Source organism: Paenibacillus sp. JT22N7 (assembly GCF_059383875.1).
Genome location: NZ_JBXENY010000006.1, coordinates 1 through 115,343, shown reverse-complemented (window position 1 = coordinate 115,343; position 115,343 = coordinate 1). Strand labels below are relative to the sequence as shown.

The following is a 115,343-nucleotide window of genomic DNA, read 5'->3' as shown; positions in this document are numbered from 1 at the left end:
GACTGCGGTATCGAAGCATTTGCGAATTTTGGCTGAGGCAGGATTGGTCAAAGAGCGCAAGGTTGGCCGGGAAACCCGCTACCGGCTAGATACGGAGCCTTTGCAGCAGCTAAAGCGATGGATCGCCTTCTACGAGCGTTATTGGGAAAATAAGCTAGGTGCGCTTAAGCGTTACGTAGAGGAAGATGGCCAGAGGGAGGGAGCGGATGCTTTTCCGGCTCCAGCAGTTGTGAAAGCGCCAGCTGCGAAGCGGGATTGAAGCAAAAGTTCCGCTCGTCTGGCTGCCCTGGCTGCTGGATCCGGCTTCAACGGATCCAGTCTAGCCAAGTGTGACAGAACCTTCTTTTGCTTGCTCCGATAGCCCGAAGCTTCCGTCTTATGGTTTCTGGGCATATGTGTATACGATAGATGAGTTGACAATTTCCTGATTTTTCGTCATACATATAAAGAGCAAGGAAGAGAATGGGCAGCAAGGAACCGGAGGTTATGGATAATGGGCAGGAAAATTATGTTTACAGGCGGAGGGACGGCAGGCCATGTGACCGTTAACTTGGCGCTGATTCCCCGTTTCGCGGAAGCCGGCTGGCAGATCCATTATATTGGGTCGGAAAATGGCATTGAGAAGCAACTTACTGCTCCACTAGAGCAGCTTACATATCATGGTATAGCGACAGGCAAGCTTCGGCGCTATTTGGACTGGCAAAATGTGAAGGACCCCTTCAAGGTTGTTAAAGGGGTTTTTCAAGCTTATCGGCTCATACAGCGGGAGAAGCCAAACGTGATTTTTTCCAAGGGCGGCTTCGTTTCCGTTCCGGTTGTGCTGGGCGCGTGGCTCAATCGGGTGCCGGTGCTTATTCATGAATCGGATCTGACCCCGGGACTGGCGAATCGCATTGCAATCCCTTTCGCGACGGGCGTGTGCACGACCTTTCCCGAGACGGCGCAGCATTTGCCGTCAGGCAAGGCGCATTATGTTGGCGCAGTCATCCGCGATGAGCTGGGGCGAGGGGTTGCCTCGCGAGGCAGAGCCTATTGCGGTCTGCTGCCTGCATCCGAAGCAGCTGATGCAGCAGCCTCGGGAGCAGCAGGCAGCTCACAGACGCTAAGCAAGACGCCGCAAGGGCAGGCGTCAAAGGAAAGCGCCGCCCATTCGGCTAACCCTGCCAAGCTGGTGGTGAACATTTCGGGAAAAAGCGTGAGAGCCGAAGAGTCTGCCGCGGAAACAGCGAAAGTATCAGCAGCGTCAGCAATAGTAGACGAAAAGGGGGCATCGCGGGCAGAAACAGGAGGAGCGAAGCCCGTCCTGCTCATTATGGGCGGCAGCCTTGGGTCGCGGGCGATTAATAAGGCGGTGCGCAGCGCGCTTAGCGAACTGACCCGCAAATTCAGCATCGTGCATTTATGCGGCAAAGGACAGGTTGAGCCTGTCCTTGAGACGGCGGATTACAAGCAGTTCGAATACATTAATGAGCAGCTTCCCGATGTGCTGGCGATGAGCGATATTGTGCTTTCGCGCGCGGGTTCTAACGCTATATTTGAGTTTTTGCATTTGCGCAAGCCAATGCTGCTCATTCCGCTTACGAAGGCACAGAGCCGAGGCGATCAGCTGCTCAATGCAGATTCGTTCAAGTCTTCTGGCTTTTGCGAGGTGCTCCATGAGGAGAAGGTAGCGCCGGATACGCTGCTGGCGGCGATTGAGGATGTCTACCAGAACCGCGCCGCATTCATTAAGCGGATGGAGCAGGAGGAGCGCCGCGACACCTTGTCGCAGCTGTATGAGCTGATTGTATCGTCCGCGCGGAAATAACAGGCAAACCTCGCAGCGCGGCGCGGGCATTTCGGCGATGAAATACAGGCCATATTTCAATAATCCATTCGATTTTAACCGGAAACGATGATATGATGTTACAAAAGAATGTCGGAGGGATTACCCGGTGGAGTATATTAGCACAAGAGGAAATGTTGGCAAAATCGGATTTATCGACGCTTTTCTAATGGGACTTGCAGATGACGGAGGCTTGCTCGTTCCGAGTGAAATTCCTGTTTTTTCAGCTGAGAAACTGAAAGCGTGGCAGAACCTGTCTTATCAGGAGCTGGTGCTGGAAATTTTCGGCTATTTCACGAATGATGAAATTCCAGCGGAAGATTTGCGGGCGATGGTGGATGCCAGCTATGGAACATTCCGCGACTCAGGCGTAACGCCTGTTCGCCGCTTGAAGGACAACCTGTATTTGCTGGAGCTGTTCCACGGCCCAACCTTTGCATTTAAGGACATTGCGCTGCAATTTATGGGCGAATTATATACGTATGTATCCCGCAAGCAGAACAAGACGATCCATATTCTTGGCGCGACCTCCGGCGATACGGGCGCATCGGCGATTCAAGGCGTTCGCGGCAAAGACGGCATTAAAATTTGCATTTTGCATCCCCATGGCAAAGTCAGCAAGGTGCAGGAACTGCAAATGACGACAGTGCCGGACGACAACGTCTTGAACTTGTCGGTCGATGGCAATTTTGACGACTGCCAGCGCATTATCAAGGATTTGTTCGCTGATTTGGAGTTTAAGTCTGCGAACCATCTGTGTGCGATTAACTCCATTAACTTTGTGCGCATTTTGGCGCAGACGGTTTATTATTTCTATGCTTACTTCCAGGTTGCGAAGCAGCAGGATGTGAAGGAAGTCAATTTCAGCGTGCCGACTGGCAACTTTGGCGATATTTTTGCAGGATACCTTGCGAAGCGCATGGGCCTTCCGGTGAACAAGCTGATTTTGGCAACGAACGAAAACAACATTTTGGAGCGTTTCATCAAGGAAGGCGTGTATATGCCGGGAGATTTCCGCAGCACGTACAGCCCTTCGATGGACATTCAGGTGGCAAGCAACTTCGAGCGTTATTTGTATTATGTGCTGGGTGAAAACCCGCAGCTGATTACAGAGCTGATGAACCAGTTCCGGAAGGAAGGCAAGCTCGTTATTTCTGGAGACGATTTGCAGCGGGTGCAAGCTGAATTCGGCGCTCATGGCGTTGGCGGACAGGAATGTCTTGATACGATCAGCAAATACAACGCGGAAACTGATTATTTGCTTGACCCTCACTCCGCTTGCGGCGTGGCGGCAGCCGATCAATGTGCTGAAAGCGGCGATGTAACGATTTCGCTGGCTACTGCGCATCCGGCCAAGTTCGACGAGGCGATTCGCCTTTGCGGCATTGAGCAGGCATTCCCTGAGCAAATTTCGTCCTTGTTTGAGAAAACGCAGCGTCAGACTCGCGTAGAAGGAACGCAAGAAGCGATCGTCAGCGAGCTGTTGAAATTTTATAACGCTTAAGTCGCGCATAAAAAGCTTGAGCAGCCGGTCAGAGCCTATCTGATCGGCTGTTTGTGCATAGGAAGGGAAACGAGGAGGCAGCTGATCAATGGACTATAGTGGAAAAATAGTGCTGGTAACCGGCGCCGCGCGCGGCATCGGCTTGGTTGTTGCGACAAGCTATGCGAGGCAAGGAGCTCTTGTCATTGCGGCAGACAGGGACAGCGAGGGCGCTGAGGCCGCAGCCGACCACATGCGAGGAGAGGGTGGCAAAGCTGCTGCTTATACAATCGATTTGGCTCAGCCAGCGGAAATCGAAGCGATGTTCGCTTTTATCAGCGAGACCTACGGCGGCATAGATGTGCTGATTAACAACGCGGGTTATGCGGTGTGGAAGTCGCCTTACGACCTTGCGGTTGAAGAATGGGATGCGCTGCTCCATACGAATTTGCGCGGCACTTTTTTATGCGCAAGGGAAGCGGCAAAGCTGATGCGCGGCAACGGAGGCGGAGCCATCGTCAATATGGCCTCGACCCGCGCCTTAATGTCTGAGCCCAATACGGAGGCGTATGCGGCTTCCAAGGGCGGCATCGTTGCACTGACGCATGCGCTGGCTCTTTCTTTTGGCCCGGATCGCATTCGCGTCAATGCCATCAGCCCCGGCTGGATCGAAACCGGCGATTATGAAGCACTGCGGCCGGAGGATCACAGCCAGCATCCATCCATGCGAGTCGGCAAGCCGGATGATATCGCCAAAGCCTGCTTTTATTTGACCGATCCGGGCAATGATTTCGTTAATGGCATTAATCTCGTCGTCGACGGCGGCATGACGCGCAAAATGATTTACGAGGAGTAGCGTCATTTCGTATCCGCATCGCAAGCCCTAAGCCTAAGCTACTATTGCAACTTGCCTAGCGCTGGCGTAGAATAAGACAAAATCAAGAAGGAATAAAGGAAGGAGATGGGAATATGGAGCGAAAGCCAAGGCAATGGAACAGCCGGTTTTGCCTGTCCAGCCCGAAGCGCGTTTCTATTTCCATTCCTTTGAAGCACCAAGGCATATCATGCTTTGGTGTTTTTTTTATGCCTTTTTTTCAAAATATAAGACTTTATAAGTTTCATCCTTATATCCGCTTAGAATTCTCCGACAAAGCTCTTCGCACGTCCCGGAAGGACGACGAAGTCATTTTTGCTTGAGTCGCTATTTAAATGGTTCAGTCCCCAATGTTCTGCTTCTTGCGAACGTTAATTTAACTGGAGGTGCATGATTGATGATGAATAACAAGTATAAAAGAGTGCTGATTAAGCTGAGCGGCGGAGCGGTTGCGGGTGGAAGCGAGTTTGGCTTTGAACCCGAAAAGCTGGAGCATATCGCAAGAGAAGTGCTGTCCGTTGTAAAAATGGGCGTTGAGGTGTCGCTCGTTATTGGCGGCGGCAATATTTTTCGCGGCAATATGGGCGAAAGCTGGGGCATTGAACGGGCAGAGGCGGACAATATAGGTACGCTTGCGACCGTGATTAACAGCCTTATGCTCAGAGGCGTGCTGAAGGCCAGAACGAAGAAGGAAGTGCGCGTCATGACGGCGCTGCCTGTCAGCAGCGTTGCCGAGCCTTACATCCGTTTGCGGGCGGTGCATCATTTGGAGAAGGGGTATATCGTCATTTTTGCAGGCGGCAACGGACAGCCGTATGTGACGACGGATTACCCATCGGTGCAGCGGGCCATTGAGGTGGGCTGCGATGCTCTGCTGGTCGCGAAGCAGGGCGTAGACGGCGTGCTTGACGCCGATCCCAAGCTGCACAAGGGCGCGCGGAAATTCAAATCGCTGCACTATAATGATGTGCTGGACCAGCAGCTTAAGGTGATGGACCAGTCGGCGTTTATTTTGGCACGGGACTATAACCTGCCGATTCATGTGTTTAATTTCGACCAGCCGGGCTCGATGAAGGCGATTTGCCATGGCAGCCATGTCGGAACGCTGATCAGCAACAGCTCTGTGCTGGAGTTGGACGCCTGAGCTTTTCATCGCCCTCATCTTCATCCCCAAGGAATGAATGTCTAAATAGCCAAATAGCCATCAAGCTGCAACCTTCCAATTGGGAATGCCGTCCATATAGACAGCTTGTAAATGGTCATTGGGGGTAGTGATGAAGATGTTCAACATAACGACGACAAGGAAATCTAATAAGAGCGGGAAGGCTTGGCGCAGCTTGCTGGCGTTTACGCTCCTAGCAGCGCTTGTATGGACGGGTGGCCCGCAAAGTGCGGCGATTGCCAGCGGAGAGCAAGCAGCAAGCCTGTTGCAAGAGCAAGGGCAGGAGCAAGCTGCTGAGGCCGCCCAAGCCGTCCCCAAAAGCTTCACGCAAATAGAAGCCGCCCATAACTATACGATTGCGCTGCGCAGCGACGGCACGGTTTGGGCTTGGGGACGCAATTTGTGGGGAGAGCTTGGGCTGGAGGGAAATCCAGGCTTTCGCAATACAGTAGCTCCTGTACGTTATTCCGGACTTTCCGATATTGTCTATATTCATATCAATAAGAGCGATCAGAACTATATGGCGGTAAAGGCAGACGGAACGGTCTGGACCTGGGGCCATAATGGCAGCAGCGGGAAAAATGCGAATGGGCTTCGGCAGGTGGCAGGCGCTGCTGGCGTAGCGAAGGTGGCAGGCGGCTACGGCTACGATATAGCTTTATTGAATAATGGCACGGTCTCAACATGGACGAAGCAGCAAGACGACACCGGAAAGCTCAGCTTTGGCAAGCCAGCTGCCGTGAAGGGCTTAAATCAAGTCGTGCAGGTAGCATACGGTTACCCTAAGGCTTACGCCGTGAAGAAGGATGGAACGGTATGGAGCTGGCAGCCTGTGGCGACGCCCCGCGATGGCGCGGAGACGATTAAGCCTACAGCTCCGGCTAAAATATCCAGCTTGTCCGGCATAACCTCCATCGTCGCGTATAGCGGCGGTCTAATGGCATTAGATACGAAAGGAAAAGCGTGGAGCATTGCTGAAAAAGGCAAAAAACAAGCGCTGTATCCGATACTGACGCTGAAGGAGATAAGCGGAAGTGCGGGCAGCCTGCTTATGCTGACGACCGATGGCGAGGTTTTTGCATATGGATATACCGCTACTGGCAAGCAGGGCAAAGTGCGAGGGCTCACCCGGATCAAGCATATCGCAGCGGGGGAAGACCACGGCGTTGCCATTGATGAGGATGGCAAAGCATGGGGCTGGGGCCATAACAAGTTTTATGAAGCGGGCGGACCATCCGAACGCAGCGATGGCATGGTTTATACGCCCATGCAAGCAAGGCCGGCTGTTGATACGTTTATAAATGGGCAATGGCTAAGCAGCATATACCCTGCCCTGCCGCAAGGCGAGACGGTATATGTGCCGATAAAAGACGTAGCTAAAGAATTAGGCATGACGTTGAGCTCCGTTCTTAATAAAGAAGGCTTCAGAATTTATACGCTTAAATACAAGGAACGCTCAGTAACCTTCCGTATAGGGGATACCCAGGCGAAAGCAGGCAATACGACGTTTAAGCTGCCAGAGGCGCCGATTGTTTATTCCGGTGCGACGGCCGTTCCTTATCAGCTGCTTGAGCAGGGGTTTGGCCTATCGGTTCAATGGAACGAGAAGCTTAGCCAGTTGACGATATCGGATCAGTCTGACGAATAATGGAACAAAGCTTCTAACAACCTCAAAAACCCCTCGGCCCACATTGCTTCGTGGACCGAGGGGTATTTTTTGAATTTCTCGGAATGAAACGCGCTGCGCCGCCAGAGGACGGTGACAGCCGTTTCACCTTGCATAACCCGCTATATAATTTGCTGATTCGGCAAGCAGGGTAAAGCGAGCGTCCTGTCGAAAGTAATGGGATACCAAGACATCCACTTATGACACATCACTTTAATAGTGCAAGACGCTATTGCTGAATCGCTCTTCTCCTGTACCAACAAGCTCTGTCGCTGATTTCTCAAACTGCTCTAATTGTTCAAGCGCCTTCAATTTGCTGCTGCCATTCATAAAATGAGCCACAATTGCTTCGCCGGGGGCGACGACGGCTATGTCTCCGTGATTTCTCTCCCCGATGATTGCACCGTCATGAATAACGGCGTTTTCGCCAATAATGGCTCTATGAATAATAACATTGCGCCCAATTTTTGCACCGGGCATAATGATGCTTTCGGCGATGCCGCTGCCTTTTCCAATGCTGACTCCTGCACCGAGCACCGAGCGTGAAATCCGGCCTTCGATTGTGCAGCCTGGATGAGCAATGCTGTTGCTCAGCACGGCTTGCGGGCTGACATAGGGCTTGCGCACCTGCTGAACCTCTTTGGATCGCAGAGGCCAAGTTTCTGTAGATAGGCTCATCTCGCCGTCAAGCAGCTCCATATGCGCTTCCCACAGGCTTTCCACAGTGCCGACATCACGCCAGTAGCCCTCGTATGGATAAGCGTTCAAGTTTTCCTCGGCAGCCAAAATGGCGGGAATAATGTCTTTGCCAAAGTCATGGCTTGAATGAGGGTTAGCGGCGTCCTCCAGCAGGAAACGTCTTAAATCTTGCCAGCGGAACAAATAAATGCCCATAGAAGCCAAGTTGCTTTCCGGGTTTGCCGGCTTCTCCTCAAACTTCATGATGCGGGACTGCTCGTCCGTATGCATGATGCCGAAGCGATGGGCTTCACGCCATGGCACCTGTTTGACGGCAATCGTTGCCATCGCCTTGTTAGCCTTGTGAAATTCCAGCATCGGGCGATAATCCATCTGGTAAATGTGGTCGCCTGACAAAACAAGCACATGCTCGGGATGATGCTCGTCCACATAAGCAATATTGCGAAGAAGGGCATCAGCCGTTCCCGTGTAGCAGCCTGAGCTTGATACCCGAGAAGCAGGCAGCATCGTAATTTCGCCAGAATGCTTCGTCGTTGCTGAGCGAAGCCAAGCTTCTCCATCGGTAATGTGGTCGTGAACCGAGTCGGAGCAATATTGGGTAAGCACGCCGATGGTGCGGATGCCCGAGTTAATGCAATTGCTTAATGGAAAATCAATCATGCGGAAGCGATCGCCGAAAGATACGACGGGCTTGGCCATTTGGCCTGTAAATGGGGCTAAACGACTTCCTTGTCCTCCAGCTAGCAGCATAGCGATGCAATCGGTATTATTAGGCATAAGGCTTTTTCCCTCCAGGCCGTCCGTGACGGGTTGTTGTAAGGTATTTTTAAACGACTGAAGGGCGCTTGAAACGGTTGAGTCAAAATCAATTTTTAAGGTTAATATTAGCTTTCGTGTGCTTTACTATACGTTCATTGCGAACATAAAGCGGGTGAAATGGATGGAAATCTCCACATTGTCCGAAGAGGAAATATTTCTGTTTCATGAAGGAACATGGGCGCATAGCTATCGAAAAATGGGCGCTCACCAATCAACTGAGCATGGAATCGAAGGCACTCGCTTTAACGTTTGGGCGCCGGAGGCACGAGAGGTTCGTCTGGCGACGGATTTTAACGGGTGGCATGGCGGCAATGAGCCGCTAACCCGGCTTAACAAGTCCGGCATATGGACAGGCTTCTTCCCGAATATGCCGAAAGGCGCTTTGTATAAATATGAAATCATAGCCCAAAATGGTGAGAGGCTGCTCAAAGCTGATCCTTATGCCGTTTATGCCGAAGTAAGGCCGCAAACCGCATCGCGCGTCTGGTCGCTGGACGGTTATTCGTGGCAGGATGAGGCGTGGATGCGCGGAAAAAAAGCGCCGTACGCCCGTCCGATGAACATTTACGAGGTGCATCTTGGCAGCTGGCGGAGGCATAAAGACGATACTCTGCTATCCTACAGCGAGCTGGCTGATCAATTGGTCGCGTATGTAGCGGACATGGGGTATACCCATCTGGAGCTGCTGCCGCTGACCGAGCATCCGTACGATAAATCATGGGGCTATCAGCCGACAGGCTATTATGCCGCAACTTCCCGCTACGGTGAACCGCAGCAATTAATGGAGCTGGTGGATCGCTGTCATCAAAACGGTATCGGTGTCATTCTAGACTGGGTGCCGGGGCATTTTGCCAAGGATTCACATGGCTTACGCCGCTTTGACGGCTCGGCTCTGTTTGAAAATGATGACCCGCTCATTGCCGAGAAGCTCGGCTGGGGAACACTCGCCTTCGATTACGGAAAGCCGGAGGTTCGCAATTTCTTAATTTCGAATGCCTTGTTTTGGTTCGATCTGTTTCATATTGATGGCTTGCGCGTTGATGCGGTCACCAGCATTTTGTATCATGATTTTGATAAAAAACCAGGCCAGTGGCGTCCGAATGAATTCGGCGGCAAGGAGCATCTGGAAGGCATCGCTTTTTTGCGCCAGCTGAATAAGACGGTTTTTCAATATTACCCGCATGCCCTTATGATGGCCGAGGAGTCGCATGCTTATCCCGGCGTTACGAAAGCGGTCGACGAAGGCGGGCTTGGCTTTAATTATAAGTGGAATATGGGCTGGATGAATGACACGCTCAGCTATGCCAAGGAGCATTTTTTCAACCGTAAAACCAAACATAATCTGCTGACCTTCCCGATCTGGTATGCCTGGCAGGACAATCATGCGCTGCCGCTTTCCCATGATGAGGTCGTGCATGGGAAAAAATCGCTGCTGAACAAAATGCCCGGAAGCTATGAGCAGAAATTTGCCGGACTGCGGCTGTTCTACGGCTATATGATGACCCATCCAGGCAAAAAGCTGCTGTTCATGGGCGGCGAATTTGCCCAGTTCATCGAGTGGAAGGACGACGCGGAGCTGGACTGGCTGCTGCTGGATTATGAGCCGCATTGGCGGATGCAGGCTTATACCCGCAGGCTGAATCAGCTGTATGCCCAGGAGAAAACGCTGTGGAAGCTCGACCATGATTACAGGGGCTTTGAATGGATAGAGCACGAGGATGATTTGCAAAGCGTCCTCTCATATCGCAGATTAGCCAGCCCGAAGGGGGAAGCGCTCATTATGCTGTGCAATTTTACCGATTACGCGCATCCGGTTTACCGCATTGGCGTACCGAGCGCAGGCGATTATGAAATCGTGCTGAACAGCGATGAGCCTGCTTATGGCGGATCGGGTTTTCAAGCGGAGCTGCTGCGGGAAGGTGGCGCCATTGCATCGCAGCGTATCAGCTGGCATGATAAGAAAAACAGCGTAGAGCTGCCGCTGCCGCCGTTATCTATCCTTATTTTGCGGCGAGTAAAGGTTCAGCGTTCCCGTTAAGCGTTAAATCGTCATTGCAGCATTATGAAACCAAAGAGCAGGGGATGAAATGCATGAACGTATTGTTTGCGGCAGCAGAATGCGTGCCATTTATGAAGACGGGCGGCCTTGCTGATGTAGCAGGCTCACTGCCGGAAGCATTGAATGAGAAGGGCGCCAATGTGCGCGTTATTATGCCGCTTTACGCTTCGGTGAAGGACGTATATCGAGCGCAGATGAAGGAGCTTGGCTTCATTTATGTATCGGTAGGCTGGCGGCAAGTATATTGCGGCATCAAGGAGCTGGAACATGACGGAGTCGTCTATTATTTTATCGACAATGAGCATTATTTCCGTCGCGGCTCGGCTTATGGCTACGGGGATGACGGCGAGCGTTATGCGTTTTTCTGCCGGGCTGTGCTTGATGCGCTGCCGGTAATGGGCTTTATCCCCGATGTGCTGCATTGCCATGATTGGCATACGGGCATGATTCCCGCCCTGCTCAAGCATCATTATTGGCATCGCCCGGAATATTCCCGCGTGAAGACGGTGTTTACCATTCATAATTTGCAATATCAAGGCAATTATCCGCATCATGCGCTGGGCGATTGGCTGGGATTGCAAAATGAGATGTTCACCCCGGATGGAGTTGAATATCATGGTTCGGTGAGCTTTATGAAGGCGGGCATTCAGCTTGCAGACCGGGTGACGACCGTCAGTCCGACCTATGCCAACGAAATCCGAACTGCTGAATACGGGTATGGCATGGACGGCACGCTGCGCGCCAAAGGCGACCGGCTTCTCGGCATTGTCAACGGCATCGACGCCCGCAGCTACAATCCGGAGACCGATCCGTTCATTCCATTCCCATACAAGGACAGCCTCAACGTGAAAAAGCAAAATAAAGCCGCACTCCAGCAGGAGCTTGGACTGCCGGTCAACGATGCCATTCCCCTAATCGGAATGGTCGGCAGGCTAGTGGATCAAAAAGGGCTGCCCCTCGTGCTGGAAGTGCTGGACGAGCTGCTGCAAACGGAAAATATCCAGCTTGTGCTGCTCGGTACGGGTGAGCCCGAGATGGAGCATGCATTCCGTGCAGCCCAGCATCGTTATCCGGACAAAATGGTATCGTGGATCGGCTTTGATGATGGCGTAGCCCGCCGTATTTATGCTGCCTCCGATATGTTCCTCATGCCGTCGCTATTCGAGCCGTGCGGCATCAGCCAGCTTCTGGCGCTGCGGTATGGCAGCTTGCCTATCGTGCGAGAAGTAGGCGGGCTGAAGGACACCGTTCAAAGCTACAACGAGTGGACGGGAGAAGGCAACGGCTTCTCCTTCACCAATTACAATAGCCAAGAAATGCTGAATACGATTCGCTATGCCATTCATATATGGTGGAATGAGTCGCATCGGGGCAAGCTCACCGCCGCCGCCTTTGCTGGAGATTACAGCTGGGGAGCATCTGCGGAGCGTTACATAGCGCTTTATACGGAGCTGGCTCTATAATGATTGAGAATGAAATTGGTCTTGAAAAAGGAGTGCGACCGGTGATGATTGAGCGCTTATTGGAGCTGCAGCAGCGTATTTACCACTATCAAATGGATATTAAGCAAAGCTATGGCCCGGAGCACGCTATTTGGTCACCCGGCAATGATGCTAAAGTCAGCTTTGCCCAGGTTGGCGACCAGTACGAGCTGATGTTTTACGGTGTTGGCTATGATGAAGATCCTTCGATTTCCGCAGATGATTTCGACTACGAGACGAACTATCCTTTTGTAAAGTTCTTGGAATTTATTTGTTTGCCTGAGGTGGCTCCCCATCTTGCATCGCTAACCTTCACGGGGCCTGATGAAGGCGCGAACGGTCTGAATGAATGGAATTTCTCGCGCATCGTGCATTCGGAGGCGGAGTTTTCGGCACTGCGTTCCTTCCTCGTACAGCTCACAGATTCAGGCGATCATAACGTCCGCTTCATCGGGTGCGATTATGAAGAGGAGCATGGCATGGTGACGAAGCTGCTTGCCAAAATGCCAGCTGTTCTCACCTTCCAGACGCCTACAGTGCCGGATGAAGCTTTTTTCGAAATGGAAGGCCATCCGCTCCGTGTGCTGAGGCTGCAGGTAGGTTTTACAGAGGAATCTTTTATTGCCCGTCTCGCTGAATGTCCCTATTATAACGATTTACAGCAGCTGGACTTTTCTGAGCGGATTGAAACGATTGATGACGTGCCGGAGGATGCGATTCCTTATACAAGCTATGAAGCATTGTTCGCCTCTGAGCGTTTTAACTGCCAGCCGCATTTTCATTTCAAGCTGCGCCATTCTACGCTGACATTAGATGAGGTAATCGCCCTTGGCAAGCTCCAGCCCAAGGTGCAATTTCTGTTCATTGAGGGGCGCGGAGGGCGCTATGCTTCGCATTTATCCGATTAAGCAGTACAAAGAAGGGACAGGCCATCGACAAAACCGATCCCTGTCCCTTTTCTGCTGCCTGTTCAAGTCCTATGCAAGTTCTATTCAAGCTGCTTTAACTTTAAATGTTCCGGTACAAAATCCGGTAACCCATCGGTTCCAGCTCAATGCGAAGCTGCTCCTCGAACGTTGCCACTTCTTCCTCGGTAAGCGCATCACGCCAGCCGCCAGCCAGCATCGGGTGGGCGAGGAATACATTTTCCTCTGTATTGTTCATCCAAATGGTGAAATGCTGCTTATTGTTCATCCGCTCATAGACGAAGGTGCCTTTCTCGCTGCTCGCTTGCAGGAAGCGGAAGCGGCCGCAGCGCAGCGCCTCATGCTTTTTGCGGAGCGAAATGATGATGCGATAAAAATCATGCAAATCCCGATCCTGCTTCGCCTCGTCCCATTCCATGCATTTGCGGCAATCGGGGTCGCCGCCGCCTTGCAAACCAACCTCATCGCCGTAGAAGACGCAAGGAACGCCCATCGACGTCATCATAAACACCGCTGCCAGCTTGGCCCGCCGTTTATCGCCGCCCATTCTGGTCAAGGAGCGCGGGATGTCATGGCTCGATAGCAGGTTAAGCAGCGCCTCGTTCGTCTGCTGCGGATAACGCACGAGCAGGCGGTTCACCTCTTCGGCAAAATCCGATGCATGCCTGCCGTTGTTTGCGAAAAAATCAAGCACGCTGTTCGTAAAGGGATAGTTCATCGACGAATCGAACTGGTCGCCCTGCAGCCAGCGCAGCGCGTCCCCCCACACCTCGCCGATAATGTAGGTCTCATGCTTCACAGCCTTGACAGCGCCGCGGAATTCCCGCCAGAAATGATGGTCGATTTCGTCGGCGACATCGAGCCGCCAGCCGTCAATATCCGTTTCACGAATCCAATGGACGGCGACGTCGAGCAAATATTTTTTCACTTCAGGATTGGCGGTGTTGAGCTTGGGCATGTTGCCATAAAAGCCGAACGTATCATAGTTTGCTTTGCCATCTTGTACAGCGACCGGAAAGTGGTTCAAATGAAACCAGTCTTTGTATTTGGACTTTTCTCCATTTTTCAGCACATCCTGAAAATGGGGGAATTGCTCGCTCACATGGTTGAACACCGCATCCAGCACGACGCGAATGCCGCGCTTGTGGCACTCATCGACCAGCTTCTTGAGCAGCTCAAGATCGCCGAACTGCGGATCAATCGTATGATAATCTACCGTATCGTATTTATGATTGGAGGGCGAAGTGAACAGCGGTGTCAAATAAATCGCATTTACGCCCAAATCGCTAATGTATTCCAGCTTATCTAAAATCCCCTGCAAGTCGCCGCCAAAGTGCGAATGAATATCGGGCGTTTCTCCCCAAGGCCTTACGTAATCATGGTCGTTTTCCTTGTCACCGTTATTGAAGCGGTCTACCATGATTTGATAAAAAACCGCGTTTTTCGCCCAATCTGGCGCATCGAACAAGTCGACCTCATGAATGTAGGGCACCTCGAAATAGCCGCCTGGAGGCGTCGGCTGCTGCGCATAAAATCCGGTCTCGATCTTCCACATCGTCTCTGTGCCGGCATGCAGACGGAAGCCATAGGAGAAGCGTTTGTATTTCGGGATGATAACGCCCTCCCAGTAATCAAACAGCTGATCGGACGCTATTTTTTCCATTACAATCTCTTGGAGGTTGCCATTCCAGTCGTATTTGTCTCCGGCGACCATGACGACATCCTCCACATCATTTTTTTTCGTGCGCAGCCGGATGTGATAGGTGCTCAAATCATAGGCGTAGGCCCATTTGTGGCTTGGGGTGTGGTGAATGGCTTCTCTTAGCATAAATAGTTGTTTCTCCTCTCCTGCCCTGCAGTTGGTTTAGCTAGCCGTGAAGCAAGGATTCCGCTCCGTCAATGTATACCGTTGTGCCCGTAATGTGATATGAATCATCCGAGCCGAGGAACAGCGCAAGCTGGGCGACTTGCTCAGGGGAGCCGGGCCCCTTCTCCAGCGGCTGGTCGCCTTCCGGAAAGTTGACCGGAATTTGCACCTCCTCCAAATAAGGCGAGCGTTTCGTGCTTTTATCAATATTCGTCTTAATGGAGCCAGGGCAGATGGCATTGACGCGAATGCGGTAATTCGCCAGCTCCAGCGCCGCCATCTGAGTGAAAGCGACCTGCGCCGCCTTTGTGCTGCTGTATGCGCTGAACCCGATATTCGAGAAGACGCGGTTGCCGTTAATGGAGCTCGTAATCAAAATGCTGCCGCCCTTTTCCTTAAGCGCTGGAATGGCATGCTTCACGGTCAGAAACGTGCCGTTCAGGTTAATGTTGATCGTCTTGCTCCAATCCTCCAGCTTCATCAGCTCAATGGGCGCCATGGAGCCGTTAATGCCGGCATTGGCATAGACGATGTCAAGCTGGCCCAGCTTGTCTAACGCCAATTTATACGCCGCTTCGATCGCTTCCTCGCTTGAAATATCGGTCACGGCTGTTGCGCAAGTGACGCCGAAAGCTTCGGCCTCCTGCTTGACCTTGGCCAGCCCGTCCTCATTCACATCGAGCAGTGCCAGATTAGCGCCTTCCTTGGCGAACAGCAGTGCCGCTGCGCGGCCGATGCCAGAGCCGGCTCCCGTTATTAGAGCAGCTTTGCCCGCCAGTCTGCCGTTGCCTGTCCTCGTTTGTTCATTCGCCATCGTCGAAAACCTCCTGCAATGTATAATGATGTTTAGGGAACATGTCCTGCAAATGCGTATTCTGTTAAGATGATCTAATTTCTCTTACCCTAAACCAATCGGGTGTTCCCAACTATTTCAATTTTTATTTTGCGGCTTCTGCTGGACAATCGGCGACCACAGCGCACCTATCCATTCTTTGTTCATACATGTTTACAAGTTGGAAACAAGTTCGATATATTGGCGATGCAAAATTGCATTATGCTGCGATCTAATGGGTAATCTGGGTTAGATAGGCACAGGTGGGAGCGGTGAAGGATGACAGGTCAGATGATAGATAAAAAAATATTGGTCGTAGATGATGAAGCGAGTATCGTCAGCGCCGTTGCCTATGCATTCAGACGCGAGGGCTATTTGGTCGAGACCGCTGGCGATGGGGAAGAGGCGTTGGAGAAGGTAGCCGTCTTCCAGCCGCATGTCATTATTTTAGACGTAATGATGCCGCGCATGAACGGCTATGAAGTGTGCCGGAAGCTGGAGAATCTCCATGGCGTCGGCATTATTTTGCTCACGGTCAAAAATGACATCGTCGACAAGGTGCTGGGGCTTGAGCTGGGCGCCGACGATTATATGACGAAGCCATTTGATTTGCGCGAGCTTGTTGCCAGAGCGAAGGCGCTGATGCGGCGCACCCAGAAGCTGGCGGGGCGCGAGGAGGAGCCGGATGTGTATGAGCTTGGCAGCATTCGCCTGAACCTGCAGCAGCGGCTCATTACGGCTGGCGGTGCTGCTATTGAGCTGACGCCAAAGGAATTTGATCTGGCAGCGCTGCTGCTGTCGCATCCCGAGCGGGTTTATACCCGGGAGGAGCTGCTTGATTTGGTCTGGGATATGGAATACGCGGGCGGAACGCGCACGGTAGACATTCATATTCAGCGGCTGCGCAAAAAGCTGGGCGATTCGAGCCAGACGCTGCTCCAGACCGTATACGGCATCGGCTACAAAGCTTCAAAGGCAGGAGCGTCAACAGCTGGGGCATCAAAGATAAGCGCTGGATCTGGGAATACGCAGGACACTTCGGCGGAGTCAGTCTCGTCATCGATAAAAGCGAATGAGCCGGGGCAATCCGGTGAGCCGTCATGAGAATCAGCTTAAAGCTGCGGATGAGCATTGTGCTGATCGTGCTGCTGGCGCTTACCGTTAGCGTACTGAGCATGATGGTGCTGAGCGGGATCAAGCGCGATCAGCAGGAACGAACAGAGAAGCTGCTGGCCAAGCAAAGCGAGGTAGCGGCACAATACGTTCGGCAAAGCTTCGCTACTAGCGAACCGCCGCTTGCCCTTGATGCCTTCATGCCGTTGAGAGGGCAGCGGCTGGCGCTCTACATTTCAATGATCAGCGGCATGCAGACGACGCTGTATGACACGCAGGGCAAAGAAGCCGGCAGCTCCATTCCCGTTGGCGGAGAGAAAGGAACAAATTTGTCCGACACGCTGCAATATGCCCTGGTTGGCAAAATCGCCTATCAGACAGCGGGGGATTCCCTGATTTATTTTGCTCCTTTGCAGGGCGAGGATGGATTGCTTGGCGTAGTCAGCTTCCATTACTCGTTGAAAAATGACCATCTGTTCGCCCAGACCATCCGCGAGCTGTTTCAAACGGCGGGCATTATTGCCGTGGTGGCAGGGGCCGCCATGGGCTATGCGTATTTTTATAGGCTGGCCGCGGTCATTTCCCGGCTGAGAAGCGCAGCGGGCAACATTCGAGAAGGGCGGTATTTGCAGCAAAATCCCGTACGCAGGCGCGATGAGCTGGGCGACTTAAGCCAGGATATTTTTTTCATGAGCAGCGCCATTGAACGGCATATTGAGGAAATGAAGGAGGAGCAGCGCAAGCTTACGCTCGCCATCCTCAAGCTGCAGCAATTGGAGCAGCAACAGAAGCAGTTCATCGGCAACATTAGCCATGAGTTCAAGACGCCGCTCACGTCGATTCGGGCGTATGTAGATTTGCTGGATATGTACCGCGATGATCCGAAGCTCATTGATGAGGCGATTCAAAGCATGGGCAAAGAGTCCGGGCGGCTGTACGATATGGTCGAGAAGGTGCTGCATTTGGCGGCGCTGGAAAAGTATGCGTTCGAGCAGCAGGCCGAGGTGCTGCAGCTGGATGAGCTGCTGCTCGATTTGTGCACGCGCATGCAGGGCAAGGCGGCAAAATTTGATTTGTTGCTGCAAACGCAGCTGGAGCCTGCTGTCATCTGGGCCGATCGGGAGAGCCTGATGCAAATATTCATCAACTTAATTGATAATGCCATTAAATATAATCGTCCTGGCGGACGTATTGAGGTTGCGCTGCATGTGGACGGAGCTCGGGTCAATGTTGTCGTGCGGGATACGGGTATTGGCATTCCAGCGGAAGCGCATGACAAAATTTTTGAGCCTTTCTATACGGTCAACCGCGACCGCTCCCGCATATCGGGAGGAACGGGACTTGGCCTGTCGCTCGTTAAGCAGCTTGCCGAGGCGCAAAAGGGTGAGCTTGTACTGGTAAGGTCGGGCGAGGATGGAACGACGTTCAAGGTCTATTTTCCGCTATATAGCGGTTAAAGGTGTAAAGGTTTACAGGTTCGAAACAAGCTGGAGATGAGGCGGAAACATCCGCGGATTACAATAAGCGCATAGCAATAAGGGAGAGGGGAAATGCGAGATGAAACAAACCCATTTTAAATGGATAAATACAGGCGCAGCTGCCTGTTGTGTGGCTTTGCTGCTTGCGGGCTGCGCAGACGGAACGGCACCTGCACGCGAAACAATTCAAAAGCCGGATAAAACAATTACCGTCGTAGAGCCGGGCCAATCGACCGATACGAAGGTTGCTGTTAGCCAAATAACGCAAATAGACAGAACGCGGGGGATTAGCTTTATAACCGAGGAGCAGCTGGTCATCGTCAAGCGCAATGAAAATGAGCAGAAAATAGCGGTGGAAGGGGAAATGATGTTTCCCAACAATTTGTATGTGCACGATCTGGCAACGAAGCAGGAGAAGGCCTTGCATGAGCAGCCTGCGCATCAGGGATTTGCCAAGCCGTCTCCGGATGGGAAATATTTATTTTATAAGCTGAACAATGAAGAAAGTGCCCACGGCTACATGATGAATTTAGAAACGCGAGAGTCGGTCGAGCTGGGCAGCGATGTGATCGATACGACGACAGGCATGTGGATGGACGATACGCATGTGCTGTTTTTGACGGTCGAGGGAAAAGTAATCAAGGCGAGCGTTGATGGCACATTGGAGACGATTTTGAGCAGCGATCATCGGATATTTACGGCAGTGCCTGGCGAGGGCGGCATTTATTATGTGGTGAATGAAGTGCTGTATTTTCTTCCCTATGGCAGCAAGCAGGCAGAGAAGCTGGCGACGGACGTCGTCTGGGTGATTCCCTCGCCAGAGCGCAAGCAGCTCGCTTTGGTGAAGCGGACATCGAATACGACACGTACGCTGATGATTACGGATGCCAAGGGCAATGAGCCGATTGAGCTGGGCAGCGCGACGCAAGTATTTGGCACAAGCTGGTCGCCGGATGGCAAGAAGCTGGCCTACAGCCTGACATCGGAAGGAACGGACGGCGACAACGGCGTATTTGTAGCGGATGCCATTAGTGGCGATACAGTGCCGATCAAGCTGGATGTCCAATATTTATCCGATGATCTCGGCTGGAGCCCTTCTGGCAAAAAAATCGTCGCCGCAACTTATTCCCAGGAGCAGAACGATTTTATTACGTTTGTGATTACATTGAAATAAAAGCTGCATCATTATATTTATGAAAAAATAAGGATGTCCGTAATAGCTAGCAGCTACTCAGCTACTTAAGGACATCCTCTTTATGGTTAATTTAAATTACTTTAATTCACAGGCTTTGCAAAAAACAAGGAAGCTTAGAATGAACTAGCGCTGGTCTAGTCTCCTGTATACTTACATCTATTAAAGATTTTGTTATAAACTTCATGAAAAAACCTCCAGCTTAATATGAAGTTATTTTAGTGCCTTTATATGAACGAAAATGAGCCAGAATTAGATCAAAATTAGCGTCACACGTATTTCCGATAAACTTGGCGGACACAGCAGCAGCTATTTTAACAGGATCACGGGTTATGGCACAGGCTGCGGACTCAGGAGCCGCTAATGCGCTGTAAATGGCCATTTTATTAGGATAATGGGAGTGATAACGGCTCTCCTGTCCGCTTACGTCCTGAACTCGGCTCAAAAGTCAGAATAGCGGAATCTCAGTCCTCAGTCCCGATCTGGTTTACATATGTGCCTAGCAGGTTCGTTATGAAACGCTATTATAGCACTTTCAACTTTAAATTTTGCTTTTTTTAACCATAATAAAAATTCTGTATGATAAAATTTAGTCGCTGGCGTAAATATTGAATTTGGCAGACAAGTGTTTAAATGAATTCAGGCAATGATGAATCTATGCTTATCCATGCAATCGAGCGATTAAACGTTCGTCGTTATTGTAACCCTGAACGAGGTGGTAGGGTCATGCTTAATTTAATTGCTCTAATCGCTTATTTGCTGATTACATTATGGGTCATTGTTAGTATCATAAGAGCAGGATGGGAGCCTCAAAGAAGAGTGCAAAACATCTATTTGTTATTTATAGGTGGAATGCTAATGTTTGCAATGGCTCCGAATGAGCTTTGGAAAACGATCCTTCCGCTGTTCAATCTTGCTCTCATCATAGCCTATCTGATATTCATCTTTGCTTTGAGAAAAAAAGTGTAAGAGCATAAATCATGCATGCCTCGTTATAAAAATGGATTCACCGAAGCGGGAATTCCTTACTTTCGTATGAAGATTTTCAAAGCAAAACGATGGACCTAATGGCGGAAATATTGACTTAAGGCGCTATAAAGGGTATTATTACACAATCTTGAATACGAACAGTAAGGGTGAAAATCTTGAATTCGAAACTGCAGATTAAGAACGTTATTTTAGCCGACAAAGATCTTGCCTCAGGGTTATATCAGTTCATCATGACACTTAGTGAAGGTTCTAAGGCGCGTTTGTTCTACAGCCAGAAGCCAGTATGGAGATTAACAGGCGTTACGCGTATGCTGAACGTGCCGTGTCCATTGTGCCGGAAAGACTACTACTGTAATTGCTTTGAGAAGAACATTGCTCATTTCAATCAGCAGATCATCGAGAAGGATCTTATTCCGGAACCGACGAATAGCTAATACTTGTTTGAACAAGCTTACAAAAACAGGCATCCCCGCCTCTGGCTGGTGGATGCCTGTTTTTTGCGCTTTGCGTCTAAATTTCCTTCGGCGTCTTCAAGCCGAGCAGCTCTAAGCCTTCCTTAAGCACATCGGCAGCCACCTGCACCAGCTTAAGCTTAACGATCCGCTCCCCAGCGTCCCCAGCGAGCACCTTGTCATGATGATAAAAACGATTGAACGCCTGGGCGAGCTGAATCAAATATCTGGCGAGAATCGATGGCTCATGCCGTTTGGCGGCGTCTCCAAGGGCTGCTGTGTAGCGCAAAAGCATCTTCATTAGCAGCCAAGCATAATCGCCCGTCACATACTCATAATCTGCAGGCTGAGGTGCTGCTGCGACGTCGCTGCCGGCCGCTTTTGCCAATATCCGCTGTGTTCTGGCGTAAGCATATTGCACGTACGGGCCCGTCTCCCCTTCAAAATTCAGTACATCCTCCAGCACAAAATCGACCGCGAGCATTCTCGTATTTTTGAGATCACCGAACACGACGGCGCCAATGCCAACCGCTTCGGCTACCTCGGCCTTGCCTGCAAGCGCTGGATTCTTTTCCTCTATTTTTTGCAAAGCCCGCTGTACCGCTTCATCCAGCACTTCTTCTAGAAAAACGACCTTGCCGCGGCGGGTGGACATTTTTTGCCCGTCCAGCTTCATAAGCCCGAACGGGATATGCTTGCAGGCGGCTGCCCACGCAAAGCCCATTTTCTCAAGCACGAGAAACAGCTGGCGGAAATGCAGCGATTGTTCCGAGCCGACAACATACAGCAGCTCGCTGCCCTTCATCTCTTCATGGCGATAAATGGCAGTCGCCAAATCACGTGTCGCATAGATGGATGTGCCATCGGATTTGCGAATGAGGCAAGGCGGCAGCTCATGCTCATCCAGCCGGACGACCTGTGCGCCTTCACTTTCCTCCAGCAGCTGCTGCTCCTGAAGCTGCTGGACGACGGCGTCCATTTTATCGTTATAGAAGCTTTCGCCAAGAAAATGGTCAAAGCTGACGCCGAGCCGGGCATACAGCTTATTGAACTCCTTCAGGCTGTCGGCAATAAACTGGCTCCAGCAGCGAATCGCTTCAGCATCGCCAGCTTCCAGCTTGGCGAACCAGCTGCGCGCCTCATCCTCCAGCTCGGGGTGCTGCTCTGCCTCTTCGTGAAAACGCACATACAGCTCCAAATAGCCCTTAATGGGATCGGCTGCAAGCTGCTGCTCGTCGCCCCATTTTAGATAGGCGGTAATCATCTTGCCGAACTGCGTGCCCCAATCGCCCAAGTGATTGACGCTGACCGTCTCATAGCCAACCTTGCGCAAAATATGGTACAGCGCATTGCCGATCATCGTCGAGCGCAAATGCCCAATACCGAACGGCTTCGCAATATTGGGCGAAGACATGTCGATTATGACACGCTCTCCATTCCCTATAGCTGCATGCAGGAGGGTTCCGTTCTGCCAATCTGCAATAAGCTGCGCGGCTGCCAGTTCCCGATTCCATTTGAAATTCAAATAGGGGCCGGCAGCCCGAACGCTCCAGCTCGCATCTGCCAGCAGGGGCTCAAGCAAAGCAGCAATGTTAACGGGGCTTTGTTTCATCGTGCGGGCCAAAGTAAAGCAGGGGAAAGCAACATCGCCAAGCTCCTCATCGGGCGGATATTCCAGCAAGGGCCGAATATCCGCTTCGGGCAGATCCAGCGCTTTGGCCAATGCCAGCGCGATTTTGTCCATTAACAGCATCATCATCTTCCTCTCTAAAATAAATGTTCCGGCCAGAGTAGAGCAGCACGCCAAAAAGGCCCCGTCTCTAAAAATAAGAGACGAGGCCTGTTATCCCCGCGGTACCACTCTTGTTGCCGCCTCCGCACAGAAACAAAGAGGGGCATCTCGCCGTTGTAACGGTGCTGAACCGGACGTCCCTAGCATGATTGCTCGTTTCAGGCCGCCATCTCCCGGGTGCGCTTCACCTAATCGTCCATTGCCGGCTTCCACTGTCCCGGCTCGCTTGAAATGGCACCCATGTAGGTTACTCTCCCGTTCCTTGATGTTAATTAACAGCTATCATATCGGATACGATCAGAAAAATCAATCCGTTTTTAGTCGGCCAAGCTTGCAGCTATTCTTTCTCGGTTACGAGGCACAGGCTCTCAATCGCCTGGCGTATAATCGAGCATGAGCGCTCCATCAGCCGCTGCTCCCGCGTAGTCAGCTTGAGCTCGACGATTTCCTTAACCCCGCAGCGGGCGATGATCGCGGGGACGCCAGCGCATACTTGCTGCTGGCCATATTCGCCGTTTAATATCGCAGACACGGCAATAATGCGATGCTCATCGTTTAGAATAGAGCGGGTAATATGCGCCAGCGCATTGCCGATGCCAAAGCTGGTCGAGCCTTTGCGCGTATAGATTTCCCAGCCGGCATTGCGGGTCTGCTCCGCGAGCGCTCCGAGCTTCACATGCCCGAAGCGCTCGGGATGCTGGGCCAAAATATGCAGCAGCGGCTTGCCGCCAACCGTCACATGCGACCAGGCGGGAAACTGCGACTCGCCATGCTCCCCAAGCACATAGCCCTGCACGCTGCGGGCATCCACTGGAAAATGCTCGCAGAGCAGCGTCTTGAGCCGCGAGGAGTCGATGGACGTTCCGGTGCCAATCACTTGGCAACGCGGCATGCCGGACAGCTCCCACACGACATACGTCACAATATCCACAGGATTGGCGGCCGCTACAAAAATTCCGCTGAATCCGCTGTTCATAATGCGCGGAATCATCGTTTCATAAATCTCGCGCACCGTATGCAGCACATCAAGCCGATCATCGCTGCCGACGGGATACGCCCCAGCGCAGAGAAGGATAACGTCCACATCCCCGCACTGCTCCAGCGTTCCAGCAGCAACCTTTGTGCGGCCATGGACAAAGTCCATGCTGTGCGACAAATCGAGCGCCTGTGCATAGGCCCGGTCGAACGTGCGGTCAATGAGCAGCAGCTCATCGCAAATCGACTGGTTAATTAAGGCATACGCGCAGCTTGAACCGACCTGACCGACTCCTACAATAGCGACCTTGCGCGCTTTGTTTGCCATCCGTTTGCATCTCCTCCACCGTAACCTCGTTACGCTATTATATGCGGCATCCAGCCCATGATGTGACGGCTATGTTCAATCCATGTTTGTCTATGTCACATGGAAGCAAAAGCGTGAAAATATGCACATTTTGACCTGCCATCCTATGGCGGATAGAGCTTTGCTTTTCAACATATCCACAGAGTTATGCACATTATCAACAGAGTTCAAATGGAGTATTTTCCGCCACCTCCAATACTTATCCACAAGTGAACAGGGAGGATTGTCCACACTGTACAGGTCAGAAGTCCTAAGGTTGAATATAGATAAACCGCTTATTTTCGTACATTTACAATCTAACTTTCAGCTGTCATGATAGGGAAAGTATATGTGGGCAGACACAGATGGAGGAATGGAATTCATGTGGCTTGTATTATCCTTGCTGGCGGCGACGAGCTTTGGGCTGCGGGGGATTTTGTATCATTGGACGAGCCAGCAGGCGCTTAATCGCAATGCGCTGTTGTGTGGTGTATTTTTCTCAGGGGCGCTGATTACACTTGTTTGTACGCTGGCGACTGGAACATCTTTCACCGTTTCATCGCTTATTGGCGTGCAGATGGGACTGCTCTCTTTCGGCGCAAATGCGAGCATGTTCAAGGGCTTTGCCGTGGGCAAAGCCTCTATTGTTGCGATTTTGACCGCGCTTCCTTCGGCAATTGTCGTCGTTGTCGCCTTCGCGGTATGGGGCGAGACGCTCAATATGGCGCAGCTCAGCTCCTTTATTATCATTATTGCGGGTATATTGCTGGTGCGTTATTCCAATGATATTACCCGTGGCAATTTGCAAGGAGCGCAATGGGGGCTACTGGCGATGCTGCTGTTTGCCGGAAACGATTTGTCGGGAAAATGGTCGACGATGATGGATGCGCCGTTGTTTCCGACGCTTGTCTGCATGTTCAGCAGCGGCTCGATCTGCTTTGGGCTTTGGTGGCTGCGCGACCTGCGCTCCGTACGTGCTGCTGCTGCGGCAGCAGGCCAAGCAGCGCAGGAGATAGCAGCAGGTGCCGCAGCAATTACTCTTAACGCTGTTAATACTCTCAATTCTCTTAATACGGTTAGTGCGGTTAATGCTGGTATCACGAGTGGTGCAAGAAACGGGACTGCGAGTCCAAGCACTCAGCCAATCGTGAGCGTGGCAGCTCAGGCAGCCAACCGGGCAGGCACAGCAGACAAACGCAGCTGGAGCTTCCGCCGCACGTTTTCCGTCGGGATGGCAGTCGGCATTACCAATGCAGTGGGCATGATGTTTATTGTGACGGCCTTTGATGTAGGGAAGGCGGGGCTGGTGTCGGCCGTAACGGCGCTTAATGTGCTAATCGTGCTGCTTTATACGCGGTTCGTTGTGAAGGAGCGGTTCTCCAAACTGGAGACGATCGGGATTTCGACCGCGTTCGCAGGGATCCTGCTCTTGCGTTTGTATGGCTCCTAATGTGAAGCGGCCTGCGCTGAATACAGGCGAGTTAAGTACGAAACGTCTATAACTTTAGAAAACTCAGTGAAAGTGTTATAATACAACCGTTCACTTATTTTACTTAACGGGAGGTTTCACTTACTATGAAAGATTTTGAATTGTACAACCCAACCAAGCTCATATTCGGAGCAGGGAAGGTACAGCAGCTTGGAGAGCTGGTCAAGCCATACGGGACGAAAGTTCTGCTCGTATACGGCGGCGGAAGCATCAAGCGTTCGGGGCTTTATGACGAAGTGATTTCCCAATTAAATAGCATTGGCGCAACCGTTCATGAACTGTCTGGCGTGGAGCCGAATCCGCGTCTAACGACAATTAATAAAGGGATCGACATTTGCCGCAGCGAAAAAATCGAGTTCGTGCTCGCCGTTGGCGGCGGCAGCGTGCTGGATGCTTCCAAGGCGATTGCAGCTGGGGCGCTCTATGATGGCGATGTGTGGGATTTCACGATCCGCAAAGCAGTCATCCAAGAGGCATTGCCTATCGGCACCGTGCTGACGCTTGCCGCTACCGGCTCGGAAATGAACGGCAATGCGGTTATTTCCAACTGGGAAACGCAGCAAAAACGCGGTCTCGGCAGCAAGCTTGTTTATCCGAAATTTTCGATTCTTGATCCGAAGCTGACATATTCCGTGCCGAAGGATCAGACGGCGAACGGCATTGTCGACATTATGTCGCATGTGTTCGAGCAATATTTCTCCCTGACGACCAATACGCCGCTGCAGGAGCGCTTTGCAGAATCCATTTTGCAAACGGTCATTGAAAATGGTGAAAAAGCAATCGAAAACGGCTCCGACTATGACGCCAGAGCGAATTTGCTGCTTGCCGGCACCTTTGCGCTCAACGGCACGCTGCCGATTGGCGTCGTGACGGACTGGGCGTCGCATGGCATCGAGCATGAGGTAAGTGCGATTTATGATATCGCACATGGCGCAGGACTTGCGATCATCTTCCCGAACTGGATGAAGCATGTGTATCAAGAGCGTATTGACCGCTTCGTGCAATATGCGGTACGGGTATGGAACATCGATCCGAGCGGCAAATCCGATGAGGAAGTGGCGCTTGCGGGTATTGAAGCGACACGCGCCTACTTTACGCGCATTGGCGAGCCTGCAACACTTGGCGAGCTGGGCATTGGCGGCGAGAACATTGACCGGATGGCGGCGGAAGCGACTGTATTCGGCCCAATCGGCTCCTTCAAGAGCCTGGACAAGGAAGCGGTCAAGAGCATCTTGACGGCGAGCCTGTAAGCCAGGAAGTCAAAGCTCTTATAAAGCATTCAGGTACTGCTGCGCAAGCAGCACGCCTGAGTGCTTTTTTTTCTGGCCAGCAATGGGTCTATATCATCTCCAATCCTTGAAATTTCAATGATGGAATAGAAAATCTCTATTATCCGTGCCGTTGACCGCTGCATATATGGAGTGATAAGTTAAATTCATATAAAATAATCGGAATAATCGGATATTAGAGGAGGCTTTTTCAGATGGGAGATCAAGCAGCAGCGTATCGTTTTGCCCGCAACTTGCCCGCACGATCCATTGGCGGAACGAAGGTGACAGACCCGCAGCATGTTCATTTGTCCTACGGCTTTCCGGCAACGGACTTGCTGCCGGTTGAGGAGCTGCATGCAGCAGCGGCGGAAGCTCTTAAATGGGACCGGGCGGATGCGCTCCATTATTCGGGAGCGAAGGGGCCAGCCCGCGTCAGGGATTGGGTGCTGGCACGTTCCCGCAAGTTCGGCATTCATGCTGGGGCGGAAAATTTTATTCCGACCTTTGGCGCCATTCAAGGCATTGACCTGACCGCGCGAATTTTGCTAAACCCGGGGGATGAGGCTTGGGTAGAAGGGCCGACCTTCTTTAATGGCTTGCAGGCGTTCCGCGCAGCGGGTGCCGTCATCAAGTCGATCCCCGTCGATGAGGAGGGTCTTCAGGTCGAGCTGCTGGAAGCAGCCTTGAAGCAGGCAGCTGCAAGCAATGAGCCGATACCGAAGCTGCTGTACTGCATGCCGAACTATCATAATCCGACGGGTGTGAGCCTGTCGCTGGAGCGCAGGCGGAAAATTGCGGAGCTGGCGGTGGCCTACAATTTCCTCGTTTTGGAGGATGATGCTTATGCCGAGCTGAACATTAGCGGGAAGACGCTTCCTGCGATCTATTCGTTTGCGCCGGAGCAGGTCATCTATGTCAGCACATTTTCGAAGACGTTGGGCCCTGGACTGCGCCTCGGCTGGGCAATTGCCGCACCGGAGGTCATTACGCATATGGCGACGCTGTCGCTGGGAAGCCAGCTTAATCCTTTTACCCAAGAGGTCGTTGGCGAATTGCTGCAGCATTATGGATTTGATGAGCAGGTAGCAAAACTTACCGAGCGCTATAGAGCGCAGCGCGATACGATGATTCAAGCGCTCAGGAGGGAGTTTGCGAAGCATATTTCGGTGCAGGCGCCGGATGGCGGATTTTTCGTCTGGGTAACGTTTGACGAGCAGGTGGATGTGCGGCAGTTTGCGCCAGCAGCGCTTGCGAAGGGCGTCAGCTTTGTAGCGGGCAATGCTTTTTTCGCGGATGGGCAGGGCTCCCGCCATTTGCGGCTGTGCTTTAGCTTCTGCAACACGGAGCAGATCGAACGCGGCATTAAGGCTTTGGCAGAGGCTTATTATGAAGCTTTGCAAGGCCGAGCGGCGCAGCAAGCTGTTCCCGAGCTGCAAGCCTAGATCCGAGCTTAACTGGCCGGGGCCTAACTGGTTATCCGTATCATCTTGAGATCCACCTTGTTCGATTCCCGACATAAAGCGCGAAGCCTCGCCGTCAGCAGAAAATCTGCGAGGCGAAGCTTCGCGCTTTTTAAATATTCCATGTACTCCTATTGATGTGAAGGTTAGCTGGAATACAGCGAGCAGTAGGTGCGGCTGAAATTGCGAGCCAGCAGGTCCTCTTTTCGAATGAAGAAATGAATGACGCCAGCATTCTGCCACTGGTAGCCGACTAGTTCATTGCTGTCTATTTCCAGCAGCATAATCATATCCGCGATTTCCGCTTCGGCCCGCTCCCGGCTTCCACGGAGCCTGTCCATCAAATGCTTCATCGCCTTCTCGCTGTCATTTTCGGTCGTCTTATCCGCCAAAATGAACAGTGCCGCTTCCTCCTCAGCATCGTGATGCTGCCCGGCCGGATAGCCGAACATCGTTCCCCAATTGGTTTTGCGATCCCCCTGCATTTCGGCGGCAAGCTCAAAATAGCGGTTGGTCGAGCCCTCCTCAAAATCAATGACCTCATAATCCACATAAGGCATGTTCGGCAGCTCGACCGCTGAAAAGGCTGCGGCTTTGTAAGGATGAAACGACGTTTCATAAATATCCTCAAGAATCGTTGCCGTCTCGGGATGGCGTAGAGCAAGCTGCTGCGGGTATTCGACAAAAATAATGCGATGCTCGACGTTCGCAGCCCCTTCGTCCATGCCGATAAAGAAATACAGCATGCCAGCTTCAGGCAGCCAGCCCTGTCTGCATGCAGGCGCTATATCTGCCATATTCAGCTGGGCGAGCGGCGTCATCAGCTTGCCAGACGATTCCGTCGGCCATTTCATCGCTTGCGGAAGGTCTGGATAGCCGCCGACGCGCGAGTTGCCGACCTTTTCATATAAATCAGGCTCTATTGCAGACAGCTTCACTGTGCTGCGGGCTTGCGGGAGCAATTTTTCGGCAGCGGGAGACAGTTGATGCTCATTCAGCAATTGTTCCAACGCTTGTGACAGATGTTCGTTAAGGTGATTGGACATAAGCATAAATCCTCCATTCTGGGATTGAGTAAGTCGTCATAAACCAAGTCGTATTGAACCATTACCCCGCTGCGAGGAAAGCTTACCACATTGGACTGGCGAGAAAGATAGAGTTTGCCGATAAAAGGGTATATTTCCCTATGTGATGTTCTACCTAAATCAAAGTACGATAGAAATAAGGGGCTGATAGACAGATGGAAGAATTGAAAAGCTGGAGTAAAGCATGGAATGTCGAGACGTTAACGGATACGATTGGTCAAGTGACCCTATTGAATCATCCGGGCGGCATCTCTCCAAAAGGAGCCATTGCTGCTCCGAGGGGCGGTACAGTGATTGCGGCTTATGCCTATCATGACAATCAAAGCGGTCTTTACGATGTCGTCTATATCCATCTGGATGAGAGCGGCAGTCTTATTGATACGCAGCATGAGCAGGAGGGCGTTTTGCCTGAGCTGTTCCATAGCCCGGATGGCGCGGTTTGGGTATCGCTTGGCACTTCACATGGCAAGGAGCTTGATATAGCGCTGCCGCTGTACGGACGCAGCGACCATGCCGCTCCTAAAGGGAGCCGTCCTTTTCCAGGGAAATATGCCGCTTCGGCAGAGAAATCAGCCTGGTTCCACGATGAGGATTGGTTCAGCGATAAAAAGCCGGACCGCCTGCTGCGGCTGGAATTTGCGGATGGCCGCATCCAGTCAAGCAAGGTTATCAAGCTGCCGATGCCCAAAAACAATAAAATCTCCCTTGATCCGGAGGGCAGGCTTCATCTGCTTGCTGTTCTTCATCAGGAGGAAGAACTGCTGCACCGTCCGCTAGACAGCCAAGGTAACGTTATGGAAGAACGCCGCTTGAGCGGGTTCGATGCGGATTTGCTTGAGGTGCTGGAGCTCGGAAGCGAACGGGATATACGGGTTATTTTCACGCTCGGAAATGCTCTGAATCTCGGTGTTGTTGCGCCGGACGGGCGGCGGGAGACGCATGCACTGCATGAGCTGCCAAGCCCGTTTTACAGCGTCTGGGAGCCTGTGCGCCTTGCGGACGGGACGGATATCATCCGCTTTACTTTTGAAGAGGGTAATGGATGGGCAATTGTGCAAAATACGGAGCTGCGCGCGATTTTTACACATAGCGGAGAACGCGGCTACACGAATCAGCTGACAGGCGAGCTGCTGCCTATTCCAGCCAGCGAATCGCTCGTATTAAACGATATTTGCCGCGTCAGCGATCAGGCATACCGGGTCATTATTTATCCGATGATGAATGGTGCTGCCAAAGCCCAGCAATTGTTTATCGCGCAATTGGAGCTGTAGGAGCTGGGGCAAGGGAGAGGGCAAGTGAGTGGGAAGGGAAAGGGCAAGAAGCACAGTAGTAGATCGCTGAAATGGACAAGCGGAAGGATGGAGAAGCGATGAGCATCATCACATATATGGAGGAAATCAAGGAGCTGCTCAAGGAGGAGCTGCCGGAACTGGCGGCATCGTTGAACGGGCCTGCAACGGAAGCGGAAATTGCCCAAGTGGAGTCGCAGCTGGGCCTTTCTTTTCCGGACGACCTGCGGAGCTTGTATTTGCTGCATAACGGCGAGCAGAGTGAGGGGCCGGGCCTGTTCATGGGGCTAAGGTTTCTGTCCTTGGAGGAGCTTGCGTCAGAGTGGCAGGTGTGGGCGGATTTGGAGGCGGACTTTGGCGAGGAAAGCGGCCATTATTCCGTTCCCCTTGGCTGGATAGAGGAACGATACATAAATCGCGGCTGGCTGCCGATCAGCGAGGATGGCGGAGGCAATCATCTCGGTGTAGATATGGCGCCTGCGCCGAGCGGCGTAACGGGCCAGATCATTAATTTTGGCCGGGATGAGGAGACGAAATATGTCATTGCTTTAACGCTCGGCGAGCTGCTGAAATTTGTTCGCGATACGGTCAAGGAAGGGCAGTTCAGCATCAATCGGGATGAGGAGTGGGTATTCTGGAACTATGGTCGGGAAGGGGATGGACATTTCCATGACGCCGTGCGTGCTTTGCCGCTGCCACTAGGGCGTTCAGCTCTAGAAGCTGGCCATGGTGGACTTGAAGAGGTTAGAGCAGTGGGAGCCAATTTGGCAGAGCAGCTGGAGCAATCGCTTAGTGCCGACTGGCTGGCGCGCATTAGGGAAAAGTCCGGCTCGGTCGCTGCTTTTTTGAAGGCGAAGCAGCTTTATTTTATTAAGGAGGGGCTGACTGACGCGGAACCCTTCGCTTATTGCAGTGAAGTGCGGGAGCTGGTGCTAAGCGCCAATGAAATTAGCGATGCTGCACCGCTCAGCGGCTGTACGCAGCTTAAGGTGCTGTACATTGGCGGCAATCCGATTATGGATGTGAGCGCGCTGTCGGAGCTTGCTTATTTGCAGGAGCTGTATTTGACGGGAACTGGTGTTGTGGATATTGCCCCACTGGCTAAGCTGCCAAAGCTTAAAAAGCTGGCGGCTGAAAATGTGCCGATTGTCGATTTTTCACCCCTTGCCCAGTCCAAAAGCTTGCGCCGTCTCGCCGTCTCAAACATCAACGGGGAGCAACTGCGCGCGATCTGTGAATTGGAGCAGCTGCAGGAGCTTTCGATACAAGGCTTCGCGGATGAAGCGGCCAAGCAGCAAATCGGTCTGCTCAGCAAGCTGAAAAAGCTGAAGTCGCTAGAGCTGAAGCAGCTGGAGCTTGGTGATCTCACATTCGCAGCCGCGCTTTCCAAGCTGGAAAGCTTGCAGCTGGAGCATACATCGGTTGCAGATATGTCGGCTGTAGCCGAGTGTAGCAGCTTGAAGGAACTTGAGTTGAACGGCTGCGAGCAGCTTGGCCAATTGGAAGCGGTGGCGAAATCGGCCTCGCTGCAGCAATTCGCTGGCAGCTTTGCACAATTTAATGTGCTGAAGGATCTTTTTGCGCAAAAGGTAGATATGAGCAAAATGATCGGCAGCATGACGGACGAAGAAGAGGAAATTTGGCTGGCATATAATAGGGCATAGAGTACCACAACGGGCACAAGGCTGCCCTACCGCGGACAAGGATAATGGAGATAGTGGACTTAAGCATAATGTAATCATAGAACGCGGTTGCAGCCAGGTGAGATTTTTGGCGGCAGCCGCTGTTTAATTCTGGGGATAAAACGGCTTGATTAAGGTATCATCCCATACTTGCACTTCTATATATCTTTCCGGGCCTTTGTCTCCATGGGCATTCCACGCTTGGGGCAGACCGTAGCTTGTTATAATATCGGCAATCTCACTGATCGTATACACTTGACCGCGATAGGGCTTCCCGTCGTTGTATCGCATTGCAGGAAATAAATCGCCATAAGTAAAGCTAAGAATGTCAGGTTCAAAGTCATATATGGAAAATGGGATAGCTTTGCCTTGTGGATACCAATCCAGCAGCCAAGGGCACTCTCCAAGAGTCATATAGTGAGGATATTTTTGCAAAGGCTTGCCTCCCTTAACAATGAATAAATCTCTTGCCCTCTCTTCAAGCATACGCCGAATGTCTAGATAATCCTTGGAGCGACTACTTGCAAATCCTCTTTTCTGAGATCGAATTTGTTGAAGAACCTTTTCGGCCTCCTGCGGTTCTAGAGCGGATAGATTGCGAAATGGGCCTGTAGATTCATCGTAATAATGATACAGCTTCATTTTCATCGTCATCATGCTTCACCTCGCCTATTTCTAATTTAATTAGCTGGCTTTAGCATTAATATATCAAATTTATGGAAGGAAATCGTTCAAGGAAATGCAAAAAAAAAGAAGTTGGTCAGCTACTCTTGTTGCTCTTTGTCTAGCGTGTATTCAAGGCAAATCTCGTCTGACTGATTCAAGGTTGGGGAACCGCCGCATTCGATTGTTGCAGAGACCATGGTCGCAGAGCCTTCTGTTACTGAGATCGTTGTTACTGAACCCGCTATTACTGAGATCACTGTTACTGAGACCGTTGTTACTGAGCCCGCTATTACTGAGATCACTGTTACTGAGACCGTTGTTACTGAGCCCGCTATTACTGAGCCCACTGTTACTAAGACCGTATTACTAAGACCAGTGTTACTAAGTCCATTGTTACTGGGAGCGCTGTTGCCGAGACGTCGCAGTCTGGAACGTTCCCTCCTTCTTTTGGCGGACTGAGTTTCCGCTATTTTGGCTTTTAATCTGATTTCAGACCGTACGCGGACAGGAGATCCGTTATTGCTCTCATTATCCTGTCAAAATAGCTATTTGCAGCGCATTAGCGTCTCCTGAGTCCGCAACCTATGCCTGAATCCGTGTCTCTGTTAAAATAGCGGCTTCTGAGTCCGCGACATATGCCATAATCTGTGAATTTGTTGAAATGGTGGCCCCTGAGTCCGCCGCCTATGCCATAATCTGTGATTCAGTTGAAATAGGCGCTATAGGCGCTGCTGCGTCCACCAAGTCTTTTTTATGCAGGGAGCAAACCGCTGAACCGAGGAGCATGAGGCTGACCTTCGTACGTATGTTCACATTCATGATGGATATCATTCGCAGTAGTAGCGGGAATACGTTTGACGCTGGCTTCAAGCAAAATCCGCTCTGGATCTAATCTGCATCTAATCCGGATCTAATGCAGATCTAATGCAGATCCGCTCTGAATCGGCTCTTGCTTGTTTAAGTTTGCATACAAGCCCTAATATGCAATACCAATTCTCTTTCTAAAAGTCTCTTGACAGTCATTTACTCTAATGTTAGAGTAATTATATTCTAATATTAGATTAAATAATTTAAGAATAAAAAAACGACTAGTGGGGGAATTAAAATGAGTATTGTATCTATTGTGATTCAAGTTTTGTTGGGTCTGGGTTTTCTTATGTTTGGTTTTATGAAGCTGGGCTCGAAGCAAATGGTCGATGAGTTCAAGCGTTACGGCTTGCCTTCCGGCGTTCGGCTGTTCACAGGCGTGGCTGAAATTGCGGCGGCGGCTCTTGTTGTGGCGGGTATTTGGTACAGCGGTCTGGCTGCTTGGGGCAGCTTGCTTATCGTAGTTATTATGGCGGGTGCCATTGCTACTCACCTTAAAGTTAAAGACCCTGGGTCGAAAATGGGCATGCCGCTCGTATTGCTGGTGCTTGGCCTGATCGTATTGCTGCTCAACTGGAGCGCATTGGCGGGCTAATAAGGCAACGAACGTAACCGATTCGTTAAAGCTATAATATTTTCATCCTCAATCAAAGGAGATGCATTCAAATGAAAATACGGATTGTAAGTCCAGATGAGCAGGGCATAGGCGAATTTGACGGGGGCAAAATAAAAGAGCAGAAGCCAATCGGCTTTTCTGGCGAAGGCTCTATTTTCAACCGGCTCGGCCCTTTGTTTTATTGGGCATGGGGACATATCGAGGAAGCAGGCCAAATTGGCGAGCATCCGCATAAGGGCTTTGAAATTTTAACCTATGTGCTGGGAGGCAAGAGCTCCCATCGGGATTCTCTCGGTACGCACAGTGACGTGGGCGAAGGCGGCGTTCAAGTGATGCAGACTGGCTCCGGGATGTGGCATGCAGAAGGCTCGGACGGCCCGGCAGAGCTGTTCCAAATTTGGCTGGAGCCGCATTTAAGCAAGGCGGTGAAACGGGAGCCGATATATAATAAATATACGCATGAGCAATTTCCGCGAACCTCCGAGAATGGAGTGTCGGTGAAAACGATTTTGGGCGGGCAATCGCCCATTAAGCTCGTAGCCGATGCAGCTATGGTCGATGTAGAATTGGAAGCCGGGGCGCAGCATACGTACAGCTATTTGTTAGGACGCAGCCGCATTGCGGGCGTATTGGTCATCAGAGGCGGAGGCACGATTGCAAGCGAGCAGGAGATTTCATTTGCAAATAAAGATTTTATAGTGGTACAGTCAGAGGATGGCGGAGAAATACGCATAAGCAATCCAGGACAGGAACGGCTGCGTTTCAGCATCATTGACGTTCCGGAAGAGGTAGATTACCCGCTGTACAACAAACCGTGGTAACGGGTTTATTTTAGACGGGAAAGGAGGTTGGGTATAGATGTATCAAGCAGATGAGCGCACCGGGCTGGACTTGCGGCTTTTTCGTGTATGGAGCAAAGCTTCTATGGCCGTATTCGGAAATGTCAAAAAAGACATCGCAAGCCACGGCATTGAGCCGGAGCAATTCATTATTCTTGAGCTATTATACAGCAAGGGGCCACAGCCAATTACGAAAATTGGCGAAACCTTCTCCATTCCAACCGGAAGCATTACTTATGTCGTAGACAAGCTGGAGAAAAAAGGATACGTCAAGCGGCATCCTAGCCCGACCGATCGCAGAGCTTCCAATGCCGCGCTTACCGAATCGGGCACGCAGCTGTTTAATGAAATTTTTCCTAAGCATGCGGAAATGATTTCACGCAGCATGTCATTCATTGATGACTCGGAGAAAGAGCTGCTGATCCAGCTGCTCAAAAAAATCGGGCTTGGCGCAGAACAGCTAAGCTGATGCTTGTATAACGGCAGAGCTAATTCCGTCTAGTACCGAAAAAGGCCAATAGCCCCGCTAAATCATGAAGGCAAGCTTCGTGATCTAGCGGGGCTATTTTTCATAGGCATATTAAGCGGGGCTTAGTTCAAGCTCATCATTATCGTTGCTGTTAAACACATCGCGATCCAGCTCGCCTTCGGCTTGAGCGACGAGCACGGAAGTGACCGTCGTTCCCGTTGCATTGACAGCTGTGCGGCCCATATCAATAAGCGATTCGACAGCGACGACAAGTGCCAGTCCTTCCAGCGGCAGGCCAACGGCAGTGAGCACGACAGTTGTCGAGATGGAGGCAGGGCCCGGAACGCCAGCAACACCGATCGACGAAATGACGCTGACGAGCACGATCAGAATATACTCGGTAACGCCGAGCGGAATGCTGTAAATATGCGATACGAATACGGCAACTACGGCAGGCCATACGCCGCCGCAGCCGTTGAAATTCATCGTGGCGCCAAGCGGAGCGACGAAGCTGGCAACTTTAGGCGATACGCCGAGGCGCTTCGTAATGACCTCCAAATTGATTGGCAAAGTTGCGTAGCTGCTGCGTGTCGTAAACGCGACTGCAATGGTCGGATACGCCTTCTTGAAAAACCGCAGCGGATTCAGCTTGGCAACGAAGGAGATGAGTCCACCAAATACGAGCACGAAATGCAAAATGAGGGCAATGTAGGTGACGATAATAAGCATGCCGAGCGGTTTTAAGGTTTCAAGGCCATATTTGGCGGCCATCACGGCAATTAGCGCATAAACGCCGTATGGCGTGAAGCGAAGCACGAATTTGACGACCTGATGCAGCACCTCGGTGAGCGAGGCGAACAGCGCTTTGACAGGCTGGACGGCATCGGGCTTCTTCGCGCCAACCTTGACGATGGCAATGGCGATGAAGATGGCGAAGATCAGCACCGGAAGCACCTTGCCGGTTGCCGCTTCATTAATCGGATTGGAAGGCACCTGGTCCAAAATAACCTGGAAGAAGCTCGGCACCTCCCTAGCCTCAAAGCCTTCCGGCGAAGTCGCTTCAAAAGTGCCTGCCGGGTTCAGCGCTACGGCAACGAGCAGGCCGATAATAGCGGCAACGCCTGTGGTGGCGAGAAACCAAGACACGGTCTTGATGCCGATCTTTTTCAGGAAAGCGATATTGGTGATGGAAATAATGCTGTTTACGACGAGCACGAAGACGAGCGGAATAACGATCATGCGAATTAAGCTGATATAGATGGAGCCGATTGTGCCAACCCCTTCAAATTGCAGCTCGAATTTATTGAAAATAATGCCGGCGACAAGTCCAAGGCCAAGTGCCAGCAGCACCCTCGTGCCGAAGCCTACGCGTTTCTTCGCGAGATAATAAAGCGCGGCGAGAATGACTGCCGATACGAGCAGCGATATCCAGTTGTTCTGAAAAGCGGCTACTAAATTGTTTTCCATCTTCAACATCCTTTCAGCTATGACGAGTAAGAATGTTATATAATTCCTACCTGTTTACTTAGTATTATAGTACGAAATGTAATATAGCACTCGTCTTTCGCTTCTGTCAATTATAAATTTGGCAAAAAAGAGGGAAACCGCTTACTTGCGGCTCCCCTCATCAAATTCTTATTATGCTTAGATTTCTACGCGAAACGGAAGCTTTGCCGCCAGAGGATGGCGATCGCCGTTTACGCTTGAAATATAGGAAAGGATATGATTTTTCCATCCTATCTCTATATTTCTACGCGAAACGGAAGCTTTGCCGCCAGAGGAGGCGACTGCCGTTTACGCTTGAAATATAGGAAAGGATATGATTTTTCCATCCTATCTCTATATTTCTACGCGAAACGGAAGCTTTGCCGCCAGAGGACGGCAAAGCCGTTTACGCTTGGTCTGCTGGCGTTGCTTTTTTATAGGCCGCAGGCGTTTGTCCGGTTACTTTTTTGAACATGCGGTGAAAATGGGGCAGGCTCTCGAAGCCGCAGGCGTCGGCAATGAGCCGAATGTTCTCGTCGCTTGCCAGCAGCAGCTCCTTGGCGCGAATAATGCGCTTCGCCGTCACATAGTCGGTGACATTCATTCCGGTGAGCTGCTTAAATACGCGGGAAAAATGGGCTGGCGTGACCGCCGCCATTTGCGCCAATACGGACAAGCCGAGCGGGACATCGGGATGCTCATCAATATAGTGGAGAATGTTCCGCATCCACAACGGACCAATCAGCGGGCCATCCGCCTTGGCATATTCGCGGCTGCTCGCAATAATCCGGCGGTTCATCAGCAGCAAAATATGCTCCAGCTGCAGCAATATCGCCTGCCGATAGCCGGGCTGCTGCTCGCGCTGCTCCAGCTCAAGCTCATCAATGAGCTGCACCAGCTTAAGCTGCTCCTGCGTTGTCGGCTCAAATTTGTAGCGTTTATGCTTTTTGGCATGGTCGAAGCAGCGCAAATACGAGAAGGTATCTCCGAACGACGCCGTCTGGACGAATAAGGTGCTGAAAAAAATCGCCGTCGACGTCACCGGCTCCTCCTTGTCGGGAAACGAGCGATGTATCGTATTGCCCGGAATAATGAATAAATCGCCAGGCTTCATATCGTAAAAGGTTTGGTCAATAAAAAAAGTGCCTTTGCCCTCATAAATATAGACAAGCTCATACCAGTCATGCAGATGATCGGGCAGCTCCGTCTGCCAATGCTTGCGGTCACGGTAGACGAAATCGAAAGGAAATGAGCTGCCAACCTCGAACGGCTTGCGAAACGGCTTCATAAGCGAACGACTCCTCCTTGCGCCAGCATGGGCTAAGCGCGCAATGTTTCTATAGTCCAGCATAGCAAAAATCAAAATACAGTACAAATATGCAGGAATACGTTATTTTTAATATCATTATTGGCATTTATAATGAGATCAAAGGGATAGATAGCAGCGGGCGCAGGTTTCTGATTTAGAGCAGCTGCTGCTATGAAAACGTTAACAATTTTATGTTCATTTTAAAATATAGGAAAGTATATGATTTTGCTATCCTTTCTCTATATTTCTCGGACTGAAATGCGCTGCGCCGCCAAAGGACGGCGAAAGCCGTTTCACCTTGTGTGAAAATATCGTTTTATAGGGGGCAGCAACGATGAGGATTGATGCGCATCAGCATTATTGGGCAATTGAGCGGGGCGATTACGGCTGGATTACACCAGAGGTACCCGTGCTTTACCGCGATTTTGGACCTGAGCATTTGCAGGCAAGCCTGAATCGGCATGGCATTAGCCATACGATCGCAGTGCAAGCCGCTCCAACGCTGGCTGAGACCGATTATTTACTCGCGCTGAGCGATCGCACGGAGTCGATTGCGGGAGTTGTCGGTTATCTCGACCTGTTCGATCCCGAGCATCTAAGCCATTTCGAACAATTTGAACGTCATCAGCGGTTCGTGGGGTTCCGCGTGATGATTCAAGAGCTGCAGGATGCGGGTGTGATTTTGCAGCAGACGTTCGTTGAGGCGCTGAAGGAGTATGAGCAGCGGGATACGCCTATTGACCTGCTCCTCACCTCGCATCAGCTTGATTCGCTCGTTCAGCTTATGAAGCAGGTGCCGAATTTGCGCGGTGTTATCGATCATTTGGCGAAGCCGCGTATTGCGGCGGGCGAGCTTGATCCTTGGCGCAGCCAGCTTACAGAGCTGGCGCGTTATCCAAAGCTGTATTGCAAGCTGTCAGGAATGGTCACAGAGGCAAGCCACGACAGCTGGCGGCCGGAGCATTTTATCGCGTATATTCGCCATGTGCTGGAGGTTTTTGGCCCGGACCGGGTCATGTTCGGCAGTGATTGGCCGGTGTGCCTGCTGGCGGCGGGCTATGATGAAGTTGTGGATGTGCTGGAGCAGGCGCTGCCAGCCTCTTGGGGAGATGCGGAGCGAAGCAAGCTGTTCGGACTAAATGCAAAGGAGTTTTATAAACTATGAGCCAGTTAAATAAGACGCTTCTGGGACAGGAAGACCGCGAACGGTACGAGGCGGTTCAAGCAGGGAAAATAACGGTGCTGCAAATCGGCGAAGGCAACTTTTTGCGCGGCTTTGCCGATTGGATGCTGCAGGAATGCCATAAGCAGGGGCTGTTCGGCGGTGGAGTCGCGGTGACGCAGCCGCGTCCAGGCGGCAAGCCGAAAATTGACGCTTTGGCCAAGCAGGATGGCCTTTATACGCTGGTCATTCGCGGATTGGAAAATGGCGCGGCTGTTGAGCGCAAGGAAGTCGTCACCGTATTTGCGAAAGCATTTGATCCGTATTCGGAGTGGGAAGCGCTGGTGCAGCTTGCGGAAAGCAAGGATTTGCGTTTCGTCGTTTCCAACACGACAGAAGCTGGACTTGCCTACAGGCCGGAGCCGCTGCAGGAAGGCCAGCCGATTCAGTCTTACCCGGGCAAGCTTGCTTATTTGCTGTATCGCCGTTTTCTCGCATTCGAAGGCGCTGCGGGCAGCGGCTTGATCTGCCTGCCTTGCGAGCTGCTGGAACGCAATGGCGACGAGCTGAAAGCTTGCGTCCTGCGCTATAGCGAGGATTGGGGCTTTCCGCAGGCGTTCAAGGAATGGGTGGAGCAGGACAATCGCTTCTTGAACTCGCTTGTAGACCGGATCGTGACGGGCTACCCTGATGAGCAGCAGGCTCAGCAATGGTTTGCAGAATGGGGCTATGAGGACCCGATGCTGACGACAGCGGAGCCGTACCATTTTTGGGCGATTGAAGCGGAGCCGGAGCTGGATGAGCAGCTGCCGCTGCGCCGGGCAGGGCTGAACGTGCATTTTGTAGAGGATTTGAAGCCGTTTCAGCTGCGGAAGGTGCGGATACTGAATGGCGCCCACACGCTGATGACGCCGCTTGCGCTCGTCCATGGGCTGGAGCAGGTGCGCGAGGTGATGGAGCATGTGGAGTTTGGCCCCTACGTTCGTGATGCAGTCGAACAAGAGATCATTCCTGCGCTGCCGCTGCCCGAGGGCGAGCTTAAAGATTATGCAGCTGCGGTGTATGAGCGGTTTCTCAATCCGTTCATTCGCCACCGGCTCGCCGATATTGCAATGAACAGCATCAGCAAGTTCAAGGTCAGGCTGCTGCCATCGCTGCTGGATTATGCAGATCGCGGCCAGCCAGTGCCTGTACGGCTGGTGCGCGCTTTTGCCGGATTGCTGCGCTACTATAAAGTAGAGAGCGATGGAGCAGGCTCATATACAGGTACGGATTTGCTCGGCACCGTCTACACGGTACGCGACGATGCCGGAGCATTAGCGGCGCTCGCAGCGGCGTGGGCTTTGGAAGACGCTGGTCAAGGCTCAGCAGCAGCGGCGGGCTCGGCACAAGCGCAAGCAGAGCGGCTGCTGGCGCTAAGCGAGCTATGGGGACGCGACTTGCAGGCAGTGCCAGGCTTGGTGGAAGCGGTAGCTTCACAATTAGAGGAACTGGAGCGTGGTGCACATGAATAACTGGGTTCGGCTTAATGAGAAGGATCAGGTCATTATTGCGCTTACGCCGCTTTCCCAAGGGGATAAGCTGACACTTGAAAATGGCAGGGAGCTGGAACTGCTCGAAGACGTGCCGAAAGGGCATAAAATCGCCTCTACTCCAATTCCACAGGACGCGCATGTACTCAAGTTTGGCTATTCCATCGGCATCGCCAAGTCGGATATTTCAGCAGGCAGCTGGGTGCATACGCATAACATTGGAACAGGGCTGAAAGGATTTTTGGAATATTCGTATGATCCGGCAAAGGGCCGCGAGGAATCGGCAGCGCCAGCTGCGAGCTCGGCGAATCGTGCGAACCAGACGTTTAAAGGCTATGTGCGGGATGGCGGTGAGGTCGGCATTCGCAATGAGATTTGGATTATTAATACGGTCGGCTGTATTAACAAAACCTGTGAAATCGTAGCGCGGCGCGCTGATGCGATGTATGCGGGCCGCGTCGATGGCGTTTATCATTTTGCCCATCCGTTTGGCTGCTCGCAGCTTGGCGATGATCTACAGCATACACAGAAGCTGCTTGCTTCGCTTGTGAATCATCCGAATGCGGCAGGCGTGCTCGTTATGGGACTCGGCTGTGAAAATAACCAGATCGACCTGTTTAAGCAGGCGATTGGCGACTACAATCCGGAGCGCGTCAAGTTTATTAAGTCGCAGGAGGTTGAAGACGAGCTGGAGGCTGCGCTTGAGGAAATCGACGCTCTCGTCGAATTCGCAGAACGCTTCAAGCGGGAGCCGGTACCGGTTGCGAAGCTCAAGCTGGGACTTAAATGCGGCGGCTCGGACGGCTTGTCCGGCATTACCGCCAATCCGCTTGTCGGAACAGTTTCGGATCGCCTAATTGAGGCGGGCGGCACAGCGATTTTGACCGAGGTGCCGGAAATGTTCGGTGCGGAAACGATATTGATGAATCGCGCAGACAATGAGCAGGTTTTTGGGAAAATCGTGCATTTGATTAACGACTTTAAGCAATATTTTATCCGTCATGATCAGGAAATTTATGAAAACCCTTCGCCGGGCAACAAGGCTGGCGGCATCAGTACGCTGGAGGAGAAGTCGCTTGGCTGTACGCAAAAGGGCGGTCACGCGCTGGTCAAGGACGTTGTGCCTTACGGAGAGCGGATTTCGCATACAGGCTTGAATTTGCTTGAAGCGCCGGGCAATGACCTCGTATCGGTAACGGCTTTGTCTGCGGGCGGCGCGCATATCGTGCTGTTTACGACAGGTCGGGGAACGCCGTTTGGCGGCCCGGTTCCGACAGTGAAGATCGCGACGAACAGTGAGCTGGCGGGACGCAAAAAGAACTGGATCGATTTCAACGCAGGACAGCTGCTCGAAGGCAAGACGATGAATGAGCTGACCGATGAGCTGTGGGATCAGCTGCTGGCGCTCGCTTCAGGCGAAGCGAAGACAAATAATGAACGCAACGGCTTTAAGGAAATTGCGATTTTCAAAGACGGCGTTATTTTGTAATCGGAGGGAAAACGATGAAATATCGCAAATTAGGCAAAACCGGACTGGATGTATCAGTACTCAGCTTCGGCGCATCTTCCCTCGGTTCAGTATTCCGGGAGACGAATGAGGAAGAAGCGATTCGTACCGTTCACAGCGCTTTGGATGCGGGCATCAACTATATCGACGTTTCGCCGTATTACGGACTAACGAAGGCGGAGACGGTGCTCGGCAAGGCGATTAAGGAGCTGCCCCGAGACAAGTTTCTGCTCTCAACTAAAGCAGGCCGATACGGCGTGGACAGCTTCGATTTTTCCGAAAGCCGGATTATTAGCTCTCTTGAAGAAAGCTTGCAGCGGCTCAATACGGACTACGTTGATTTTATGTTCCTTCACGATATTGAGTTTGTTACGCCTGAGCATGCAGCACAGGGCATTCCAGCGCTGCAAAAGCTCAAGGAGCAGGGTAAAATCCGCCATTATGGCATTTCCGGCTTGCCGCTGCAGCTATTCGAGAAATGGCTGCCGCATACGGAAGTCGATGTCATTTTATCCTATTGCCATTATTCATTAAATGATACGTCGCTGCTCGGCCTGCTGCCGCTCATTGAGCAGCACAATGTCGGCTTGGTCAGCGCGTCACCGTTGTCGATGGGTTTGCTTGGCACGAGAGGCACGCCTGATTGGCATCCAGCGAGCGCCGAGTTGAAGGCCGCCTGTCTGCGTGCTGCCGAGCATTGTGCAGCGCAAGGAATCGATATTGCGAAGCTGGCGATGCAGTTTGCAGTAGCGAATGAGCAAATTCCGACGACGCTGGTCAGTACAGCGAATCCAGAAAATATCCGCCGCAACGCGGCATGGATAGATGAGCCTATGGACGAGCGGCTGCTTAAGGAAGTGCTTGAATTGCTGGCGCCCGTTGCCAATGAAAGCTGGCTCAGCGGCTTGCCGGAATATAATGAGAAGATCGGCATCGGCGGGCAAAGGAGCACGACATCATGAAAGCCATTGTATGCGAGCAGCCAGACAGCCTCAAGCTGACGGAGCAGGAGCAGCCTGCTTTTGGCGGCGGCAGCGGCAGCGGTGAAGGTCCATTCGCAGCTGGCCCGGAGGATGCTATTATTCGCATTCGCCGCATCGGCATTTGCGGGACAGATATGCATGCCTACAAAGGCAATCAGCCTTTCTTTCAATACCCTCGTGTTCTCGGACATGAGCTGGCGGCTATTGTAGAAGAGGTTGGCGAAAATGTAGCCGGGCTTGTGCCAGGCGATCAAGTCAGTGTCATTCCATATATGCACTGCGGTACTTGCATCGCATGCAGACGCGGCAAAACAAATTGCTGCACCGCCATGCAGGTGCTGGGCGTTCATAGGGATGGCGGCATGCGCGAGCTTATTGCGGTTCCCGCCACCCATCTGATTAAGACGGATGGCTTGACGCTGGACGCGACGGCGATGCTGGAGCCGCTTAGCATCGGCGCCCATGCTGTGCGCCGTGCGGAGCTGGAAGCGGGCGAGACCGTGCTCGTCATCGGAGCAGGGCCGATCGGGCTTGGCGTCATGGCGTTTGCCAAGCACCGGGGAGCGCGTGTTATTGCGATGGATATTAATGAGGAGCGGCTTGCTTTTTGCAAGGATTGGGCTGGTGTTGATGAAACGGTTCATGCCTTGCAGCAGCCGAAAGAGCGGATCGCTGAGCTGACAGCGGGAGAATTTCCAACCGTCGTATTTGACGCAACGGGCAATGCCCGTTCGATGACGGATGCCTTCGCCCTGACAGCGCATGGCGGCAAGCTGGTCTATGTTGGACTCGTGAAGGCGGATATTGCCTTTCATGATCCCGAGTTTCACAAACGCGAGCTGACGCTAATGGGAAGCCGCAATGCAACGCGTGAGGATTTCGATATCGTCATTGAAGCGGTATCCAGCGGCAGCGTTAACGTAGACCGATTAATTACGCATCGCTCGTCCTTTGAAGGCATGCTTGATGTATTCGACGAGTGGCTGAAGCCGGAGTCGAAGGTCATTAAAGCGGTAGTCGAACTATAACCTGATTGTTGCTATTGCTCATCATGTACGACTTATGCTAAAGTAAGTTTAGCTTTTCTGATCCTGTGTGAGCTAAGCTTACGTAGATGGCATCGGCTGTGCAGGAATGATAATGAAGGGAGAGCTGCGGCTCTTCTTTTTTTATATAGAGACAGGCTTTTATCTATGGGATAAAGGGTTGTCTGGCAATAGCAGAGGGGGAAATGAAGGATGAGTATTGTAAATGATTTATTGTCATATAATGAGAAATTTGTTGAGGAAAAACGTTATGAACAGTTTCTGACCGACAAGTTCCCAGCGAAAAAGCTGGCGATTTTGACGTGTATGGATACTCGTCTTGTTGAGCTGCTGCCGCAAGCGCTGAATTTGCGCAATGGCGACGCCAAAATCATTAAAAACGCCGGCGCGATTTTGACTCAGCCGTTTGGTAGTGCGATGCGCAGTATTTTGGTCGCTGTCTATGAGCTGGGTGTAGAAGAAGTGCTCGTTATTGGGCATCACGGCTGTGGCATGAACAATTTGGATACGCAGGGCATGGTCAATAAATTCAAGGAAAACGGCATTTCCGAAGTCGTTATCGAGACGCTTGAGAGCTCCGGCATTAAGATGGACCGTTTCTTGAAGGGGTTCGATAAGGTAGAGGAAGGCGTCATGGACAGCATCGGCATTATTCGCAACCATCCGCTGATGCCTGCGCATATTCCTGTGCACGGCTTCGTTATTGATCCGGAGACAGGACGCCTTGATCTGGTGGATGAAGGATATAAGAAGGAATAATTTATTCGAAAAAATAGCATGTAAGCAAGCCCCTTTCGCATGAAGCGAGAGGGGCTTGTTCTTGTATGCTTAAGTTATGTGTACGTGGAGTTAAGCTTGACTCGTCTTCGCAGCCGTCGTAATCATCCACGGAATGCCGAATTTGTCTTCCAGCTGTCCGAACAGCGAACCCCAAAATTCCGGACTCAGCTCTTTTTTCACCGTTCCGCCCTCTGACAGCTTACTGAAAGCCTCATGAGCTTCCGCTTCGCCTTCGAATTCCAAGCTTAGATTAATGGCACTTCCATGGGTCAGCTTCTGGTACACAGCATCGCATAACATGAAATGAACACCAGCGGCCTTCATCTCAAGATGAAGGATTCTATCCTTTGCATCCTCTTGCGTATTCGGCAAATCCCCGAATTTCATAATGGAGATGATTTCCCCTCCAAGCGCCTGAATATAAAAATCAGCCTGTGCCTTAGCATCCTCAGAGAAAAAATAAGCAGTGAGCTTCGCCATTGTTCAGCTTCCTTCCCATTATGAAATGTATAGACTTGTACCTTATTTAGTATAGCCTATTTTTCGGAAATATCTTTATTTTTGATTGTTATGAGAATATTTCATTCAAGGAACTCGGAAGCTCCGTCAAGGAATAAGCCGCCTGAGCTGAATTTCCGTAAGGAGGAGCTTATTAGGTTGGTCGGGGCAGACTAATTTACTGAGGATTGGCCCGAGGAGCAGATGGTGCAAATCAAGTTTTTTCGCGGACATGACCTGTGTCCATATGCTAGTATTGTAATAAATCCCTGTTAGTTAGGTGGCGGTAAAGCCTGATGGTGCAGCGGATGTACATTCACTGGATCTTGGGGCAGGAAAGGGTATGATGAAGTGGCAACAATTAAAGATATTGCGCAGCTGGCGAGCGTCTCAATCGCAACGGTATCGCGGGTGTTGAATTATGACCCTTCGCTGTCGGTTGGAGACGATACACGCAAGCGGATTTTTGAAATTGCGCAGGAGCTGAATTATAAAACGCTGCGCGAGCGCAATGGCACAGCAGCGAAAGAAATGACAAGAATCGGCATCGTGAACTGGTATTCCGATCAGGAAGAGATGCTTGATCCTTATTATATGGCGGTGCGGCTCGGCGTGGAGCGGGAATGCTTTCAGCGCCAGATGGAAGTCGTCAAGCTTTTCCGGCAGGAGCGCTCATATTATAGCGAATGGGTCGGCGAATTGGACGGCATGATTGCGATTGGACGTTTTGAGAAGGAAGATCTCGACATGTTCCCAGCTTCTATGGACAAAATCGTATTCGTTGACTCTTCGCCGGATGATCAGCGCTTTGACTCGGTCATTATTGATTTGCGCAAATCGGTGACCGAGTTGCTGGATTATCTTGTCCATTTGGGCCATCAGCGAATCGGATACATTGGCGGGCATAATATCGTTAATAATAAGCGGGTACGCGATGAACGCGAAGTGACGCTGCGGGACTATTTGAAAAACAAAGATATTTTTCATCCCCAATTTATTTTCACCGGTGAAAATTTGTTTTCCGAGGATGGTTATGTGCAGATGTCCCGTGCGATTGAGAGTGGGGAGCTGCCGACAGCCTTTTTTATCGAAAATGATTCCATGGCCGTAGGCGCTTTGCGGGCTCTGCATGAGGCGGGAATTGAGGTGCCGGGCGCAGTGTCGCTCGTCGGCTTTAATGATATTCCGATCTCCGAATTTGTCCAGCCGCCGCTGACGACGGTCAAGGTGCATATGGAATATATGGGCGAGACGGCGGTGGAGCTGCTCGCGGAACGTATGACCACGAAGCGATCAATTCCGAAAAAGGTCGTGATTCCGACGGCTTTGACGATTAGGAGCAGCTGCTCGGACGTATAATAACAGGGTGAAAAAGGCTCATCGCTGCATGAATGGTTTGGCTTCCCTTGCGGTTACCCCTCTTCAGCCTGTTTACGAGCAGGCCCCGTTATGATATAATGTGGGCATAAGTTAATATTCGGTCGGAGAAACGGAGACACCGCAGAAACCTTTTGCATTGCGCTAGATGTTGCGCAGCTTAAGGTGTTTGCGGTTTTTTCGTTTTCTTTTTTTTCAGGATATTGCATAAGGACTAGCTGAAAAGGTGGAATAGACGATGAGCAAACAGACAGGATCGGCAAAACAAGGTGCTTTTAGCGCATTAAATAGGGAACAGCTTTATCGCAGTCTAGGCGAGGAAACCTTCGATTTGCTCGTTATTGGCGGCGGCATTACGGGAGCAGGCATTGCGCTTGATGCCCAGACGCGTGGTATCAAGACAGCGCTTGTGGATATGCAGGATTTTGCGGCAGGGACATCGAGCCGTTCGACGAAGCTTGTTCACGGCGGTCTGCGTTATTTGAAGCAGCTGGAAATCGGCGTCGTAGCGGAAGTTGGCAAAGAGCGTGCGATTGTATATGAGAACGGGCCGCATGTGACGACGCCCGAGTGGATGCTGCTGCCTTTTTATACAGGCGGCACCTTCGGCAAATTCTCGACCTCGCTAGGCCTGCGCGTGTATGATTTTCTGGCAGGCGTTAAACGCGGCGAGCGCCGGAAAATGTTCAGCGTAGACGAGACGATGAGCAGAGAGCCGCTGCTGAAGCGCGAAGGCATGAAGGGTGGCGGCTATTATGTGGAATACCGCACCGATGATGCGCGTCTGACGATTGAAGTGATGAAGAAGGCTGTAGATATGGGCGCTTTGGCGATCCCTTATGTGAAGGTGGAATCGTTCATTTATGAGGATGGCAGAGTTGTTGGCGCTAATGTGCGCGATCTGCTGTCTGGAGCCGAGAGCAAGGTGCGTGCCGTTAAGGTTGTCAATGCGACAGGTCCATGGGTCGATACACTGCGCGAGCAGGATGGCTCGAAGCAGGGCAAAACGGTTCATTTGACTAAAGGGGTGCATTTGGTATTTGACCAATCGCGCTTCCCGCTGCACCAAGCGGTCTATTTCGATACGCCAGACGGACGTATGGTGTTCGCGATTCCGCGTGACGGCAAAACGTATATCGGCACGACCGATACGAACTATAAGGCAGATAAGGCGCATCCGCGCATGACGAAGCAGGATCTGGACTATATTTTGCAGGCAGCGAATTTCATGTTCCCTTCGATCAAGCTGAAAGCCTCCGACGTGGAATCGAGCTGGGCTGGCCTCCGTCCGCTCATTCACCAAGAAGGCAAAGACCCTTCGGAAATTTCGCGTAAGGATGAGGTATTCGTCGCGGGGTCCGGACTGGTCTCGATTGCAGGCGGCAAGCTGACGGGCTATCGCAAAATGGCGGAAAGCGTCGTGAACACGGTAAGCACGCAGCTTACAGCGGAAGGTCGCAGCGGCATTCGCCCAAGCGGCACGAAAAATCTGCCTTTGTCGGGCGGCGACTTCGGCGGTTCCTCCCATTTCCCAGCCTTCGTTGCCAAGAAAACGGAGGAAGGCGTTCGTGCGGGGCTGTCTCGTGCAGAGGCTGAGCGGCTTGCCCGCCATTTTGGCACCAATATGGACCGAGTCATTGGCCTTATCCCGCAATACAAGGACCAGGCAACAGCTAGCGGTCAAGAGCTTCCGCTCAGCCTGCGCATTGAGCTGATGTACGCTCTGGAATATGAGCTGACGACGAAGCCGGCGGATTTCTGGATTCGCCGTACAGGCAATCTGCTGTTTGACCGCGCTCGCGTTCTGCAGTGGAAGGAAGCGGTGCATGCCGAGATGGCCGCGCTGTTCGGCTGGTCGGAAGAGACGAGCGCAGCTTATGCTGCCGAGCTGGAGCAGGAGCTGCATTATGCAGTGACGCCAGTGAAGCAAGAATAGGAACTATCAGAAGTAGCAGTAGCAGTAGCTGTAGTAGTAGCAAAATTGAAGTGAATGAACTTCACAATAACAGCAATATAGCGGTAATATAGCGGCAAAACGGACAACAGCCAGTATGTATGCACAAGCCGCTGCCGCCTACTAAATAAGCTTCCTTTATACACCATTCGTGTATGAAGGGAGCTTATTTTTTGATGCCTTTTTATTGAAATTAAGGTTGTTCTATTAATAAACGAACTTAAAAAGTCGATATATATTTTATTATTATAGTATAAGTATGTAAATTAGTCCTGTTATATATCATTTAGACTGTAACATTATTCCCTGTACTATAACTTTATGGTACAGCTGGAGCTTAGGCAGATTGAAGGAGATGACATAATGGCCTTATTTTCCGTTAGCTATGAAGAATTGCGAATACTTCCTTTTGACATGAGATTGCATCATGTGCTGCTCGTCAAGAAAGTTCATGATCACGCCAAATTGACGTTTACGGGCATCATTCCGGAGGAAAAGGAAGATTATTATGTTCGAATGGCGGATGATCAAACCCCTATCGAGCTTCTTTATACCGAAAAAAGCGGGAAGCAGCATCGGCTGTTTCATGGCATGATCATGAAGCTCCACGTTCGCGTAGAAAACCACGTTTATTGGCTGGAGGCGGAAGCCGTGTCGCATACACATGCGATGGATCTCAAGCCGCAAACCCGCTCCTTTCAAAATCAAGCGATGCTCCTCCCTGATCTCATGCAGCAAATCAGCAGCTATTATCCCAAAGGACAAACGTTCAATACGTTCGATGAAAATAAAAAGCTCGGTGCCTATACGCTGCAATATCAGGAAACCGATTGGCAGTTTTTGAAGCGTCTCGCTTCCCGTTATCATTCGGTGCTTGTTCCAGTCACGACCGAGGACTGCATTCGCGTGTATATAGGCATTCCAGACAATCGGGACGCTGGCAAGATAGAGGCGACGCACTACCGGATGTACAAGGACTTGGTTGCTTATAAACAAGAAGCGTCAATGGAAAAGTCCGGCCTTAGCGAGCAGGACTATATTTGCTACGAAATCGTGCTGAACAATCGGGTGCTTGAGCTGGGCGATAAAGTGACGTTCAAAGGGCATAAGCTTCATGTATTTGAGGTGCGCACGGAAATGCAGCAGGGGCTGCTCAGCCATCGGTATACGCTTTGCTTGAAGAGCGCGGCTTATCGCCGCAAGCGGCATAATGCCAAGCTGATTGGCGCGTCGATTTCGGGGAAAGTGATGGAGGTTGTGCGCGACGAGGTGAAGGTGCAGCTTGATTACGATCAGAACTGGAGCCTTGCCATTGCCAGCCCATTCCCTTATTCCACGATGTATGCATCGGACGACCAGACGGGCTGGTACTGCATGCCGGAGAAAGGCGACAGCGTGCGGATTTATTTTCCGAATGCGAAGGAGGCCGAAGGGATTGCGCTTAGCTCGGTGCGGAAGAAGGTGCCGGAGGAAGCGATGAGTGCGGCGGTTTCGTCTGGGTCAGGAAGTGGCGGGGCGTCCGGATCGGCTGGATCAACAGGCGGGAAAAGCCAAAATGTAACGACGACGGTCGTACAGCAGGAGCAGCTGCAGCCGGTCATTAATTACGATAAGGATTTGAAGGACGATTTGATGGCGAATCCGAATACGAAGTTTTTGCTGACGCCAACAGGGCAAAAGATCACGTTCGAGGAAGATAAAATCACCATCACGGGCGCGACCGGAGGTGCCACGATTACGCTGACAAGCGCAGGCACGATCATTTTGAACTGTGAAAATAAAATTATGCTGCAAGCGAGCAAGCAGATAGAGATGGTTGGCGAATCGATCATGATGGTGGCGAACCAGATCGAAATGTCCACGAAGGATGGCAACGGAGGAATTACGATTGACCAAGGCCAGGTCGTCATTAAAGGGATTGAAGTGCTGATGAATCAGTAGGGAATGAACACCATAGATAGGAGAACAAGCGATGCACGATATGGAAGTGTGGCAGCATTTTTTAGAAGAGGATGTTATCCCGCAGCGCAATGCGCAAATTCGGGCGTTGCATCATTATTATGTGAAAAATAAAGCGTTGATCGCGGCAGAATTCACCGCGCTGTTTGACCGATTTTGCCAAGCGGTGCTGGCTCGGCAGCAGGAAGGGCTTTTGCAGAAATGTGCCTATATCCACATCTCCTTGCTGCGGACAAGCCTGAACGAAGGGCATCCCGTCTATATGCTGGAAGCGAGCGACAGGGAGACGGATGGCAAGGTGGGGCTGACTCCTTTTCGCTATGAGGCGGGGTGGATTTATGGCTTCGCAGAGGCTTGGGATCAAGGCTGCGAGGAGCGGCGCAAACGGTATATGAACCGGATTGAGCGCCATTCGTTTGAGGTTTGGATGAAGGAGCAGCTGTATCCGTTTCATGTATATATGGTGCATGCGGCGCGGTATGCGATGGATGCGATTCGGGAGCTGGCTTCTTTTCAGGAGATCAAGAAGGATGATTCGTTTGAGGTGCGAGTAGGCGAATACCGGGATCAAGAGATCAGCGAGTCGGTCTATTGCGTGAAGGAGCGGCAGCGGACGTCGATTACGTGCAAGGGCTGGCTGGAAAACAAGCTGGATCAGGACTATATCTATGAGCATATCGCTGGCGTGAACCTCATGCGTGGGGAGTACGAAGGAATCGATGTGAATTATACGAGATTTGAAGAGGTGACGCTGACGGGCAGCACGCTTGCGAACAGCCGGATGCTGGGCACAAGATTCGAGCGGTGTGTGTGCGATCAGGCGGATTTTCAAGATTGCCTCTTATATGATGCCGATTTTCGCCATTGCGACCTGACCTATGCGCGGTTCGATGGCGTCCTCGGCAATCGGGACTATGTGGCAGAAGAGCATGGTCTCGTGTTCGGGATGAACGGCGTGCAGTTCCAAGGGGCAGACCTGACGTATGCGAGTTTTCGGGGTGCGAAAATCGCGGCAGACTTTACGGGAGCCGAGCTGCTCGAGGTGGATTTCACCGGCGCAGATTTAACAGGCAGCCGCATGCTGGAGCGGGATGCGCTGCGGGTAGAGCTGACGGAAGAGCAGCGGCAGATGATTTACTGGGTAAAGGAGCCGGTGCATGAGCATGCGTAGAGAGTGGGCAGGAGAAGGGGAATGGCATTCGCATGAGCTGGAGCGCACGATGGAATATTTCGTGCTGGAGCATGATCGGCGCCTGCCGGCGAATGGGGCGAACCTCGCTTTTCCCGAGCGCATGCTGAGAGGCTACCGCTATGCGGAGCAGCAGGAGATGGTGTACGTCAAGAAGGGAAGCCGGCTAAATCCCGGTTGTATGATTGAAAATCCGCTGCTGCTCGTAGGCGCTGAGCTGCGGGCGGTCGTCAGCCGAATGGTTCCGAATATGGGCTATAAGAGCGTCATCGTCATGGATTTGGAGCAGCAGGGACAGTTTTTTTATGACTGGATGGATGTGCAGGAGGTGCCTTGCTTAGCGCCAGAGCGGACCGTGACGGAAAACGGGCGAGTGAGCAAAATGTGGGTAGATCCATGGGCGCTGCAAGATGCTGCGATTTTCCAGATTCCGTACTACCGCAGCCGTGTGCTGGTGGTGCGTGTAGATATAGCGGAGGGGCTGCTGCGGAAAAGCTTGTACGGGCTGAGTGTGAGACGAATTGAGTTGGTAGGGGGAATCGGTTGAAATGGATCATAGGAAAACCATCTTGAAAAAAGCGACACTTAAGGGCTTGCTGGAGTCTCCATGGCGAAGCGAGGATACGTATGTGACGGCAGGGGCGTATATGCATTGCTCCTACGGTTCGCACGAGGAGGTGCTGAATAAGCCGGAGCCGAATGGCATTTATATTAACGGCAGCCCGATGCTGACTGTGGAGGATTGCAAAGTGTCCCTGTCAACGCCCAATACCATTGAGGGAATCCCCTTTGATCGTATGGGGCAAGAAATTGATGGGAATTTTTATTCCTTTGGCTTTTGCAGAAGTGATCAACATCCAATGAAGCTGGCGGAATCAGCAGGTGCGGGCATACCTTCGGATCCCTCATATATCATTGATACAGATCCAGAGGAGCCTACTTTTAACCTGCCTGTTTACCCCTGTGCGCCCAAGCTGATGGAAGCTCCGGCTCCATCGGGAGCACCATTTAAATCTGCGCCGCCGATGGGGCTGCCAAGCGGATTGCCATCGCTTAGTGCGATGCTGGAGAAGCTGAAAGGGCCGCAATGGACAAACGGCAGCCCAAGTGTATCGATTCAAGGGGCAGCTGCGTTAACGAGCAAATCTTGTTTGTTTTGCCAGTATGGAGGACAAATTCGTTTGCTGACCAATGGGATGGATCCGGCACCTCCGGAGTTTTCCGTGAGATAAGGAGAAGAAGGGAGGTGACAGCATGGAAGTGAACTATGAAGGAGACGGCTACCAGCTGGTATGGCCTTATAAGCTTAAGGCCGTGCGCAGCTTTCGCATCGAGCGGAAGTTCAATGCACATGCGAAATGTACCTTTACAGCGGAAATGACGGAAGAGGAAGCTGAAGCCTGTATAGGCAGAAGCAGCTTCGAGGACAGCCTATTCATGCGGAGACCTGCTGAGCCCAAGGCGGAAAGCTGGTTTGCCGGGGGCATTACGCATGTAGATATTGAAATGGAGGATGGCATTCCGCATGTGAAGGTTGAGGCGCTGTCGCGCACGTATGCGATGGATTTGGAGCCGAAAAATCGGTCCTATCAGAATAAGCATTTGACGTATACGGACGCGATTCTGCAATTGGTCAAGAACTATCCCCGCGGAGATGCGCAAAATATGGCGACGAGCGATCAAGCGACTCTTGGCTCCTTGATGGTCCAGTTCGAGGAGACGGATTGGCAGTTTTTGAAGCGGTTGGCGTCTCGGGTGGGTACGGTCATTTTGCCGGATGTGGTGATGGATACCCCGCGCGTGTATTTTGGCGTACCGGACCTATCTTGGGGGAAGGAGCTGAAGGAGAAGCGCTATACGGTTCTGAAGAATCGGGCCGCCTATGAAGAGCTGAAAGCCCATGCGGAAGGCAGTGATGCGGATCTTATTCACGAAGCAGACTTCGTCAGCTACCGGATAACCAGCGAGCAATTTTGCCAGGTTGGGGACGATGTCGTATTCAAAAAGCAAATGTGGGTCGTAGCGGAGTCGGTCATCAGCTATGCCTCGGGGCTGCTGACCTATGAATATGTGCTGGTTCGGCGCCAGACGCTGAGGCGGAAATCCCGGCAAAATGAAGGGATTCAGGGTGTATCTCTGGAAGGGCGCGTCGTGAAACGGGCGAACAATATGGTCAAGGTGCATCTGGACATCGACAACGCTAATGACGAGCAGGGAAACTGGTGGTTCCCGTATTCGGGGGAAGGCAACAATATGTTTCACGTGCTGCCCGATGAGGGGGCGCGGATTAAGGTATATTTTCCAAATGGCGTCGAAAAGAAGGCAATGGCGATCAACTCGGTGCGAGGCGGCAGCGAGGAGATGAAAAGCCGGACGGTGTTCCAGAAGCCGACGACGAAGGTGTTTGAATCGCCGGGAGCGGCCAAGATGCAGCTGGGGGACGATGGGGTTCTTTTTGAAAAGGGAACGGTCAGCCTGCATTTGGATGGCGGAAACATCACGGTGAACGCCAGTGAAGATGTGCTGCTGGTCGCGGGCAATAAGGTGGAGCTGGGCAGCGGGAGCAATAAGGGAATCCTCGAATCGATTCGGATGCGGGCGACGAGTCAGGTTGCTTTGCAAACGAATGCGGACCATTATGTGCTGATCAGCGATAACCGAGTAGGCATCAAGAGCGGCAAGCTGGATTTTCAGAAGGTGGAGGTACCGTTCACCGAGCTGCTGACGGATGAAGAGATTGAGCAGATGTATTTGGACGAGCAGTTGTCCGAGCAACTCGCTGCGAATATGGAGCAAGAGAAGCAGAAGTATAACGGGGCTCCGATATCGGAGGAATATTTGTACCAGAAGGTTCATCCTGCAACCAAGGAGCAAATGAAAAATGATCCGAACTTAGGTGCTAAAGCGAAGGATTGGCTCCAGACGCAGCCAGTGGAGAAGCAGCAAGAGGTGTATCAGAAACAGTATGGTCCGAAAACGAGTAAACCAAGCAAAGATAAAGAGGCTGAACAGGCGAAGCAGCAGCAGCGATATGATCAGCAGGATCGGGATCGAACGGCGGTTTATCAGTGGAAAAAAGAGTCAGTCGCTATTAGGGAGAAAGGGGAGAAGGAAGGGAAGTCGCAGGCTGAAATTCAGTCGATGCTGCCCGCGCTCCCCGTGCTTTCCGCTAGCGGGTCGCAGGAAAGCGGCGGCTTGTCGGGGATGATTCATCAGGCGCTGAATACGTCAGGTGCCCAGCATTTTATGGAGCTAATTGCCCCAATAGCAGATGCTTGGGCGTTGGAAAACTTGATTCCGCAAAAGCCGGAATACCTGAGCAAGCAAACGGTAAAAACGGTATACTTATCTCGTTATACGTATCAGGAATTAGAATTAAACCCCCAGATACTGATGGCACAAATGAACATCGTTTTTGGTACCGTGGCCATCGTTCTGGCTATAGGAACGGGTGGGGGATCGTTGTATGTCTTAGCGATAGCGGATGGTGTTCTAGGCGCGGCAATGGTTACGGTGAATGGGATGAAGGCGTACGCCTTATCTCACGGTAATGTAGATACGCCGCTCTTGGATCTGGAGCAGAAAATACTGGATGACATTGGGATTACCTTGGCGGTTGTGAATTTAGCGCTCCTGCTGAAGCATGGTGTATATACGGTAGCTAATAAGATGGCGAACGGGCGGAATATAGCAGCGGTGGATGATGCTTGGAAAGCGTTCAAGCTGGATAATGTTACACCGCCTAAACCGAAGGAGCCACCTGAGCTGCCGAAAACGAAGACAAAAACGAAAGAGCCTTCAAAAGGCGGTCCTGGTGTAAATCAGCCGATTGATGAGTTTGATGATGCAGCGATTTATCAGGGGGCAGGTAAGGGGAGAGCGGAGCCTCCGAATGTAACGGGTGGGAAAATTGAGGGTACGGATAATGGTTTAACTGAACCGATACTTCCTGAAGGAGGAAAACCCAAAGGTAAGTATGAAACTCCTGACCCTAATGAACCAAACCCAATAACTCTACAAAATAATGCGGCGGATTTATTAGCATACAAAGGTTATGATTTAGAAATGTTACCAAATACAAAAGGTGGGAATGGTTATGGTATTAAACCAACATCTAATCCTGATTTTTTAATTAATGGGAAAGCCTTTGATTGTTATTCTCCAGAGACGCCTAAAGTTAGAAACATATGGGGAACTGTTGTGAAAAAGACACAGGAACAAGCTAGCCGAATTGTAATTAACTTGGATGAATTTAAAGGTTCAATGGATGAATTGTATGAACAATTCGAAAAGTTTGATATTCCAACATTAGATGAGTTGCTAATTATAAAAGATGGTAATATTACAAGATTGAAACCTAAATAAAGGAGAAACGATCTATGTTTGGTTCTTTTTATCTCGGAAGTTACCTCGAATTTAGTGAATTAAAGCGAATTGTAGTTAAATTAGTAGGTGATGCAGAGAAGAGTGATTCTGACGATAATTTAACGGTATCTACTGATGGATTTACGCTTTCTATAAACGAAGGTGGGCATGGTGTTGTGTTTGCAAGTGAGGATTATGGTATTGAATTAAAATATGATATTTATATTGATATTCTAGTCTCTCATTCTAATTGGGCATATGAACTTATGGTTTTTATTGGTAAGCTTCTTGAGTGTGTATATGGCGATTGCCTCTTAGAGTTGAATGATAAACCTATACTATTACGGAAAGATAATACTGTGATAGTGGATGATAAGAAGTTGAGTGGAACAGAAGGTTTTCCATTCCATGGACTATCTATCAATTATCAGGTAGGGGATATAAATTGAATTGATTATCCTATGAAGTTGTTTCAAATGGTTAATAATATCAAAATAGGATCTGTTTCCATTGGGACTACCTGGTGTCGTAAGAATCAATTATTCAATGAATTGATAACGAGTCTATAAATTATTTTATGTAAATGCGTCCTACAGTTCTGACAAGAAGATTATAGAATACAACCAACAAAGCCACAATGCGAGTTAGTTGCCCGTATTGTGGTCTTCTTTTTCATAACCATTGTCTTTGTGATTGAAGTGCAGTGCGCCTCAGCAAAAACGGTATACTTATCTCGATATACGTATGAGGAATTAATCCTTGGTCCGCAAATGCTGATAGCAGAATTTAATATTGTTTTTGGAGTTTCTGCGATTATTGCGGCGATCCCGACAGGCGGAGGATCGCTGTATCTCTTAGTAGCGGCTGATGTCGCTTTTGGCGTGGCCATGATTTGGGTCAATGCAGAGAAATTAATTGATCTTAGGAATGGTGATGATAGCACAAATCCTTCCTTATTTGGCATCGACCAGTCTATGCTGGACAAGCTAGGTATTGCTCTGACCGTTGTGAACTTGGGTATTTTGCTGAAGCATGGCTTGTACGCTGCTGCGAATAAACTGGCGAATGGTCGGAATTTAGCGGCGCTGGATGATACTTGGACGAAGTTCAAGCTGGAAAATGTCAAACCCCCTAAACCGAAGGAAGCACCTGCACTGCCGAAAATGAAGACAACAACGAAAGAGTCTACAAAAGACGTATCTGGTGTGAATCGGCAGCTTGATGAGTTTGAAGATGCGAGTAAGAGTAGAACGAAACAAAGGGAAAGAGAAGAGAGAGAAACTGAGGGGACGGGTAATTCTTCAAAGATACCTAGAACAGGACCAGAGTGGGATGAGTATTTCCGTTCAAAATATGGTGATAAAAATGTGGACTGGAAAACGAGTTCAGAATACAAACTATATGGTGAAAAACATATTCCTTATACACCTAAAATTAGACCAAATGCTATAATTACAAAGCCTTCATTACCTAAGGGTGGCAAACCAGAAGGAAATTATGCTAAAGATACAGGTAAAGATGCTCGAGGATTAAAAAGACAAAATGAAGCTGCTGATGTTCTTGCAGAACAAGGATATCGTACAACAATGCTTGACGAAGTCCCCAATGGAAATGCATTTGATGGAAATGGCTATGGCATTGATCCCTCTAAAAGTCCAGACTTTATAATTGAAGGACAAGTATTTGATTGTTATGCTCCAGATAAAGGTACTAGTTTACAGAATATTCTTACTACACTCAGAAGTAAAACTACAAAACAAGCTAGAAGAATCGTATTAAATTTAAATGATTATCCTGTTGAAAAGAGGCGAGAACTTATTGATTATTTAATAAGTCAGACACACAAGGATTTAAAACATCTAGACGAACTATTAATCATTGAAGGTCGTCAAGTAACAAGAGGGTATTGGAGGTTTGATTAATATGGATTTTAGGGTATCTATTGGTTCTGATTTGCCTAGAGAAGCCTTGCGAAAGATACTTTACGATATGATATACGAAGTGTTTTTTGTAGAATTAATTAATTATGAAGTGGAAGTAAGGGATCGATCTGGTGCTCAGCAAGTGAGTATTGGTTGCACTTATTTTTCACTAAGTATAGATTTAGATGAAGAAGAAGACTATATTAAACGCTTTCGAGAGATGAATCTCGAAGATCATGGAGTGGATACAAATGTTCCTATTAGTATTCAATTTATATCGCGTACTTTTGATATTGGGTGGTTAAAGATGCTTGAAGTTATTGGGAAAATACTGCAGTTGAACGATAAGGATATGCTTGTTGAAGATGATACCTCCTATCCATTAATAAAAAGGGTTAAAGGGAGTTTACTGATCAATACCCATTTAGATGAATATCAAACGAGTTATTTGGCTAAGGAAGATTTAGAACTACTGAACTACCCCTATCTAGAAGAGGATTTTTTTAAAGATAGAGAGTAAAAAAGCAGCGACTCTTTATTTGCTGAAGCCAAAAATGAGTGGGAGAAAAACAGTTTTGCAGCACAGGCTGCAAGCTGTTCTTTTTTCTGTGAAAGTCAAAATTGTACGGAGTATCTATAGCAACAGTATTTAAAAAGCTAATTTTAAGAAGGCAGGTGTTGAAATGGGAGAGCAGTCGAATGATTTAGCAAAAGTTATAGAGAAGATTAATAGAGTTCGATTAGAAGAAGGTATACTGGATTACTTAGAGATAGGCGGGCTGGACCTCTCTTTTTCAGACTTATCAGAGCTAAGGGCAGATCGAATTATGGCTCATGGTACGAACCTGCGAGGCTCTGAGCTATTAAGTGTCTCTTTGCGTGATTGTGAATTTGACAAGGCTAATCTGGAAAGCTGTAATTTGGAGGAAGCCGATATCGCTGATTGTGTATTAAGCGAGGCGAACCTGCGTAAAGCTCAGATGAAGTATGCGCACATAAAAATAAGTACGTGTATAGAGACTTGTTTTGACGAGGTGGATTTTTACCATGGCCATTTATCTGGAACAACTTTCAATGAAGCTACATTTCGCCAGGCGAATCTAACGGGAATTATTGCAATCGAGGCCTATTTTGATGAAGCCGTCTTTGTTGGTGCTATTCTCATAGATGGAAACTTTGAAGGATCTGATTTCATTAAGGCTAATTTGTCCGAAGTACAAGCTAGGAATGCGAATTTCTCAGGAGCTGATTTAACTGGAGCTACACTATGGAATGGTCATTTTCAAGCAGCTGACTTTACAAATGCTAAACTTAACGATGTAATATGGAAAGGGGCTAACATAGAAGGAGCTAAGTTCGATAAAGGTGTTAGAGAACAAATTTTAAAACAGCTATAAAAGGTATGATCATGCTGCGGACTACTGGCGATGATGCCACCTCAGGCTGTATCCCCTGATAAAGCCGCAGTTTTAGTCAAGAATACATATAACGAAAGGTTCAAACAAAATGGAAAATAAAATAACCGCAAGTTATGCTGCCATTCAACAGGATTTAGTTCAACAAATTAAGCTGCAAAATCATTTTAAAATAGAAGATATTAAGCTCATTGCCGGAGTGGATCTAGCGTACTGGGAGGAAGCTGGAAAGACAATTGCAGTGTGCTGCATATGTGTCGTAGATTTTCTGACCAAAGAGGTTGTGGAAATACAGTCTTTAAAAGCTGAAGTTAAGGTGCCTTATATACCGGGCTATTTATCTTTCAGAGAATTGCCTTTAATTATCGAAACATTTAAGCTGCTGAATAGCGATCCGAATATGATCATGTTTGATGGTAATGGATATTTGCATCCTAGAAATATGGGAATCGCCACACATGCGTCCTTCCATCTGAATAAACCGACGATAGGTATGGCGAAAACTTATTTGAAAATCGATTCGGTTGATTTTGATATGCCGGCGAATGAAGCAGGGGCGTTCACCAATATTGTAATAAACAACATCGTATATGGACGAGCGCTAAGAACGCATAAAGATGTGAAGCCTATTTTTATTTCATGCGGCAATTGGATTGATATAGATACCGCGACCGCCATCACGCTAGCGTTAATTAATAAAGAAAGCAGACTGCCTATACCCGTAAGACTAGCCGATTTAGAAACTAAAAAAAGGAGAGAGCATTTTAGATAGCATATGGAAAAGGCTCGTTCCACTTGGACTTCAAGGAGGAATAAGCCTTTTTTTAGAATAGCTTTAGAAAAGCCCCGTGACACTTAAACTCCAATACTATCTCTACAACTACATCGTCGCGCTAATAAGCAGCAGACTGTGCTTATTTATTCAAAACACTTTCCTCCAGCATCGAATACTTATCGCCATAAATTCGGATAATATGCTCTTCTCCCCAGTTGCAGAGGGCGCTCAAAATGCTGTCGAGGCTGAGTCCGTATTCGGTCAGCTCGTATTCGACCTTAGGAGGCACCTGATTATACGTAATCCGGTTCACGATTCCATCGTCCTCCAGCTCGCGGAGCTGCTGAGTGAGCATTTTTTGCGTAATGCCTGGCATGAGCCGCTTCAGCTCGCTAGTCCGCTTCTTGCCGTGGGTGAGATGGCACAGAATGACGCATTTCCATTTCCCTCCGATAACCTCAAGCGTCGCTTCTACGGAAATATTGTATTTCTTCTTCGTCATGCTGCTCCTCCTTGCTGATCGGTATTTATAGGTACTTTTTAGTGCCTACAGTACTGAAAAGTACGTACTATTCATTTGGATAGATATAACCTATCATAGCATTTATCGATCCATTGCGGCTACTCGCGAAGTGAACCGTACCCAATAGATACACGGTAGGACAGGAGGCAATATAGCATGACGATTAATCAAAAAAGAAGCACGTTGGCACTGCTGGCTCTCGCCGTTAGCGCCTTTGCCATTGGTACCACAGAATTTATAAGCGTCGGGCTGCTGCCGCTGATTTCAGAGGACTTGCAGGTATCGCTTCGGGCAGCGGGGCTGACCGTTTCGCTTTATGCACTGGGTGTAACGATTGGGGCTCCCATCCTTACATCCCTAACGTCCAGCTTGTCACGCAAAATGCTGCTCATGTGGATTATGCTCATCTTCATTATCGGCAACAGCTTAGCGGCCGCATCGACTAGCATTGAGCTGCTGCTGATCGCGCGCATCGTATCGGCTTTTTCGCATGGCTTGTTTATGTCGATTGGCTCGACGATTGCGGCTGATCTTGTTCCGGCGAATCGCCGTGCCAGCGCGATTTCGATTATGTTCAGCGGATTGACCGTTGCGACGGTAACCGGTGTGCCGCTCGGTACATTTATCGGCCAGCTGTGGGGCTGGCGAACGGCTTTTGTCGCTATTGTAATTGTCGGCGTTCTTGCGTTTATCGCGAACATGCTGCTCATTCCAAGCGATTTGCGCAAAGGGGCTCGTTCTTCCTTTAAAGATCAATTGCAGTTGGTCAAAAATGGCCGGCTATTGCTGCTGTTCGCCATCACCGCCTTGGGCTACGGTGGCACATTTGTCGTATTCACTTATTTATCCCCGCTATTGCAGCAAATAACCGGATTTAAATCGGGAACGGTCACGGTTATTTTGCTCGTATATGGTATTGCGATTGCCCTCGGTAATATGATTGGCGGAAAGCTTGCCAACCGCAACCCGATTGTTGCTTTGTTTTATATGTTTATGGTGCAGGCCGTTGTGCTCGTTATCCTGACATTTACGGCGCCTTTCAAAATCATTGGTCTAGTGACGATTATTGCGATGGGACTGCTGCATTTTATGAACGTGCCGGGTTTGCAGGTGTACGTTGTAATGCTGGCCGAACGGTTCGTGCCGCGTGCAGTTGATGTGGCCTCGGCGATCAATATTGCTGCCTTTAATGCAGGCATTGCCATCGGCGCTTATCTTGGCGGCATTATTGCTGCTTCCATCGGGCTAATTCATACGACCTGGATCGGCGCGTTGATGGTACTGGGAGCGGTGCTGCTGAGTGGGTGGAGCATGGCGCTGGAGCGCAAGGATCAGGAGGGAAGTCAGAAAGCGGCGTGATTTTAGCGGGAGTAAACAATCTGTAATAATAACAGGGCTGTCCATCCGTCAGTAAAATGGCGGGGGCGGCTTTTTGCATTTTTTAAAATAAATCCTTATTCGTCTGCAAAAAGAATCCGTTTTAAATGGAACGATGTGGTAAGATTTATGTGGTAGTAAAACCCAATACCATGTACTGTATACGCAATACGAAGGAGGATTTTTCTTTGAAGAAGCTTATTTTTATATCATCACTTGGAATTGCAATATTATTATTGATTAGCCTATCTTTGACGGCAGTAGCTGCAACAAAAATGAAAATCTTTGTAAATGGAGAACAAATTGAAGGTGAGGCCAAGCTGATAGATGGGGTCACTTATGTACCTATGAAATCCGTATTGAAGAAGCTTGGCGCAACAATCGACTATAGGCCTGACCTAAATACAACTCATATTGCGAGTAGTAATTTAAATATTTATAACGGAGTTACACTCAAAAATCCATTGAAGCTGGGGAAGGAGGGCACCTTTTCCATTACTGATCAATTTATTGGCTCCATTGAAGTCAAGGAGGTTAATTATGATGAAGCTGTGCGAACAAAATTCAATGTGGAGTTGCCGAAATTAGATGAATTTGACTACATCTTCGTGAAAATCAAGCTAAGTATTCTCGCAACAAAAGCATTAAATGATCAGGTTGAAATCTCGGCGGATCATTTTAAATATTTTGATTGGGGCCCAAATCTCTTTATGGAGCCGATATATTTTCCAAGCAATCTAAAGTTGAAAGCAGGAGAATCAGCAGAGGAATGGATCGTTTATTCAGTAAATAAGGACGCTCAATCCAAGTATATTTCCTATAGTAAAAACAGCTCATCATTAAATGGATTATGGATGGAATTAGAATCCCCTTAGGATCGGGAAGTTAGAAGTGAAAAAGGCATAAAATTGATAAGCGGACGCCCATTTGCTATCATAAATAATAAGGAACTGACCGAAAAAACAAATCGGTCATTTCGTTTGTTTTCAACATTTTTTGCGTTCCATTATGGGCAATGAGGGAGAGTGAAGCATGTCAACGATCGAGGTAAACACGAAGGATGGCACGGTTAAAGGGCAGCAGTTAAACGGAGTTTCCGTTTGGAAGGGAATTCCCTATGCCAAGCCGCCAGTAGATGAGCTGCGATTTGCAGCGCCTGTTCCGCCTGAGCAGTGGGAAGGCGTCAGAGAAGCTTTCCATTTTGGCCCTGAAAATATACAGCCGAGACACAATGGGGCGTCAGCGGAGTTTGCCGCAGGTGCGTTCCTCGAATCTGAAGATTGCCTTTATTTGAATGTATGGGCACCGGAAGCAGCCGTTACTGAAAATGCAGCCGCGCCGCTTCCAGTTATGGTATGGATTCATGGCGGCTCTTTCTTGACTGGAGCAGGAAGCTTGCCTCTCTATGATGGATCAGAGCTGGTGAAGCGAGGAAATGTGATCGTCGTGACGATCAATTATCGTCTAGGACCGTTCGGGTTTCTGCATCTCGCGTCGCTTGGCGGCTCCTTCGTATCGAATGCAGGACTTCTAGATCAAATAGCAGCACTGGAATGGGTGAAAAATAATATCGCGGCGTTCGGCGGCGATCCCGCTGCCGTCACCATTTTTGGCGAATCCGCAGGCAGTATGAGCATTGCTGCGCTGCTGGCCATGCCGAAAGCGAAAGGCTTGTACAGCCGTGCCATTATGCAAAGCGGAGCCTCGCAGTCCATTGCGCCTCAGCAAGCGGATGCCATCCGGGCAGGCCTGCTTCAAGCTCTCGGCATTAGTCCATCTGAGCTGGATAAGCTGAGGAGCGTGCCGGCGGAGCAAATTTTTGCAGCAGGAGAAAAGCTGAAGGAGCAGGCGGGAGACCGATTTGCGCTGCTGTTTCAACCGGTGCCCGACGAGGCGACGCTTCCGCAGACGCCGCTTGAGGCCATTCAGGAAGGGGCGGCGGAGGGCATTCCTCTGCTAATCGGGACGAATTTGAATGAGGGGCATTTTTTCATCCGGCCCGATATGCCTTTTGATGATAATCTTGATATGTCCAAAGCGTTGGCTTTTATGGCGCCGGATATCAAAAACGCAGGCGCAGCCGCGGCTGCTTATCCGCAAACGTCAGACGGACAAGCGCAAATGATGACCGAAGCCTTTTTCTGGCGTTCGTCCCTGCAGTTCGCCACCGCACAAAGCGAGCATGCGCCTGTATGGATGTATCGTTTTGACTGGGTGCTGCCGGAGCACCCGCTGCTGAATAAAGCGATTCACGCCATTGAAATCTTCTTTGTGTTCAATACGCTGGAGCATATGCAGGGCATGGGCGTTACACCTGATGAGTCCATGAGGCAGTTAGCTTGGCGCATGCAGGATGCGTGGCTTGCTTTCGCCAAACAGGGCAAGCCTAATGTTGAAAATGTCACTTGGCCTGCATACAGCAAGCCGGAGCGTTCGACGCTCATTTTCAACCATAGCATTCAAGTGATTGCTGACCCTGAAGCTCAAAAGCGCGAGCTGCTGGAGCTGTAAAGCATCAGCTTAAAGTAAGCTTCAAATCGAAAAGCACCAATGAAGCAGGCGCAATTGCCTATTTCATTGGTGCTTTGTTGTAGTGTGGCTTTGTTGTAATGGTGTTTGGTGCTTTGGTGTTCATAATCCCATCAATCCATCATCCATTACCTGCTTGGCTGCAAAACCGCCGCCCGCCCTTTCCGCTGTTTAAGCAGCAGCAAGAGAGGGAAGCCGGCCAGCACTGTAATGGCACCGACCACAAACACATCATTAATGCTCATTGTGAACGACATCAAGCGGATCTTATTCGTATCGGTAGCGCCAGACTGGATGAGCTCGCTGCTATGGATGGCGGAACGGCTGGAAATGAGTCCCGTAAACACTGCAATAGCGAAGGAACTGAGCACATTGCGAATCCAGTTGCTGATGGAAGCGGCATGACCGGACCACTCAGGCGGAATTTCTTCCATGGAGGCGGTACTGCTCGGAACGGAAGCAAAGCCAAGCCCAATATTGCGAATGATCATTCCCCACAGTACGAAGCTGTACGCCGTATCCATATGCAGCCAGCTCAGCATAAACAGCCCTGCGAAAATAAATACGATGCCGATGCTGATCATTTTCACCGCTCCAAGCTTCGGGTACAGCTTTCCGGCTATTGGACTTAGAAGCGCCAATATGACGGAGGAGGGCAGCAAAATCAGCCCTGTTGCAAGCGGACTTTCAAGCTGCACCTGCTGCAAAAACAGCGGAGTCAAATACGTTCCCGTGTACAGCGCCACCGTCACCATGCCATAAATGCTCAGCATGACGGTAAAGCGGCGAATGCGGAAAACCCGCAAATTCAGCAGCGGCTCCTTGGCCGTCAGCTCCCGCCAAATAAAGAGGCCTAGCAAAGCGACGCCTGCAGCCATAAGCAGCAGCGTTTTCCATGAGCTCCAGCCCCAGCTGTTGCCCTCACTGAAAGCTACGAGCAGCGCCAGACTGCCGAGAATAACGGTCATGATGCCCGGTATATCGAGCGATTTCGGGATGTTCATCCGATAATAAGGAATCAGCTTTTGGGTCAAAATAATCGCAATCAGCCCGATCGGCACATTGAACAAAAACAGCCAATGCCAGCTTGCCTGCTGCAGCAGCCAGCCGCTGAAAGTCGGTCCAATCGCAGGCGCGACCATCGCCGACAGCGACCATAGGCTAACCGCAAATGCCCGGCGCTCCTTCGGCACAACCTGAAAAATAATCGTCATCGTACAGGACATAATAAGCCCGCTGCATGCCCCTTGCAGCATTCGAAATACGATCAGCGACGTCGTATCCCATGCGGTTGCGCACAAAAACGAAAACAGCGTAAAGCCGACCAGCGCGTATAAATATAATCGTTTATAACTGAATCGTCCTCCCAAATACCCGACGAGTGGTGAAATGACTCCGGTTGCCAGCATAAAGCCCGTCACCATCCACTGCATTGTTGAAAGCTCCGAATGGAAATGATCCATTAGCAGTGGAAGCGCAATATTAATCGTCGTTGTGCTGAGCACAGAAAGGAACGTTCCGAAGAAAATCGCAATCATAATCGGCCAAAATCGTATCGTAGTTGTCTGCTCCTCCAAAACAAATGTCCTCCTGTCATTGCTTATATGTCTACTTTTACATATAATATTCTGTGTTATCTATGTTACACTTATGCATTTTATATGTCAATAATGACATATTGGGAGGCCGTTAGACGATGCGATTAAACACTTTATCCTACGGGTTGCTTGCTTTGCTAAGCGCTAGTCCACTAACAGGCTATGATTTGGCGCAAAAAATAAAGCCGCTGTGGCAGGCGGGCCACAGTCAAATTTACCCGCTGCTTGCTGCGCTGGAGCAAAACGGATATATCGCTTTTGAGCGGATCGAGCAGCAGGATAAGCCGGACAAGAAGGAATATTCCATTACCGATAAAGGGCTAACGGAGCTGGGTAGATGGGTGGAGCTGCCCGCGGAAAATCCTGTGCTGCGGGACGAGCTGCATTTTAAGCTGTATGGCTTGTGGCTGTCAGAGCCGGAAAAGGCGAAGGCGTTGCTCGTTACTCGCGAAGCTTTTTGCCGGAGCGAGCTGGAGCGTTACGATGGACTGATGCGTGCTCTGGAGGAGAAGCGCGTAAGCGGGAAGGATGCGCGCAAGCAGAACGCGCGGCTGCTCGGGCGTTATTTGCTAATTAGCAAACGAACGATGGATACGCGGACTTCATTAGCTTTTTGCGAATGGGCGATGAAGGAGCTTGAAGCCAGCGAATGGCTGGAAGGCTGACGGGCTGAGAGTTCACGATTATGCTCGGAGGAAGCGCCGTGTTTTTCTGGTCGAGATTATATTACAAAAGGAAAATGATGTAATTAACTCTGCAGCAAAGCCCAATCCTCTATGTATGAGAATTGGGCTTTGTTTCGTAAAGCGTATCAGCTTTTATGCTTCTTGAGAGGCGGCTGCGTCACTTCTCTGAAAATGCACCTTGAGCGAGGGAAGAACAGATATCAAACATACGGCTGCCGCTATGAGGTAGACGGGAACCAAGCCGATTGAAGTCGCGAGCAGTCCGGATACAACTGTGCCAAGCAGGGTCGCCCCTATGAACAAGGGGGTCATCAGACCATTGACCTTGCCGACCATTCCGTCGGGAATTTTCGCAATGACAAAGCTGGCAACTGCCGTATTAAGAACGGCGAGCAGCATGCCATTGGCGAAGCGGAATGCTCCAGTCACCAGCGGCCAGATAGAGGACCCTTCCACTATAAAGGTAATGCCAAGAAAGGCGAGTGCAAGCGGCAGCAAAAATTTAGCTTGAAGCAGCTTGGGCAACAATGCTGCAAGCAGCGAGCCCAGCAGCAGGCCAATGCCGTCGGCGGTGGCAAACCACTGCACATTTTCCTTGCTAAGGCCAAGCCTTTCAGTCACTATAAATATTTCAAGCGGCTGAACGAGCCCGGCTGCCAGCCCGATGAAAGCGAAGGTTAGAAATAACCGGAGTAAGCTTTTCTCAGCCATAACGAAGCGGTAGCCGGAGGTTAAATCATTTTTAAGGGAAACGTTTGAACGTTCCTGTGACTTGTTTTCCTTAGGCAGCAGTGTAAGCGCGGTGGCTGACAATAGAAATAACACAGGCAGCACAAGCAGCGATGTAGTGATTCCTGCCCACTGATAAATCGCCGTTCCAACAATCGGACCGAGAATAAGAAACAATGACGATAGACTTTGCGAAAGGCCAACTGCGGCGGGAACCTGATCCTCAGGAATATGGCGTTTGAACACCTTCGCTGATGAAGGTTGTGAAAATTGGCTGACGATGGCGGATACGAATACGGATACATACAGCGCTTCCCACCAATCATTCGCCAGCATAAGCATAATGACGCCAATCGATGCGGCGCTGAGCAGGTCGCTGGCAATCATCGTGCGCTTCGGATTCCAGCGGTCGGCAAGCACGCCGCCAACGATGGAAAAGATAAGAATCGGCGCATATTCCAAAATGGACAGCAGGGATACGGCTACCTTATTGCCATTCGTCTGCTCCATGACAAAAAAGAGGAGTGCCATATTGCGAATCCAAATCGCTAGCTGCTGCATAACATCAGAAAAAAGAATAATGCGAAAAGTACGGTTCTGATATAACATGGTATCCATTCCCTTCGTTTGTAGACCGACCAACCGGTCTAATTATTAGCTAAAAAAAAAGCGCCAGCTATCCTTCACTTAGCGCGTATACCATTCAACAGCAGCTTGGCTGCCAGATGAAACAGCTTAGAGACACGATCCGGTTCCTGCTCCCGGTCAATCGTATAATACACTTTTCCAAGGCCCTCCATCATGCTGCTGACAATCAAAACAAGCTCTTCCTCATCACTAGCAACAAATAGGCCGCTGGCTTGCCCCTCGCGAATAAGGTCGCGGCAGGCTTGCGATGCGTTATTCATGATCTGGAGAAGGCGATTGAAGATTTCCTCCTGTGTGAACGCCTGGCTGCGCGAAAATTCCTCCATGGCTTTCATAAGCGGATTTTGAAAGTCATGGGCGTAATGCTCTGCAAGTGCATAAAGCTGCTCCTCAACAGTAGTCAGCTTCTCACGTTTACGATCCCATGCCAAACGCCATTGCTCACTATCTTCCTCAGCCACCGCAAGGAAAAGCTGCTCCTTGCTCGGAAAATGATGATATAGGCTGCCTTTGCTGACCTTGCTGCTCTCGCATACCTCGTTCATGGAAACGGCTCCATAGCCTTTCTGGACAAACAGCTGCTTTGCCGTGGAGGCGATGCGGCGTTTGGTTTCTTCACCATCTGAACGTCCCTTGACCATTTGCTGTCCCTCCTACTAGACCGACTGATCGGTCTAATTATATGCGAGTGACGACAATCTTGCAATATTTCCAGCCGTTGTTTTGAAAAATATCCATTTCTATGCTAGTCTTAAAAGAAAATAGTCGGAGGCAAAGCATGGCAAAAGCGCATAAGAAACTTTCAAAGCTTGAAATTTTGAAAAGAACGCTGTTTATTACAATCGGAGCCGTCCTCATGGGCGTCGCACTGGAATTGTTCCTCGTCCCAAATAGCGTCATCGACGGAGGAATTACCGGTATTTCGATTATGATCTCTCACCTGACTGACAAGCCTCTGGGTATTTTTATTTTCCTCTTGAACCTGCCATTCCTGTTCATCGGCTTCAAGCAAATTGGTAAAACGTTTGCGATATCTACTCTATACGGTATCGTGGTCATGTCCGTAACGACGCAAATGCTGCATCACGTGGACGCTTTTACAGAGGATAAGCTGCTTGCTGTATTGTTCGGCGGTATTATTCTTGGCGGTGGTATCGGTCTCGTTATCCGTTTCGGCGGATCGCTGGATGGCACGGAAATTTTGGCGATTTTAGCCTCGAAGAAGTTTTCCATGCCGGTTGGACAATTTATTATGATCGTCAACGTGTTCATCTTTATTTTGGCGGGCTTCGTCTTCAAATGGGATTCCGCCATGTATTCGATGTTCACGTATTATATCGCGACGAAAGTGATGGATATTGTGGTGGAGGGTCTCGACGAATCCAAATCGGTTACCATTATATCTGCCGAATACGAGGAAATTTCTGAAGCTGTTATGAGCCGTTTGGGCAGAAGCACAACGTATATCCAGGCAAGGGGCGGCTACTCCAGAGAAGAAACGCAAATGATCTACTGCGTAGTCAACCGTCTGGAAGTGGCGAAGCTTAAATCCATCGTCCATGACATTGATCCCCGCGCATTCGTTGCCATTGAGCATGTATCTGATGTGAGCGGCGGCAACTTTAGCAAGAAAGAAATTCACTAAACGAACTCATGCCCGACCCTATATGATCTTATTTTTCCCAAAAGCAGCAGTTCAGGACACGCATTTATGGTCTGGAGCTGCTGTTTTTGATTCTATGCATATAGCCTTTTATATGGCTTTACATACCCTATAGGGGTATGTTAATATAAAAATAAGCTTATGCTATACCCCCTGGAGGTATTAAAATGGACAAAGAAACGAAATCGGCTTGTTTGCATCAGCATATGGATTCCGGTGGTGCAGGCGACGGCCAGTCCATGGAGCGTCACAGCCATCATTCCGATGAAACGAAAGCGAATTTGATCAGACGTCTGAACAAGGTGGAAGGTCAGATCCGCGGCGTGAAGGCGATGATTGAGAAGGATACGTATTGCGATGATGTGCTTACTCAGATAGCAGCTGCCCAATCGGCATTAAACGGGGTAGGCAAGCTGCTGCTGGAAGGGCATATGAAAAGCTGTATTGTCGATCGCATTCAGGCAGGCGAGCATGAAGTTATTGACGAGCTGTTGATTACCGTTAAGAAATTAATGAAATAATAAAACATTACTCAAGGAGGCTATAAAGATGGAAAATGTAACACTTAAAGTAGAAGGCATGTCCTGTGGACATTGCGTGAGCACAGTGGAGAAAGCTGTAAATGAAGCGGGAGCAAGCGGCAAAGTCGATTTAGCAGCTGGACAAGTAGCGGTGGAGTTTGATGCAGAGAAAGTATCACTGGCTTCCATTAAAGAAGCGATTGAAAACACCGGTTTCGACGTCGTATAACACGGGGCATAAGTTAAGCTTGCAGAGCCCTCTTTTTCCGAAGCGAACATAGCAAGATGGTTTGGGCTTTGGAGAAGGAGCGGCTTTTTGTGTTTTTTAAAAAAGGAGTTGGGAAAAGGAAAATGGCAAAAAGAAAAGCGGCGCTCTATATGACGATGATCGCGCTTGCGGGCATGCTGGCAGGATGCGGTTCGAATAGCGCAAACACTAGCGGCACAAGCGCAAGCGGTCATGAAGGGCATGAACAATCCAGCCCGGCAGCTGCACCAGAAGCTGCGGAGTCAGGCGCACACAATGGACATGGCAGTGATGAAAAAGCGGGGAGCAATAACGGTCATGGCGGCCATGGGGATATGGACGGTATGGAGCATGAACAGGCAAATGCCGATGTGTTGTGGAGCTTCCAGAGTGGACAGCCAGCAGCAGGAGCGGAAGAAGCCATTGAGCTGAATGTCACGGATGCTGCGGGTGCGCCAATCGAGAAGTTTGATTTGAACCATGAGAAGCTTATGCATTTGATTGCCGTAAGCAGCGACTTGAACTATTTTTCACATATACACCCGAATTATGAAAGTGGCGGCAAATTTACAGTGAAGGAAACGTTCCCGGCCGCTGGCACATACAAGCTGTTTGCCGATTTTATACCAACAGGTGCCGCGCAGCAGACGATGAGTACAGAGGTGGAAGTTACGGGGCAAGCTGCCGATAAAGTCGAGCTGAAGGCAGACCAAGAGCTTGTGAAGACGGTGGAAGGACAGCAGGTGAAGCTCGCGCTGTCAACGACGAAAGCGGGCGAGGAAGCTAAGCTCACGTACACCTTTGAGGATGCAGCGACGGGTGAGCCGGTTACAGATTTAGAGCCTTATTTGGGAGCTGTGGGCCATGTCGTCATTATTAGCGGCGATTTGGCAAAATATTTGCATGTGCATCCGCTGGATGAGGCTGCAAAGGGCCCGGATGCTGTTTTTGCCACCGAGTTTCCAGAGCCTGGTGTATATAAAATATGGGGACAATTTCAGCGCGGCGGGAAGACGTTTATCGTCCCCTTCGTCGTGAACATTCAAGCTTAAACCTAACTTAGAAGCAAGGAGGAGAGGCGGTTGCTTCCTTTCATACAGCTGCTGCAGCATCGAACGGCTAGGCCGTCGGTCCGCTTCGCCCATCTGAGCGTTGGCTCGAAAGCGGCAGCACCGAGAACGATTTACGATCATAAGTTTATTTTTGTGCTAAAGGGGAGCGGTATCGTTTCTTCTGAAGGCAAGCAAGCCGCATATAAGGAAGGCTCGGTCATTATGATTCCGCCGGGCGTCGCCCACAGCTTGATGCAGGGGCTGGAACAGGGGCAGGAGGATGAGCTGCATATTGCGATTCATTTTGACTGGGAGCCGCGGGTACAGCTGAAAGAGGAGCTATTGCATCACATTGATGCTAATGAGGCTTCCGAAACGGAGTCGGAATTGGCAGCATCAGCGCTGGTGCTAGCGCCAGTACCAGAGGAGCCAGCATCAAAATCAGCGCCATATTCCATTTGGCTTCCTCATGTGATAGTGCTTGAATCGGCAACGGACGAGCTATTTGCTTGTGCAGGCTGGACGGTGCGCGCCTATGAGCAGGGCGGTGCTTACCAGCGGCTGCGTACCGATGCTGAAATGCTGAACTTGATCGTGCAGTTGATCGAAAATTTAACGGACGGCCCGCAGGCGAACCAATCGCTGCGGTCTTATGAAAACCAGCAAGCGGCAGCGCAGAAGGAGGAGCACAGCGATATGATCGCGTTCGCGCAGCGGATGGAGCAGCTTGCCGAAGCGCTGCCGATTTCAGCAGTAGCATTTGAGGAGCTGTACCAGGAAAGTTGCTTCTCTGACAGCCATTTTCGCACGCAGTTTGAAGAGCGGCTAGGCATGGCGCCGCATTCTTATTTCACGAGAATCCGCCTGAGACGAGCTTCGCAGCTGCTGCTGGATACTGAGCATACCGTTCAGGAAATCAGCTATTTGTGCGGCTACGAGGATGCTGAATATTTCAGCCGCTTGTTCCGCCAGCATGAAGGCATGACGCCTCAGGAATTTAGGCAATCGCTGAGGAGTGTAGGATAGGAATTGAATTATAGCTCGCACGTTGAATGAACTCATGAATTTCAGAGTGAACAGCGTTATAACAGAAATCAGCCCTTCAATCATCTTGTGGGATGACCGAAGGGCTGTTTCATTTTATCAGCTAATAAAAGTGAGAAAACGCAAGAGCTCACACCTGCTGCCTCGCACAAGCAGGAGCGCTGCTCTTCCATTGCCCTGCAAACGGCTGAGCTATACCACTTTTAACCTCGTACACCATATTCCCTCTGCTCCAAGTAGCCATGACACGGCAGCCGAATTTTCTGCCGATATAAGGATTATGCTTATGACGATGATAGAGATGCTCGGCTTCAAGGGTGTATGGGGCATCGAGCTGAACCATGACTAGGTCCGCATCTGCTCCGAGGCGTATTTCGCCCTTCGTATCGCTGAGGCCAAACCTTGTGGCGGGTGCGGACGACAGCATCCGACTCAGCGCCGGGAGTGGAATCCCCCTCTTTGTATAGCCTTCATCAATCATCAGCTCCAGCGAATTTTGCGCTCCCGCTATGCCTCCCCACGCCGTAAAATAATTGCTGGATTGCTTCAATTCGCTCGGGCAGGGGGAATGGTCGGAGGCGATCATATCGATATGTCCAGCAGCAAGCATCGCCCACAGCTTTTCCTGCTCGAATTTGCTCCGTAATGGAGGGGCGCATTTGGCTGCTGGACCAATCAGCTCCAAATCACGGTCTGTGAGCACCAAATAATGAGGGCACGTTTCCAAGGTCACATCCATACCGCGCTGCTTAGCATTGGCTATCGTCTGGACGGCATCGGCACTGCTAATATGGACAAAATGCAAAGCGCATCCCGTCTGCTCCGCGAACAGGAGCGCGCGTTCAACCGCCTCAAGCTCAGCGCGCACTGGACGCGATGCCGTATAATCTGCCGCACCTATTTCTCCCTTGGCCAGCTTTTCTTTCGTCAAAGCAGAGACGATGGGCTCGCTTTCCGCATGAAGCGCCAACACATGCCCAAGCTCCGCAATAATCTTCATCCCTGCCAGCAGCGTCGCATCATCCACCTCGCGAAAGGCATCCTCGGACGGATCGCCGGGGGAAGACATAAAGGCCTTGAAGCCAATAACGCCAGCCTTATCCAACGCTCGCAAGTCATCGAGATGCCCCGGCACAAGCCCGCCCCATAGAGCATAATCCACAACGGATTTTCCTTGCGCAGCGGCAAGCTTTTGCTGCAAGGCGGCAACAGTAACGGTGGGAGGGAGGCCATTTAGCGGCATATCGATAAAAGTAGTGCAGCCGCCTGCTGCAAGAGCCGAGGAGCCGCTGGCAAAGCCTTCCCAAGCCCCTAATCCCGGCTCGTTCAAATGGACATGGGCGTCAATCATGCCAGGCATTACAATCATGCCGGCTGCCAGAACCGTTTGCTTGGCAGGGGCTGTCAATCGCTCAGCCAGCTGTACAATTCGCCCATTGTGGATACCAATATCCAATTGGCGAACATCATGGCTTAGGACAACTGAGCCGTCCCGGATGATTAAATCCAATGGTTCCTTCATAAGCTCACCTCTGTCCGATTAGGAGGATATAAACATAGAAGGCAGAACCACAAGGGCTCAGCCTTCCTGTTATGTTCCTCTTATTTTTATCCCTACTCAGATACTCTGTTACTCGGTTACTAGCGCAGGATCAAGCGCTTTGAGCAAGCTCAGATCATGGTACGAAGCGAATTCAGGGATGCTTTTGATATTGCCTACACTTTTCAAATATTCGCCTACGGCTAGGCCGTTGCTTCCGTTAATGTAAGTATCGTTTACTTCCATAGCATATACGTTGCGGTTCATAATCTCTCTAAGCTCATCTTTGGTTAAGTGCAGCTCTGGCGCCAATATTTTAATCGCTTCTTCCCGATAGTCATTAATGTAAGCTGTCGCTTTCTCTAGAGCGCCAAGCATCGCTTTAATTGTATTCGGGTTTTCCTTCAAATAGTCGTCGGTTACCTGTACCGTCGTATGCACGCTCATCCAGTTCACAGCGCCCGTTTTATCAGGAAGCTCGCTTTTTGTGCCGCTGAATAGAAACTTGCCGCCACCTTGAATCGCCTTCGTAATGAACGGCTCCCACGCTGCCATTGCATCGATTGACCCGTTCTGTAAAGCGACAACAGCGTCACTCGGCGCGAGGTTGACGTATTTGATTTTGCTTACGTCAACGCCAAGCTCCTTGCCCATATTATCGATGGCGAACTTGACATCTGCTCCGCTTGGAATGCCGATTGTTTTGCCTTCCAGATCCTTAGCGCTTTTCAATTCCAGCTTGCTGGAGCCAACGACCGCCTGCGTTCCGGCAATTTGAGCTAGCGGCGCTACGATTTTCACGGGAATATTGGAGGATTTCAAAATAATATCCATAAAGTTCGTCTGTATGCTGACTGGAGCGCTGCCTCCTGCAACCAAAGGAGCGATATCCGGGCCGCTTTCAATGAGCTGGCTTGTTACATCGAGGCCTGCTTCCTTAAAGTAGCCAAGCTTATCGGCAATGATTTGCTGGGAGGAAATTTGGGCGTCGCGAACGCCGACGAGTGTAACGGTTGTCGTCTCGGGGGTGTCATCGGCAGCAGCCGCAGGCGAGCTTGTTTCCGCAGCCGCGGCAGTAGGGGCAGAGCTAGCGTTTCCGCTTGCACTCGTAGCTTCTTCCTTCGCGCCGCATGCCGTCAGCGCCAATGCCAGAGCGGATATGACCAAAAATTGTTGAACCCATTTTTTCTGATTAGCCATCGTAATCTCTCCCTATACCCATTGTTTTTTGTCTCTAATTTCTAATTTCTAAATTCTAAATTCTACTTTCTCGATGCTGCCAGCCGCATAAAGCGGATCAAGCTCCCTTAGTTGTGTGTGCTACTTCTCAACCGCTTCGCTCATCCCTCCTTTGCGCCAGCTAAGAACCTTGTTCTCCAACAGTTTCAGCAAGGCGGAGAAGATGCTATAAATCAAGCCAATAAAAATAATGGCAACGAACATATTGGAAATTTTAAAATAATTCCGTGCGTCTACGATAATATAGCCGAGCCCCGATTTGGCACCCATCATCTCGGAGACGATCAGGGCGGAGAAGGACAATCCAAGGCTGACTCTGGCGCCTACGATGAAACTCGGAATGGCGGAGGGAAGCAGCACTCTTCTGAAAATTTGCCGTTCCGAAGCGCCAAGGCTCATCGCCGAACGGATAAGGGTAGAAGGGACGGTTTTGAACCCGTCTACCGTATACACTAATACCGGAAGAAACGTCGTCCAGGCAATGAGCAGAACCTTCGGAAATTCTCCGATTCCAAACCAGATAATGATCAGAGGGAGCAGGGCGAGTGCCGGAATCGGACCTACTAAATTCAGCAGAGGAGACATCCAGCGCTCCACCTGACGAAACTTGCTCATTAATACGCCGACGAAAACGGCAAGCAAACAGCCGATAACAAAACCAGCCGCAATACGCAAAGTGCTGGATAGCAAGCTGTCAAAGAGAAGGCCCGTTTGCGCAAGTGCCCAAGCATCGCTAATAACGAGTGAAGGGGGTGGGAGAAAAAGCGGATTGAACAGGGCCGCTTTCATATTTATTTGAGAAAAAACTTCCCATAGAATGAAAAAGGCCAGATAAGGAACGAAATTCGATGTTCGCATAAAGCTGGAGCTAGGCTTAGTCTTCAACCTGCGTACGGCCTGATGTGCCCCAAGCTTGCCCGCTTGCGCCCCCTCGGCTGTGAAAGAACCTGATGTCTCGCTCATTGTACGGCCTCCTCCAATTCATTCTCCATCAATACGTGCTCGATTCGCTGCATAGCCTCGCCGAAGCCGGGCATATCGAAGGTGCGGGGATGCGGAAGGTCGACCTTAAATTCATCAGCAATGACACCGTTTTTCATGACGACAACACGGTCAGCCAAATAAATCGCTTCGCTTATGCTGTGTGTCACGAACAAAGTAGTGGGCTTTAGCTTTTCGCAAATGCGGCGCAGCTCTCTGCGCATCATGTCGCGGGTCAAAATATCCAAAGCCCCGAAAGGCTCATCCATCAGCAAAATATCGGGGGAGCTTGCGAGCGCCCGGGCAATGCCTACCCGCTGCTTCATCCCGCCTGACAATTCGGCTGGGTATTGATCCGCATATTTCTTCAAGCCAACGAGACCTAAAAACTGTCTGCCAACTTCCTTAGCCTCTGCTTTTCCCGCTCCTTGGACTTCCGGGCCAAAGCTTATATTTTCAAGTACCGTGTACCAAGGGAACAGAGCGTGATCTTGAAAAACCATTCCGCGAGCTTTGGAAGGGCCGCGAATTAGCTCGCCATCCACGAGCAGTTCCCCTTCATCAGGCAGCAAATAGCCGGCGATCATATTAAGCAGCGTAGATTTGCCGCAGCCGCTATGTCCAAGAATGCATACGAACTCGTGAGCATCCACCGTCAAATCGACATTTTTCAATATCGTCCGTTCACCAAAACGCTTTCCTGCATTTCGCACCATCAACTTCATCGCTATCCCTCGCTTTCTACCAAACATGTCCCTTCGTTGTATCCCATTTATGAAGGTATCCCATCCAATATGAAATCCAAGATTGGATACAATCCTGTGCAAAAAAAATGATTCGCCTGCCGTCTCAGCTTTTCGCACTGGCGTAATGACCGTTTGCCAAGCGGAAAACCTCGCTTAAGGACTGAGGAGCCGTTCCCTTTTCTTCGAACTGGAGCGTATCTTCGATTTCCTTTAAATGCTCGATCATCAAACGTTCCGCCTGCTCCACGTCGCCTTGCTCGATTAAAAGCACTAATCGTCGATGATCGCTGCAATGCATATGCTTACTCATGCCATATAGGGCGATGATCACGTAGGTGAGCGATATAAGCTCCTCCAAATAGCGGTAATAATAATTATTGCCCGTGAACTCGGCAATTTTGAGATGGAAGTTGCCCGAGAGCCGCAGGGCGAGCAAAGGATCGCCGTTGTGATGGGCCTGATGTTCTTCATCAAGCAGCCTGCTTAACTGTCCGAGCTGATCGGCGGTCAGCTTTCCACTTACTTTTTTCACGCTGGAAGCTTCAATGACTCTGCGCATTTCGAAAACTTCCTTGGCCTCATCGACCGTAGGGCATGCAACGAATGTTCCCTTGTATGGAATCACCGTCACAAGCTTCTCGCCTGCCAGCTTGCGGAGTACATTGCGTACTGGCGTGCGGCTGACTCCGAACGATTCGGCAATAACCTCCTCGACGAGCTGCATGCTAGGGCGCAGCTTTTGCTGAATAATGGCATCTTTAATGGCTATATAAATATCAAGTTCATTTGCTACCCCCACTGGGAACATCTCCTTTCTAAGGCGGATCAGTCAAACGAAAGTGTTTGTTATGTTTTATAACATGAATAGTAAGTTAAAAGCACTTTACAAGTCAATAGTTATTTTTGAATGGGCTGAAATGACGGTTTTATAAAAGTTATTTCAGAATTCCAACTGATTTTAGCACTTTTGCGTATAAATACTTGTCTTTTTCGCTAGCTCGCTTTTAGTCTGTGGCATATTTGAGTAATATAAACTAACACAAATAATAGATTGATAGCTGATTTTTAATTTGCAGGTTGTCCTACTTTTAAACTATAAAAAACACCTATATAGTGGTAGAATTGGATGAGTGAAATGAATGTGAAGGGTATAAAGAACTAGACGAAAATCATTTTGGGGTTATGCTTTTTATTTATTTTTATAACATTATAAAGTTGAGAGGATTGAATCATCATTATTAAATTTTATTATCGTATCAGTGTAACAGGGTTGGTTATTCTGCTTATGTCATTGGTTTATTTGCCTAGGGAGCAAGTGGTATCGGCGAGAGCGGTTGTTCAAGAGTTCGCCGCAAGCTCATCCGTTAAAACGGATAACGCCCTTACAAGAGCTGAGGCGGCCAGCATGCTGAGCCGGGTTACCCAATTGCCAAAGCCTGACATGGCGGATGTAGCGTCGGTATTTCCTGATCTGGACAAGCATAGCAGCCGCAGCGATGTGCGCAAGCTCGTTGCCCTTGGAATGATTGCGAAAAATGACTACCCCAAAGGCTTCCAGCCTGACAAGGCGGTGACCCGCTTTGAAATCATGAAATGGATGGCTAGCGGACTTGCGGTGTCCGACGAAAGCTTCAAGCAAGCGTTGGCGGATACGGTGAATACGCTGCTGCCTACTCCTGAGACTTATAAAGGCGGCATTGCGGACAAGCAAATTCCGTACATCGCCGTTATTCGAGGAACGGGCATTATTACAGGGATGCAGGATGGCACGTTTCGGCCCGCTTATCCCGTTTCGAAGGCTGAGCTGGCGGCCAGTCTGCTCCGCTATAAGCGAGTGGAGGGCACCAAAGCGGAAGGTTATCAGGCTTTAAATGAGCTGCGGGAAGTGGGACTAACCGGCAGCAATCTGAGTAGCATTACGAAATTCAAATACGAAAGAGTAACCTATTTTAACAATGACGGAACCTACAAGCCTGAAGCTGTTGCAAGCGCGGGGATTGACCTGGAGCAGCACATTGATGTCAGCACCTTGGAGCCCTATCTGCGCATTCCGGGCATAGGATTGGATTATCACCATTTTGTAAATGGCTATAGCAAGCGCTACAAATTCGTTAGGCTGGAGGAGCTGGGGATGAGCCTGAAGGATGCGATAGCAGATGCATATGACACAGGATATATGCCCCATCTTGGGGTAGAGGATCCGAGCAAGCTTAGCCAGAAGGATTTGAATTTGATATTGTCACACGAGGATGCTACTTTGAAGGTTGAGGGGAGCAGGATGCCGTTTACCTCCTTTGCCGATGTGGTCGACAGCCCTATCAAGGCCAAGAAGGTCGCTACGGTCAAGCTTCACCGAATGATTTTCGTCGATGTTCCCGTGACGGGCAAAGGGGAAGCGAAGGGTGTTTATGCGAACTATTTTGCCGATTCCATTGCAACTTGGCGCAAGCTTGATAATAGTGTTTATATGGCCTTCACGGAAATGACGATCCAGACCCATGCGGAGAAAATGGATCTAATGGGCTTCTACAACGCCATTGGCAATGGGAATGGGAACGGATTTTTTAAATTCAGCCGTCTCGCTCCCGAAACGATGGACAAAAACGGGCTGACTACCGTTCCGATGGCTACTTCCACTTATTTTACTAAAGACAGCGTCAGACGCTTTTGGACCTTTGGCACCTATCTAAAAAAATACCGTGATCCAGTCCACCTCACGACTGACTCAGGCGCTTACTTTAGAGCGTATTACCAACCTTAATCGAAGCACCCCTTGTCCTCTCTCTATGAGAGTGAAGGGGTGCTTTTTCTCTTGCTGCTCATAGGATAAACGGAAGGTGTGCCTATTCGGAGCAACTACCTTGCATAACAATGTATATAAATATATAATGCAGTTTAGGAGGTGACACCTTTTGCCAATTGAGAAAGAGATTTTGAAGGGGTATATCGATATTATTATTCTTTCGTTGCTGTTTGAAAAAGATATGTACGGTTACGAGATGGCTAAAATGGCTCATCATAAATCACAATTTGAATTAAAAGAAGGAACGATGTATTTGTCTTTGAAAAGAATGGAGAAAAACGGGCTTATTGAATCGTATTGGAATGATAGCGAGTCGGGGGGAAGCAGAAGGAAGTATTATAAAATTCTTTCTGAAGGCGTAGAGCGATTGAGGCAGAAAAAACAGGAGTGGATTGAAATTAATCAAGTGCTTTCCACTTTTTTGGAAGGGGTCGAATAATGAAGCAAGTTGATGTATTTATTGATGAGCTATACCAAAATGTACGGGATACCGCTCATGTGAGAGAGCTTAAGGAAGAAATGCGTGTCCACTTACTTGAGTCCATAGGTGAATTGCAAAGCCAGGGTCTTTCTTTGGAAGAGAGTATTCGAACGGCCTTTGAAAAATTCGGCGATGTAGATAAACTAAAGAAGGAATTAACCGAAAATGATGTGATTCGCCGAACGAGAGCAAGTAGATTTTTAGCGCTCATTGTTATACTTGGTGTTTTAGGCTCCGCTATTTTACTTCTATATAGCATGTGGAACGACAATATTTCACAAAATAAAGTAAATCAGGTTTTTGATGAGGTAAAAATATTCGCTAATAGTGATAAGGAAATGTCGGAGGAGCTTCTAGCCGATATTTTGACAAATAATGCGAGCATTTCGGCAATCGGCTTTAAACGGGTTCCTGCTGGCAAAGCAAGTCTAGAATATCCTTATGAATATATTTATCCGGCGAGTACACCTATCGATTCTTATGGGGAATTTGCAAATTCTTCACCGAACGGCATTTGGTTTACGAACAACTATAAATATTCATTGCAGGCTCAAGGCAAGAATAGCCATGCAGATATTGCTGTTGATGTGATGCTATGGAAATTTTCAGATAAATTTTATTTAGTAGGTTGTGGACTGCTTATTTTATATTGGCTGCTCTTTATCGTCTGGGCAACTACAAATTTGTATGTCAATCATACTCAAAAGAAATGGAAATGGCTTGTCATCTTTACTTTATTCAATGTAATTGGTTATTGGCTGTACATCGATGAAATTAAATCAGCGCAACTGCGAAGGTCCTGGCTTTATATCAAAATGATTGCATGTCTCGCCGGATTATATATTGGATATCGTGGCATAAAATTGATGCTTTTGCAGACAAGAAGTGAAAATATGGTTATTAATGAATTAGGTATTGATGTCCCATTAAACACACAATCGCTTGTTATTTATGGAGCTGCATTCGTATTAGCGGGTATTTTTCTAGTTCTCATTCCCTTCAAGATTCATAATAAACTGGTTTGGAAAAAGGGATAACAACAATCACCAACCGTTATCCTTCCGTTATCCGTATGCTGCTTAAAGCATAAAACAAGGGCTATCCCCGGAACGTTTAGTTCCAGGAATAGCCCTTGCTGTATTTTAATCGTAAGCATCTCAGGTTGTTAGATCGTTTTGACAGCCGGAGCAGCCTGTGTCTCTACTGCATCAGGAGCAGCCGTTCGCTGGAGTTCTTGATGAAATGATGTCCCAACTAGGACTTACTGTTCTATTTTTGGATACCTATAGCATACTCTGGGTATATATGCCAATTGGTACCTATATGGTATTTATGGCATTAATTTTATTAAATGGTTGAAGCTTATAACTAGGAGGGATCGTTTATGGAAAGGCCTATTGGGATTATTGTGTCAGAACCACATGCTTTAGCAGGGCAAGGTAGTCGTTCAAGTGGAAACTTCTCTACGGAATGGTTTGGAGGTGCCCATGTCATGTTGGTTGAAGTAACGGTCGATGGTCAAATTGATGATACGATAACTTTCAATATTGCCGAAGATAAAAGTGGCAGTGATCCTGTTAGAGCTCGTGATGTGAAGAATAACTATCAAGTGGGATATATAGGAAGTAACTCGTTATACATTTGTGAGGTTAGATGTCCAGCGAATAAGAATTTTATGATTACATTTAAACCTTATGTCAACTAAATAATTCAAAATGAATTTTTATGAAAATAGTCCATTAAATTTAGGGGTGTGAATCATGAACAGACCAATCGCTGTTGTTGTATCCAGTAATACAGTTTTAAATGATGAAAGAAGTCGCACAAGCGGTAATTTTTCGACGAAATGGTTTGGCTCATGTAAATATATGGAGGTTGAAGTGAGCGTAAATGGTAAAATTAATAATGATATTAAATTCAGCATGGCTATTGATATTAATAATGGAAACGATGTTACGAAATATAATGACGTCAAAAATGGTTCTAGAATAGATTATTATGATTCAAATACTTTTTATATTTGCGACGTACCTTCAAGTCAACGTGAAAATTTTATGGTTAAGTTTTTTCCCGTTTAGGAGCAAGGTACAGCTTTTTCAATTAACGTAATTGTGAAGGAGAAAAGGGATGTCTCCGACCGTTAGGCTCGGGGCATCCCTTGCTAAAGCATACAGGAAAATGGAAGATTGAGTGGAGATATCGGTACGAATTGTTATTTCACTGGGCTGACAGGTGCCGTCGGTGCTTCCGCAGCGGCTGGGTCAGCCTTACGTGCTGGCTGGGCTTGCTTCTCCACCTGCTCAGCAGGGGCAAGCGCTGCTGCTTGAAGCGCTGCCTGGTTAAGCAAGCTCCACGGCTTGTTGTAATGCGGCTGGAAGAAGAAGTCGACGAAGCCAACCTCATCAATCGTCATGCGGTTTTGGATGCATACCGACATCGTATTCATCATTTGCGTCAGATCGGCTTTCGATAAAATTTGTGCGCCGACGACACGCTCGCTGTCCGCTTCATAAACGAATTTTAGCGTGACCTCCTCAAACGTTGGCATAAATTCCGGACGGTAGTTTTCAATGATTGTGACAGTTTTCACATTCATTTCAGCAGCAAGTGCAGCTGTTTCAGTCAAGCCCGTCGATGCAATGTTGTAGTCAAAAAGCTTAATGGCCGACGTTCCTTGCGTGCCTAAATATTTCACGCGCGGCTGCAGCAGGTTTTTGCCGATAAGCGTTCCCATCCGGACCGCATTCGTAGCGAGCGGAATGTACGCATGCTGGCCAGTCGGGTTGTACATAACGGCACAGCTGTCTCCGGCTGCGAACACATCAGGCTTGCTGGTGCGCATATATTCGTCGACGATAATAGCGCCATTCGGCAGCATATCGACTTGGCCCTTCAGCAGCTCCGTATTAGGACGGAAGCCAATGCACATAATGACAAGATCAGCTTCGTATTCGCCTTTGGTCGTCAAAATCTGTTTCACTGCTCCGTTTGTACCCTTGAAGCCCGTAACGGTCTGGTCAAGCGCAAGCTCGATGCCATGGGCGGCGAGATCCGTTTCGATCACATCAGTGTATTCCTGATCCAAATATTTGTACAAAATGCGATCCATATTATCAATCAGAGTAACCTGCTTGCCAAGCTGCTCGAATGCTTCCACCAGCTCGATGCCGATATAGCCCGCACCAATGACGGCAATGCGGCCCGCATATTTCGCTTTTTCAATAATCGTTTGGGCGTGATTGTAGTTTTTGCATAACAGTATATTTTCAAGCTCCATGCCTTCGAGCTTTGGAATAATCGGCCACGAGCCCGTTGTCACGACGAGCTTGTCAAAGCTGTTTTCAAACGTTTCATTCGTCAGCAGATTGCGGACGGTGACGGTTTTTGCATCGGTATCGACGTTCAGCACCTCATGCTGCATATGCGTTTGAACGCCCATTACGGCAAGCTGCTCAGGCGAAGCATAGAAGAGCTTGGTCGGATCTTTGACGACGCCTCCGACATGAAGGGCGATGCCGCACGACAGGAAGGAAATATTGTCATTTTTCTCGAAAACGGTAATTTCCGCCTCAGGGTGGAGCTTGATAATCTGATTAATTGCGGCAGTTCCTGCATGTGTACATCCAATAACGGTAACCTTCATAGTAGGGCCTCCTCGAGTATATGTGAATGTTTTCACAACCATAATGTCTAATGTGAAATGATTCACAATGTGTTGTTGGTATTATCATAAAACATTCGATGCCTGAAAACAAGGTCGGAATTGTGAACTTTTTCACAAGGTATGGCATAGCCCGTTCGAGCCATGTTCAAGCGGGTTATTTTCAGCGACAATAAAGGTGTACAATATATAAGTAGAAAAGTGCGGCAGTGTTGCAAAGCTAGATAGAATGAGAAAAGAGGGATGGGGCATGACCCAGCCGGTTCGAATATTGATTGTGGATGACCATCATCATGCGCGCGAGGGCATACGGGCGATTTTGCAGGCAGAGCCTTTGTTTGAGGTCGTCGGCGAGGGATGCAGCGGGCTTGAGGCGCTTGCGCTCACCGAGCAGCTGATGCCGGACTTGATATTGATGGATATTAATATGAAGGAGATGGACGGGCTCGAAGCGACGAAAGAAATTAAAGCCCGCTACCCTTATGTGAAAATCGTGATTATAACCGTATCGGATGATATTACGCATCTGTTCGAGGCGCTTAAGAAGGGCGCGCAGGGCTATTTGCTCAAAAATTTAAATCCCGGCGCCTGGCGCGAATATTTGAAGGCCATTGCACTGGACGAAGCACCTTTGTCACGGGAATTGGCGCAGCGGATTTTGCAGGAGTTCGCCCTTGCAGGTGCGGGCAGACAGCAGGCCGAGGAAAGTCCGCTCACGGCGCGTGAACAGGAAATTTTGCGCTGTGTGGCGCAGGGGGCGGCCAATCGGGACATTGCCGGCATGCTGATGATTTCGGAGCATACCGTGAAAAATCATCTGAAAAACATTTTGCAAAAGCTCCATCTGGACAACCGTGTGCAGCTGGCGAAATATGCGTTCGAGCAAGGGTATTTGCGGGACTAGAGCTCAGCTCATGCGATGAGCTTATAGTCTTCTAATAAGGGTATAGTCTTCTAATGAGGGGCTAATGCTTGACCAGTGCCAGCGATCCGTCATCAAAGGTTCACAGCTTGGTCGCAAAGCTGATGCAGAATAGCCCTTTGTAGTCATTCTTTCCCTGAGGGCAGGCCGATATAATAGGATTTAGTTATCCAATATCGATGCTCAGGGGGCTATTTTAATGATCATTTGGAAAAAGAAACTGGCAGCAGCAGCGCTTGCCGCAGTACTAACGTTCAGCGTATCGGCGACCGCGTTCGCCCATGACGGCTGGACGCAGACGAATGCGCCGATTATTGCGCAGGGTGAGGTTGCGTACGTGGATTTGCTTTTCGGCAACCACTCGAACGATCACAAGAGCTATCGCATTACCGGCCAATGGGGCGTAGACAGCTCAAAGGTTTATGTGACTTCTCCGGCAGGCGTGAAGACGGACATTACGTCTACGCGGTTTTACACAGGTGAAGCAGCTACAGAGACGGAGCCAGCCGTAAACAATGGTTTTGTCGCTTCCTTCTCGGCGGCATCTCCCGGAGCTTATATCGTGACGGGCGAATCGGACAGCGTAAGCACGACCTCGCTCAGCCGCTCGATGCGCAGCGCGAAATCGTTCGTCGCGATCAGCGATCTTCCTCTTATTGCGCGGGTTAGCGCGCTGAAAGGTTTTGCAAATCCGGTGAGCCTTGACCGTGCGGAATTCGTACCGCAATTTAATCCGGCAGCTGCTCTGCCAGGGCAGGAAGTAAAGGTGCAAATGCTGCTGAAAGGCAAGCCGGTAGCGGATGCCGAAGTGTCGCTCATTCGCCGCAGCAACTCCGAAGGACAGACGCTGACAACGGATGACAATGGCTATGTGACTTATAAAACGGGAGCAGCCGACTATTATTTGCTGCGTGCTTCGACGTCTACGGATGAGAGCAAAGAGGGCGAATATACGAAGGTCAATTATACGGCAACGATGACCTACACGGTGCAAAATGCAGGCGTCAAGCTGCCCGCAGGCAAAGTCAGCCCTATTCCTTATGTCTACGTCGATGGCAAGCTCGTATCCAGCGACAGCCTGACCGTTGTAAAAGGCTCAACGAACGCCAGCGCTGATTTCCTTAAACAGTATATTGATCCAAGCTATAGCAGCAAAAATCCCGCTTCCTTGCGTCAAACAGCAGAGAAAGCGGGAGCGGTTGTCGAGTTTTTGCCAGCAGTTGGCGACACCCGTGCAGCTGTGCTGATTTACACGAAAAAATAGAAGGCTTTAAGCAGCAGCAAGCCCCAGTGCTTGTGCGCGCCATGGAACATCAATTGAAAGCAGCTGCCCGAAACGCGCAGCACTGCTCACGCATAGCGGGGTCGCCATCATTAGGCGGCTCTGTTTGCATGAGAAGGAAGGAGAGGCGAATGATTCCTCATAAGTTAAAAATAAACCTGCTAGCGCTGGCGGCGCTGCTGCTGTTTATGCTTTGCAGCCCGGCCCTTGCGGACGCGCATGCGAATATGGAGCGTTCGACTCCGCTCCAGGATGCCGAGCTCAGCGAATCTCCTTCATCGATTCGCATCCAGTATACGGAAGAGTTTGATCCGGATTTAAGCCGGATTGTACTGGAGGATGAGGCAGGCAATGCGATTAAAGGCAAGCTGTCTGCGGAGAAGGATAGATGGCTCGTGTATACGATTCCGAAGCTGTCGCCCGGTATTTATAAGGTGAAATGGCAGGTGCTGTCCGTGGACACACATGTCACGGACGGTTCCTTCCGCTTTGCGGTCGGCGTGCCGCTCGCTTCGACGAAGCCGAGCGATACGATCTCGCTCGACGGCGGCGCCAGCAATGCTTCGCCGTCACCAACTGCCACGGCGAAGCCAAGCGCATCAGCCTCGCCGAGTGGTGCCGGAAGTGGGAGCTCTGGAAAGGGCAACGACGCTTCATCTGGAGCGGCTGGACAGCCGGGCAGCGGAAGCTCCAGCAGTGGCAATAGCGCCACAGGAGGTAAAGGCGGCAGCTCGCAGGGGGGCGGTGCCGCTAACGGCAGCAGTGCGGGAGGCACGGCGTCTGGCGGAACAGCGGGGAGCGGCAGTTCCTCAGGAGGCAGCAACGCCGCTGACGGAACGGTAAAAGGCGGAGGCTCTTCTGCCGGAACCGGAGCATCTGGAGGCAAGACGAATGGCGGCGGCAGCAGCTCGATGAATCCATCATCAAGTGCTGGCGCAGGAAACGGCGGAGCAACTGGAAGCGAAGCGAATTCAGGGGCCGGAGCAGCTGAAGGTTCGGCCGTCTCCAGCCAAACAGGCACTGGCAGCGCAGCTGGCGGCAATAGCTCGGCAACGGGGCTGGGGGAACAAAACAGCTCGGCTGGGGACGGGAGCGGCGAAGCATCCGCAGGAAGTGATGAGGCGGAAGGCTCTTCTGAAAATAGCGACGGGAAATCGGCAAACGGTGATGTTGCTGAATCGGCTAACGGCGAGCAGCAAGCTGCAACGGGTCTTGATCCGTCTATCACTGCAACCGATTCGCCTGCTGCGACGGAAGGGGATTCAACCTCTGGCGAGACGGCGCAAGCAGCGGATGCATCGCATGGGCATTCCATGTCTGGCGAACATGGATCAGCCGTTCATGGAGCCGATTCCGACATGGAAATGGATGCGGACGGCAATATGATCGGCCATTCGGGCAACCATGATGCCGAGCATCAGACCGATTGGCGGACGGTTATTTACACGCTGCTGCGAGTAATTGAGGTCATTGCAGCAGCTTGCATGGTCGCTTTTTTATATGCCAGATATGTGCTTTGGTCACGCGCTGATGGCTCAGCGATTCCAAAGCTGCTTAGCAAGCGAAGCGAGCGCCTCTTATTTATAGGTGCGGCAATAGCGCTTGGCGCCACAGGATTTGTCCACGTATGGCTGTTGGCGGAGCAGCTAAGCGCATTCGATATGGGCAGCGGCAGCACGTTGTATCAAAAGATTTTGTCCGCGACGATGGTGGGACGCGCAGCATGGCTGCGGCCGGCGTTGGCGGCGCTTATGCTGCTGCTGGCTTATGCGCCGCAGCGCGATGAACGCTGGGTAGCGACGCTGAAATGGCTCATGGCCTTGCTGCTGACGGTGCTTTACCCATTAACGGGCCATGCCAATGCCTCCCCGTTGTTTTCGGCAGCGGTTTTGTCGCATATTGTGCATATTTGGACGGCGGCGATTTGGTTTGGTGGTCTGATGGCTATTATTAGCGCCACCTTGAAGGCTAGTTTTCCAAGTGTCGAGGAACAGCAGCAGACGCTGCACGAGATGATCAAGCGATTTTCGCGGGCCGCGCTGCCGATTATTATTTTGCTGGCAGCTACAGGCATCATCTTGTCCTTGCAGCGGCTTAACGTTTGGACGGAGCTTGCAAGCAGCAGTTACGGCCGCTTGGTTCTGCTAAAAACGCTGCTGCTGGTTGCCGTTATCGGCATTGGGGCTTACCACCGGTTTGCCCTAATGCCGCGTTTGGCAGCAGGGTTGGGAAAAGGTGCAGCAGACAACAGCTCCGCTCATCCATTTGTTCAGGCGGTGCGTATAGAAGCGCTGCTGGCGCTTGCCGCTTTTATCGTGGCTGGCATGCTGTCTTCCACCGCGCCGCCAGAGCAGCCTGTCTACGCTGAACCTGTCTACTGGCATGTGATGGGCGATAAAGCCCATATGTCCATGCGAATTAAGCCTGAAGAGCAGGCTTATCAGCTTGATGTGTGGCTGCCGACTGGCATGGGCGCTCCAACACAAATAGAAGTACAGGCGAAAGGTGATAGTGGGCAGGGAGAGGTGCAGGACATTCCTTTTTCGTTTAATAAGGGAGGGCCTGATCCTTACGGCTATGAAGGCTTTGACAAATATACATATTTGTCGAAGGCCCCGGTGCCTGCGGTCGGCGATATATGGGATATGACGATTGTCATTACCGATCCAACAGGCGAGAAGCATCGCTATGAGAAGCATATACCTTAATGTGCGGAATGAGCGATAACAGCAAGTGCGTGGCACTGCTATTTTGGCAAACGAACCAAACATAAATGATGAATATGGAATGGTTAGAGGGGCAAATACTGCTCCTCTTTCTTTATTTTTATTGCGTGTTAAGGAATAGAAAGGAAATAACGCCTCTAGAATGGAATGATTTAGCATCCTGTTAGATCGTTAAGTAGCATTAAGACTGAAACATTCATTTTTTTTGTTGAAAATTTGTTACATTTGCGATGAAAAATCTATCAATTTCTAAATGAGGTCTGTCGACTATATTACATATACAATATATACAAGCTGGGGAAATTACATCATGAAGGAGAAGAGAGAGATGAAGAAAAAATCGCAATGGAAGCAAAAGTTTTATATGAGGAGGCTCAGAGGAAGGCTTCTTCTCTACATTTCCCTGATGCTGATCTTTTCACTGCTCGTTTCTACATTCTTTTCTTATACCAATGCTAAAATTCAGCTTCAAGATAAAATGGGACAAACAGCAGCTTCTACCGTATCCTCGCTCAATATGGCGATCGATCAAATCGTTGGGCTTGAGAAAGCCAATGTGAAGCAGCTAGCTTATTTGCTCTCATCGGCAGCCGTAGATGAAAAGGCTGAGACGACTCAGGCGCTTATCGACAATTTTACGGCAAACCATCCAGAGGTGGAAATTGTAACGCTTGGCAATGCGAACGGCAGCTGGATGAAATCGCCGAATCCGGGGCAGGAGGATTATGATCCGCGGGAGCGCTCTTGGTACAAGGCAATTATGGCGGCTCCGGGAGAGGCTATCGTTTCCCCGCCGGGCCTATCAGCAACGACGAATAAGTATACGATTACCGTATCTCAAACATTTGCCGATGGTCAGGGCGGCGTTACGGTTGCTTTGAGCGTAGAAGCAATCGGGCAATTAATTCAAAATGTTAAAATCGGTTCAGAGGGTTTTGTTTATTTGATGGATCAGCAGGGCGTTATTTTGGCACATCCTACGATTGAAGTGGGAACACCGATTAGTAACGAAGGTATCCAGACTATTCTGGAGCAAGATAGCGGGGAGCTCTTTTACAACGATCCGATTAACAATGTGGAACGTAAAGCTTTTTACATCACGAATAAGGATACCGGATTAAAATTGGTCGGCGCTCTGCCAACCGAGGAGTTTAATGAGGCCGCACTGCCTATTTTGCTTAATTCGTTCCTCGTCATGGTCATTTCGCTGGTTGCCGCATTCATCATTTTGTTCTTTATTATCCGGGCGATTACAAGGCCTATTGAGCAATTGAACCGTGCAGCTAGACGGGTAAGCGAAGGCTATTTGCAGGAAAAAGTCGAAACGAAGCGCCGGGATGAAATCGGGGAGCTAGCTGGAAATTTCAACGCGATGGTCGATTCGCTGCGAGGTATTGTAATGGAAGTGGCAGATTCGTCGAATCAGCTGGCCGCTGCCAGCCAGCAGCTTAGCGCAAGCACAACGGAAAATACGAAGACGGTGGAGCTTGTATCGGAACTCATTGGCGGAGCGGCTCAAGGGGCGGACAATCAAGCGCGCATGACGGACGAAACGCGCAGAACGATGGAGGAAATGGCGATCGGCATTACGAGAATTGCTGAGGCATCGTCCGAAATTGTGCAATCGTCGAAAGAGACGGAGCAGAATGTCGCAGAAGGCAGCGATAAAGTACAGGAAGTAACGGTTCAAATGAGAAAAATCGGCGAATCCATCGACCAATCCTCCGAGCAGATTGAGCAGCTGCATGATCTTAGCGCGCAGGTGACGCAAATGAGTACAGCGATAGCAGGCATTGCCAAGCAGACGAATCTTTTGTCGCTTAATGCGGCCATTGAAGCCTCACGGGCGGGCGATCACGGCAAAGGCTTTGCCGTCGTTGCACAGGAAGTGCAGAAGCTGGCAGACCAGACGAAGACGACAGCCGATCAAATATTGGAGACGATTGGCCAGATGACGAAGCTGGTTGCAGCTACTTACGATATGATGAAATATAAAGTTTCCGAGGATATGCGGGGAGGACTGCGCATAACGGAGGAAGCGGGACAGGCGCTGGCAAGCATTGAACAATCCACGAGGCTGATTGTCCAGCAAATTCATGATGTATCGGCGGTGACGGAGGAAATGTCGGCAAGTGCCGAGGAAGTAGCGGCGTCGATTCATGAGGTTTCGGGCATTGCAAACGAGTCGTCACAATCATTCCGCCAAGTGACGCAAGCTGGCAATCAGCAGCTTGATGCGATGGAGGGCATTTCTTCATCGGCAGTCGGCTTATCTGAAATTGCTTCCGAGCTGCAAAACAAAGTAGGCAGCTTTAAGTTGTAAGCTGCGCCCGCACGATAGCACGATAGCACGCCTGATTAGCGTAGAAAAGATATAAAGACGGAATTAAATATAAAAAAAGCCGTCCTGCATAGCCTAGTGGCTGCCATGCAGGACGGCTTTTTGCTTATGTTGCGCGGCTGTCTGCTATTGTCAAAGCCAAACATCGCAGCTGTAGCTTCGCGAACAGAACAGCCTATTAACGCTTAAGCGGGAGGTTACCCGAGCTTGGAAACGGCTTGCTTCATTTGGTTAAGCGCTCGTTCCAGCACCGCTTTCGGGAAGCCGACGCTCATGCGAAGAAAGCCTTCGCCATTGCCGCAGGAGGAGCCATCCCTGAACGCAATTTTTGCCTCCCGCATAAAATAAGGGGCAAGCTGCTCCGGAGGAAGGCCCAGCTCACGAGCATCAAGCCATAATAAATAGGTGGCTTCCGGCTGAATGAGCTTGATTTGCGGAATGTGCTCCCGCAAATAGTCCCCTACAAACCGTACATTCTCCTCCAGGTACGCAACGAGCTGATCTACATAGTAGCCGCCATGCCAATAGGCAGCCTCCAATGCCACTATGCCGAACACGGGACGGTCAATCGCTTTGTTGTTGATAAGGGCAATGCGGAAAGCTTCACGCCAGCGGTCATTAGGAATGATAGCGGCAGATGCGCGCATGCCTGCGAGGTTGAACGTTTTACTCGGATTGACGGTGACCATGCATTGCTGAGCGATTTCTTCCGAAATGGCTGGCAGCGGAATGTGGGTAAACGCCTCGTAAGCCAGATCAGCATGTACCTCGTCTGCGATAACGAATACATGGTAGCGCAGGCAAAGCTCGGCGATTCTGGTCAGCTCAAGCTTGGTCCAACAGCGCCCGACCGGATTATGCGGATTGCAAAGCAGCATCAGCTTCGTACGCGGGTTGCTTAGCTGGCGCTCCAAATCCTCAAAGTCGATCTCGTAGCGTCCATTGTGCAGCTTGAGCGGATTTTCCGCCTTAATGCGTCCGCTATTATCGATCAAGCTGTGGAAAGCATGATAGACAGGCGTCTGAATCAACACCCGGTCGCCAGGCTGTGTGAAAGCTTGGACGGCAAATACGAGGGAAGAACCAACAGATGGGGAATACTCGACCCATGCTGGTTCTATAGGAAATTGAAAGCGGCTTGCCATCCAATGCTGGACAGCAAGCGCCAGTCCTTCGCTTTCGGCCACGTAGCCAAACATGCCATGGTCTACCCGTGCAGCGAGCGCATCAATAATGGGCTGTGCCGTGGTGAAATCTGTTTCGGCCAGGTGCATAGGCAGTACATCTTCTGGAAATAGGGTATGCATTTGTGAATCGGTATGACGTCGATCGAGCTGTACGCTAAAATTATGTGTGCGAGTCATCGTTTGCCTCTTCCCCTGTCGTCAGTTTTTGGAAAAGACCGTTCCTAAAAATTTCTTCGTCCGTTCCTGCTGTGGTTGTCCAAACAGGCTTTGCGGATCGCCTTCCTCGATAATTGAGCCATCCGCCATAAAGATGACGCGGTCAGCAATTTCTCGGGCGAAGGACATTTCATGGGTCACAATCAGCATCGTTGTGTCCGTATCAACGATCGAGCGGATGACCTGCAGCACTTCCCCTACAAGCTCAGGGTCAAGCGCCGAGGTCGGCTCATCGAGTAAAATCACCGCAGGATTAACGGCCAGTGCACGAGCAATCGCTACGCGCTGCTGCTGTCCGCCGGACAACATGGCAGGATAGCTGTTCGCCTTGCTTGCCAGCCCTACTTGATCCAGCAGCTTGTGGCCGAGTGCTTCGGCATCGGGCTTGTTCATCTTTTTGGTGACAATGAGCGCTTCAATGACGTTTTGCAGCGCCGTTTTATTTTTGAATAAATTATAATGCTGGAAAACCATCGCTGATTTTTGTCTCAAGGCGTAGGCATCCGATTTCTTCAGCCTTCTCGCATCGACCTCAAAGCCATCGATTTCAATATGGCCGGCATCCGGCGTTTCCAGCAGGTTGAGGCAGCGAAGCAGCGTGGACTTGCCCGAACCAGATGGTCCAATAATCGCAACAACCTCGCGGCGCTTCACTTCCAGATTGATTTGCTTCAGCACCTCGTTATCGCCGAAATGCTTGCTTAACCCGCTCACTTTTAGCATAACAGAACTCCTATCGATAAGGCTTGCTCATTGCCTTTTCCAATTTTCCCTGCAGCATGGTCAGCACAATCGTTACGGCCCAATAAATGAGGGCAACGGCGATATAGCTCTCCAAAAAACGGAAGGAGTTGCTGGCCAAAATTTTCGTTTGCGCAAAAATGTCGGTCACACCAACTGTAAAGGCGAGCGAGGACTCCTTGACCAGCATAATCAAATAGTTGCCTAGACTCGGAACGGCAACCCGCATCGCTTGCGGCAAAATGACTCGGCGGAAGCCTTGCCATTTGGTCATCCCGACAGACAGGCAGGCTTCCATTTGCCCGCTGTCGACCGCATTCAGCGCCCCACGGAATTCTTCCGCCAAATAGGCGGCATTTTTAAAGCTGAGGGCAATGATCGTTGCGGTAATCGCATCAATAAAGGTAAATTCCGGAAAAATTTGCGGGATTCCCACATAAAAGATAAACAGCGTAACCAATGTAGGCACCGAGCGGAAGAAGGAAATGTAAACCTTCGCCACCGGTGACAAAATAAAAATTTTATTGTTAATGATGAGCGCCAGCACAATACCCATAAGACAAGCGAGAAGCATCGAGCCGACCGCCAGCATCAGCGTCATCGGCAAATACTTCAGCAGCTTGGGTATCGCTTCGAATATAAACGCTGTATCGAAATTCATCGATTAGCTAGCCTTGCTGATGTCTTGTTTCAAATGTTCATTGGACAGCTTCGTCAGTGTGCCGTCTTTTGCAAGAGCCTCAAGCGCTTCGTTGAAGGAATCACGCAGCTTCTTGCCTTCTTCGGTGTTAGGGAACGGGAATGCTTCCTCGTAAGTGTAAACGGGGTCTCCCGCTTTTTTCAAAGCAAGGCCTGAGTTGTCGATCAGCAGCTGTGCACCGGCGCGGTCCATAATATAAGCATCGATCCGTTTCAGCGCAACATCGTTGAGAATGACGCTTGGATCTTCATAGGTTGTAATGTTCAGCTCATTGTTAGGATCATTGGCGCGCAAGTAAGCTTCTTTACTTGTACCAACGTCAACACCAATCTTCTTGCCTTTCAAATCGGCCAGCGTTTTGATGGAATCATCATCCGCACGGACGATTAGCTGTGCTCCGGAATAAATATAAGTGTTGGAGAAGATATATTTTTCTTTACGCTTTTCGTTAGCTTCTACTTGATTGGCGATCGTGTCGATTTTGCCAGCGTCCAGCATGCCGAACATGCCTGCCATATCAGCAGTCGTCCAGTTTACTTTCGTGTAGCCTAAATATTTGGCAACAGCTTCTGCTACGGCAATATCATAACCTTCCAGCTTGTCTCCGTCTTTCTTGGAGAACCCAATGCTGACGCCGAACGTAGCCAGATTTAATTCTTTGCTTTCTGCTTTGTTGCCGGAGCTAGCGCTTTCAGAATCATTAGTCGTTTTCGACCCGCATGCTCCCAGTACTAACGTCATGGCAAGCATTAATAAGACCACACTTTTTTTTCCAAACATGTTGACAAAAGCCTCCTCTTAGTAGATCGATCTAATTATAAGCCAAACGTGTCCGGGTGCTGCTGTAGCCAGCGAAACCGTTCGCGCTTGATTCTATTAGTAAATAAACGCGTAACGTCTATTTCCTATTAGTTTTGTTGGAATTATAGCAAGTTAAAAATTGAATGTCAATGACCATTTCGCCATCTAAATGACGGGGGTGCATCGATTAATGCACGCCCATAAAATGTGTCGAGGATTCGCGGATAACAAGCTTTGGCGGCAAAATAATTCTAGCCGTCTCCTGCGGTGCTTGCGTCTCGCTGCTGATTCGTTGGTGCAGCAGGTTCGCTGCCTCGATTCCCCACTGGCCGGAGCCAACGGCAACGGTAGTCAGGCCGGGATTTGCAGTAGCGGCTTCTTTAATATCATCAAAACCTACGAGAGCCATATCTTTGCCAGCAACAAGCCGATTTTCCCTAAGGCCGACGATGACGCCAAGCGCGACGATATCGTTATGGCACAGCGCCGCTGTAGGCAGCTTGTCCTGCCGGATCAGCTGGTTAATAATGATAGCGCCACTCTCGCGCGTAGGCGGGCCAGGAATAATATGACGCTGATCGGTGGGGATGCGTGATTCCTCAAGTCCTTCCAGGTAGCCAGCGAGCCGCTCATTATAAGCAGAGGTATGAGGCGTACCGCCAAGCAAAGCAATATGCTTATGCCCTTGGTCAGCCAAATGCCGGACAGCCATCTTCGTGCCCCATTGGAAGTCAGTGCCGATATAATCAACGCGTGCTCCGGAAATTTCACGGCCGATAAGGACACAGGGGACGTTTAATTGCTTCAGTCGGGCAAATACAGCAGGGTTTGTACCCGCAACGGGAGCCATAATAATGCCGCAAACATGATGCTCCAGCATCGTTTCCAGTATTCGCTCCTGCTTGCTTTCCGATTCAAAAGTCATGCCAAGCAGCGTTGTATAGCCGAGTTCATCGAGTCGATCCTGCAAATTGGTGAGCAGCTCAGAGAAGAAGGGATTGCCGATATCCGTAATAATGATGCCCACAGTAGAAGAGCGTCTGGAGCGAAAGCTTGCTGCGACGCGATCATAGACATAACCGAGCTTATTCATCGATGCAAGAACCTTCTGTTTCGTCTGCTCAGTAATGGACGTACTGCCTCTGACGACGAGCGATGCCGTGGCGCGTGATACGCCTGCATCCTTCGCGACATCCTGAAGCGTTACGCGTTTTTCTTTTTTATCGCCCACAATCAGTCACACCTCTTTCATTAGTGAAAATTATAGTACATAATCGCAGCTTATGGAATGACTATAGATTCCCCATCCAGCTGTTGACAGGGGGGATGCCGTTTTTTATAATCAATGGAAAGATTAGATCGATCTAATGACGAACGGCAGCTATTCAATAGGACAGCAAAATATATTTTATAATCTCATATTAAGGTGGTTTTTGTCATGTCAGCAAATCCGGGAATTGAATTTCACAAGGAAGGCCGTATCGGAATTATCCGCTTCAACAATCCCCCGCTGAACTTGGGGACGAATAACGGGCTTGCACGGCTTGAGAAGATTTTAGCCGATATTGAGTCGGATGGGGAGCTGCGCGTGGTTGTGCTTACCCATAATGGCAAAGTTTTCTCGGCGGGCTCAGACATGAATGAAATACAGCAGCATTTGGACAAAGATACGTATGTCAGCGACAAAATGGAAAGCGAGATCCGGCTGCGCACCCGCCTATCCGTCCTTTCGATTCCGACGATTGCCGCGCTGGACGGCTCTGCCTATGGCGGAGGTTTCGACTGGGCGCTTAGCTGTGATATGCGGGTAGCTGCACCTCATGTTGTGCTGTCCTTGCCGGAGGTAAACATTGGCTCATTCCCAGGAAGCGGCAGCGCCTATCGGATCACCCGTCTCATCGGAGCAGGAAGAGCGATGCAGTTTATGCTGTTCGCCAAGCCAATGAGTGCGCAGGAAGCGCTTAGCTTGGGCGTAGTCAACGAGATTGCAAGCGAAGGAACCGCCTATGAGCTGGCTTATCGCTGGGCAGAGGAAATTGCCGCAAAATCCGGGTCGGCCGTCCGCGCTGTAAAGGAGGCGCTTACCCGCATTTATATGCCGGAGCAGTCATGGCTTGATTTGACGCAGCTCGATATTTCGCAAAAGGTTGCGGAAAGCGAAGATTTCAAGGAAGGCATGCAAGCCTTCTTCGAGAAGCGTCCTCCTGTTTTCGCAGGCGACGCCGTTCAGAAAGTGTAATATTCTAACCGCTGATTTGCTCGACTTATCCAGCAGCACAGACGAAAGCAGCCGAAGAAGGAGAATTATCCATCATGTCTAATGCAACTTTGAAAAAAAGAACCGGCCCGGTTCCCGTTTTAACCGCTGAAGAGGCGGTGCGCCTCATTCCTGACGGAGCCACGGTCGCCTTTAGCGGCGCCGGCGGCGGAATTGTCGAGGCAACCGCTGTTATTGAAGCGCTCGCAGACCGCTATCATAAAGAGCAGCAGCCAAGCGGGCTGACTTATCTTCACACAACCGGTCTCGGTGACCGGGCAGATAGAGGGATGAGCCCGATCGCCATTGCCGGCCTGTGCGCCAAAGCGATTGGCGGGCATTGGGGGCAGTCGCCGCGGATGTCGGAGCTTGCCGAGACGAACCAAATTGAAGCATATTGCTTCCCGCAAGGTGTCATTACGCAGCTGTTCCGCTCCACGGCAGCGGGGCATCCTGGTATTTTGAGCCATGTAGGGCTTGGCTCCTTTGTCGATCCGCGCCAGCAAGGCGGAAAGCTGAATGAGCGTACGACGAAGGAGCTTGTTCGCCTGATGGAAATCGACGGCAAGGAATGGCTGTTCTATCCGTCCATTAAGCCGGATGTCGCGATTATTCGTGGTACGACTGCTGATACAGACGGTTATATTACGATGGAGGATGAACCGACTTTTCTGGATGTGCTGAGCATTGCACAAGCTACGAAAAATAGCGGGGGCATCGTCATCGTACAAGTGCAGCGAATGGTTCAAGCTCGTTCGCAGCATCCGAAAACGATTAAAATTCCCGGCTTCCTAGTCGACGCCGTCGTTGTCGTTCCAGAGCAAATGCAGACGTACCAGACGGAAAGCAACCGCTATATGAGCGGCGATTTGATTGCCGTACAGGGCGGCATTGAGCCATTGCAGCTAACCGAACGCAAAATTATCGCAAGGCGGGCGCTCATGGAGGCATTCCCTGGAGCCGTAGCCAATCTGGGTGTCGGCATTTCCGATGGTGTTGGCTATGTGGCAGCCGAGGAGGGCGTTGGCGAAGCGCTGACGTTTACGGTGGAGCTGGGTCCGATTGGCGGCACGCCAGCGAAGGGTATTATTTTTGGCGCGACGATCAGCCCTAGGGCGGTGCTTGACCAGCCATACCAGTTCGATTTTTATGATGGCGGCGGTCTGGATGTCAGCTTCCTGAGCTTTGCTGAAATGGACCAAGCGGGCAACGTGAACGTTCATAAGTTCAATGGGAAAATTATGGGCGTGGGCGGCTTTATCGATATTGCCCAAAACTCCAAAAAAGTCGTGTTCAGCGGCACCTTTACCGCTGGCGGCCTCTCTGTTCAAGTAAATGACGGCAAGGTCGACATTGCAAAAGAAGGACGCTTCCGCAAAATCGTGCCCGCGCTCGCGGACATTTCCTTCAATGGCGTCGAGGCGGCGCAAAACGGCAAGGAAGTTATTTTTATTACGGAGCGGGCGGTGTTCCAGCTTACGGCACGCGGTCTGATGCTTTGCGAGATTGCCCCGGGAATCGATTTGCAGCGGGATATTCTTGATCTGCTGGCGTTTGGGCCGCTCATTTCACCGGAGCTCAAGCTGATGGATGCAAGGCTGTTCCAAGAGGAGCCTATGGGTCTCAAGCAAGAGTGGAATGCTGCTACAGTATGATTCGCTACAGTATGATTGGTTGCCTGGCCGTTGTCCGTTCTACGAATGTAATCCAGCCATAGGCTGAGTCACATTCGTCTGAACTACCAAAAGTTCAACTCAAACATACTTCCGCTTACAGTTAAAGAAAAGACAAGAAAAGAAAAGAAAAGAAAAGAAAAGAAAAGAAAAGAAAAGACAAGAGAACAGAACAGCTATAACAGTTTATAAGGCTGTTCTTTAACTATTAAAAACAGTTGAATCCATATTAGCCGTCAAATCAATCATTGATTCGACGGCTTTTTGTGCTGTATTCCTCACATCTTCCAATCGACACTGAGAATTGTTATCACTATAATAGGGAGAGGAGCATTAAGGTCTGACCCAGTAGATCCTTAGGAGTTGAACAAGAGCGATGAATTTGAATGAACATATTCAATTGTGGAACCAAGCCTCCCTCAAGGTGCTTGATATCCGGCATGCGGTGCTGGAGCTAGGTGAGGAGCTGCGCTCGTATCAGCTGCCTGCGAGCGCTTTTCTTTTTACCGCGCGGGGGCAGGGGCGGATCATGCTCGATGGAGTGGAGCATCGCGCCGAGTCCTGTTATCTTTGCCATGCAGGCAAAGGGGCGTTTCTTGATATGGAGCCAGCTTCTGGTCCACTTGAATATTATTTTATTTTTTATAAAGCGTCATTGTCGCCGCCAGCGCGTCAGGAGCTCGTGCAGCTGCTGGAGCGCAGCAAGCCGTTCCACATGCAGTATGGCTTTGCGCCGCTGCATCATGCCGCAATGTATTTGAAAATCGTCCGGATGGAGCAGGAATGGAAGCAGGCAGGCGCTTTGGAGAAGCTGCGGACGAAATCGCTATTTTACCAGCTTATTTGCGAGCTGCTAGGGCAGCTGCATCATCAAGAGATTGCAACGGCAGTACCGGATATCGCGGCGCAGGCCAGCCGTTATTTGGATGAGCATTATGGCGAGGCGGTAACGCTTGCGCTGTTGTCCGAGCTGCTCCATTGCAGCCCAAGGCAGCTGCAGCGCCTTTTCAAAGTCCGCTATCAGGCGGGGCCCATCGATTATTTGATTCAAGTGAGGATGCAGAAAGCGCGTGAGCTGCTTTTAGGTACAGATGCTTCATTGAAGGATATCGCAGCTGCAGTTGGTTATCCGGACAGCTACTATTTCAGCCGCATTTTTAAAAAGCATGTAGGCTCCTCCCCGAGCAGCTTTAAAAGGGCTGGTGAGCAAATGGAAGGCAGTCGTCATAATCCATCCGGGTTGTCGCGATATGCAATTGCTGCAAGAAGGCGGCGTCCGTATAGTGGTAAAGGTAGTGATGAAAATCATTATCAATACCAATTTAGGGGTGCTGTAACGATGTACACAAACAGAAGCATTAAAGCGGGCTGGACGGTTAGCCTGCTGTTAAGTCTGACTTTGCTGTTAGCCGCATGCTCAGGCACGGCGGGCACGAACACAAGCGCAGGGGGCGGAGCAGCAGCTCCATCAAATAGCATAACCGCGTCGCCGAACGTAACGGACACGGGCTCGAAGGAAAGCGCGCCGCGTACGATTACGCATATGAAGGGCGAGCTGAAGCTGGAACAAACGCCGCAGCGTATTGCCGTGCTTGACACCCAGTTCATGGATCAGCTCATTGCCATTGGGGAGCAGCCCTCCGGCAGTGTAGTGACGGAATCGGAAAAATTGCAATTCCCGGAGTACATGGCGGGCAAGCTGGTAGATGTCGTTACGCTTGGCACGAAGGATGAGCCTAATGTGGAAGCGATTATCGCTCTTGAACCGGACATTATTATTGGTACGGAGTTTCAGGATAAAATTTACGACCAATTGATCAAAATCGCGCCGACGCTTATTTTTGAACGCAATGAGGATTGGCAGACGACGCTGAAAACGTTTGGCCTTATTATGGACAAGGAGCAGGAAGCGCAGCAGGTGCTGGATCAATACAATAGCAAAATTTCCGGACTGAAAGCCGAGCTGTCTGAAAAATACAAAGGACAGACGTTCGCGGTGCTAAGACCGCGTGACAATATTGTCAGGCTGCATACAACGGCCCACCGTACAGCCGCGCTTTTGTACGATCAGCTGGGACTGACTCCGCCAGCAATGGCTGTAGATGCAGAGAACAGCAGCGCGTCGCTGTCGCTCGAGAAGCTTCCTGAGCTGGAGGCCGACCATCTCTTTCTGATGGAAGACAGCAGCAATTTGGAGCTGACGAAGGAATTCGAAAGCTCGGCTATTTGGAAAAACCTGAAAGCCGTCCAAACCGGCCATGTTTACAAAGAGGATACGAATTTGTGGATTGCCTATTATGGCCCGGTAGCGATTAATTTGGTGCTCGACCAAATTCAAGCGGCGCTAAAATAATAAGCAGCAATCATTTATTATGAATAAGGAAAACGGGCATTTTTTGCACAAGCGGCTTGTGCGGAAGATGCCTGTTTCATTTGCGTTTTTCTTCTAGTGAACCTTCCTTTCTGCTTATGCAAGATTAGGTAAGCGTTTTCTTTTGCCCGAAAATGATGGTAGAATGGCGTTGATTCCCGTGACCCGCAGCAGCCAAGGAGACTGAACTTATAACGTAAGGCGGAGGAAAAGCGATGAAGATGACGACATTTCGGAAAATGATAGCTTTAATTATTGCGCTGCTTATCCCGATTATTTTGCTTTACGGCTATTCGAACCAAGTGAGCGTAGATGTGGTGCAGACGACGATCAAGGAGCAGAATCTTAACCGTCTCGGTTTTTTTATGAGCCAGCTCGACATGATGGTAGATCAGCTAGTGAAGCATTCCACCTCGGCAAGCCGCGACTACAGCATACGGGAGTATGTGGAGGGCCGGGGAAAAAATGATGAGCTTGTCCAGCTCCAGCGCCACTTGCGACTTGTGGATATGCTGAATATGCAAACGACGACGAGTGCTTGGACGAACCAAATTATTTTATATTTGCGCGACACCAAGGAGCTGATTTCGACGGATTATTCCGCCCATTATGACGAGCAGAAGCTTGAAGCCAGAGACATGGGCAAATGGGTTCATGAATATGCGACAACGTTCGGCATTAAGGAAATGCTGTTCAGCCGCATGCAGCAGTCGGACATGCCGAATTTGTATGTGGAGGTACGGTTCACCGATGCCAATTTAAAAAATATGCTCAATTCGCTCCAGCAGGATGAGGCGCGCGAGCCTTTTCTTTATCATCCCGGCGAAGCGCCGATCATGGGCTTTAACGGCAACTACCGGCTCGTTACGCAGGCGATGGAGCAGCTGGAAAGCTTGCAGCTCGCGGGCAGCGGCAGTCTCAATCTAGAAATTAACCGCCAACAATATATTGTAAATTATATCCAATCATCAAGCCTCGGCTGGTATTTGGTCGATGTTGTGCCGCTTGCTAGCGTATTCGCACCGATTAATACGAGCCGCAATCTGTTTTATATCTCGATAGCACTGCTAATGGCGCTCGGCGTTCTGTCTACCCTGCTGCTGTACCGCAATGTCCAGCGCCCGATTGTGCTGCTGGTGCGGGGAGTGCAGCGCATCAAGGACGGGCAGTTTTCCACCCGCCTGAAGCAGCGTCCTAACAATGAGTTTGAGTTTCTGTTCAGCAGCTTTAATGAGATGGCGGAGCAGATTCAGGAGCTGATCGACAAGGTGTACATGGAGACGCTGCGCTCCAAGGAAGCGACGCTGAAGCAGCTCCAATCGCAGATCAATCCGCATTTTTTATACAACTGTCTATTTTATATTAAAAATATGGCGAATCTCGGCGATAAGGAGGCAGTCGTGGCGATGTCGCTGAATTTAGGCGAATACTATCGCTACACGACGCGGATGGAAAACAGCATGACGACGGTGCGCGAGGAGCTTAAGCTGGTGGAAAACTATTTGATTATTCAGCAGCTTCGTATCCAGCGTCTGCACTATGAAATAGATATTCCTGAGGAGATGATGGATTTGCCCATTCCACGGCTGCTCATTCAGCCTATTGTGGAAAATTCAGTCGTCCACGGAATTGAAAGCCAGCTGCAATTTGGCATTGTCCATATTAAAGGGCTGCGCCAGAACGGCTTGAACCGGCTCATCGTCGATGATAATGGCAGCGGCATGACGAAGGAGGAGATGGTCAAGCTGCGAATGTCGCTCGCTGTCCCGTTGGATGAGCACACCGGGTGCGGCCTATGGAATACGCATCAACGGCTAACACAGCTATATGGCGGGCTTTCAGGCTTGCAGTTCTCCGCTTCGCCTTCACCGCTGGATGGCTTTCGAACAGAAATCATTTGGGAGGATAAGGAGGAAGCGTGATGGAGGAGCAGTTGGCATTTAGACTATTGCTTGTGGACGATGAGGCGAGCGTGGTGGACAGCCTTGCCGATACGCTTCCATGGGAGCAAATTGGCATCGGCGCTGTGTTCAAAGCTTATTCCGGCATAGAGGCGCTGGAAATTTTAAATACGAATACGATCGATATTCTAATTACGGACATCCGGATGCCGGGCATCAGCGGATTGGAGCTGCTCCAGCAGGTGCGCAGGAGCTGGAAGCGGATTAAATGCATTTTATTATCTGGGCATGCCGAGTTTGCTTATGCGCAGCAGGCTATTGCCCATGAAACGTATGACTATTTATTAAAGCCGATTAGTGACGAGCACATTTTAGAAAAGGTGAGCGGGGCGGTTCAGGCATTAAAAAAGGAGCTGGACGAGAAGAGCTTCCATCAGCGCGTAGCAAGGGCCTTTCAAGAGAATTTGCCGAAGCTTCAGGGCGAGCTCTTGAATGAATTGCTTGAGGGACGCAAATATTCAGCGGAGCGGCTGCCCGAAAAGCTGGAATCGCTCAAAATTCCGGTTGCCATGGGACAACGCTTTGCGCTGATGCTCGTACGGCTTGAGGGCAAGCTGTCGGAGATGGATTTCTATAGCCTGTCCCTGATGGAATATGCTGTGAGCAATATGGCGGAGGAGCTGTTTGAGGAGCGTTTTCGTCTCTGGACATGTAAAACCATTCACGGCTACTTGGTGGGCATTGTTACGGAAATGCCAGAAAGCGCTGGCGGACCACCTATGGCGGAAAAGCAAGGGGAGGGTGAAGAGCCGTCGTACGGTTCATCAGATGAGGGCAAAGCTCTGGATGAGGAGCTCCAGCTCAAAGCCTCGCAGCTTCAGCTCAGCGTTAATCATTATTTGAGTGGAGAGGTATCCGTGCTCGTCAGCCAGTGGGGGTTGTTCCCGCATGATGTCAGGCAGCGGTATGAGGATGTTTTGCTGGCGCTGCGACGGCAGATTGGCAGCCAAAGCGGGCTGTTTATCCATGTCGCCAGCGATATCGCCCGCCAGCTGCCGGTTCATTCGCTTCAGCGGCTGTACGAGCCGCCGATGCTCATTCATTTGATGGAATCGGGCAGCTGGGAAGTGGCCGAGCAGAAGCTTGGCGGCATCTGGAGCGAGCTGAATCAAGGCTGGCCGGATTCGCCGGAGCATCTGATGGAAGTGTTTTTCTCCATCTATGCCTCGTTCAGCTCCTTCGCGCACAAAAACGGGCGTGAATTGGCGGAGATGATCGGCCCCGGCTTATCGGATATGTGCGGGCTGCTGCCAAGCCGCTCCATTACGGCGTTGAAAAGCTGGCTAGACGAAGCATTCCGGCTGCTGCGGCAAAGCATGGAGAACGATACGAGAAATGACCGTGAAATAACGGTAGGCAAAATCCGCAGCTACATTGAGAAAAATCTCGTCACCGATGTGACGCTGCAAGCGATCGCTGATTATCTGTTTATGCATCCGGTTCATGTGTCGCGGATTTTTAAGCTGGCGACGGGCGAAAATGTGAGTGACTATGTGCTGCGGCTCAAGATGGAGCTGGCGGCATCCATGCTGGCCAATCCAGCCCTGAAAAGCTATGAAGTCGCGCTCCAGCTAGGCTATCAGAACCCGAATTATTTCAATAAGGTGTTCAAAAAATATTATTCCCTGACCCCCCAGGAGTACCGGCAAAAGCTGGAGGGCGGCAAGGAACTGAAATAGAGAAGGGCCATAACAGCGGCGCCGCAATCCGAGCGATGGAGCGGTGCTGTTTTTTTGTACTATTTTTCACCGGAAAAAGGCGGTAGTGGAATTCTGTTAATTTTGTATCATTCGATTAAATTGTTGTCATATTATCTTTTAACTATTCGAATTAAGATAGGGACAGAAGCATGAAAGCGCTTCAACTCAGATGATGCTGTACGTGAAAAAAAGCGAAACGGGAGGTCAGCATTTCTATGAAAAACGGAGTGAAAAAAGCAGTAGCAGTTTCTTTGTTGACAGTTGTCGTGGCAGGCTGCGGGAATGCAGGCAATGAGGGAACGGCGAACAATGGCGGGGCGAACGCGCAGGCGGGCAGCGGCGAGAAGCCAACGCTTACCTTTTGGATGAAGAAGCAGCTGTTTGATGATCAAAACACGTTAATTACAGAGCGTGCGAAGCAATTTGGAGAAGAAAACAATGTGAATGTAAATGTGGAGCTGATTGCCTACGAGGATTTTTATCCGAAGTGGACGGCGGCGATTGAATCCAAATCGGTACCGGATGTATCCTTTTTCGGTTATCAGGAAATTGGGCAATTTTACGGAAAAGACGTTTTGGAGGATGTAAGCGATGTGGTGGCCAGCCTGCAAGGCAAAAGCGCCATTAATGAAAATACGAAAAAAGCGATTACGTTCAACGGCAAGCAATACGGTGTGCCCTTCTGGACCGAGACGCAGGTGCTCTACTATCGCAAGGATTTGCTTGCCAATGCAGGCTATACAGAGCCTCCGAAAACATGGGACGAGCTTAGGGAAATGGGCAAAAAGCTGACAGACACGAGCAAAGGCCTGTATGGAATCGGCATGGGCTATGGCAAAGGCAACTCCGACGCCGAGTTTCTGACTCGCGGCATTATTTGGTCCTATGGCGGTTCTGTCGATACGCAGGACGGCAAAACGGTCATTGCGGATTCGCCGGAAACGGTACAGGCCGCTTCGTTTATCCGCGATATTTTCTTAACGGATAAAAGCACGCCGCCAAGCGCAATCGGCTGGGATGACGCAGGCAACAATAAAGCTTACTTGAGCGGACAAGCGGCGATGATTTTTAACACGGGCAGCGTGCTCGCGACGATTAAGAAGGACAACCCGGACTTATATGAAAAAACAGGCATAGCGCCTTACCCGGCCGGTCCTAAAGGCACCTTTATTCCAGGCATCAGCAACAATCTCGGCATTTTCAAAGATTCGAAAAACAAGGATTTGGCTAAAAAATTCATCTCCTACATGCTGGATAAAGACTGGTATAAGTCATGGATTGAGAAGGGTGCTCCACTGACGGCTCCCGTATATGACGAGCTGGCGAAGGAAGCGGTGTGGCAAGACGAGAAAAACAAAGCATTTGTTGAATCCGTTGCTGGCTTTAATTTCCTCGGCTATCCTGGCGAGTACAATGCGAAGGCGGGGGAAGTGTTCAATCTTCGCATTCTCAACGATACGTTCCAGAAGCTGCTGCTTGAAACGAGCTACACGCCGGAAGCGGCAATCACAGATATGCAGGCTAAAATTCAAGAGGTTTACAGCAAATAAGCTTTTGTAAAGTAAGCTGTTATTAATTCGGCGAAGGATGGCCAGAGCGTCTGGCCCTCCAATGCCTTTAAGTAAGGCGGGATGAGGCTTGAATACAAACCAAAACAATAAACTGGCTTATTTCCTCATGAGCCCGGTATTGATTTATCTGCTTGCGGTTATGGTGCTGCCATTTGGCTGGGCGCTTTATCTAAGCTTTACGAATAAAGTCGTAGGAGCGGATGCGGTTTTTATCGGGCTCGGCAATTATTTAGAGCTGCTGCAGGATTCGGCATTCTGGAAAGCGACGTGGAATACTGTTGTTTTTACCGGCGTAGCCGTGTTGTTCAAAACGGTATTTGGCATGATTATGGCGCTTGTGCTTAATGAAAAGATCATATTCCGCAATACGTTCCGTGTCCTCTTATTTTTACCTTGGACGATCCCGACTATCGTATCGGTGTTTACCTGGCAGTGGATTTACTCCGATGTTGGCGGAGTGCTGAACTTTCTGCTATTGAAAGTCCATCTGATCGATCAACCGCTTGGCTGGCTGGCAAGGCCGGACCTTGCGATGTTCTCGGTCATTCTGGTTAACGTATGGCGGGGCATCCCCTTCATGGGCATTGCCATTCTTGCTGGCCTTCAGACCGTGTCGAAGGAAATGTATGAAGCGGCTATGCTGGACGGGGCCGGTGCGGTCAAGCGTTTCTGGCATATGACGCTGCCTTCCGTGAAGGAAGTTACGATACTCGCTGCAGTGATGACTACGATATGGACCTTGAACGATTTCGAAATTATTTGGCTGCTGACGCGCGGAGGGCCTGCCAATGCGACACAGGTGCTGTCTACGCTGAGCTATACGATCGGGTTTTTGAATATGAGCCTTGGAAAAGCGATCGCCATCGCCATTATGACGATGCCGCCGTTGATTCTGCTGATCAACTACGTGACGAAGCGCTCGCTATCATCCAGAGATTAGGTGATAAAGGATGGAAAATAAATCAATCGGCAAACAGGTTCTCGTCTATGGAGCTTTAGCCTTTTTACTAATCTTTGCGTTGTTCCCGCTGTATTGGATGCTGAATACGTCCTTCAAGTCGCAGGGGGAAATCTACAATATGACGCCGTCCTTTTGGCCGCAAGTGTTCAGTTGGTCCGCTTATGAGAAGCTGCTGACGGAGAAGGGCTTTTTATCAAATATTAAAAATAGCCTTTACGTATCGCTGATCGTTTCTTTTCTGTCGATTTTGTTCAGCATGCTGGCTGCCTATGCCATTTCCAAATTGCAGTTCAAGGGCCGCGGCTTTATATCCAGAGGAATCTTGTACGCCTACTTGATGCCGCGCGCGGTGCTGTTCATTCCGCTTTATATGCTGGTGAATGCGATTGGGCTGAGCAATTCGGTTTATGGTCTCATGCTTATATATCCTACTATTACGATCCCATATGCCACTTGGATGCTCGTTTCCTATTTTAAATCGATTCCGGGAGAGATTGAAGAAGCGGCGATGATCGACGGCTGCAGCCGGGCGCGCACGATGTGGAGCGTTATTTTTCCCCTTGCTGCTCCAGGGCTTGCTGCAACCTTCATCTTCGCCTTCACGCTGTGCTGGAGCGAATATTTATATGCCCTCGTCATCGTAACGAAAACGAGCGACAAGACGATTACGCTTGGCCTGTCGGATATGATCGTTGGCGACGTATTCGCTTGGGGGCCGCTGATGGGCGGCTCGATTATCGCTTCTATTCCAGTCATTATTATGTATTTGTTTACATCAAAATATATGGTTAGCGGGATGACCGTTGGAGGAGTCAAATAATGAGCACAAAGCATAAAGTTCTAGTGACGGCGACGAACTATTCGCTGCTATGCGCCGATGCGAAGCGAATGCTGGAGGAGGCAGGCTGCGAAATTATCGAGAACCAGCTTGGCCGTCCCTATACGTTTGAAGAGCTTGCTCCGCTTGTCGCGGATATCGACGGGGTCGTAGCCGGCGTAGATACATGGGATGAGGCGATTTTTAAGCTGGCGCCAAAGCTGAAGGGCATTGCCCGCTTCGGCGTTGGCGTCGACAATATTGATCTGGCGAAGGCGAAGGAATACGGCGTCAAGGTGGCGAATGTACCGGGCGGCAACGCCAATGCGGTAGCGGAGCTGACGATTGGCCTGATTTTGTCGATGCTGCGCAACATCCCGACGCTTGAGCGTTCGGCAAGACGCGGCTATTGGGACCGTACCGTCGGCATGGAGCTGGCGGATCGCACAGTCGGGCTGCTGGGCTTCGGCAACATTGCCCAGATGGTAGCGAAGAAGCTGCAGGGCTTTGATGTAGCGATTATCGCTTACGATAAATATCCGAATGAAGAGAAGGCGAAGGCGCTCGGGGTCAAGCTTGTCTCCTCCGATGAAGTGCTCGCCCAGAGCGACGTCGTCAGCATGCATCTGCCCAGTCTGAAGGAAACGTATCATATGATGAGCGATGAGCAATTTGGCCGGATGAAGCCGGCAGCCTATTTCGTCAATACGGCGCGGGGCGCGCTAGTCGATGAACGGGCATTGTACAACGCATTGAAAAAGGGCAGCATCGCCGGGGCGGCCATCGATGTGTACGAGCAGGAGCCGGTAGCGGCGGACAATGTGCTTTTTGAGCTGGACAAGCTGATTGCAACGCCCCATACCGCAGCGGAAACGACAGAGACGTATGACCGGGTTGGCCTGGACACGGCGCAGGCACTGCTGGATATTTTTGCAGGCAAGGACCCTGTTCATTTGCTTCGTTAACTTACAGCCTTAACTAAATCATAAATAGAAAGAGGGATTGGCACGATGAAACGTTTGTACGGTGTGACGACGGCAATGGTGACGCCTTTCACTAAAGAAGGACAGGTTGATTTGGCGAAGGTAGAAGCGCTGACCGAATTTCTGATTTCCAAAGGCATACACTGCCTGTTTCCGCTGGGGACGACAGGAGAGATGGTGCGGCTGGCGGTTGACGAGCGCAAAGCGGTCGCGGAGACGGTCGTGAAGACAGCGGCCGGAAGAGTTACCGTATTTATTCATGCAGGTGCGGCAACGCAGGATGATACGATTTTGCTGGCGCAGCATGCCCATCAGATTGGGGCTGACGGTGTTGGAGTAGTCACACCGTTTTTCCTTGGCGCAAACGACGCGGAGCTGGAGCAATATTATGTGACGGTGGCGTCCAGTCTGCCAGCTGATTTCCCCGTCTATTTGTACAATATCCCGCAATGCGCGTCCAATGATCTCAAAACGGATGTTGCGCAGAGAGTAGCAGAGCGCTGCGGCAACGTCGTCGGCGTTAAATACAGCTATCCGGATTTTCTGCGCACGAATGAATACCTGTCCATAAAAGGCGGCGATTTCTCCGTGATGCAGGGAGCTGACCGTTTGTTCCTTCCGGCGCTCGCTATGGGCTGTGACGGTGTGATTTCCGGGGTATCGTGCGTATATCCGGAGCCGTTTGTGGCGGTATACAACGCCTACCAGGCGAAAGATTTGGATAAGGCCCGCGAATGGCAGCGCATCGCGATTCAATATTGCGAGGTGCTGAGAAGCGGCGCGAATATGTCCTTTTTCAAGGAAGCGCTCAAGCTTCGCGGCATAGATGCCGGCTTTATGCGAGCGCCGCAGCTTGATCTTAGCGCTGGCGATGTCGCTGAGCTTAAAGAGCAGCTGGCTGCGCTGCCGCAGGTGATCTAGTGATGTCATAGTTATTTTTTGAAAGCCTATTAATAACAAGCAGCGCCCCTTCTTCATTTAGGAGGGGCGCTGCTTGTTAGGGTGTGTATGCAAACCAGAATCCGTATACTCATCCATACGTACGTAGTGCTTATCCGAAGCCGATCTCATCTAACGGCTCAAGGCAAAAGCTTAAGGAATCTCAGCGTGCGAGTGCTGCAGGGCAGGGACCATACAGCCTGGGAAACGCTGTCTCTTTTTCTGAAGGACTGAGGTTCCGCTATTTTGGCTTTTGAAAGGATTTGAGGTCGTACGCGGACAGGAGATCCGTTATTGCCTTGATTTTCCCATCAAAATAACGTTGGAAAGCACATTAGCGTCTCCTGAGTCCGGTTCCTCTGCCATAACCCGTGATTCGGCTGAAATAGCGGCTGCTGAGTCCGCCAATAGCCCATACACGAAGTTGACTCTCGGTACGCAGACTCCAAGAAATAAGCTAGACGCCGGAATAAGCCATAAAGCCGCCATCAACCGGCACGACAATGCCGGTGACAAAGCCGGACATTTGCTCATCCGCGAGCCAGAGCAGTGTACCAAGCAAATCCTGCGGCGAGCCGAAGCGGCGCATAGGCGTGTGGGAAATGATTTTGCCTGCCCGCGCCGTATGGGAGCCGTCTTCATTCAGCAGCAGCCGTTCGTTTTGCTGGGTCAGGAAGAAGCCAGGAGCAATTGCATTTACGCGAATGCCGGCATCAGCCAAATGGACAGCAAGCCACTGCGTGAAATTGTTAATCGCCGCTTTGGCTGCGCTGTAAGCCGGAACCTTCGTCATTGGCGACGGTGCGCTCATCGACGAAATATTAATGACGGCTGCACCAGCCCTGCCAAGCATATGCTTGGAAAAAGCCTGCGTCGGAATAAGGCTGCCGACGAAGTTCAAATCCAGCACATTGCGGAAGCCGTCCACATTCAAGTCGAAGAACGAGGTGACGTCAGGATTATCCAAATCCTCCGGCTGGAACGTCTCATTCGTCGTATTGGCGCTCGGATGGTTGCCTCCCGCACCATTGATAAGCAAGTCGCAAGGACCAAGCTGGGCAAGCACTGTTTCGGCAGCGGCTGCAACGCTTTGTTGATTGGTGACATCGCAGGCGACAGCAATTGCTTGGCCGCCCGCCGCATTAATGTCCGATGCAACCTGCTCGCCTTTCTCTAGTGTGCGGTTAAGCACGGCGATTTTCGCTCCTTGCCGTCCAAGCTCCAGCGCCATTGCACGGCATAATACGCCTGCGCCGCCTGTAATGACGACGACTTTGCCCTCGATGGAGGTATGCTTCGGTAAATTTACCGTTTCAGTCACTTTGCAGCAGCTCCTTCCGCAGCAGCCGCTTTCTGATACGCATCCCATAGGCCCCAAAGGTACATAATGCCGAGTGCGCGGTCATACAAGCCGTAGCCCGGACGGCACTCCTCGCCCCAAATGTGGCGGCCGTGATCCGGTCGGCAGTAGCCTTCGTATTGTTCCTCATGGTAGGCCTTAACAACACCGGCGATATCGACCGTGCCATCTTGTGTGCGGTGCGACGATTCAATGAAATCGCCATTCTCGTAGACACGCACATTGCGAATATGCGTGAACGGAATACGATCGGCAAACTCATGAATCATCGACACGATATCATTTTCCGGGTTGGCGCCCAGCGAGCCGCTGCATAAAGTGAGACCATTATAAGGGCTGTCGTGCAGCTGAAGGTAACGGCGAATATTATCTTGCCCTGTAATAATGCGCGGCAGGCCAAAAATCGGCCAAGGCGGATCATCCGGGTGAATGGCCATTCTAATGTCATGCTCAGCAGCAAACGGAATAATTTCATCGAGGAAATATTTCGCATTTGCCCATAGATGCTCTTGCGTAACCCCTTGGTAGGCCTCAAACAGCTGGGTCAAATATTGCAGCCGCTCCGGCTCCCAGCCCGGCATCGTCAGTTTCGAATTTTCGTTGATACGCTTAACGAGATCGAAGGGATCGACATTATCAATCATCGCTTTTTCATAAAAAAGCGCCGTCGAGCCGTCCTCCATCTCCTTATGAAGATCGGTACGCAGCCAATCGAAAATCGGCATGAAGTTGTAGCAAATGACTTTGACGCCGACCTGCGCAAGCTTGGCAATCGTCTTCTTGTAGTTGTCGATGTACAAATCTCGGCTTGGCAGGCCGAGCTTAATGTCCTCATGAACATTGACGCTTTCGACGACCTTGATGTGCAGGCCGGCTTTGTCCGCTGCTTCTTTGATCTTCATAATTTTGTCCATCGGCCATTCATCGCCAGCAGGAACGTCATGCAGCGCCCAGACGATGCCTTCCGTGCCGGGAATTTGTCTGATTTGGTCAAGGCTGACGGTGTCATTGCCTTCGCCAAACCAACGAAATACCATTTTCATAGTGCCTTTCGCCTCCGATTATTTGAAGTAGGTAGGGAACTTCTCTTTCAATAGCGCCTGATCGGCAATCGTCAAGTTCAAATGCTCCTTCATCAGCCGTTCGGCAAGCTGGGTATCGCTGCTTTCAATCGCCTGCGCCATTTGCAGATGCTGCTCGTACAAATGCTCCCAATGGTGATCGGCAGCGAGACGCAGCATGCGGCTGCGGTTGAGATGGACGTTGATTTGCTGGATGACGGCCCAAGTGTTGCTCTTGCGGCAGCCTTCAAACAGCGTGCGGTGAAAAGCTTCGTCCAGCTCAAACATCGTTTTGTAGTCTTGGCTTTCTACGCAAGCCCGTTGCAAGGCGAGATTGTGACGCATCGCCGTCAGCCGCTGCGCAGGGAAGCTGATGCAGGCGAGGCGGATAACCGCAGTCTCCAGCTGCTCGCGCATAAAGCGGGCTTCCTCGACCAGCTCCAAATCAATGAGCGACACATCGGTACCGCGCTGCGGAAAAATTTCGAGCAGCCCTTCCTGCGCCAGCCGAACAAAGCTTTCCCGAACGGGGGTGCGGCTGACGCCAAGCTTTACGGAAATTTCCTTCTCCGAAATGCTCGTACCGGGCGGCAGCTCCAAGCTCAAAATCTGCTCCTTCAGCGTCAAATAAATCGCATCCCGCGTCGATACGGCAGTGGGCTTTATCGTAAAATCCATCGTTCACCTCCTCAGTAGGCAAGCTCTTTTTTTAGGTTGAAATTTATGTTTTCAAAATATAGGAAAGTATATAATTATGCCATCCTTTCTCTATATTTCTCGGAATGAAACGCACTGCCCCGCCAAAGGACGGCGACAGCCGTTTCACCTTGCTATACTACCATACTTGTATGGTAGTTTGGAAGCGGAAACATTTTTGGTGAAAAAGATTCCCTTCGGGCATCCCCATCATCCGCCTGCCTAACGCAAACAAGCCTTGTCCCAGCAGTTGAACGCTGAACGAGGCTTGTTTCTATGCTATAGTGTTTGCTTATGAGCCTTTAACTGACAATTAAGAAACGATTTTGTCCGCATTGGAATCAATAAAGCCATAGACTGCAATATTCAGAAAAGGGATGTCTTATAGGAAAGAAAGATGGCAGCAGTCCCTTTCACGAAAGTTTTTAATCCATGGAATCAGTAAATTATAAGGGGTTTAAAATAATTACTTCATTATAGTGAGGTATTGTGAACGGTAGTTTGAATGTTATTTTTAAATAAAAATGAAAAAGAGAATAATTTTTTCAAAAAAACACTTGCAATCCTCTAGGCACCCGTGATATATTATATGAGTCGCCGCTGAGACATACGGCAGACACGAACGAAACGCAAACAAGAGAAATTGTTCTTTGAAAACTGAACAACGAGTGAAACTGCCACATTAACTTCGGTTAATGTAAAGCGATACAAAAAAGTAATGAGCAAGTCAAACCAAATGCTCTTTTCCCTTCGATCTCGATCGAAAGAAAAGACATCCTAAATGGAGAGTTTGATCCTGGCTCAGGACGAACGCTGGCGGCGTGCCTAATACATGCAAGTCGAGCGGACTTGATGGAGTGCTTGCACTCCTGATAGTTAGCGGCGGACGGGTGAGTAACACGTAGGTAACCTGCCCGTAAGACTGGGATAACATTCGGAAACGAATGCTAATACCGGATACACAACTTGGTCGCATGATCGGAGTTG

At 50.1% G+C, this 115,343-nt stretch carries 96 protein-coding genes, 1 rRNA gene and 1 other annotated feature (1 of these 98 running past the window's edge); of the genes, 69 read left to right on the top strand and 28 right to left on the bottom strand.

The genetic code is table 11. The features are described from left to right. From AC50Y5_RS17595 to AC50Y5_RS17570, 6 genes are all read left to right on the top strand, one after another. Window positions 1-259, top strand: partial view of an ArsR/SmtB family transcription factor gene (locus AC50Y5_RS17595; RefSeq protein ID WP_494862477.1) — the 3' portion only. 149 nt of this gene lie to the left of the window's left edge; the window shows 259 of its 408 coding nt (coding positions 150-408); its start codon lies beyond the left edge, outside the window; its stop codon occupies window positions 257-259. Window positions 260-493: 234 nt separating this feature from the next. Beyond that, complete coding sequence (locus AC50Y5_RS17590) at window positions 494-1,807, top strand: glycosyltransferase (RefSeq protein WP_494862475.1); 1,314 nt, start codon at window positions 494-496, stop codon at window positions 1,805-1,807. Between the two features lie 127 nt (window positions 1,808-1,934). Beyond that, the gene (gene thrC, locus AC50Y5_RS17585) at window positions 1,935-3,329 is read left to right on the top strand and encodes a threonine synthase (protein ID WP_056033805.1); all 1,395 of its coding nucleotides are present in this window, start codon (window positions 1,935-1,937) and stop codon (window positions 3,327-3,329) included. An 88-nt stretch (window positions 3,330-3,417) separates the two neighbouring features. Further along, complete coding sequence (locus AC50Y5_RS17580) at window positions 3,418-4,164, top strand: SDR family NAD(P)-dependent oxidoreductase (protein ID WP_056033808.1); 747 nt, start codon at window positions 3,418-3,420, stop codon at window positions 4,162-4,164. Between the two features lie 418 nt (window positions 4,165-4,582). Then, window positions 4,583-5,326, top strand: a complete 744-nt coding sequence (pyrH, locus tag AC50Y5_RS17575) for a UMP kinase (protein ID WP_494862893.1) — start codon at window positions 4,583-4,585, stop codon at window positions 5,324-5,326. Window positions 5,327-5,462: 136 nt separating this feature from the next. After that, window positions 5,463-6,992 (top strand): stalk domain-containing protein, encoded by a 1,530-nt coding sequence (locus AC50Y5_RS17570; RefSeq protein ID WP_494862472.1) that lies wholly within the window; start codon window positions 5,463-5,465, stop codon window positions 6,990-6,992. Window positions 6,993-7,223: 231 nt separating this feature from the next. Here AC50Y5_RS17570 and AC50Y5_RS17565 read toward each other — a convergent pair whose 3' ends face one another. Further along, window positions 7,224-8,486, bottom strand: a complete 1,263-nt coding sequence (locus AC50Y5_RS17565) for a glucose-1-phosphate adenylyltransferase (RefSeq protein WP_056033812.1) — start codon at window positions 8,484-8,486, stop codon at window positions 7,224-7,226. A gap of 163 nt (window positions 8,487-8,649) precedes the next feature. Here AC50Y5_RS17565 and glgB point away from each other — a divergent pair, with 163 nt between their 5' ends. The 3 genes from glgB to AC50Y5_RS17550 are packed head-to-tail and all read left to right on the top strand — an operon-like array spanning window position 8,650 to window position 12,976. Continuing rightward, on the top strand, window positions 8,650-10,566 hold the full coding sequence (glgB, locus tag AC50Y5_RS17560) for a 1,4-alpha-glucan branching protein GlgB (protein ID WP_494862470.1): 1,917 nt from the start codon (window positions 8,650-8,652) through the stop codon (window positions 10,564-10,566). Between the two features lie 53 nt (window positions 10,567-10,619). Then, window positions 10,620-12,050, top strand: coding sequence for a glycogen synthase GlgA (gene glgA / locus AC50Y5_RS17555; RefSeq protein ID WP_494862468.1), 1,431 nt, complete (start codon window positions 10,620-10,622; stop codon window positions 12,048-12,050). Continuing rightward, window positions 12,050-12,976 (top strand): hypothetical protein, encoded by a 927-nt coding sequence (locus AC50Y5_RS17550; RefSeq protein ID WP_494862466.1) that lies wholly within the window; start codon window positions 12,050-12,052, stop codon window positions 12,974-12,976. Before glgA ends, AC50Y5_RS17550 begins: the two co-directional genes overlap by 1 nt. Window positions 12,977-13,076: 100 nt before the next feature. Here AC50Y5_RS17550 and AC50Y5_RS17545 read toward each other — a convergent pair whose 3' ends face one another. Both AC50Y5_RS17545 and AC50Y5_RS17540 read right to left on the bottom strand, forming a co-directional pair. After that, window positions 13,077-14,822, bottom strand: coding sequence for an alpha-glycosidase (locus AC50Y5_RS17545; protein WP_056033823.1), 1,746 nt, complete (start codon window positions 14,820-14,822; stop codon window positions 13,077-13,079). Window positions 14,823-14,862: 40 nt separating this feature from the next. Continuing rightward, window positions 14,863-15,675 (bottom strand): SDR family oxidoreductase, encoded by an 813-nt coding sequence (locus AC50Y5_RS17540; RefSeq protein ID WP_056033826.1) that lies wholly within the window; start codon window positions 15,673-15,675, stop codon window positions 14,863-14,865. A 312-nt stretch (window positions 15,676-15,987) separates the two neighbouring features. Here AC50Y5_RS17540 and AC50Y5_RS17535 point away from each other — a divergent pair, with 312 nt between their 5' ends. From AC50Y5_RS17535 to AC50Y5_RS17515, 5 genes are all read left to right on the top strand, one after another. Then, on the top strand, window positions 15,988-16,797 hold the full coding sequence (locus AC50Y5_RS17535; protein WP_494862891.1) for a response regulator transcription factor: 810 nt from the start codon (window positions 15,988-15,990) through the stop codon (window positions 16,795-16,797). Continuing rightward, a complete protein-coding gene (locus AC50Y5_RS17530; protein ID WP_494862463.1) occupies window positions 16,794-18,263 on the top strand; it encodes a sensor histidine kinase in 1,470 nt (489 codons plus the stop codon). The genes AC50Y5_RS17535 and AC50Y5_RS17530 overlap by 4 nt, the downstream gene beginning before the upstream one ends. A 100-nt stretch (window positions 18,264-18,363) precedes the next feature. Beyond that, window positions 18,364-19,458, top strand: coding sequence for a hypothetical protein (locus AC50Y5_RS17525; RefSeq protein ID WP_494862461.1), 1,095 nt, complete (start codon window positions 18,364-18,366; stop codon window positions 19,456-19,458). 744 nt (window positions 19,459-20,202) lie between these two features. Beyond that, complete coding sequence (locus AC50Y5_RS17520; RefSeq protein ID WP_056033835.1) at window positions 20,203-20,445, top strand: hypothetical protein; 243 nt, start codon at window positions 20,203-20,205, stop codon at window positions 20,443-20,445. Window positions 20,446-20,621: 176 nt separating this feature from the next. After that, the gene (locus tag AC50Y5_RS17515; protein WP_046233598.1) at window positions 20,622-20,900 is read left to right on the top strand and encodes a hypothetical protein; all 279 of its coding nucleotides are present in this window, start codon (window positions 20,622-20,624) and stop codon (window positions 20,898-20,900) included. A gap of 76 nt (window positions 20,901-20,976) precedes the next feature. Here the strand turns inward: AC50Y5_RS17515 and argS are convergent, their stop codons facing one another. Further along, entirely contained in the window at window positions 20,977-22,668 is a 1,692-nt protein-coding gene (gene argS, locus AC50Y5_RS17510) for an arginine--tRNA ligase (protein ID WP_442952523.1), read from the bottom strand. A 76-nt stretch (window positions 22,669-22,744) separates the two neighbouring features. Further along, window positions 22,745-22,982: a binding site (T-box leader), on the bottom strand. Window positions 22,983-23,047: 65 nt separating this feature from the next. Next, window positions 23,048-24,013, bottom strand: a complete 966-nt coding sequence (locus AC50Y5_RS17505) for an L-lactate dehydrogenase (RefSeq protein ID WP_056033838.1) — start codon at window positions 24,011-24,013, stop codon at window positions 23,048-23,050. Between the two features lie 400 nt (window positions 24,014-24,413). Here AC50Y5_RS17505 and AC50Y5_RS17500 point away from each other — a divergent pair, with 400 nt between their 5' ends. The 3 genes from AC50Y5_RS17500 (at window position 24,414) to AC50Y5_RS17490 (ending at window position 28,233) form a co-directional block, all read left to right on the top strand. Continuing rightward, the gene (locus AC50Y5_RS17500) at window positions 24,414-25,481 is read left to right on the top strand and encodes an EamA family transporter (RefSeq protein WP_056033842.1); all 1,068 of its coding nucleotides are present in this window, start codon (window positions 24,414-24,416) and stop codon (window positions 25,479-25,481) included. Window positions 25,482-25,606: 125 nt separating this feature from the next. Next, a complete protein-coding gene (locus AC50Y5_RS17495; protein ID WP_494862459.1) occupies window positions 25,607-26,770 on the top strand; it encodes an iron-containing alcohol dehydrogenase in 1,164 nt (387 codons plus the stop codon). Between the two features lie 233 nt (window positions 26,771-27,003). After that, window positions 27,004-28,233, top strand: coding sequence for an aminotransferase-like domain-containing protein (locus AC50Y5_RS17490; RefSeq protein ID WP_494862457.1), 1,230 nt, complete (start codon window positions 27,004-27,006; stop codon window positions 28,231-28,233). A 164-nt stretch (window positions 28,234-28,397) separates the two neighbouring features. On the opposite strand, the gene AC50Y5_RS17485 is transcribed toward AC50Y5_RS17490, so the two are convergent. Further along, the gene (locus AC50Y5_RS17485) at window positions 28,398-29,297 is read right to left on the bottom strand and encodes a YwqG family protein (RefSeq protein WP_494862455.1); all 900 of its coding nucleotides are present in this window, start codon (window positions 29,295-29,297) and stop codon (window positions 28,398-28,400) included. A 194-nt stretch (window positions 29,298-29,491) separates the two neighbouring features. Between AC50Y5_RS17485 and AC50Y5_RS17480 the strand changes: the two genes are divergently transcribed. Beyond that, window positions 29,492-30,607, top strand: coding sequence for a hypothetical protein (locus AC50Y5_RS17480; RefSeq protein ID WP_494862453.1), 1,116 nt, complete (start codon window positions 29,492-29,494; stop codon window positions 30,605-30,607). A 98-nt stretch (window positions 30,608-30,705) separates the two neighbouring features. Beyond that, window positions 30,706-32,289, top strand: a complete 1,584-nt coding sequence (locus tag AC50Y5_RS17475; protein ID WP_494862452.1) for an SMI1/KNR4 family protein — start codon at window positions 30,706-30,708, stop codon at window positions 32,287-32,289. A gap of 123 nt (window positions 32,290-32,412) precedes the next feature. Here the strand turns inward: AC50Y5_RS17475 and AC50Y5_RS17470 are convergent, their stop codons facing one another. After that, a complete protein-coding gene (locus AC50Y5_RS17470; RefSeq protein WP_494862450.1) occupies window positions 32,413-32,964 on the bottom strand; it encodes a hypothetical protein in 552 nt (183 codons plus the stop codon). A 1,114-nt stretch (window positions 32,965-34,078) separates the two neighbouring features. Between AC50Y5_RS17470 and AC50Y5_RS17465 the strand changes: the two genes are divergently transcribed. The 3 genes from AC50Y5_RS17465 (at window position 34,079) to AC50Y5_RS17455 (ending at window position 35,764) form a co-directional block, all read left to right on the top strand. Beyond that, window positions 34,079-34,435, top strand: coding sequence for a DoxX family protein (locus AC50Y5_RS17465; RefSeq protein WP_081418748.1), 357 nt, complete (start codon window positions 34,079-34,081; stop codon window positions 34,433-34,435). Window positions 34,436-34,506: 71 nt separating this feature from the next. Beyond that, window positions 34,507-35,277: a pirin family protein gene (locus tag AC50Y5_RS17460; protein WP_494862448.1), complete on the top strand. Its 771-nt coding sequence runs from the start codon at window positions 34,507-34,509 to the stop codon at window positions 35,275-35,277. Window positions 35,278-35,314: 37 nt separating this feature from the next. Then, window positions 35,315-35,764 carry a MarR family winged helix-turn-helix transcriptional regulator gene (locus AC50Y5_RS17455; protein WP_056033864.1) on the top strand — a complete coding sequence of 150 codons (450 nt, stop codon included), beginning with the start codon at window positions 35,315-35,317 and terminating at the stop codon, window positions 35,762-35,764. 111 nt (window positions 35,765-35,875) lie between these two features. On the opposite strand, the gene AC50Y5_RS17450 is transcribed toward AC50Y5_RS17455, so the two are convergent. Together AC50Y5_RS17450 and AC50Y5_RS17445 are read right to left on the bottom strand one after the other, a co-directional pair. After that, entirely contained in the window at window positions 35,876-37,231 is a 1,356-nt protein-coding gene (locus tag AC50Y5_RS17450) for a dicarboxylate/amino acid:cation symporter (RefSeq protein WP_494862445.1), read from the bottom strand. Window positions 37,232-37,655: 424 nt separating this feature from the next. Then, the gene (locus AC50Y5_RS17445; protein WP_494862443.1) at window positions 37,656-38,537 is read right to left on the bottom strand and encodes a helix-turn-helix domain-containing protein; all 882 of its coding nucleotides are present in this window, start codon (window positions 38,535-38,537) and stop codon (window positions 37,656-37,658) included. A 355-nt stretch (window positions 38,538-38,892) separates the two neighbouring features. Between AC50Y5_RS17445 and AC50Y5_RS17440 the strand changes: the two genes are divergently transcribed. The 6 genes from AC50Y5_RS17440 to AC50Y5_RS17415 all read left to right on the top strand — a co-directional run bounded on the left by AC50Y5_RS17440 (window position 38,893) and on the right by AC50Y5_RS17415 (window position 45,547). Next, window positions 38,893-39,723 carry an amidohydrolase family protein gene (locus AC50Y5_RS17440; protein WP_056033872.1) on the top strand — a complete coding sequence of 277 codons (831 nt, stop codon included), beginning with the start codon at window positions 38,893-38,895 and terminating at the stop codon, window positions 39,721-39,723. Beyond that, the gene (locus tag AC50Y5_RS17435; protein ID WP_494862441.1) at window positions 39,720-41,234 is read left to right on the top strand and encodes a tagaturonate reductase; all 1,515 of its coding nucleotides are present in this window, start codon (window positions 39,720-39,722) and stop codon (window positions 41,232-41,234) included. The genes AC50Y5_RS17440 and AC50Y5_RS17435 overlap by 4 nt, the downstream gene beginning before the upstream one ends. After that, window positions 41,227-42,741 carry a UxaA family hydrolase gene (locus tag AC50Y5_RS17430; RefSeq protein ID WP_056033878.1) on the top strand — a complete coding sequence of 505 codons (1,515 nt, stop codon included), beginning with the start codon at window positions 41,227-41,229 and terminating at the stop codon, window positions 42,739-42,741. The genes AC50Y5_RS17435 and AC50Y5_RS17430 overlap by 8 nt, the downstream gene beginning before the upstream one ends. A gap of 14 nt (window positions 42,742-42,755) precedes the next feature. Next, complete coding sequence (locus tag AC50Y5_RS17425) at window positions 42,756-43,721, top strand: aldo/keto reductase (RefSeq protein ID WP_056033880.1); 966 nt, start codon at window positions 42,756-42,758, stop codon at window positions 43,719-43,721. Continuing rightward, entirely contained in the window at window positions 43,718-44,770 is a 1,053-nt protein-coding gene (locus tag AC50Y5_RS17420) for a zinc-binding alcohol dehydrogenase family protein (RefSeq protein WP_056033882.1), read from the top strand. Before AC50Y5_RS17425 ends, AC50Y5_RS17420 begins: the two co-directional genes overlap by 4 nt. 210 nt (window positions 44,771-44,980) lie before the next feature. Then, on the top strand, window positions 44,981-45,547 hold the full coding sequence (locus AC50Y5_RS17415) for a beta-class carbonic anhydrase (RefSeq protein WP_056033885.1): 567 nt from the start codon (window positions 44,981-44,983) through the stop codon (window positions 45,545-45,547). Between the two features lie 90 nt (window positions 45,548-45,637). On the opposite strand, the gene AC50Y5_RS17410 is transcribed toward AC50Y5_RS17415, so the two are convergent. Beyond that, window positions 45,638-46,048, bottom strand: coding sequence for a VOC family protein (locus AC50Y5_RS17410; protein WP_056033888.1), 411 nt, complete (start codon window positions 46,046-46,048; stop codon window positions 45,638-45,640). Window positions 46,049-46,417: 369 nt separating this feature from the next. On the opposite strand from AC50Y5_RS17410, the gene AC50Y5_RS17405 reads away from it, so the two are divergent. The 12 genes from AC50Y5_RS17405 (at window position 46,418) to AC50Y5_RS17350 (ending at window position 61,019) form a co-directional block, all read left to right on the top strand. Continuing rightward, window positions 46,418-47,425, top strand: a complete 1,008-nt coding sequence (locus tag AC50Y5_RS17405; RefSeq protein WP_494862438.1) for a LacI family DNA-binding transcriptional regulator — start codon at window positions 46,418-46,420, stop codon at window positions 47,423-47,425. A 256-nt stretch (window positions 47,426-47,681) separates the two neighbouring features. After that, a complete protein-coding gene (locus tag AC50Y5_RS17400) occupies window positions 47,682-49,379 on the top strand; it encodes a glycerol-3-phosphate dehydrogenase/oxidase (protein ID WP_494862436.1) in 1,698 nt (565 codons plus the stop codon). A gap of 381 nt (window positions 49,380-49,760) precedes the next feature. Then, window positions 49,761-51,338 carry a contractile injection system protein, VgrG/Pvc8 family gene (locus AC50Y5_RS17395; protein ID WP_494862434.1) on the top strand — a complete coding sequence of 526 codons (1,578 nt, stop codon included), beginning with the start codon at window positions 49,761-49,763 and terminating at the stop codon, window positions 51,336-51,338. Window positions 51,339-51,369: 31 nt separating this feature from the next. Further along, window positions 51,370-52,527, top strand: coding sequence for a pentapeptide repeat-containing protein (locus AC50Y5_RS17390; RefSeq protein WP_494862432.1), 1,158 nt, complete (start codon window positions 51,370-51,372; stop codon window positions 52,525-52,527). Further along, a complete protein-coding gene (locus AC50Y5_RS17385; RefSeq protein ID WP_494862430.1) occupies window positions 52,514-53,092 on the top strand; it encodes a hypothetical protein in 579 nt (192 codons plus the stop codon). Before AC50Y5_RS17390 ends, AC50Y5_RS17385 begins: the two co-directional genes overlap by 14 nt. A gap of 1 nt (window position 53,093) precedes the next feature. Beyond that, window positions 53,094-53,777 carry a DUF4280 domain-containing protein gene (locus AC50Y5_RS17380; protein WP_494862428.1) on the top strand — a complete coding sequence of 228 codons (684 nt, stop codon included), beginning with the start codon at window positions 53,094-53,096 and terminating at the stop codon, window positions 53,775-53,777. Between the two features lie 22 nt (window positions 53,778-53,799). Then, window positions 53,800-56,910, top strand: coding sequence for a CdiA C-terminal domain-containing protein (locus tag AC50Y5_RS17375; protein ID WP_494862426.1), 3,111 nt, complete (start codon window positions 53,800-53,802; stop codon window positions 56,908-56,910). 14 nt (window positions 56,911-56,924) lie between these two features. Beyond that, window positions 56,925-57,359: a hypothetical protein gene (locus AC50Y5_RS17370; RefSeq protein WP_494862424.1), complete on the top strand. Its 435-nt coding sequence runs from the start codon at window positions 56,925-56,927 to the stop codon at window positions 57,357-57,359. A 240-nt stretch (window positions 57,360-57,599) separates the two neighbouring features. Beyond that, window positions 57,600-58,832, top strand: a complete 1,233-nt coding sequence (locus tag AC50Y5_RS17365; RefSeq protein ID WP_494862422.1) for a CdiA C-terminal domain-containing protein — start codon at window positions 57,600-57,602, stop codon at window positions 58,830-58,832. A 1-nt stretch (window position 58,833) separates the two neighbouring features. Continuing rightward, window positions 58,834-59,352, top strand: coding sequence for a hypothetical protein (locus AC50Y5_RS17360; RefSeq protein ID WP_494862418.1), 519 nt, complete (start codon window positions 58,834-58,836; stop codon window positions 59,350-59,352). 163 nt (window positions 59,353-59,515) lie between these two features. After that, on the top strand, window positions 59,516-60,229 hold the full coding sequence (locus tag AC50Y5_RS17355) for a pentapeptide repeat-containing protein (protein ID WP_494862416.1): 714 nt from the start codon (window positions 59,516-59,518) through the stop codon (window positions 60,227-60,229). A gap of 109 nt (window positions 60,230-60,338) precedes the next feature. Beyond that, complete coding sequence (locus AC50Y5_RS17350; protein ID WP_056037400.1) at window positions 60,339-61,019, top strand: endonuclease V; 681 nt, start codon at window positions 60,339-60,341, stop codon at window positions 61,017-61,019. Window positions 61,020-61,161: 142 nt separating this feature from the next. On the opposite strand, the gene AC50Y5_RS17345 is transcribed toward AC50Y5_RS17350, so the two are convergent. After that, window positions 61,162-61,524, bottom strand: a complete 363-nt coding sequence (locus AC50Y5_RS17345) for a winged helix-turn-helix transcriptional regulator (protein WP_056037398.1) — start codon at window positions 61,522-61,524, stop codon at window positions 61,162-61,164. Between the two features lie 177 nt (window positions 61,525-61,701). Here AC50Y5_RS17345 and AC50Y5_RS17340 point away from each other — a divergent pair, with 177 nt between their 5' ends. The 3 genes from AC50Y5_RS17340 (at window position 61,702) to AC50Y5_RS17330 (ending at window position 65,433) form a co-directional block, all read left to right on the top strand. Then, window positions 61,702-62,904, top strand: coding sequence for an MFS transporter (locus AC50Y5_RS17340; RefSeq protein WP_494862410.1), 1,203 nt, complete (start codon window positions 61,702-61,704; stop codon window positions 62,902-62,904). Window positions 62,905-63,110: 206 nt separating this feature from the next. Next, on the top strand, window positions 63,111-63,797 hold the full coding sequence (locus AC50Y5_RS17335; protein WP_494862408.1) for a stalk domain-containing protein: 687 nt from the start codon (window positions 63,111-63,113) through the stop codon (window positions 63,795-63,797). A 157-nt stretch (window positions 63,798-63,954) separates the two neighbouring features. After that, the gene (locus AC50Y5_RS17330; protein ID WP_494862406.1) at window positions 63,955-65,433 is read left to right on the top strand and encodes a carboxylesterase/lipase family protein; all 1,479 of its coding nucleotides are present in this window, start codon (window positions 63,955-63,957) and stop codon (window positions 65,431-65,433) included. 146 nt (window positions 65,434-65,579) lie between these two features. Here AC50Y5_RS17330 and AC50Y5_RS17325 read toward each other — a convergent pair whose 3' ends face one another. Then, window positions 65,580-67,028, bottom strand: a complete 1,449-nt coding sequence (locus tag AC50Y5_RS17325; RefSeq protein ID WP_494862404.1) for a DHA2 family efflux MFS transporter permease subunit — start codon at window positions 67,026-67,028, stop codon at window positions 65,580-65,582. Between the two features lie 119 nt (window positions 67,029-67,147). On the opposite strand from AC50Y5_RS17325, the gene AC50Y5_RS17320 reads away from it, so the two are divergent. Next, on the top strand, window positions 67,148-67,714 hold the full coding sequence (locus AC50Y5_RS17320) for a PadR family transcriptional regulator (protein ID WP_494862402.1): 567 nt from the start codon (window positions 67,148-67,150) through the stop codon (window positions 67,712-67,714). Window positions 67,715-67,867: 153 nt separating this feature from the next. On the opposite strand, the gene AC50Y5_RS17315 is transcribed toward AC50Y5_RS17320, so the two are convergent. Continuing rightward, window positions 67,868-69,073, bottom strand: coding sequence for an MFS transporter (locus tag AC50Y5_RS17315; protein WP_494862400.1), 1,206 nt, complete (start codon window positions 69,071-69,073; stop codon window positions 67,868-67,870). Window positions 69,074-69,147: 74 nt separating this feature from the next. After that, window positions 69,148-69,753, bottom strand: a complete 606-nt coding sequence (locus AC50Y5_RS17310; protein WP_056037381.1) for a TetR/AcrR family transcriptional regulator — start codon at window positions 69,751-69,753, stop codon at window positions 69,148-69,150. Between the two features lie 137 nt (window positions 69,754-69,890). On the opposite strand from AC50Y5_RS17310, the gene AC50Y5_RS17305 reads away from it, so the two are divergent. The 5 genes from AC50Y5_RS17305 (at window position 69,891) to AC50Y5_RS17285 (ending at window position 73,621) form a co-directional block, all read left to right on the top strand. Further along, a complete protein-coding gene (locus AC50Y5_RS17305) occupies window positions 69,891-70,757 on the top strand; it encodes a YitT family protein (protein WP_056037378.1) in 867 nt (288 codons plus the stop codon). A gap of 224 nt (window positions 70,758-70,981) precedes the next feature. Beyond that, window positions 70,982-71,296, top strand: coding sequence for a metal-sensitive transcriptional regulator (locus AC50Y5_RS17300; protein WP_494862889.1), 315 nt, complete (start codon window positions 70,982-70,984; stop codon window positions 71,294-71,296). A gap of 28 nt (window positions 71,297-71,324) precedes the next feature. Continuing rightward, complete coding sequence (locus AC50Y5_RS17295) at window positions 71,325-71,525, top strand: copper ion binding protein (RefSeq protein WP_099518605.1); 201 nt, start codon at window positions 71,325-71,327, stop codon at window positions 71,523-71,525. A gap of 122 nt (window positions 71,526-71,647) precedes the next feature. Continuing rightward, the gene (locus AC50Y5_RS17290; protein WP_494862393.1) at window positions 71,648-72,595 is read left to right on the top strand and encodes a DUF8832 domain-containing protein; all 948 of its coding nucleotides are present in this window, start codon (window positions 71,648-71,650) and stop codon (window positions 72,593-72,595) included. A gap of 30 nt (window positions 72,596-72,625) precedes the next feature. Then, window positions 72,626-73,621 (top strand): AraC family transcriptional regulator, encoded by a 996-nt coding sequence (locus AC50Y5_RS17285; protein WP_494862389.1) that lies wholly within the window; start codon window positions 72,626-72,628, stop codon window positions 73,619-73,621. Between the two features lie 148 nt (window positions 73,622-73,769). Here the strand turns inward: AC50Y5_RS17285 and AC50Y5_RS17280 are convergent, their stop codons facing one another. The 5 genes from AC50Y5_RS17280 to AC50Y5_RS17260 all read right to left on the bottom strand — a co-directional run bounded on the left by AC50Y5_RS17280 (window position 73,770) and on the right by AC50Y5_RS17260 (window position 78,944). Further along, on the bottom strand, window positions 73,770-75,161 hold the full coding sequence (locus tag AC50Y5_RS17280; protein ID WP_494862387.1) for an allantoinase: 1,392 nt from the start codon (window positions 75,159-75,161) through the stop codon (window positions 73,770-73,772). Between the two features lie 108 nt (window positions 75,162-75,269). Next, on the bottom strand, window positions 75,270-76,379 hold the full coding sequence (locus AC50Y5_RS17275) for an ABC transporter substrate-binding protein (protein WP_494862386.1): 1,110 nt from the start codon (window positions 76,377-76,379) through the stop codon (window positions 75,270-75,272). Between the two features lie 120 nt (window positions 76,380-76,499). Next, a complete protein-coding gene (locus AC50Y5_RS17270) occupies window positions 76,500-77,381 on the bottom strand; it encodes an ABC transporter permease (protein ID WP_494862384.1) in 882 nt (293 codons plus the stop codon). Beyond that, a complete protein-coding gene (locus AC50Y5_RS17265) occupies window positions 77,378-78,124 on the bottom strand; it encodes an ABC transporter ATP-binding protein (RefSeq protein ID WP_494862382.1) in 747 nt (248 codons plus the stop codon). The genes AC50Y5_RS17270 and AC50Y5_RS17265 overlap by 4 nt, the downstream gene beginning before the upstream one ends. A 124-nt stretch (window positions 78,125-78,248) precedes the next feature. Further along, complete coding sequence (locus AC50Y5_RS17260) at window positions 78,249-78,944, bottom strand: GntR family transcriptional regulator (RefSeq protein WP_494862380.1); 696 nt, start codon at window positions 78,942-78,944, stop codon at window positions 78,249-78,251. 486 nt (window positions 78,945-79,430) lie between these two features. Between AC50Y5_RS17260 and AC50Y5_RS17255 the strand changes: the two genes are divergently transcribed. The 5 genes from AC50Y5_RS17255 to AC50Y5_RS17235 all read left to right on the top strand — a co-directional run bounded on the left by AC50Y5_RS17255 (window position 79,431) and on the right by AC50Y5_RS17235 (window position 83,507). Then, window positions 79,431-80,906 carry an S-layer homology domain-containing protein gene (locus AC50Y5_RS17255; protein ID WP_494862378.1) on the top strand — a complete coding sequence of 492 codons (1,476 nt, stop codon included), beginning with the start codon at window positions 79,431-79,433 and terminating at the stop codon, window positions 80,904-80,906. Between the two features lie 151 nt (window positions 80,907-81,057). Beyond that, window positions 81,058-81,387: a PadR family transcriptional regulator gene (locus AC50Y5_RS17250; protein WP_056037353.1), complete on the top strand. Its 330-nt coding sequence runs from the start codon at window positions 81,058-81,060 to the stop codon at window positions 81,385-81,387. Then, window positions 81,387-82,466 (top strand): permease prefix domain 1-containing protein, encoded by a 1,080-nt coding sequence (locus AC50Y5_RS17245; RefSeq protein ID WP_056037350.1) that lies wholly within the window; start codon window positions 81,387-81,389, stop codon window positions 82,464-82,466. Before AC50Y5_RS17250 ends, AC50Y5_RS17245 begins: the two co-directional genes overlap by 1 nt. Before the next feature lie 347 nt (window positions 82,467-82,813). After that, on the top strand, window positions 82,814-83,134 hold the full coding sequence (locus tag AC50Y5_RS17240; protein WP_056037347.1) for a hypothetical protein: 321 nt from the start codon (window positions 82,814-82,816) through the stop codon (window positions 83,132-83,134). Between the two features lie 55 nt (window positions 83,135-83,189). Further along, the gene (locus AC50Y5_RS17235) at window positions 83,190-83,507 is read left to right on the top strand and encodes a hypothetical protein (protein ID WP_056037344.1); all 318 of its coding nucleotides are present in this window, start codon (window positions 83,190-83,192) and stop codon (window positions 83,505-83,507) included. 134 nt (window positions 83,508-83,641) lie between these two features. Here the strand turns inward: AC50Y5_RS17235 and AC50Y5_RS17230 are convergent, their stop codons facing one another. Then, a complete protein-coding gene (locus AC50Y5_RS17230; protein WP_494862373.1) occupies window positions 83,642-85,072 on the bottom strand; it encodes an FAD-dependent oxidoreductase in 1,431 nt (476 codons plus the stop codon). Between the two features lie 268 nt (window positions 85,073-85,340). Between AC50Y5_RS17230 and AC50Y5_RS17225 the strand changes: the two genes are divergently transcribed. The 4 genes from AC50Y5_RS17225 to AC50Y5_RS17210 all read left to right on the top strand — a co-directional run bounded on the left by AC50Y5_RS17225 (window position 85,341) and on the right by AC50Y5_RS17210 (window position 92,343). Continuing rightward, window positions 85,341-85,994: a response regulator gene (locus AC50Y5_RS17225; protein WP_494862369.1), complete on the top strand. Its 654-nt coding sequence runs from the start codon at window positions 85,341-85,343 to the stop codon at window positions 85,992-85,994. A gap of 217 nt (window positions 85,995-86,211) precedes the next feature. Beyond that, window positions 86,212-87,276: a DUF4198 domain-containing protein gene (locus tag AC50Y5_RS17220; RefSeq protein ID WP_494862367.1), complete on the top strand. Its 1,065-nt coding sequence runs from the start codon at window positions 86,212-86,214 to the stop codon at window positions 87,274-87,276. A 149-nt stretch (window positions 87,277-87,425) separates the two neighbouring features. Next, on the top strand, window positions 87,426-90,002 hold the full coding sequence (locus AC50Y5_RS17215) for a copper resistance CopC/CopD family protein (protein WP_494862365.1): 2,577 nt from the start codon (window positions 87,426-87,428) through the stop codon (window positions 90,000-90,002). A 346-nt stretch (window positions 90,003-90,348) separates the two neighbouring features. Next, window positions 90,349-92,343: a methyl-accepting chemotaxis protein gene (locus AC50Y5_RS17210; protein WP_494862363.1), complete on the top strand. Its 1,995-nt coding sequence runs from the start codon at window positions 90,349-90,351 to the stop codon at window positions 92,341-92,343. 215 nt (window positions 92,344-92,558) lie between these two features. Here the strand turns inward: AC50Y5_RS17210 and AC50Y5_RS17205 are convergent, their stop codons facing one another. From AC50Y5_RS17205 to AC50Y5_RS17185, 5 genes are all read right to left on the bottom strand, one after another. After that, entirely contained in the window at window positions 92,559-93,725 is a 1,167-nt protein-coding gene (locus AC50Y5_RS17205; RefSeq protein ID WP_056037329.1) for a MalY/PatB family protein, read from the bottom strand. 21 nt (window positions 93,726-93,746) lie between these two features. Further along, on the bottom strand, window positions 93,747-94,487 hold the full coding sequence (locus AC50Y5_RS17200; protein ID WP_056037326.1) for an amino acid ABC transporter ATP-binding protein: 741 nt from the start codon (window positions 94,485-94,487) through the stop codon (window positions 93,747-93,749). A gap of 10 nt (window positions 94,488-94,497) precedes the next feature. Further along, complete coding sequence (locus tag AC50Y5_RS17195; protein ID WP_056037323.1) at window positions 94,498-95,166, bottom strand: amino acid ABC transporter permease; 669 nt, start codon at window positions 95,164-95,166, stop codon at window positions 94,498-94,500. A gap of 3 nt (window positions 95,167-95,169) precedes the next feature. After that, window positions 95,170-95,985, bottom strand: a complete 816-nt coding sequence (locus AC50Y5_RS17190; RefSeq protein ID WP_099518622.1) for a transporter substrate-binding domain-containing protein — start codon at window positions 95,983-95,985, stop codon at window positions 95,170-95,172. Between the two features lie 208 nt (window positions 95,986-96,193). Beyond that, window positions 96,194-97,237 (bottom strand): LacI family DNA-binding transcriptional regulator, encoded by a 1,044-nt coding sequence (locus AC50Y5_RS17185; RefSeq protein WP_056037317.1) that lies wholly within the window; start codon window positions 97,235-97,237, stop codon window positions 96,194-96,196. Between the two features lie 207 nt (window positions 97,238-97,444). Between AC50Y5_RS17185 and AC50Y5_RS17180 the strand changes: the two genes are divergently transcribed. The 10 genes from AC50Y5_RS17180 (at window position 97,445) to AC50Y5_RS17135 (ending at window position 111,221) form a co-directional block, all read left to right on the top strand. Continuing rightward, window positions 97,445-98,245 (top strand): enoyl-CoA hydratase/isomerase family protein, encoded by an 801-nt coding sequence (locus AC50Y5_RS17180; protein WP_056037315.1) that lies wholly within the window; start codon window positions 97,445-97,447, stop codon window positions 98,243-98,245. 74 nt (window positions 98,246-98,319) lie between these two features. Further along, window positions 98,320-99,918 (top strand): acyl CoA:acetate/3-ketoacid CoA transferase, encoded by a 1,599-nt coding sequence (locus AC50Y5_RS17175; RefSeq protein ID WP_494862360.1) that lies wholly within the window; start codon window positions 98,320-98,322, stop codon window positions 99,916-99,918. 394 nt (window positions 99,919-100,312) lie between these two features. After that, on the top strand, window positions 100,313-102,289 hold the full coding sequence (locus AC50Y5_RS17170) for an ABC transporter substrate-binding protein (RefSeq protein WP_494862358.1): 1,977 nt from the start codon (window positions 100,313-100,315) through the stop codon (window positions 102,287-102,289). 233 nt (window positions 102,290-102,522) lie between these two features. Continuing rightward, on the top strand, window positions 102,523-104,229 hold the full coding sequence (locus tag AC50Y5_RS17165; RefSeq protein WP_056037306.1) for a sensor histidine kinase: 1,707 nt from the start codon (window positions 102,523-102,525) through the stop codon (window positions 104,227-104,229). Then, window positions 104,229-105,947 (top strand): response regulator, encoded by a 1,719-nt coding sequence (locus AC50Y5_RS17160; protein ID WP_494862356.1) that lies wholly within the window; start codon window positions 104,229-104,231, stop codon window positions 105,945-105,947. The genes AC50Y5_RS17165 and AC50Y5_RS17160 overlap by 1 nt, the downstream gene beginning before the upstream one ends. A gap of 236 nt (window positions 105,948-106,183) precedes the next feature. Continuing rightward, on the top strand, window positions 106,184-107,518 hold the full coding sequence (locus tag AC50Y5_RS17155; protein WP_494862354.1) for an ABC transporter substrate-binding protein: 1,335 nt from the start codon (window positions 106,184-106,186) through the stop codon (window positions 107,516-107,518). Between the two features lie 88 nt (window positions 107,519-107,606). Beyond that, entirely contained in the window at window positions 107,607-108,479 is an 873-nt protein-coding gene (locus AC50Y5_RS17150; RefSeq protein ID WP_056037300.1) for a carbohydrate ABC transporter permease, read from the top strand. Window positions 108,480-108,489: 10 nt separating this feature from the next. Then, window positions 108,490-109,320, top strand: coding sequence for a carbohydrate ABC transporter permease (locus AC50Y5_RS17145; RefSeq protein WP_056037297.1), 831 nt, complete (start codon window positions 108,490-108,492; stop codon window positions 109,318-109,320). Next, window positions 109,320-110,282, top strand: coding sequence for a phosphoglycerate dehydrogenase (locus AC50Y5_RS17140; RefSeq protein WP_494862352.1), 963 nt, complete (start codon window positions 109,320-109,322; stop codon window positions 110,280-110,282). The genes AC50Y5_RS17145 and AC50Y5_RS17140 overlap by 1 nt, the downstream gene beginning before the upstream one ends. Window positions 110,283-110,327: 45 nt before the next feature. After that, window positions 110,328-111,221 carry a dihydrodipicolinate synthase family protein gene (locus AC50Y5_RS17135; RefSeq protein WP_494862351.1) on the top strand — a complete coding sequence of 298 codons (894 nt, stop codon included), beginning with the start codon at window positions 110,328-110,330 and terminating at the stop codon, window positions 111,219-111,221. 475 nt (window positions 111,222-111,696) lie between these two features. Here AC50Y5_RS17135 and AC50Y5_RS17130 read toward each other — a convergent pair whose 3' ends face one another. The 3 genes from AC50Y5_RS17130 to AC50Y5_RS17120 are packed head-to-tail and all read right to left on the bottom strand — an operon-like array spanning window position 111,697 to window position 114,338. Further along, window positions 111,697-112,608, bottom strand: coding sequence for an SDR family oxidoreductase (locus tag AC50Y5_RS17130; protein ID WP_081418884.1), 912 nt, complete (start codon window positions 112,606-112,608; stop codon window positions 111,697-111,699). Then, entirely contained in the window at window positions 112,557-113,642 is a 1,086-nt protein-coding gene (uxuA, locus tag AC50Y5_RS17125; RefSeq protein ID WP_056037284.1) for a mannonate dehydratase, read from the bottom strand. The genes AC50Y5_RS17130 and uxuA overlap by 52 nt, the downstream gene beginning before the upstream one ends. A gap of 18 nt (window positions 113,643-113,660) precedes the next feature. Next, entirely contained in the window at window positions 113,661-114,338 is a 678-nt protein-coding gene (locus AC50Y5_RS17120) for a GntR family transcriptional regulator (protein ID WP_056037280.1), read from the bottom strand. Window positions 114,339-115,134: 796 nt separating this feature from the next. Between AC50Y5_RS17120 and AC50Y5_RS17115 the strand changes: the two genes are divergently transcribed. Then, window positions 115,135-115,343 (top strand): 16S ribosomal RNA (locus AC50Y5_RS17115); the annotation flags it as partial.

Excerpts from the sequence above, each read along its gene's own strand:
- AC50Y5_RS17590 (WP_494862475.1), top strand. The coding sequence starts at position 494 with ATGGGCAGGAAAATTATGTTTACAGGCGGAGGGACGGCAGGCCATGTG.
- AC50Y5_RS17580 (WP_056033808.1), top strand. The coding sequence starts at position 3,418 with ATGGACTATAGTGGAAAAATAGTGCTGGTAACCGGCGCCGCGCGCGGC.
- pyrH (WP_494862893.1), top strand. The coding sequence starts at position 4,583 with ATGAATAACAAGTATAAAAGAGTGCTGATTAAGCTGAGCGGCGGAGCG.
- AC50Y5_RS17570 (WP_494862472.1), top strand. The coding sequence starts at position 5,463 with ATGTTCAACATAACGACGACAAGGAAATCTAATAAGAGCGGGAAGGCT.
- AC50Y5_RS17565 (WP_056033812.1), bottom strand. The coding sequence starts at position 8,486 with ATGCCTAATAATACCGATTGCATCGCTATGCTGCTAGCTGGAGGACAA.
- glgB (WP_494862470.1), top strand. The coding sequence starts at position 8,650 with ATGGAAATCTCCACATTGTCCGAAGAGGAAATATTTCTGTTTCATGAA.
- glgA (WP_494862468.1), top strand. The coding sequence starts at position 10,620 with ATGAACGTATTGTTTGCGGCAGCAGAATGCGTGCCATTTATGAAGACG.
- AC50Y5_RS17550 (WP_494862466.1), top strand. The coding sequence starts at position 12,050 with ATGATTGAGAATGAAATTGGTCTTGAAAAAGGAGTGCGACCGGTGATG.
- AC50Y5_RS17545 (WP_056033823.1), bottom strand. The coding sequence starts at position 14,822 with ATGCTAAGAGAAGCCATTCACCACACCCCAAGCCACAAATGGGCCTAC.
- AC50Y5_RS17540 (WP_056033826.1), bottom strand. The coding sequence starts at position 15,675 with ATGGCGAATGAACAAACGAGGACAGGCAACGGCAGACTGGCGGGCAAA.
- AC50Y5_RS17530 (WP_494862463.1), top strand. The coding sequence starts at position 16,794 with ATGAGAATCAGCTTAAAGCTGCGGATGAGCATTGTGCTGATCGTGCTG.
- AC50Y5_RS17525 (WP_494862461.1), top strand. The coding sequence starts at position 18,364 with ATGAAACAAACCCATTTTAAATGGATAAATACAGGCGCAGCTGCCTGT.
- AC50Y5_RS17520 (WP_056033835.1), top strand. The coding sequence starts at position 20,203 with ATGCTTAATTTAATTGCTCTAATCGCTTATTTGCTGATTACATTATGG.
- AC50Y5_RS17505 (WP_056033838.1), bottom strand. The coding sequence starts at position 24,013 with ATGGCAAACAAAGCGCGCAAGGTCGCTATTGTAGGAGTCGGTCAGGTC.
- AC50Y5_RS17500 (WP_056033842.1), top strand. The coding sequence starts at position 24,414 with ATGTGGCTTGTATTATCCTTGCTGGCGGCGACGAGCTTTGGGCTGCGG.
- AC50Y5_RS17495 (WP_494862459.1), top strand. The coding sequence starts at position 25,607 with ATGAAAGATTTTGAATTGTACAACCCAACCAAGCTCATATTCGGAGCA.
- AC50Y5_RS17490 (WP_494862457.1), top strand. The coding sequence starts at position 27,004 with ATGGGAGATCAAGCAGCAGCGTATCGTTTTGCCCGCAACTTGCCCGCA.
- AC50Y5_RS17485 (WP_494862455.1), bottom strand. The coding sequence starts at position 29,297 with ATGTCCAATCACCTTAACGAACATCTGTCACAAGCGTTGGAACAATTG.
- AC50Y5_RS17480 (WP_494862453.1), top strand. The coding sequence starts at position 29,492 with ATGGAAGAATTGAAAAGCTGGAGTAAAGCATGGAATGTCGAGACGTTA.
- AC50Y5_RS17475 (WP_494862452.1), top strand. The coding sequence starts at position 30,706 with ATGAGCATCATCACATATATGGAGGAAATCAAGGAGCTGCTCAAGGAG.
- AC50Y5_RS17470 (WP_494862450.1), bottom strand. The coding sequence starts at position 32,964 with ATGATGACGATGAAAATGAAGCTGTATCATTATTACGATGAATCTACA.
- AC50Y5_RS17465 (WP_081418748.1), top strand. The coding sequence starts at position 34,079 with ATGAGTATTGTATCTATTGTGATTCAAGTTTTGTTGGGTCTGGGTTTT.
- AC50Y5_RS17460 (WP_494862448.1), top strand. The coding sequence starts at position 34,507 with ATGAAAATACGGATTGTAAGTCCAGATGAGCAGGGCATAGGCGAATTT.
- AC50Y5_RS17455 (WP_056033864.1), top strand. The coding sequence starts at position 35,315 with ATGTATCAAGCAGATGAGCGCACCGGGCTGGACTTGCGGCTTTTTCGT.
- AC50Y5_RS17450 (WP_494862445.1), bottom strand. The coding sequence starts at position 37,231 with ATGGAAAACAATTTAGTAGCCGCTTTTCAGAACAACTGGATATCGCTG.
- AC50Y5_RS17445 (WP_494862443.1), bottom strand. The coding sequence starts at position 38,537 with ATGAAGCCGTTTCGCAAGCCGTTCGAGGTTGGCAGCTCATTTCCTTTC.
- AC50Y5_RS17440 (WP_056033872.1), top strand. The coding sequence starts at position 38,893 with ATGAGGATTGATGCGCATCAGCATTATTGGGCAATTGAGCGGGGCGAT.
- AC50Y5_RS17435 (WP_494862441.1), top strand. The coding sequence starts at position 39,720 with ATGAGCCAGTTAAATAAGACGCTTCTGGGACAGGAAGACCGCGAACGG.
- AC50Y5_RS17430 (WP_056033878.1), top strand. The coding sequence starts at position 41,227 with ATGAATAACTGGGTTCGGCTTAATGAGAAGGATCAGGTCATTATTGCG.
- AC50Y5_RS17425 (WP_056033880.1), top strand. The coding sequence starts at position 42,756 with ATGAAATATCGCAAATTAGGCAAAACCGGACTGGATGTATCAGTACTC.
- AC50Y5_RS17420 (WP_056033882.1), top strand. The coding sequence starts at position 43,718 with ATGAAAGCCATTGTATGCGAGCAGCCAGACAGCCTCAAGCTGACGGAG.
- AC50Y5_RS17415 (WP_056033885.1), top strand. The coding sequence starts at position 44,981 with ATGAGTATTGTAAATGATTTATTGTCATATAATGAGAAATTTGTTGAG.
- AC50Y5_RS17410 (WP_056033888.1), bottom strand. The coding sequence starts at position 46,048 with ATGGCGAAGCTCACTGCTTATTTTTTCTCTGAGGATGCTAAGGCACAG.
- AC50Y5_RS17400 (WP_494862436.1), top strand. The coding sequence starts at position 47,682 with ATGAGCAAACAGACAGGATCGGCAAAACAAGGTGCTTTTAGCGCATTA.
- AC50Y5_RS17395 (WP_494862434.1), top strand. The coding sequence starts at position 49,761 with ATGGCCTTATTTTCCGTTAGCTATGAAGAATTGCGAATACTTCCTTTT.
- AC50Y5_RS17390 (WP_494862432.1), top strand. The coding sequence starts at position 51,370 with ATGCACGATATGGAAGTGTGGCAGCATTTTTTAGAAGAGGATGTTATC.
- AC50Y5_RS17385 (WP_494862430.1), top strand. The coding sequence starts at position 52,514 with ATGAGCATGCGTAGAGAGTGGGCAGGAGAAGGGGAATGGCATTCGCAT.
- AC50Y5_RS17380 (WP_494862428.1), top strand. The coding sequence starts at position 53,094 with ATGGATCATAGGAAAACCATCTTGAAAAAAGCGACACTTAAGGGCTTG.
- AC50Y5_RS17375 (WP_494862426.1), top strand. The coding sequence starts at position 53,800 with ATGGAAGTGAACTATGAAGGAGACGGCTACCAGCTGGTATGGCCTTAT.
- AC50Y5_RS17370 (WP_494862424.1), top strand. The coding sequence starts at position 56,925 with ATGTTTGGTTCTTTTTATCTCGGAAGTTACCTCGAATTTAGTGAATTA.
- AC50Y5_RS17360 (WP_494862418.1), top strand. The coding sequence starts at position 58,834 with ATGGATTTTAGGGTATCTATTGGTTCTGATTTGCCTAGAGAAGCCTTG.
- AC50Y5_RS17355 (WP_494862416.1), top strand. The coding sequence starts at position 59,516 with ATGGGAGAGCAGTCGAATGATTTAGCAAAAGTTATAGAGAAGATTAAT.
- AC50Y5_RS17350 (WP_056037400.1), top strand. The coding sequence starts at position 60,339 with ATGGAAAATAAAATAACCGCAAGTTATGCTGCCATTCAACAGGATTTA.
- AC50Y5_RS17345 (WP_056037398.1), bottom strand. The coding sequence starts at position 61,524 with ATGACGAAGAAGAAATACAATATTTCCGTAGAAGCGACGCTTGAGGTT.
- AC50Y5_RS17340 (WP_494862410.1), top strand. The coding sequence starts at position 61,702 with ATGACGATTAATCAAAAAAGAAGCACGTTGGCACTGCTGGCTCTCGCC.
- AC50Y5_RS17330 (WP_494862406.1), top strand. The coding sequence starts at position 63,955 with ATGTCAACGATCGAGGTAAACACGAAGGATGGCACGGTTAAAGGGCAG.
- AC50Y5_RS17320 (WP_494862402.1), top strand. The coding sequence starts at position 67,148 with ATGCGATTAAACACTTTATCCTACGGGTTGCTTGCTTTGCTAAGCGCT.
- AC50Y5_RS17315 (WP_494862400.1), bottom strand. The coding sequence starts at position 69,073 with ATGTTATATCAGAACCGTACTTTTCGCATTATTCTTTTTTCTGATGTT.
- AC50Y5_RS17310 (WP_056037381.1), bottom strand. The coding sequence starts at position 69,753 with ATGGTCAAGGGACGTTCAGATGGTGAAGAAACCAAACGCCGCATCGCC.
- AC50Y5_RS17305 (WP_056037378.1), top strand. The coding sequence starts at position 69,891 with ATGGCAAAAGCGCATAAGAAACTTTCAAAGCTTGAAATTTTGAAAAGA.
- AC50Y5_RS17300 (WP_494862889.1), top strand. The coding sequence starts at position 70,982 with ATGGATTCCGGTGGTGCAGGCGACGGCCAGTCCATGGAGCGTCACAGC.
- AC50Y5_RS17295 (WP_099518605.1), top strand. The coding sequence starts at position 71,325 with ATGGAAAATGTAACACTTAAAGTAGAAGGCATGTCCTGTGGACATTGC.
- AC50Y5_RS17290 (WP_494862393.1), top strand. The coding sequence starts at position 71,648 with ATGGCAAAAAGAAAAGCGGCGCTCTATATGACGATGATCGCGCTTGCG.
- AC50Y5_RS17280 (WP_494862387.1), bottom strand. The coding sequence starts at position 75,161 with ATGAAGGAACCATTGGATTTAATCATCCGGGACGGCTCAGTTGTCCTA.
- AC50Y5_RS17275 (WP_494862386.1), bottom strand. The coding sequence starts at position 76,379 with ATGGCTAATCAGAAAAAATGGGTTCAACAATTTTTGGTCATATCCGCT.
- AC50Y5_RS17270 (WP_494862384.1), bottom strand. The coding sequence starts at position 77,381 with ATGAGCGAGACATCAGGTTCTTTCACAGCCGAGGGGGCGCAAGCGGGC.
- AC50Y5_RS17265 (WP_494862382.1), bottom strand. The coding sequence starts at position 78,124 with ATGAAGTTGATGGTGCGAAATGCAGGAAAGCGTTTTGGTGAACGGACG.
- AC50Y5_RS17255 (WP_494862378.1), top strand. The coding sequence starts at position 79,431 with ATGTCATTGGTTTATTTGCCTAGGGAGCAAGTGGTATCGGCGAGAGCG.
- AC50Y5_RS17245 (WP_056037350.1), top strand. The coding sequence starts at position 81,387 with ATGAAGCAAGTTGATGTATTTATTGATGAGCTATACCAAAATGTACGG.
- AC50Y5_RS17240 (WP_056037347.1), top strand. The coding sequence starts at position 82,814 with ATGGAAAGGCCTATTGGGATTATTGTGTCAGAACCACATGCTTTAGCA.
- AC50Y5_RS17235 (WP_056037344.1), top strand. The coding sequence starts at position 83,190 with ATGAACAGACCAATCGCTGTTGTTGTATCCAGTAATACAGTTTTAAAT.
- AC50Y5_RS17230 (WP_494862373.1), bottom strand. The coding sequence starts at position 85,072 with ATGAAGGTTACCGTTATTGGATGTACACATGCAGGAACTGCCGCAATT.
- AC50Y5_RS17225 (WP_494862369.1), top strand. The coding sequence starts at position 85,341 with ATGACCCAGCCGGTTCGAATATTGATTGTGGATGACCATCATCATGCG.
- AC50Y5_RS17220 (WP_494862367.1), top strand. The coding sequence starts at position 86,212 with ATGATCATTTGGAAAAAGAAACTGGCAGCAGCAGCGCTTGCCGCAGTA.
- AC50Y5_RS17215 (WP_494862365.1), top strand. The coding sequence starts at position 87,426 with ATGATTCCTCATAAGTTAAAAATAAACCTGCTAGCGCTGGCGGCGCTG.
- AC50Y5_RS17210 (WP_494862363.1), top strand. The coding sequence starts at position 90,349 with ATGAAGAAAAAATCGCAATGGAAGCAAAAGTTTTATATGAGGAGGCTC.
- AC50Y5_RS17205 (WP_056037329.1), bottom strand. The coding sequence starts at position 93,725 with ATGACTCGCACACATAATTTTAGCGTACAGCTCGATCGACGTCATACC.
- AC50Y5_RS17200 (WP_056037326.1), bottom strand. The coding sequence starts at position 94,487 with ATGCTAAAAGTGAGCGGGTTAAGCAAGCATTTCGGCGATAACGAGGTG.
- AC50Y5_RS17195 (WP_056037323.1), bottom strand. The coding sequence starts at position 95,166 with ATGAATTTCGATACAGCGTTTATATTCGAAGCGATACCCAAGCTGCTG.
- AC50Y5_RS17190 (WP_099518622.1), bottom strand. The coding sequence starts at position 95,985 with ATGTTTGGAAAAAAAAGTGTGGTCTTATTAATGCTTGCCATGACGTTA.
- AC50Y5_RS17180 (WP_056037315.1), top strand. The coding sequence starts at position 97,445 with ATGTCAGCAAATCCGGGAATTGAATTTCACAAGGAAGGCCGTATCGGA.
- AC50Y5_RS17175 (WP_494862360.1), top strand. The coding sequence starts at position 98,320 with ATGTCTAATGCAACTTTGAAAAAAAGAACCGGCCCGGTTCCCGTTTTA.
- AC50Y5_RS17170 (WP_494862358.1), top strand. The coding sequence starts at position 100,313 with ATGAATTTGAATGAACATATTCAATTGTGGAACCAAGCCTCCCTCAAG.
- AC50Y5_RS17165 (WP_056037306.1), top strand. The coding sequence starts at position 102,523 with ATGAAGATGACGACATTTCGGAAAATGATAGCTTTAATTATTGCGCTG.
- AC50Y5_RS17160 (WP_494862356.1), top strand. The coding sequence starts at position 104,229 with ATGGAGGAGCAGTTGGCATTTAGACTATTGCTTGTGGACGATGAGGCG.
- AC50Y5_RS17155 (WP_494862354.1), top strand. The coding sequence starts at position 106,184 with ATGAAAAACGGAGTGAAAAAAGCAGTAGCAGTTTCTTTGTTGACAGTT.
- AC50Y5_RS17145 (WP_056037297.1), top strand. The coding sequence starts at position 108,490 with ATGGAAAATAAATCAATCGGCAAACAGGTTCTCGTCTATGGAGCTTTA.
- AC50Y5_RS17140 (WP_494862352.1), top strand. The coding sequence starts at position 109,320 with ATGAGCACAAAGCATAAAGTTCTAGTGACGGCGACGAACTATTCGCTG.
- AC50Y5_RS17135 (WP_494862351.1), top strand. The coding sequence starts at position 110,328 with ATGAAACGTTTGTACGGTGTGACGACGGCAATGGTGACGCCTTTCACT.
- AC50Y5_RS17130 (WP_081418884.1), bottom strand. The coding sequence starts at position 112,608 with ATGGGATGCGTATCAGAAAGCGGCTGCTGCGGAAGGAGCTGCTGCAAA.
- uxuA (WP_056037284.1), bottom strand. The coding sequence starts at position 113,642 with ATGAAAATGGTATTTCGTTGGTTTGGCGAAGGCAATGACACCGTCAGC.
- AC50Y5_RS17120 (WP_056037280.1), bottom strand. The coding sequence starts at position 114,338 with ATGGATTTTACGATAAAGCCCACTGCCGTATCGACGCGGGATGCGATT.